Genomic DNA, 115343 nt, shown 5'->3' with positions numbered 1-115343 from the left:
GCCGCGCAGCGTCTCGTGCGGGCCGATCTCGACGAAGGTGGAGACGCCCCGGTCGACCAGCGCGCCGATGGTCTCGGCGAACCGGACCTGGTTGCGCAGGTTGTGCACCCAGTAGTCGACGTCGGCGACCGGGTCCACCGTGTCGGCCAGCGCCGTGGAGTGGAAGGGGATGCCGGGCGTCAGCGGGGTGATGCCGTCGATGCCCTCGCGCAGCGGCTGGAGCAGCGGGTCCATGCCGGGGCTGTGCACCGGCCGCTCGACCCGGATCCGCCGTACCGAGATCCCGTCCCGCCGGAGGTCCGCCTCCAGCGCGTCGACGGCCTCGGGGGAGCCGGAGACCGCCGCGCTGGTGGGGCTGTTGACCACGGCGACGGCGGCGTCCTCGGCGTACGGGGCGAGCCGCGGCAGCAGCTCCGCCTCCGGCAGGTCGACCGAGATCATGGCGCCCTCGGCGGCCTTGCGCTCCAGCAGGTGCGAACGGGCGACCACGACGCGGGCGGCGTCCTCCAGCGACAGCGCGCCGGCCACGCAGGCGGCCGCGACCTCGCCCAGGCTGTGCCCGACGACGGCGGCCGGCTCGATGCCGAGGTCCAGCCAGACCTTCGCCAGCGAGACCTGGAGGGCGAACAGCACGGGCTGCTGGAAGTCCATCTCCTCGTACCTGGCCTCCTCGGCCGGGGCGGCGAGGTGGTCGAGCACCGAGCAGCCGCCGGCCGCGCGCACGGCGGCGTCGCAGGCGTTCATCCAGGTCCGGAACCCGGCGTGCGAGCGCAGCAGTTCGCGGCCCATGCCGACCCACTGGGTGCCGCCGCCGGAGAACACCAGCGCCACCCGCCGGTCGGCGTTGCCGGAGACCGTGCCCGTGACGACGTCGGGGTGCGGCTGACCGGCGGCGACCCGGGCGAGCCCGTCCAGGACGTCCTGCCGGTTGCGGGCGAACAGCGCGATCCGGTGGCTGTGGTGGGTGCGCCGGGCGGCGAGGGTGTAGGCGAGGTCGGAGACCCGCAGGGCCGGGTCGCGTTCCACGTGGTTGGACAGTTCGCGGCAGGTGTCGGCCAGCGCGCCCGCGGTGCGGGCGGTGACGGTCACCAGGTGCGGCCGTTCGTCGGCCGGGGCGTCGCCCGGGCTCGGCGCGACGTGCCGGCCCCGGTCGCCGGCCAGGAACGGGTGGGCCGTGACGGGGAGTCCGGCGGCGTACAGGGCGCCGAGCGAGCCGAGCAGGGTCGCGGCCTCGTCGGCGCCGCGCCGGAGCGAGGGCAGGGTGGTGGCCGACGGCAGGATCTCCGACACCGACTTGAGCAGCAGGGGGTGCGGGCTGAGCTCGACCACCGCGTCGACGTCGTGGTCGCGCAGCTTGGTGAGGGCGTCGACCACCCGGATCTCCCGGCGCAGGTTGTCCGCCCAGTAGTCCGGCCCGAGCTCCGCGCCGTCGACGGCCTCGCCGGTGACGGTCGAGACCATCGGGATGCGGGCGGTCCGGGGCCGGATGCCCGCCAGCTCGACTTTCAGCGGGGCGAGGACGTGGTCGACCAGCGGCGAGTGCGGGGCGTGGCCCATCCGTACCCGGTGGTTGGTGACGCCCGCGTCGGTCAGCCGCCGGACGAGGTCGTCGATCTCCTGCGGAGTGCCGGTGACGAGCGTGGAGTTCAGGCCGTTGTGGCCGGAGAGGGTGAGCCCGCCGGTCAGGTGCGGCCGGACCTCGTCCGCGGGGGTCATCACCACGATGCCCTCGCCGCGGCCCACGGCCAGCTGCTGGAGGAGCCGGCCGTGGTGGGCGGCCAGGAGGGAGGCGTCGTCGAAGTCGAGTGCGCCGGCGACGTGGGAGGCGGCGAACTCGCCGACGCTCTGGCCCACCACGACGTCCGGTTCCACGCCCAGCGAGCGCCAGGTCTCGGCCAGTGCGACCTGGAGGGAGAACAGCAGCGGCTGGAAGACGTCCATGTCGTCCAGTCGGCCGTCGGCGGCCAGCAGCTGCTCGACGAGCGAGAAGCCCAGCAGCTCCCGCATCCGCTTGTCGGACCTCATCATGGACCGGCGGAACACCGGCTGGCCGGCCAGCAGTTGGCGGCCCATGCCGACCCACTGCGACCCGTTGCCGGAGAACAGGAAGGCCACCCGCGGCCTGCGCCCGGCGGGCTCCCCGACGCTCAGTCCGGGGGCCTTCGCGCCGTTGTCGAAGGCGTCGAGGTTGCTCCGGAGTTCGGCCATGTCGCGGGCGGTGGCCGCGAGCCGGAACGGGCCGTCGCCGGGCGTCCGGCGGCAGAGCGCGCGCAGGTCGGTGCCGTCGCGCAGCGCCCGGGCCCGCTCGGCCAACGCCTCGCGGGAGTCCGCGGCCAGCAGCAGGAGCGAGGCCTCGGGGCGCGGCAGTTCCTCGACGGCGACGTGGCAGATCGAGCCGCCGAACCCGAAGGAGCTGACGCCGCCGCGGCGGGCGTCGGACCGCCGCGGCCACGGCGCCAGCCGGTCCTGGACGGTGAGGTTGTACTCCTCGAACATGATCTGCGGGTTCGGCGCGCTGTAGTGGAGGCTCGGCGGCAGCACGCCGTTGCGCATCGACATCGCGAGCTTGACCAGGCCGACGATGCCGGCGGCCGCCTCCAGGTGGCCGACGTTGGACTTCACGGAGCCCAGCCGCAGCGGCTCGGTGCGGCCGGCGCCCAGCACCGCGCCGATGGCGTTGGCCTCGATCGGGTCGCCGAGTGGCGTGGCGGAGCCGTGGCACTCGATGTAGTCCACGAGGTGCGGGGCGATGCCGGCCCGCTGGTACGCGGTGCGGAGCATCTTCTCCTGCGCCTGGGGGTTCGGCGCCGTCATGCCGTTGCTCAGGCCGTCGTTGTTGGAGGAGCTGCCCTTGATCAGGCAGTACACCGGCAGGTCGCGCTCCAGCGCCACGCTCAGCGGGGCGAGCACGACGACGCCGGCGCCCTCGCCGCGGACGTAGCCGTTGGCACGGGCGTCGAAGGACTTGCAGCGGCCGTCCGGGGCGAGCGCGCCCATGGCGTCCATGGCGGTGTAGTAGTCGGAGACGAAGCTCAGGTTCACGCCACCGGCCAGGACGAGGTCGCTCTCGCCGAGCCAGATCGACTGGCAGCCCGTGTGCACCGAGATGAGCGATCCGGCGCAGGCGGAGTCGATGGCCATGCTGGGGCCCTGGAGGCCGAGGACGTAGGAGACGCGGTTGGCGATGATGCCGTCGTGCATGCCGGTCGCGGTGTGCGGGGTGATCTGGCTGTCGGGGCCGCGGTAGTGGGCCAGGGCGGCGTAGTCGCCCCAGCAGGAGGCCATGAACACGCCGGTGTCGCTGCCGACGAGGCTGTGCGGTGCGATGCCCGCGTCCTCCAGGGCCTCCCAGGACAGCTCCAGGATCAGCCGCTGCTGGGGGTCCATCTGGACGGCCTCGCGGGGCGAGATGCCGAAGAACAGCGGGTCGAACCGGTCGATGCCGTCGATGAACCCGCCCCAGCGGACCCGGTCGTTCAGCAGTTCGCGGCGGGCGGCCGGCACCGGTCCGACGGCGTCGCCGCCCTCGACCAGCAGCCGCCAGAACGCGGACGGGTCGGGCCCGCCGGGGAAGCGGCAGCCGATGCCCACGATCGCGACGGGCTCGTGCGAGGGCTTGCGGCGCTCGGTGCTCGGGGCGGGCTCCGCGGCCCGCGGACCGTCGACGAGGGCGCGGGCCAGCGCGTCGACGGTCGGGTACTGCCACATCCAGGTCGCCGGGACCTGCCAGCCGAGGAACTCGGACAGCGCGGCCGCGAGGTTCACCGACCTCAACGAGTCCAACCCGTACCGGTGCATCGGCGCCCACCGGTCCACGGAGTTCGCGGAGATGTCCAACAGCTCGGCAAAACGTGATAGCAGGAAATCCGTGACGGCTGATATGTCTCGCGCTGCGCGCTCCTGGGGCATGGCGACTCCCTCGACAGGGCGGATGGAATGGACGGGTGGAGCTTCACGACCGATCGTTCGCAAGGGGGGGACGGTCAATGTGTCGACGTCAGGTCGATTCGGCCACGAAGAGATGGACTAGACCTGTACATGACATGACTGGGCGTGTGCTCGGGCAACGTGGCTCCTCTCGTGACGGGAAGGGAGGGTTCGAGGCGCTGACCACGCGACTCGGCGGCGCGCACGCCGAGGACGGGGCTTCGAGGGCGGGGGGGCTTCGAGGTGACTCGAGCGATCGCGATTCAGCGGCTCACTGTGGAGTTCTCACCGACGCGTGCGGCCTTGCCGATGGGTCTGTCGCGCATTCCGCTGCCAGGATTCCGCGGCACCGGCCTTTTCGTCCGCCGTCGAGCGCGGAGGGGGCGTCGACTCCAGGATTGCGCACTTTGCGGTCCGGTTGCGGCAGTGGCGAGATTTGATCGACAAAGTGTCCGATTCGATCTCCTCGTACGGTACCGCCCGGTGCCGTCCGGGCGCCCCGGCGCGGAGTGGACAGCGGACGATCGACCAATGCAAGCTGTGCGCATGGCAGTTGACAAATTCGATGCGGCGTCAGCCGATGCCAACAGCTCCTTACCCGGACGTGACGACCACCTCGGTCGGGCACCCGTCGGCCGCGACCTCGACGGCAGGCCCGCATGACCGACACCACGGATACCACTGACTCCACTGATTCCACCGGCACCGCGGCCGGGTCGGTCCGCCGGCCGGGACTGGCCCTCGGCGTGCTGGCCGGAGCGCTCGCACTGGACGTGAGCGGCCTCGGCGTGCTCAACGCCGCCCTGCCGTCCGTCGGAGAGCGCTTCCACCTGGACGAGACCACGCTCCAGTGGGTGATGACCGCCTACGCGGTCACCTTCGCCGGCTTCCTGCTGGTCGGCGGCAGACTGGCCGACGTGCTCGGACGGCGGCGGGTGTTCGAGGTCGGTGTCGCCCTGTTCACCGTGTCCGCGCTGGTCGGGGCGGTGGCCCCGAACACCGTGACCCTGCTGGGCGCGCGCGCCGTCCAGGGCATCGGCGCCGCGCTGTCCGGACCGGCCGCGCTGGCGCTGCTCACCGACACGTTCCCGGCCGGTCCGGCCCGCAACCGGGCCTTCGGCGTGTACGCGGCCGTCGGCGCCGCGAGCTTCAGCGGCGGGGTGCTGCTGGGCGGCGTGCTGACCGAGTTCTTCGGCTGGCGCTCGGTGCTGTGGTTCTCGGTGCTGCTCGGCCTCGGCGTGCTGGGCGCGACGCGCATCGGACTGCCCGACGGCACCGGGCACCGCGGCCGGCTCGACCTGCCCGGCGCGATCACCGGCACCCTCGGCCTCACCCTGCTCATCGTCGGCGTCAGCGGCAGCGGTGCGTCGGCGTGGGTCGTCCTCGGCGCCGCGGTGCTCTCCCTGGTGCTGTTCGTCGTGCGCGAGCACCGCACCGCCGACCCGCTGCTGCCGCTCGGCCTCTTCCGGATCACCGCGGTGCGGGAGGCGAGCCTGGCGGCGTTCCTCCAGTACATGGGCTCGGTCGGGATGCTGTTCTTCGCCCCGCTGTACCTCCAGGGGATGCTGCACTACTCGCCCTTCGAGTCCGGCGTGGCGCTGGTGCCGATGTCCCTGGCCGTGTTCCTCACCGCCAACTTCGCCACCGGCCGACTGCTGGCCAGGTACTCCCCGCGCACGCTGATGGCCGTCGGCCTCGTCCTGATCGGGGTGGGCACCGGGCTGTGGCTGGGCACCCCGCAGGACGGCGACTACGTGCTGCACGTGCTGCCCGGCCTGGTGGTCAGCGGCGTCGGCCAGGGGCTGAACTTCCCCTCGATGACCTCCGCGGGCCTGTCCGGCGTCCCGGAGCAACAGCAGGGCGTCGCGGGTGCGTTGAACGTGGTGACGCAGCAGATCGGCGCCAGTGCGGGTGTGGCGGTGATGGTCCTGGTCGCGGCGACCAGCTCGGACCAGCTCGCCGGGTACCACCTCGCCTACGTCACCGCCGCCGTGGCCTGTCTGCTGGGTGCGGCGGCCATCGCGGTGAGACGGCGGGCCTGAGCACCCCGGCGTCGGAAGCGAGTTCGAGGACAGGCCCAGGGGGCGGCGGTCGGCAGGAGCCGGCCGCCGCCCCCTCGTCGGGTCCGGGGCCGGCACCTGAGGCCGAGTCCGACGCCTACTCAGCCGGCCTTGGGGAGCTTGGTGTTCCCGGAGAGGGCCGCCGCCCGGACGTCCAGCAGCGCGAGCAGGACCGGCGGGTCGAGGACGTGCACCGGGCGCAGGCGCAGTTCGAGCGGGTCCAGCGGTACGTTCGGCCTGATCTCGATGGGGCCGACGGATCCGACGGAGACCTCGCCGGTGAGGACCTCGTCGAAGGAGGCGGGGACGGAGTGCGCGAGGAGGTACCAGGTCCCGGCCGGTACGTGTTCGAGGTGGAAGGCGCCGGGGCGGGGGAGGACGGTGCAGGCGGCCGGCCGGCCCTCCGGGATGCGGGTGCGGAAGAGCCCGACGAAGACCCGGCCGAGTTCCTCGGCGACGGAGGCCCGGATCTCGCCGCGGACGGTGGCGAGATCCGTCGGCCGGCTCCAGCGCCGGTTGTCGAGTTCGATCCTGGTGGTGAAGCCGCGTAACTGGCGGAACATCGTGGGCGAGGTGCCGACGCTGCTGGCGAACCGCGAACTGAAGGTGCCGACGCTGTTGTAGCCGACCCGGTGGCTGATCTCGGTGACGGTGAGGTCCGTTTCGATGAGCAGGCGTTTGGCGGCGTCGATGCGAATGGCGGACAGGAAACGTCTCGGTGAGACGCCGGTCACCCGCTGGAATTCCCGAGAGAAATGGAATTTGCTGTAGATGGCGGCCTGGGCCATGTCATCTATGGTCAGCAATTCGCCGATGTTCTCGTGCATGACCTCGATGGCTCGGGCCACGGCCTCTTCTATTGCTGGCTTCAAGGCTGCTCCAGATTCTCGCAGTACCGGTGGACGACGGAAACTCCGCCCCGGTATTGCGTCCTGGAACGCGGCCGAAGGGGTGGGTCGCCCTTGGCTACCGGAGCGCGCGAGGTTTCCTCATCTCCCTTCCGTTAAGCGGCGGTGACACAGTGTGTCGATCCGATAACGACTGATGACCGTAGCAGGAGGACATGACAAGTTCAACGGCTTCCCCGTGCTTCCATTTGGCAAAGCCGAAGCATCGAATACTGGCCGGTATGTGTTTGAAATACTCCAGCAATTGGAGAGATGCGCCGGCGGGGGGTGCGTGGACGATGCGGATGGGGAAGCGGTGGAGCGGGCGGGCCGGTGGGGTGGCCGCGCCGGGGGGCGGTCGGCCCTCAGTCCGTTCCGGCCGCCGCGGGGTCCACCTCCCACAGCCGCCCCGCCGAGGCAGCCACCGAGGCGACGGCGGCCTGCCGGGTGTCGCCGACGGCGACCATCAGCCCCACCAGCTGCGCCTCCAGCAGGCGGTCGGCGTCCCAGGGCTCGGTCAGGTAGCCGCCGAGCTCCAGCACCACCAGGCCGTGCACCGCCGACCACATCTGATGCGCCACCAGATCGGCGTCCGCCGCCCGGAACCGGCCCGCCTCGATGCAGCGGGCGGCGCACTCGGACACGCCGGCCAGCGTGTAGCGGCCGTATTGCCGGTCCTCCTCACCGAGTGAGAATCCGGCCAGTGAGGAACCCCCGAACATCACCGCGTACAGGTGGGGGTTGGCCAGCGCATTGCACCGGTAGGCTCGGCCCAGCAACGCGAGGTCGCTCACCGGATCGTCACTGAACTCCACCAGGGTGAAGTAGTGCTGGAGCCGGGTGAACCCTTCGTGGACCATGGCGCGCACCAGTCCGCGCATTCCGTTGAAGTGGGTGTACAGGGCCATCGTGGAGGTGCCGCTCTCGCTCGCGATGCGGCGGGCGGACAGCGCCTGCGGCCCTTCCTCCGCCAGCAGCCGGGCGGCGATGTCCACCAGTGCCGGACGGGCGCGGGGATCCGAGTGACGTGGACTCATTCCCTCAGTCAAGCAAAACGCCGTTATGCCAGGTACGTTCGCGCTCCACAACCCTCCGATCCCCGCACACTGCGAGAAGCGGCCCTCCGGACGCCGGGCATAACTTTCCAGTCACCCGAGCGCGACTTTCCAGGGTCAACGAGCGGCCGGAGACGATATCTTGACGACCCGTCGCGCGATCCGCCCCCCTCGGTCCACGGAGGTCGCTCTTGTCCACCCCTGCCCCCGGCCGCTCCACCGGCGCCACACTGCTGCTCTCCCTCGGCAGCCTGATCGTGCTGGTCTCCTCCGCGGTGGCCTTCTACCACTCCTTCGCCATGGATCCGGCGATGCCGATGGCCCACATGCCGGCCGACGACGACCGGAAGCTGCACGGCATGGCGCTGTCGGAGATGCCGGAGATGTTCACCGCCCTCGGCGGACTGCTGCTCGTGGTGGCCGGCGCCGCCCTGCGCGGCCGGCCGAAAGCCGTCCCGGCCGACTCCGGGACGGGCCGCGGCGGCCGGCTGCTGATCGCCGTCATCGGCACCGCCGCCCTCACCATCGACATCAGCAAGACCTCCACCCTGGGCTTCGTCATACCGGGCCTGCGCACCGAGTACGGACTCGACCCCCGCACGGCCTCCCTGCTGGCGGTCTGCGGGCTGACCGGAACGGCGGCCGGGGCGCTGCTGTTCGGCGTGCTCACCGACCGGATCGGCCGCCGCAGCTCCTACCTGATCGCCACCCTCGGCTTCACCGCCACCAGCATGTGCGGCTCGATGCCCACCTTCGAGGGCAACCTGGTGATGTGCGGCCTGATGGGCCTGGCGGTCGGCGGTCTCGCCCCGCTGCTGATCACCCTGCTCACCGAGACCGTCGGCGGAAAGGTCCGCGGATCGGTGGTGGTGGCGCTCTCCGTGGTCGCCACCGCGGTCGGCTACCTGGTCGCCGCCGGCTCGGCACTCTGGCTGGAACCGGTGTTCGGCTGGCGCATCCTCTGGCTGATCGGCGCCCCCACCGGCGCCGTGCTGGCCCTCCTCACCCCCTTCGTCCCCAACCGCACGTCCGCCCCCGCCCCGGCGGCCGAGGGCGCACCGGCCGTCCGGCACCTGCCCAGGTCCTCCCGGGCCCTCACCAGCGGTCTGCAACGCGCCTTCGCCACCCTGATCGGGCTGCTCACCTTCGGTCTCACCACCTGGGTGCCGAGCCTGGCCAGGATCGGCGGCGTGCCGGTGCACACCGCGAACCTGATGCTCACCGTCGCGGCGGTCGCGATGATCCCGTGCGCCCTGCTGCTGATGCTCGGCTACCGCCGCTTCGGCCCGACCTCGATGGCGGCGGGCCTGGCCACCGTCACCGCCGTGCTGCTGCTGGCGCTCACCGCCAGCGGTGCGGTGGCCGAGGTGGGCTGGATCGCCGCCGGCGCGCTGGTGGCCGCGCTGTTCTCGGTGAACTCGATGGCGGCGATCTTCCTCCCGATCGCGGCCGACCTGGCGGAGCCGGAACGGCGCGGACGCACCACCGGGTGGGTCTCCCTGTTCAACCGGCTGGGCGGCCTGATGGGCCCGCTGCTGCTGGCGAGCCTGGTGTCCTCGGCCTCCGCCGTCCTGGTGGCGGTCTCCGCCCTCGCCCTGCTGTGCGGCGCGGCCGCCTGGTACATCAGCCGGCGGCACCGGCTCGCCCTGTCCACCCTGGAACCGGCGGTGGACTGACCGAGCGTCAACTGTCCTGTGGTCAACTGACCTGCGACAGGCCTGCCGACCGACGGATCCCGTCGGCCGGCAGGCCTGCCGCGTTCTGTCGCGATTCCGAGATACCGGGATGACGGGATGCCGGGCGCACGAGCGGTGCGCGGGGCGTACAGCACGAGCAGAGAAGCCCGCCGATCCGCACCCGGCCAATACTGGGCTGGCCCCCGATCCGACGCCGCGCACCGCGCGTCGAGCAGGCGTCGGCATCCGGATCCCCTGGACGGAACCGGACCCCCGTGACGGAAGGAAGAGGCATGGCCGACTCGCAGGACGTGACAGCCGCACTGAAGGCCGACGGCGACGCCGTCGAAGCCCTGGTGGCGAACCTGGCGGACGCCGACTGGGAGCGGCCCACGCCGGCGCCCGGCTGGACCGTCGCCCACCAGATCGCCCACCTCGCGGCCACCTTCAAGCTGGCGGGCACCGCCGCGGCCGACCCCGAGGCGTTCAAGGCGCTGGCCGCGGGCGTCGGGCAGGACTTCGACGGTGCGGTGCAGCAGTCCCTCAAGCCCTACCTGGCCTCCGGCACGCCGAAGATCCTGCTGGAGCGCTGGAACGCCGAGCGGCGGATGGCCGAGCAGGCCCTGGCGGCCGTCCCGGCGGGGCAGCTGGTGCCGTGGCTGGTCCGCCCGCTGCCGGCGCCCGTGCTGGCCGCCGCCGGCATGATGGAGCTGTTCGGCCACGGCCAGGACATCGCCGACGCCCTCGGGGTGCCCCGCGAGCACACCGACCGGCTCCGCTACCTGGTCGAATTCGCCGTCCGCACCTGGGACTTCGGCTACCAGGCGCGCGGGCTCACCACACCCGACAGCGAGTTCCGCTTCGAGATCACCGCGCCGTCGGGCGCCGTCTGGGAGTTCGGCCCCGCCGACGCGGAGCAGCGCGTCAGCGGCCCCGCCGTCGACTTCTGCCTCCTGGTGACCCGGCGCCGGCACCGTGACGACCTCGCCCTGACCGCCGAGGGCAAGGAGGCCGACGGCTGGCTCGACCTCGCCCAGGCCTACCGCGGCCCGGCCGGCGAGGGTCGCACCCCGGGCCAGTTCGGGCCGTCCGCCACCTGACCGCACCCGTCCGGAATCCGTAGAGAGAGGGGACCTTCATGGCCACCCGTACCGACGAATGTGCCGTGGTTCTCGGCGGAAGCATTGCGGGCCTGCTGGCGGCCAGGGTGCTCTCCGAGTCCTATCCCCGGGTCGTCGTCGTCGAACGCGACCGGATCCTCGGGGTCCAGGGGCCGCGCCGCGGCGTCCCGCACGGCAACCACGCCCACGGGCTGGTCGCCCGCGGCCACCAGATCATGGAGTCACTGTTCCCGGGCCTCACCGACGAGTTGATCGCCGCGGGGGTACGGCCCGGGGACTTCAGCAACGACATCCAGTGGTACTTCAACGGGCTGCGGCTGCGTCCCGCCCGCACCGGTCTGCCGTCCGTGCCCGCCACCCGGCCGGTGCTCGAGTACCACCTGCGCGAGCGGGTGCGGAAGCTGCCGGAGGTGTCGTTCCTGGAGGAGCACGACGTCATCGCCCCGGTGGCCGACGCCGCCGGGCACCGGGTCACCGGGGTCAGGGTGCAGGCGCGCACCCCCGGGGCCGAGGAGCGGACGATCTCCGCGCACCTGGTCGTCGACACCACCGGCCGCGGCTCCCGGGCCCCGCTCTGGCTGGCCGACCTCGGGTACCAGGCGCCCCCCGAGGAACGGATCGAGATCGACCTGGCGTACACCACCCGCCACTACCGGCTGGAGAAGGACCCGTTCGGCAGTGACATCGCCATCATCCCGGCCGCCACGCCCTCGCACCCGCGCGGGGCGTTCTTCTACCGGGTGCCCGGCGACGACAACCGGGTGGAGCTGTCGGTGACCGGGCTCCTGGGCGACCACCCGCCCACCGACCCGGAGGGGTTCCACGCCTTCGTCCGGTCGCTGCCCGTCCCCGAGATCTACGAGGCGATCCGGGACGCCGAACCCCTCGACGAGCCGACGCGCTTCCGCTACCCGGCCAGCGTCCGGCGGGACTACCACCGGCTGGAGCGCTTTCCGGCCGGACTGCTGGTGCTGGGCGACGCGGTGTGCAGCTTCAACCCCGCCTACGCCCAGGGCATGACCTCGGCCGCCCTCCAGGCGCTGGTGCTGCGCCGGCACGCCGCCGGGCGGCGGCTGCCCAGGCCCCAGGCCTACTTCCGCGACATCGCCCGGGAGATCCGCTCCCCCTGGTCCTTCGCCGCGGTGACCGACCTGGGTTACCCGGGCGTCAAGGGCAAGCGGAACCTCCAGACCGCCCTGGTCAACCGGTACGCCGCGCTGGCCCAGCGGGCGGCGGTGCACGACCCCCGGGTGACCGACGCGCTGGTGCGGATCGCCGGACTGGTGGCCACCCCACAGTCCCTGATGCACCCTCGGACGCTGCTGCGCGTCCTGCGCGCCGCCCGCCGCCCGCTGCCGCCCTCGGCCTTCGGCGTGCCCGCGCCGTGAGGCCCGCGCCGTGAGGACGTCCTGCGTCGTTCCGCTGGTACGGGAAAAAGTTTTTCGCGAGGATGTCGAAGTCGGCGGATCGGCGCCGACTTCTCAGTGAAGGCCCCACCGGGCGCCTCACGTCGCAAGGAGCAGAACGATGAAGTACCTGATCATGATGTACCCGAACGCCGACGTCCTGGCCGCGCTGCCGGAGGAGGAGCGCAACGCGGTCTTCCAGGGCCACGGCGCGTTCATGGAGAAGATCAAGGCGACCGGCGAGTTCGTCGGGACCCTGGCCCTGGCCGGCCCGGACCAGAGCTCCGTGGTGCGGGTGCGCGGCGGCGTCCCGGCGGTGACGGACGGTCCGTACGCCGAGGCCAAGGAATACGTGGGTGGTACCTACATCATCGAGGTCAAGGACCTGGCGCGCGCCCACGAGGTCGCCGCGATGATCCCGGACGCCGCTGTCGAGGGCCTCGGCATCGAGGTCCGTCCGATCGTCTTCAGCGAGGGCGCTTCCGCCTGACCGGCTGCCCGGGGGCTTCGCGGCCCCCGGGCTCCGTCCCGCCCCTCGGTAGTCCGTGCGCACTGTCGTCGAGAGCACTGTTATCGAGAGAGGACGAACACATGAAGGTTCCGGAGCTGCTCCGAGACAAGGTCGTCGTCGTGTCGGGCGTGGGGGCCGGTCTCGGCCGGACGCTGGCCGTGCGGTGCGCCGAGGCCGGGGCCGACGTGGTGCTCGCGGCCCGTACGTCGTCCTACCTGGACGAGGTGGCCAAGGCCGTCGAGGAGACCGGGCGCCGCGCACTGGCGGTGCCCACCGACATCACCGATCCGGCCGCCGCGAGCGCACTGGTCGACGCCGCGCTCGGCGAGTTCGGCCGGGTCGACACCCTGATCAACAACGCGCTGGTGGAGCCGCCGCACACCGAGCTGCGGGACACCGACCTGGACGACGTCCGCCTCGGCATGGAGGTGACCGTCTACGCGGCGCTGCGGCTGTCGAAGCTGTTCACGCCGGCCCTGCGGGACAGCCGCGGCTCGATCGTCATGGTCAACTCGTCGGTCCTGCGGCACTCCAAGCGTGCCTGCGGCGCCTACAAGATCGCCAAGTCGGGGCTGCTCGCGGCGGCCCAGATGCTCTCCACCGAGCTGGGCCCGGAGGGGATCCGGGTGAACACCGTGGCACCCGGGCCGATGTGGACCGACAAGGTGAAGGACTTCATCGGCGGGCTCGCCGAGATGCGCGGCCTGACGCTGGAGGAGGGCTACCAGGAGGTGGCCTCCGACATGGACCTGCGCCGGTTGCAGACCCCGGAGGAGACCGCCGATGTGGTGATCTTCCTGGCGTCGGACCTGGCGCGCGCCGTCACGGGCCACTGCCTCGACGTCAACTGCGGCGAGTACCACCACTGATCCCGCGTCCGCCGCGTGCGCCCCGGCGGCCGGCGGACCACCGGTCGCCGCGGACCGGACGTGTCCCAGAACAGTCGAACAGATGTCCAGTCGTGGAGCCGATGGTGTCGACCACCATCGGCTCCACGCGTCTGACCAGCGACGACGCCCCAGCCGCCGGGGCCGTGCGGAAGTCATCTGAAAAAAGTTCCGCGAACCGGCGCAAGAATCGGTCGGCTGCTTCGACAACGTAGTGAGCGACCTTCCGAAAATGAGCGAGAGGAACAACACGGCCATGTCCGTCACTACAGCGGAGACAGACCTCCCCCGCACCACCGCACGGCCCTGGCTGGCACTCGCGGTCCTCGCGCTGCCGACCCTGCTGGTCGCGCTCGACGCGAACGTCCTGTTCCTGGCGCTGCCCGAACTCACCGCCGACCTGGGCGCCAGCAGCGTCCAGCAGTTGTGGATCACCGACGCCTACGGCTTCATGGTCGCCGGCCTGGTGATCACCATGGGCACGGTCGGTGACCGGATCGGGCGCCGCAAGCTCCTGATGGCGGGCATGGCGGTGTTCGCGCTGGCCTCGCTGGTCTGCGCCTGGGCGACCAGCCCGATCATGCTGATCACGGCGCGCGGGGTGCAGGGCATCGCGGGTGCCACGCTGATGCCCTCCACCCTCGCGCTGATCACCAACATCTTCCGCGACGACAAGCAGCGCGGGAAGGCCATCTCGATCTGGGCCACCTGCACCTTCACCGGCGCCGCGCTCGGGCCCGTGCTCGGCGGCGTGCTGCTCGCGCCGTTCTGGTGGGGCGCGGTGTTCCTGCTCGCCGTCCCGGTCGCGGCCGTGGTGCTGATCGCCGGGCCCGTGCTGCTCCCGGAGTTCCGCCCCGAGCAGTCCCGGAGCCTGGACCTGACCAGCGTCGTGCTCTCCCTGCTGGGCATCCTCCCGGTGGTCTACGCGATCAAGGTGCTCAGCCTGGGTACCGGCAGCACGGTGACCGGTGTGGTGTCGCTGGTCGTCGGCCTGCTGTTCGGCACCGTGTTCGTGCGCCGCCAGCTCAAGGGCGACGACCCGCTGCTCGACCTGCGGCTCTTCGCGAACAGCTCGTTCACCGTCATGCTGACCGCGCTGGCGCTGGCCGGGATGGTCCTGGCGGGCACCGCCCTGAACGTCACCCAGCTGCTGCAGACGGTGCTCGGCTACACCCCGCTCGCCTCGGCCCTGTGGTTCGTCCCGATGGGTCTGTGCATGGCGGTGGGCACGATGTCCACGCCGGCCCTGATCCGTTCGATCCAGCCGCGGACCGCGATCATCGGCGGCATGTTCCTCTCCGCGATCGGCGCCGCGGTGCTGATCATGGTGAACGGCGACCACGGCCCCTGGCCGATCGTGCTCGGCACCGCCGTCATCGGCCTGGGCGCCGGCCCGATGTTCGCGCTCGGCATCGGCCTGGTGGTCGGCTCGGTGCCGCCGGAGCGCGCCGGTTCGGCCGCCTCGATGGCGGAGACCGCGAACTACCTCGGCGGCGCGCTCGGCCTGGCCGTGCTCGGCACGATCGGCTCCGCGGTCTACAGCAGCGAGATGAGCGGTGAAGGCTCCGCGCAGGCCCGGGAGACCGTCGCCGGTGCCGCCGCCGAGGCCACGAAGCTCGGGGCGGACGCCTCCGCGGCGCTGCTCAAGACGGCGCACGCGGCGTTCGTGAGCGGCCTGAACGCCGTCGCCGCCGTCTCGGCCGCGGTCTTCGTGGTGCTGGCCCTCCTGGCGGGGTTCTACTTCCAGCGGGCGGCCCGCAGCAGCGGCGAGTGAGCTGACGGAGCCGACCCGACGAGGCCGGCGCGGGACCCTCGGGTCCCCGCGCCGGCCTCGTCCGTTCCGCCCCTGCTCCGCTACTCCTCGATCAGGGAGAGGGTGCGGGTCGGGCACTCGTCGACCGCCGTCCGCGCGCCCGCCAGCTGGGCGCCCGCGACCCGTTCGGTCAGCACCACCACGGTCCCGTCCTGGTCGCTCTGGTCGAACAGGTCGGGCGCCGCGAGGTAGCACCGGCCCGCGCCGATGCAGCGGTCTTCGTCGGTCCGGATCCGCATGGGTTCCTCCCTCACCAGGTGACCGGCAGCGCGTGCAGGCCGTAGTTGACGTGCTCCTCCTTGAACCGCAGCGCCTCCATCGGCTCGGCCAGCCGCAGCTCGGGGATGCGCTCGAACAGGGTGCTCAGGACGACCTCCAGTTCGGTCCGCGCCAGGTGCTGACCGATGCACTGGTGCGCGCCGAAGCCGAAGGCCAGGCTGCGGTCGACGCGGTCGAGGTCGAAGGCGTCCGGGTCCTGGAACCGCTGCGGGTCCCGGTTGGCCCCCACCGTCAGGCCGAGCACGCCCTCGCCGGCCGCGATCCGGACCCCGCCGATCTCGACGTCCTCCAGGGCCACCCGGGAGTTGGCGATCTCCGCGATGGTGAAGTACCGCACCAACTCGTCGATCGCCGCGGGCCAGCGCGACGGGTCGGCGGCCAGCGACTTGCGCAGCACCGGGCGGTCCAGGAGCAGCATGGCGCCCAGCCCGATGACGTTCGCGATGGTCTCGTGGCCCGCCATCAGCAGCATGAAGGCCATGCCGACCAGGTCGCGGTGGTCGGGGACGCCCGGCTCGCCCCGCCGCGCCGCGAGCCGGCCGATCAGGTCGTCGGTCGGCGTTCGCTCCTTCTCGGTGACCATCCCGTCCATGTAGCCCATGAGTTCGGCCATCGCCGCCGTGCCGGCCTCGGGCGTGGTGGCGTTCATCACCGTGAAGGAGATCCGCAGGAAGAACTCGCGGTCGGCGAACGGGACACCGAGCAACTCGCAGATCACGAGCAGCGGGACCGGGTTGGCGAAGGCGTCGATCAGGTCGACGGGACGTGGGCCGGCCAGCAGCCGCTCGACGTACTCGTCGGTGATCTCCTGGATCCGGGGCCGCAACCGGTTGACGCTGCGGGGGGTGAAGTCCGCGGCCACCGCGCGCCGGGCCAGGGTGTGTTCGGGCGGGTCCATCCCGACCAGGGAGGTGGAGAACTCGGGCGGGGGGACTTGGTGGTCCATCATCAGCGGGTATCCCGGGCGGCGCAGGTCGGAGCTGAACCGGTTGTCGCCCAGCATCGCCTTGACGTCCTCGTAGCGGGCCGCCGCCCAGGCGAGCCTGCCGCTGGGCAGTCGGACCTTGCCGAGGGTCGGCCGGTCGAGGAGCTCCTGGTAGCCGGCCGGCAGGGTGTACGGGCAGGTCCGGCGCATCGGGTAGTCCGGGTGCTCGGCGTGGTCGGTCGGGTGGGCCGCTTCGGCCATGGCTGTCTCCGATCGTGGGGTGATCGTCGGTCAGGTCTGTGGCTGAGGTTCCGGGTTCGGTCGCTGGGGCGCGCGCTGGGCCGCAGGCCGGCTCCACCGGCGGATGGCCGGCATCTCGACGGTGACGTGCAGGACCCAGGAGACCGCGACGCACAGGACGTAGAGGGCGACGACGAACGCGACGGCGGCGGGAGTGTCGAACGCCGTGGGGGTGTATGAGTGGGCGTAGCCCACCAGTTCGCCCGCGAACGCCGCGTGCACCGCGAACATCACGGTGAGGTGGGTGATGTAGATGGCGAAGGAGAGGTCCCCGAGCCACACCATGAAGGGCGCGCTCAGGGCGGTGCGTCGGCCCGCCACGTCCTGGGCGGCGAGGGCGCCGATCAGCAGCGCGGCCGGTACGGGGTAGAGCGCCGCGATCCCGAAGGGGACGGGCAGGTGGTACAGCAGGAGGAAGACGGCGAGGTTGAGCAGGGCGGCCGGCAGGATCCGGATCCTCGGCCAGCTGCCGGAGGCAACGATCCGGGCGAGGAACATGCCGATGAGGAAGTCGATGCACCGGACGGGCGGGAAGAAGTACAGCGCCCACAGCTGGGGCCAGGACCCCGCGGGGTAGAACTGGCTCGGCGGGAACCCCGAGAGCAGCGGGTAGCTGATCGCCGGGATCAGGACGGCGGTCGCGCCGAGACCGATGATCCAGGACCACAGCGCCCGGGTGCCGAGCCGCCGGACGAACCGGATCAGCAGCGGGAACATCGCGTAGCAGAGCATCTCCACCGCGAGCGTCCACGTCGCGCCGTTGAACTGGTACATGATCAGGTCCTGGGAGGGCCACCAGTTCTGCACCAGGAAGAGGTTGGCGACGGCCGGCCCCCACCTGATCGTCTCGCCCGCGGCGGCGAACTGGGTCAGTGCGAGGACGGCGAGCAGGACGTGGGACGGGCCGATGCGCATCACCCTGCGCCGCCAGAAGCCGGTCGCGCTCTGGCCGGGCTTGGCCGACCAGGTGAGGACGAACCCGCTGATGACGAGGAAGAACGACACCGCGAGGAACGCGAGCCGCCCGTCGCCCGTGAGGGTGTTGAAGACGGAGAGGGCGTTCGGGTCCTTGAAGGCGCCGAGGACGAGTGCGTGGCTCGCGAAGACGAAGACGACGCCGACGGCCCGCAGGCCCTCCAGTGATGGCAGCTTCATCGTTCTCGCCGGTAGTGGTGAGTTCACGGGTAACCCCTTTCTCCGAGGCGGAACGCCGGAGCGGCACCATCCGGATGTCGGTGGGCGCGCGGCGCTACTCGCGTGTTAGTCGTAACCGGGGGGCCGGATTCGACAACGTGATTTCTTCCAACGTGCTGCCCGTGGATCTCCGGTCGGCGGCTCGGCCCGGGCCCGGACACGACGGTGGCCGGGGCGAAGGCCCCGGCCACGGCTACGCGGTGACGGTACGTCACACACGGTGTCGAGTTGTCATGCGGAGGGTGCGCGGTCGTGAGCGCCGGCCGTCACCGCCGCCAGAACAGCAGGTGGGTGACGCCGCTGGGGCTGGGCACGGTGTCCAGGTGGTAGCGGTCGAGCAGCTCGGTGTGGCTCTCCCAGAGCCGCTCCCCCCGGCCGAGGTCGACCGGCGCGACGGCGAAGTGCATGGTGTCGACCAGGCCGGCGTCGATGAACTCGCGGACGGTGGTGACCCCGCCGCTGATGCGCACGTTCCGGTCCCCGGCGGCCTCCTTGGCGTGCTTCAGCGCCTCGGCCGGGGTCGCGTTGAGGAAGTGGAAGGTGGTGTCGGAGAGCGTGAAGGAGGGGCGCTCGTAGTGGGTGAGCACGAAGACCGGCGCGTGGAACGGCGGGTTCGGCCCCCACCAGCCCTTCCACTCGTGGTTCTCCCACGGGCCGCGCTGGGGACCGAACTTGTTGCGTCCCATGATCACCGCGCCCGGCGGGCGGGCGTGGTCGCGGGTCAGGTAGTCGTCCAGGCCGCGGGTGCCGCCGGGGTCGGTGCGGTTCACCCAACTCGCGGTGGCACCCGCCCAGGAGAAGAAGGGGGAGGGGTCCGCGTGGCCGAAGGGCCGTTCCAGGGACTGCCCCTCGCCCGCCCCGAACCCGTCGCGCGACAGGTTGAAGCACTGCACCGACACCAGCTGCGACATGCGTTCCGCACCTTTCCTCGTGGGGCGATCACGGCACCCGTACGACCGGGCGCCCGCGCCGCCAACGACCGGAGCGGAGGCGGGGGCACGGTGCGGTACGCCGTACGAGTGATCGCCGCGACGGGCGGGCGGTGCGGAGGGCGGTCAGCCGGCCGCGGGGGCGGTGCCCGGGTCCGCCGGGTGCCCGTCGGCGGCGCCGCCCGGGGGCCGGCCGGTGGGCGGCAGGTGGCGCAGCAGGGCGGTCACCAGGGCGGCGGTGGCGAGCAGCAGGACGCCGGCCACGGTGACCACGGTGTGGAGTTCGTCGGCGAAGGCGGCCCGGGCGGGGGTCAGGAGGGCGTCGGCGACCTCGCCGGAGAGCGAACGGGCGGCCTCCTGGGCGCCGTTGAGGGAGTCCCGGGCGGCCCGGGCGGCGTCGGCGGGCAGACCGTCGGGCAGGTCGAGCGCGCCGCGGTAGACGGCGGCGCCGACGCTGCCGAGGGCCGCGATGCCGAGGGCGAAGCCGAGTTGGCCGCTGGTCTCGTTGAGCGCGGCCGCCGAGCCGGCCTTCTCCACCGGGGCGGAGCCCATGACCAGACCCATGCCGAGGGTGACCATCGGGCCGGAGCCGAGGAAGACCACGGCGAAACCGGCGATCAGCACCGCGGGGCTGGACCCGGGCTCCGCCCTGGTGATCACCAGCATGCCGAGCGTGCAGAGGACCAGGCCGCCGCCGATGAGGTACGCCGGACGGAAGCGCTGGCCGAGCCGTGGGGAGAGGGTGAAGGAGACCGTGTTGGCGGCGATCGCCGGCAGCATCCACAGGCCCGCGTGGAACGGGTCGCGCCCGTACAGCAGCTGGAGGGTCTGGGTGACGAAGAACATCACCGCGCCGGTGAGCATGGTGCCGAGGAACAGGCTGAGCAGCGCCGCGGTGAAGGCGCGGTGGCCGAACAGGCTCAGGTCCAGCAGCGGGTGCGGGAGGTGGCGCTGGCGGTGGACGAAGAGGATGCCGAACCCGACGCCGGCCAGCACGGCCGCGATCGGCATCGGCTGCCAGCCGTCCTCGGCGATCTCCTTCAGGCCCCAGATGGCGGGGAGGACGGCGGCCAGCGACTCCAGCACGCTGACCAGGTCCAGGCGCCCGGCGTCGGGGTCGCGGAACTCGGGCAGCAGGACCGGGCCGAGCACGAGCAGCAGCACCATCGCGGGGACGCCGAGCAGGAAGGCCGAGCCCCACCAGAAGTGGGCGAGCATGCCGCCGCCGATGATCGGTCCGGCGACGGCGCCGACCGAGAAGCACGCGCCCCAGATGCCGAAGGCGGCGCCGCGCTGCCGGGCGTCCTGGAACATGGTGGTGATCAGCGAGAGCGTGCTCGGTGCGAGGGTGGCGCCGGCGATGCCGAGCAGGGCGCGCGCCGCGATCAGCATGGCGGGGCTGACGGCGTAGGCGGAGGCGACGGACGCGACGCCGAACGCCGCGGCGCCGATGAGCAGCAGCCGGCGCCGGCCGATGCGGTCGCCGAGCGAGCCCATGGTGACGAGCAGGCCGGCGAGCATGAACGAGTAGATGTCGGTGATCCACAACTGCTGCACGCCACCGGCCCCGAGGGCGTCCGCCACGCTGGGCAGGGCCAGCAGCATGACGAAGACGTCGATCGAGACCAGCAGGGCGGGCAGGGCGAGGACGGCCAGCCCGATCCACTCCCGCCGTCCGGCCCGGGGCGCGGGCGCGCTGGGGGGTGTGGTGTCGCTCATCGCGGGGTCCTTCCGGATTCTCGGGGCACGTGGCACCCGCGGGTGCCGTCACACCCGGTACGTCGGACCAGGCGACACGGTCTCGACGTCCGCGCCGGAAACCCGGGCGGAGCGCCGTGATCCCGGGTTGGATGTCGAGGGCGCCCCTCCGGCGGCGACGTCTCAGGTGCATGGCACCAGTCCGCCGTACGAGGGACCAAGGAATGATGAGATGAAGTACATGCTGTTGATCCACATGAACCCGGTAGTCTGGGACGGCTTGTCCGAGAGAGAGCGCAACGAGGTCTTCGCCGGACACGCCACGTTCCAGCAGAAGATCCTCGACTCCGGTGAGATGGTGGTGACCCAGGCCCTCGCCGATCCGTCCGGCAGTGCCACGGTCCGTGTCCGCGCCGGCCGGCCCGCGGTCTCCGACGGCCCCTACCTGGCCGGCAGGGAGTTCCTGGCCGGGTACTACCTGGTCGAGTGCGCGTCCAGGGAACGCGCGATCGAATTGGCGGGCCAGATCCCCGACGCCCGGTACACGGGCATCGAGGTCCGCCAGGTCGTCTTCGAAGCCGATACGGAGAGCTGAGCCGATGAACCGTGACGTCCGGGTCGAGGACCTGCTCCGATCACTCGCACCGCAGGTCCTCGGCGCGGTCGTCCGCCGCTACGGGCACTTCGACGCCTGCGAGGACGCCGTCCAGGACGCCCTGCTGGCCGCCGCCGTCCAGTGGCCCGAACAGGGCGTGCCCGGCAACCCCCGGGCCTGGCTGATCACCGTGGCCGCCCGCCGGGTGATCGACGGGCTGCGCAGCGAGCAGGCCCGCCAGCGCCGCGAGGCCACCGCCGCCGCGCTCACCCCGACCGACGAGACGGTGACGCCCGGCCCGGGCGAGGAGCCGAAGGCGGCCGCGCAGGACGACATGCTCACCCTGCTGTTCCTCTGCTGCCACCCCTCGCTCACCCCCGGCTCGCAGGTCGCGCTGACCCTCCGGGCGGTCGGGGGTCTGACCACCGTGCAGATCGCGCACGCCTTCCTGGTCCCCGAGGCGACCATGGCCCAGCGGATCAGCCGGGCCAAGCAGCGGATCAAGTCCACCGGGTCGTCGTTCCGGATGCCTCCGCAGAGCGAGCGCAAGGAGCGGCTGGGGGTCGTGCTCCAGGTGCTCTACCTGATCTTCAACGAGGGCTACACCACCACCAGCGGCCCCGACCTCCTCCAGCCCGAACTCGCCCGCGAGGCCATCCGCCTCACCCGTGAGCTGCACCGGCTGCTGCCCGAGGAGGGCGAGGTGGCGGGCCTGCTGGCGCTGATGCTGCTGACCGACGCCCGCCGGCCGGCCCGCACCCGGCCCGACGGCAGCCTCGTCCCGCTCGCCGAGCAGGACCGCTCGGCCTGGAACCAGTCCGCGCTCAAGGAGGGGCTGGCCCTGATAGCCGAGACCCTGCCGCGGATGGTGGCCGGGCCGTACCAGGTGCAGGCGGCCATCGCCGCCGTGCACGGCGAGGCCGCGCACGCCGAGGACACCGACTGGACGCAGATCATGGCGCTGTACGAGGTGCTGGAGGAGATGTCCCCCGGCCCGATGGTGACCCTCAACCACGCCGTCGCCCGGGGGATGGCCCTCGGCCCGGCGGCCGGACTCGAACTGCTCGCCACCCTGGAGGCCGACGGCCGGCTCGCGGACCACCACCGGCTCGCCGCGGTCCGCGCCCACCTGCTGGAGATGAACGGCGACCGGGAGGCGGCCCGGAACAGCTTCCGGGAGGCGGCCCGGCGCACCGGCAGCATCCCCGAGCGGCGCTACCTGGAGACCAGGGCCGAGGCGCTCAACGACCGGTGACGGCCGTCAGCCCGTGAGCCCCTGGAGCCCCAGCAGCAGTGCGGGGACGTCGGTGGCGCCGATCGCGCCGGACGCGTCGAGGACGGGCTGCCAGGCCGGGTCCGAGCAGATCAGCACGGGGCCGTCGGCGGGCGAGTCCGGGAGGCGGCCGTGCGAACCGCGGACCCAGGTCGGATCCAGCGGCACCACGTTCATGGTGTGGCGCAGGCCGAGCTTCTTGCGGGCCAGACCGAGCGCGGCCCGCGCCCTGGCCAGCGGGTCCGCCGGGTCGAAGAACAGCTCGGCCGGGTCGTAGCCGGGCTTGCGGTGGATCTCGACGGACCGCGCGAAGTCGGGGGCCCGCGCGTCGTCCAGCCAGTAGTAGTAGGTGAACCAGGAGTCGGGGGCCGCCACCGCCACCAGCTCCCCGGAACGCGGGTGGTCGAGGCCGTGGCGCGCCTGGTCCGCGCGGTCCAGCACCTCGGCCACGCCGGGAAGCCGGAGCAGCTGGTCGCGCACCTTGGGCAGGTCCGCCCCGTCGGGGACGTAGACGTGGGCGATCTGGTGGTCGGCGACGGCGAAGGCCCGCGAGGCCCACGGGTCCAGGTACTCCATCCCGGCCTGGGTGTACACCTCCAGCAGGCCCTCCCGGCGCAGTTCGCGGTTGATGTCCACCGGGCGGCGGACCGGGGTGATGCCGTACTCGCTGAGCGCGACCACGCTCGCGCCGGACCGCTCCGCCTGCTCCAGCAGCGGCGCCAGCACGGCGTCCACCTCCCGGGCCGCCGCCACGGCCTGCGGGGAGTCGGGCCCGAAGCGCTGGAGGTCGTAGTCCAGGTGCGGGACGTAGACCAGCAGCAGGTCGGGCCGCTCGGTGCGCAGGATCCGGCGGGCCGCCGAGACGATCCAGCGGCTGGAGGCGATCCCGGCGGTCGGGCCCCAGTACTGGAAGAGCGGGAAGGGCCCCAGCTCGGCGGTGAGTTCGTCGCGCAGCCCGGCCGGCCGGGTGTAGCAGTCGGGCGACTTGCGGCCGTCGGCGTGGTAGACCGGGCGCGGGGTGACCAGCAGGTCGGTGGTGGCGCCCATGGCGTACCACCAGCAGACGTTGGCGACCCGGTAGCCGGGGTGCCGGGAGCGCGCGGTCTCCCACACCTTCGGCGTCCGGACGAGCCGGTTGTGCTGGCGCCAGAGGTGGATCTCGCCGAGGTCCCGGAAGTACCAGCCGTTGCCGACGATGCCGTGCTCGGCGGGCAGCCGGCCGGTGAGCAGCGTGGACTGCACGCTGCACGTGACGGCGGGCAGCACCGTGCGCAGCGGGGCGGACCCGCCGCGCTCGGCGAGCCGGGTGAGGTTCGGCATGTACGGCAGCAGGCGCGGGGTCAGGCCGACCACGTCCAGCAGGACCACGGGTTTCAACCGTCCACCCTTTCGCTGATCAGTTCGCGCTCGGCCCAGAGGAGTTCGGCGGCCGTCCCGGCCGGGACGTCGACGGGGGCCTCGGCCGGCCGCCCGGGCAGCACCGGCCAGGTGTACGTCTCGACCTCGACCACCGTCCGCTCCCGGACGGCCGCCACCGCCCGGCGGAGCACGTCGGTGGTGGCGCGCAGCGGTGCGGGCGGCGCGGCGTGCAGCGGCACGTGGAAGTGCACCCGCCAGGGCCCCCGGCCGGGCAGCCGGTCCAGTGCCTCCGGCAGGTCGTCGGCGGTGAGCACCCGGCCGGAGCGGTCCGACTCCCGCACCTGGTGGAGGTAGCGCGGTTCGGCGTAGTCGGCGAGCAGCCGGCGTGCCGCCGGGTCGCCCGGGTCGTCCACGTGCAGGGCGGCCGACGCCTGGATCCTGACCACCCGGACGCCGGCCCGTTCGGCGTCGGCCACCGTCCGCTCAGGGTCGGCGAAGGAGACCGCCAGGTGGCAGGTGTCCAGGCAGAGGCCGACGACGTCGAGGTCCGCCCGGGTGGCGAGCCAGCGCACGGCGTCCGCGACGTCGTCCAGCACGCAGCCCGGTTCCGGTTCGACGGCGAGCCGGATCGGCCGGCCGGCCCGGTCCGAGACGGTACGGAACGCCTCCGCGGTCCGCCGCAGCGCCTCCTCGGCGGCCCGGTCCGCGGCGGGGGACCAGGGCCGGCGCCAGGCCAGCGGCAGGGTGGAGACGCTGCCGCCGTCGGCGTCCTCGGGCAGCAGGCCGGCCAGCACGGTCGCGCAGTCGGCGGTGTAGCGGGCCCGGGCCGGTTCGGTCCAGTCCGGCCGGTACACCGCGTGCTTGACCACCCGCCGGTGGAAGCCGCCGTACGGGAAGGCGTTCATGGCGAGCACCGACAGGCTCCGGGCGTCCAGTTCGGAGCGCAGCCGGCGGAGCAGGGACGGGTCGGCGGCGAGTTCGGCCGCGGCGTCGGCGGCCAGCCACAGGCCGAGCCCGAGCCGGTCGAAGCCGGTCCGCTCGCGGATCGGGGCGGCGCAGGTGTCGAGCTGCCGGAGGATTCCCGGCAGGTCCTCGGCCGGGTGGACGTTGGTCGAGTAGCAGAGCCGGTTCACGAGCCGCCCCGGAGTACCGAGTTGCCCGCGAAGGAGGCGGCGGCGGTGTCGGCCCGGAGCTCCTCGTCGAGGATCAGTCGCCCGCTCCGGCCGTAGAACTCGACCGGATTGTGCCACAGCACGGTGTCCACGTCCGCCGCGGTGAAGCCGGCCGCCAGCATCGCCCGGCCCACCAGATGCGTCTTGAGAGGATCCGAATTCCCCCAGTCCGCAGCCGAGTTGACGAGGATCCGGGCGGTGCCGTACTCCTTCAGCACGGCGACCATCCGCTGCTCGTCCATCTTGGTGTCCGGGTAGATGGAGAAGCCCATCCAGCAGCCGGAGTCGGCGACCGTCGCCACGGTGACCTCGTTGAGGTGGTCCACCAGGACGGCGCCCGGGTCGATGCCGGACTCGCGGACCACGTCCAGGGTGCGGCGGGTGCCGGCGTGCTTGTCCCGGTGCGGGGTGTGGACCAGGGCCGGCAGCCCGTGGTCGACGGCCAGCTCCAGCTGGCGGGCGAACGCCTCGTCCTCGGCCCTGGTCATCGAGTCGTAGCCGATCTCGCCGACCGCGACCACGCCGTCCTTGCCGAGGTAGCGCGGCAGGACGTCCAGCACCTCGACGCAGCGCGGGTCGTTGGCCTCCTTGGGGTTCAGGGCGATCGCGCAGTTGTGGTTGATCCCGAACCGGGACGCCCGGAACCGCTCCCAGCCGAGCAGGCCGTCGAAGTAGTCGGTGAAGGAGCCCGGGTTGGTACGGGGCTGGCCGAGCCAGAAGGCCGGCTCGACCACGGCCCGGACCCCGGCCGCCCGCATCGCCCGGTAGTCGTCGGTGGTGCGCGAGGTCATGTGGACGTGCGGGTCGAAGATCCTCATGACCGGGCCTCCTGCGGGTGCGGGGGCACGAGCGCCAGCAGGACGGTCATGCCGAGCAGCGCCCGCAGGTCGGGGTCGATCTCCCGGCCGGCCGCCCGCCGCTCCTCGGCCAGGTCGCGGGCCATCCGCAGCAGTTCGGAGTCGGTGCGGGCGAGCAGCTCCGCCACGGCCGCCAGCGGGACCCCGGTGAACAGGCACTTCAGCACGCCGTGGCGCCACTGGTCCTGGGCCAGGTGCCGGCCCGCGAAGGGGCCCATCGCCGCCGCGACCAGCCGCGGGTCGTTGGTGCGCAGGCCGTCGGCGACCAGCTCCAGGCCGAGCCGTCGCACGCTGTCCGGCAGATCCGGCAGCGCGCGCAGCACCCCGCGCCGCTCGGCGTCGTCGCCGTGCCGGTAGAGCTTCTCGACCTCGGCCGCCAGGACCGCCCCGGGCAGGGCTCCGGCCAGCGCCGCGAGCAGCCGGCCCCGGGCCCGGTCGTCGACCGTGCCGTGCACCAGCCCCTGCGGGTCGGTGTCGGGCCGGACCGGCTCGCGTCCGACCATCCGGCCGGCCAGCGGGAACTCCTGGTGGACGGTGCCGGGCCACTCGCGGACCCGGCGCTCGGCGCGGGTCAGCCAGTCGTCCTGCGGGTCCGGCGGCGGCGTCGGCCAACTCCCGCCGTAGACGCTGGTTTCGAGCCAGCGGTGGTGCTCTGGGTTGGTCATGACTCGCGGTCTCCGATCGTGGACGACGCCGGTGCACCCGTGTGCGCCGGCGGAACGGAAACGGTCTCCTGGGCCCGGCGTATCGCCGCCAGGGCCGTCCGTGCGGTCTGCGGCGCGGCGTGGCTGTGCCGGGGCAGTTCGACCGCCGCGACGCCGGTGTAGCCGATCCCGTCGAGGGCGGCCAGCGTCGCGGCGAGGTCGAGCCGCCCCTGTCCGAACTCCAGGTGCTCGTGGACGCCCGGGAGCATGTCGTCCAGTTGGACGTTGACCAGCAGCCCGGCCGCGCGCCGCACGCACCGCGCGGCGTCCACCGGCTCGACGGCCACGCAGTGCCCGACGTCGAGGGTGATGCCGAGGGCCTCGGGCTCGCCGAGTTCGCGGCGCAGGTCGAGCGCCTGGTCGAGGTGCTGGACGACCATGCCGGGCTCGGGCTCCAGGCCGAGCCGGACGGCCCGGCGCCCTGCCTCGGCCAGGACCGGGCCGAGGTGCTCGACCAGCCGTGCGCGGTTGGTCCGCCGGTCCACCCCGGGCTCGCTCACCCCGGACCAGAAGGACACGCAGTCGGCGCCGAGCGACTCGGCGATCCGGACGGCGCGCAGCAGGAAGTCGATCCTCGGCCGGGCGTCCTCGGACACCAGTGTGGGGTGGTGCTTGCGGTAGGGGTCGAGCAGGTAGCGCGCGCCGGTCTCGACCACGCAGCGCAGGTTCGACGAGGAGAGCAGCGCCGCGAGCCGGTCGGTCTCCCGGGCCAGGTCCGGGCCGAACGGGTCGAGGTGGTGGTGGTCGAGGGTGAGGGCGACCGACGTGTAGCCCAGGTCGGCGATGACCCGGATCGCGTCGTCCAGCCGGTGGTTGGCGAACCCGTTGGTGCCGTACCCGATGGCGATCGTGCTCACGTCGGGCTCCTGCGGGCGGACAGCCGGCGGGCCAGCGGCAGGGCGGCCAGTACCAGCGCGGCGGCCGGCAGCGAGCCCCGCCGTGCGGCCAGTCCGGCCTGGAGCGGCAGCATGCCGTGGATCCCGGCCACCGTCGCGGTCCGGACCGCCGCGGCCGTGCGGTCCGGCGCCGCCGTGCGGTCCGTGCCTGCCGTGCGGTCCGTTCCTGCCGTACGGTCCGGCCCCGCCGGGGCGGACCGGGCCGGGGCGGTGGCGAGTTGGGCGGTGCCGGTGGTGGCCGCGTACCCCAGTGCGCAGAGCGCCGCGGCCGTGCGGTGCCGGGCCGAGGCGGCCCGGCCGGCGCCGGTCAGCAGGGCGGTGGCCACGGTGGCGGCCAGGGCCAGCCGGGTGTCGGCCGGGCGGCCGCCGTGGACCTCGCCGCGGGACAGCGCGGTCACGCCCAGGGTGTGGGTGGCCAGTGCCAGCGCCGGGACGCCGGCCGCCCGCCAGCGCCCGGATCCGGCGCCGAGCAGGACGTCCAGGCCGCGACAGGCCGCCATGCCCAGCGGAGCGGCCGGGGTCGGCTTCAGCACCGTGTCGTACGCCCACACCGCCGCGGTGAGCGGGACGGCGATCCGCAGCGCGTCGGCGCCGCCGGCGAGGCCGGCCAGGGCCAGCCCGGTGGCGCCGAGCCCGGCGGCCGCCGCGAGTGCGGGCCCGGGCGCGATCCGGCCGGACGGGATGGGGCGCTCGGGGCGCTCCAGCGCGTCGACCTCGCGGTCCGCCCAGTCGTTGAGCGCCATCCCCGACCAGTACAGGGCGACGGAGGCGACCGGCAGGGCCAGCCGTCGGCCGCGCAGCGGCCGGCCCGCCGCCACCGCGCCGGCCACGGTGTCCCCGAGGACGGTGAGCGCGGCCGGTGCCCGGACCAGGTCGAGCCACGGGCGCAGGGCGTCCCTCATCGGGCCACCGCGATCCGCCGCGTCCAGGACACCAGGTCCTGTTCCTGCCGGGCGAGCCGGTGCTCGTCGCTGCCGAGCGGGTCCTTGAAGAAGAAGGCCAGCGCGCCGAGCGGCCCGGAGATCCCGGCCGCGTGCGCACCGGCGACCAGCCGGGCGAGATCGAGGACCAACGGCGCGGCCAGCGTCGAGTCGTAGCCGTCCCAGGTCAGTTGCAGGCTCATCGGGGTGCCGAGGAAGCCCTCGAAGGAGACGTGGTCCCAGGCGACCTTGCGCTCGCCGAGGTCGGGCACGTGGTCGATGTGCAGCGGCGCGGTGACCTCCCCGCCGAGCAGCGCGGCCAGACCGCGGCTCTTGGACTCCAGCTTGCCCCGCGCCCGGCCCGCCACGCCGAGGTTGGCGCCGTCCCCGCCGCCGAGCAGGTTGGTCCCCGACCAGGACCGCACCCGCAGCCCGCGGGCCAGGAACATCGGCGCCAGCACGCTGCGCAGCAGGGTCTCGCCGGTCTTGCCGTCGCAGCCCGCGTACGGCAGGCCGCGCCGGTCGGCCAGCTCGGTGACCGCCGGGATGCGCAGGCCGGGCGACGGGGTGAAGTCGACGTAGGGGCAGCCGGCCGAGAACGCGGCGTACGCGCAGAGGGCGCCCGGGCCGAGCACCCGCCGCCCCGGCTGGGCGAGGGCGTGGTCGAGGGCGGCCAGGTCGGCGTGCTCGGGCCCGGGCGGGAGCGGGGGCTCGGTGGAGGAGACGTTGACCACCACGACCCGTTCCAGGCCGTGGGAGCGCCGGAAGTCCGCGATGTCGGCGGCGAGCCGGGCCGCCGCCTCGGCCTGGGTGGCCGGGGTGTCGTCGGCCGGGTCGTGGCCGCGGCGGATCTCGCGGTCGGCGGCCGCGAGTTCCCCGGCGACCGCCGACGGGAGCCAGGCGGGCAGCACCCCCGCGGCGGCGAGCTCCTCCGCCCGCTTGCCCAGCGGGGTGGGGACGACGTCGTGACCGCCGGTGACCAGCTCGGACCAGCCGGGGAAGACGCCCGGATCGAGGTCGAGCCGCTCGCTGACGCTGCCGGTCGCGGGGGCGAGCCCGGCCCGCAACGCGGCGAGCCCGCAGACGGCGGTGGTGGCCACCGACCCCCTGCCGCCGATCAGCCAAAGTCCGGTCCTGCCTGCCATGGTGCAACTCCCTTTCGGTGAGGCGGAGATGACGCGTCCTACGACTGGTCCCAGCCCGCCCAGCGCCAGAGCCGGCCGGTGCCCGGCCGGGACTCGACGCCGTGGTCGGTCATCTCGAACTCGCCGAAGTCCAGGATCAGCAGCGCGCCGTCGCCCGGAGCGAAGCCGACGTCGATCGGCCGGTGCAGCTCGGGACCGGAGGGCAGCCCCCGGGTGGACCAGTCGGACGGGTCGACCAGCAGCAGGTCGCGCCCGAGCTGGGGGCCGCCCGGCGGCAGGGTCATCGGCGCCTCGTCCCCGAACAGGGTGACCACCAGCTGTCCGGCCAGCGGCGAACCCGGCGGTGCCACGGCGAACTTGGTCGCCGCGACGTGCGACTCGAAGTCGAGCACCGGCCGCTCGGGAGGCGGGAGTTCGTCGTGGTTGGCGAGCAGGAAGGTCGGCTGCGGGCCACGGGTGGGCTTGAACGCCGGATCCGTCACCGGGATGCCGCCGATGAAGTCCGGCCACCCGTACCAGGCGCCCTCGCGCACCTCGAACAGCAGGTCGGGGGCGTTGCCGATCGGCCGGCTGCCGCGGTCGTCCGCGCCCTGGTCGACGGCCAGCAGCCGGCCGTCCGGCAGGAAGCCCAGGCCGAAGGCGTTGCGCATTCCCCAGGCCACCAGCTCCAGGTTGCCGCCGTCGAGGTCGCAGCGCAGCACGGCCGCGCTGCACGGCAGTCCGGCCGGTATCCGCTGCCCGGGCCGCGTGCGGGTGCCGAACGGGACGAACGCGCCGGTGGTGGTCCGCGCCCCGGGCCGGCCGGCCAGCGGGTCGTCCGTGGTCACGTTGACGCCGGTGAGCTCGATGTCCAGGCCGGGGATGTCGTACGAGTGCGGAAGCCGCCCCAGCCAGCCGAGTTCGTAGGCGTCCAGCCCGATGATCCCCAGGTTGGACATCGCGCCCTGGGCGAAGTACAGCTTCCCGTCCGGGCCGGCCACGGCCATGTCGACGTGGTAGTTGCCGGGGCCCGGCAGGCCGTCGACGATGACGGTCCGCTGCCCGTCCGGGCCGAGCCGGGTGATCCGGCCGGCCCCGCCCTCCGAGACGTAGAGGTGGCCCTGATGCCAGAGCAGTCCGGTCACCGGGGCGGCGAGGCCGTCGGCGACGAGGGTGCGTGACGAGGTGTCGGTTCCCGGTCCCAGGCGCCAGATCCGGCCCCCGGGGGCGGCGCCGCCGAAGGGCAGTCCGGACTCGGCCAGGTACATCCGGCCCTCGTCGTCGAACGCCAGGCTGGTCGGGAAGTCCAGGCCATCGGCCAGTACGGTGAGTGATTGCACCATGGCTCCTCCACGGTCGTGCCCACAGAAGATCCGTCGCCCCGGAACGGTCGGCGACGGTCGATGTGTAGCAGCGTCCACGAAGCATGGTCAAGAACCGCCCGAGCGCCCGCCGGTGGCCGTGCGTTTATCGGCACGGTCGGGGATTGCGCAGGTCAGGCGGTATGCGAAGGCCGTGGAAAGCGGCTCGGAGCGGGGCCGGGGGGCCTGCTGCGCACCGCACGACGCGAGAAGGCCCGAGCGCTCCCGCCCGTCGGTGACGCGCCGCCCGCGGGTGCCGTCCACACGTGGGCCGGAGTCCGGACCGCCGCCTTCCCATCACTCCCGGTAGTTCCCGGCGGGCTCCCTTCCCGGCTGTCGGCCGAGGCCGACGGTCGCCGGGGAGGGCGTCCACTCCGTCCCCGGCGACCGCGACCGTTGTCGAGGCAGGGGGCCTCGACCGCGCCGGGGTCCAGGCCCGGCACTTGGTAGACGGAGCCGGTGGCCGCGGATCGACATCCGGCGGGAGAATTCTCGCGAGAATCTCTGCCGCGCCGTCCGCGCCTTGAACACGGAACGCGGGAACGCGGAGCGCGGGCCGGAGCGCACGCACGACGGCCACCGGCGCGGCGTGGGACGCCGGGCCGGTGGCCGTCGGGGGTGGGACTCAGTGCAGCGGTACGGGCGACGGGGTCAGAGCGAGTAGGCGATCAGCTCGAACGACGGGTTGGTCGTGAACGCGGGGGCTCCCGCGCCGACCAGGAGCAGGTTGCCGCTCACCGCCGGGAAGGAGATGATGCCGGCCGGTGTCCTGGCCGTCCACAGGGTCGCTCCGGTGGCGGTGTCGAAGCCGTAGACCTGGCCGTCGAAGGTGGAGGTGAACACCACGTCGTTGGCCACGGTGGCGGCGCCGAGCGGCATCTGCGGCAGGTCCCGCTTCCAGAGCACCTTGCCGGTCGCCACGTCGGCGGCGGTCAGGCCGCCCCGGCCCACCGTGTAGTCGGGCAGCTGAAGCCCGCCGGTGGAGTCGAGCTTGGCGGGATTGTCGACCCAGGGCACGAAGAGCCGCCCGCGGGAGAGCGCCATCGGCGTCTCCACCCCGCCGATGATGCCCGGCAGCACGGTGGTCGGGGTGTCCGGCAGCGGGCCCTCGTCGTTCAGGTGGGCGCCGACCGGCAGGGTCCACAGCGGAGTCCCGTCGTCGGCCCGGTAGGCGAAGACCTTGCCCATCTTGCCCGCCGTCACCACGACCTCGGTGGACACCCCGCGGACCTTGGCCTCGGTCACGATCGGGGGTTCCTGGAGGTCGTAGTCCCGCAGGTCGTGCGGCGCGGTCGCCTGGTACCAGAGCAGCTTCCCGGTCCGACCGTCCAGTGCCAGCAGGCAGTTGGTGTAGAGGTTGGGGCCCGGCCGGCTGCTGCCGTTGGGGTACTCGGGGGTGCCGGGCAGCGGGGCGGGGTTGGCGACGGAGACGAAGAGCCTCCCGTGCTTGTCCAGGGCCGGCGCGAACCAGGTCCCGCCGCCGCTGTTGATCTCCGGGTGGCCCCACAGGTCGCCGTCCTTGACCGTGTTGAAGCTCCAGCGGGGCTTCCCGGTGGCGGTGTCCAGCGCCCAGATGGTCCCCATGGCGCCCGGCACGTACCGGCCGAAGGTGTTCGGGACGGTGCTGACCACGACGGTGTCCTCGTACACCTGGGGGGCGACGTCGATGCCGCCCGAGCCGGAGGCGATCAGCTCCCGCTCCCAGAGGGTCCGGCCGGTCGCCGGGTCGAGGGCGAACACGCCGGTGAACGTGGTGCCGAAGAGGACTCCGCGCGCGTAGGCCACGCCGTTCGGCCCGACCGAGGGGCTGTTGAACACGCGCTTCCAGCGGACCTTCCCGGTCTCCTTGTCCACCGCGTAGACGTCCGAGTTGAGGTTGATCAGGTAGACCGTGTCGCCCACCACGATCGGGTTGGAGGCCATGATGCCGGCGAAGGTCGGCTCGCCCTCCAGCGGAAGCCGCCACTTCACCTTGAGGTTCTTGACGTTGTGGGAGTTGATCGGGGTCCGGGTGACGTCCCGGGTGTTGGTCAGATCGCCGTTGGAGAGGGCCCAGTCCCGTGGGTGGACCCGGCGGTCATGGCCGTCCAGGGCGGACTCCGGCCCCGCGGCCGCCAGGTCCGGGGCGGCCATGCCGGGCCCGATCGCCAGCGCGGCGGCGGCCAGCGCCGTGGCCACCAGCCAGCCGGGCCTGCGGCGACCGCGCCGCCCGGCGCCGCGGCTCTTCAGAATGAAGGACAACTCAACTCCGTTTCCGCCCGGCGCCGTTGCTCGACGCCGGGCCTGCTCATAGGTGACGGGACCGGGCCTACCCGGCCGCCGGGCCGCTGGACGGCCGTCCGGGGGTGTACCGGGGCGTACGGAGGCGTACGGGGGCTCGCGTACGGCGCTCAGCGCACCCGGCGCGCGAACGTCCGGACGTCGCCGACGAACAGCTCGGGCTCCTCCAGCGCCGCGAAGTGCCCGCCGCGCTCGAACTCGGACCAGTGGGCGAGGGTCGGGAGGATCCGCTCGGCCCACCGGCGGATCGGCCGGACGGCGTCCTCCGGGAAGACGGCCACCCCGACCGGCGCGGCGAGCTGCCACGGGCCGGCCCAGGTGCCGATGAACTCGGAGTCCAGCCGGTTGGACTCGTAGTAGAGCTGGGCGCTGGAGCCCGCGGAGGCGGTGAACCAGTAGATCGCGGCGTTGGTCAGCAGCCGGTCGCGGCCCACCGCGTCCTCGGGAGCCGTTTCGGCGGCCGTCCACTCCTTGAACTTCTCGACGATCCAGGCGAGTTGGCCGACCGGCGAGTCGGTCAGAGCATAGCTGATCGTCTGCGGCCGGGTGGACTGGATCTTCCGCCAGCCGGCCCCGTCCTGCTCGAAGTGCGCGGCGAACTCCAGCCGGGCCCGGTCCGCCTCGTCCAGGTTCGCGAACTCGGCCGGGTCCTGCGGCGGGAAGGTGGCGAGCATGTTGAGGTGGACGCCCGCCACGTGCGCCGGATCGGCCAGGCCGAGCTGGAGCGAGATCGGCATGCCCCAGTCGCCGCCCTGGACGAGGTACCGGTCGTAGTCGAGCCGGCGCATCAGCTCGGCCCAGGCCCGGCCGACCCGGGCGGTGTCCCAGCCCGCCTCCCGGGGGCGGCCGGAGAAGCCGTAGCCGGGCAGCGAGGGGATGACCAGGTGGAACGCGTCGGCGGGGTCGCCGCCGTGGGCCCGCGGATCGGTCAACGGGCCGATCACGTCCAGGAACTCCGCCACCGAGCCGGGCCAGCCGTGGGTGATGACCAACGGCATGGCGTCCGGCTCCGGCGAGCGCACGTGCAGGAAGTGGATGTCCACGCCGTCGATCTCGGTCAGGAACTGCGGGAACGCGTTGAGCTGCTCCTCGGCCTTGCGCCAGTCGAAGCCGGTGCGCCAGTACTCGGCCAGGTCCTTCAGGTAGCCCAGCGGCACACCGCGCTGCCAGCCCACGCCCGGCAGTTCACCGGGCCAGCGGGTCGCCGCGAGCCGGCGGTCCAGGTCGTCGAGGTCTTCCTGCGGGACGTCGATACGGAAGGGACGCATGTCAGAGTCCTCTCGGTGGGACGGTCGGGTCTCGGGGGCGGGCGGCGGTGGGCCGGAAGCGGGGTCTCAGGCGGCGATCGGGGTGTTCTGGTACGAGGCGATCCGCCAGTCGTCGCCCTGGCGGGCCAGCACCCAGGTCGCCCGGATCGCGCGCTCGGCCGTCACCTCGGTGTCCCCGGGGGCCAGCACGCCGCCCTTGGTGACCACCACGGCCACGTCCGCGGCCAGCGGGCGGACCGACACCGGCTCGCCGGTGACCCGGGTGCCCTTGAACGGGCCGGCGAAGGCCTGGGTCATGAACGCGCGGATCGCCTGACGGCCCGTCAGGAACACGTCGCCGGGCAGGATCAGGGTGGCGTCCTCGGTGAAGACCTCGGCGAAGCCGGCGGCGTCGTGCTGGGCCCAGGCGGCGACGATGCGCTCCGGGACGGCGCGCAGCGCGGCGGCGTCGGGGGTGTGGGACGGGGGAGTGGCGGACATGGCTCTCTCCTTCTCCTGGTCGCGGCCGCGATCACGGCGGCCGGGTGACGGCCAGCCTCACAGCCGCCCGTGGAGGGCGACAACTCCCCGATTGCGATGACCGGTTGACCGGGCGCCCGGCCTGGCCGCGCTCCGGGTGCGCCGCAATCCGGGAGATGCGGGCACCCCGCCCGGCTGCCAGCCTCGACAGGGCCGATCAACGACCGCGGCCCCCGGACGGCCAACCGTTCCGAGCGGGCCGCCCACTCCGGAGGAGTCCAGATGACAGCCAAGGAATCCCCGTCCAGGGACGAACTGGTGGGCCGTGCCGCCGATTTGGTGCCGCTGCTGCAGAAGAACGCGCTGTGGCACGAGGAGCACCGCCGGCTGTCCGACGAGACCCTGGCCGCGCTCAGGGACTCCGGGCTGCTGCGGATGCGGGTCCCGGTGCGCTACGGCGGCTACGAGTCCGACATGCGCACCGCGGTGGACGTGATCGCCGAGCTGGCCCGCGGCGACGGCTCCACGGCCTGGGTCGCGGCGGTCTACGCGATCAGCTCCTGGATGGCCGGCCTGTTCCCGGACGAGGTGCAGGACGAGGTCTTCGCCGACCCGGACGTCCGGGTGAGCGGCATCCTCAGCCCGACCGCGGTCGCCGTGCCGGTCGAGGGCGGCGTGCTGCTGAACGGCAAGTGGACCTTCAACTCCGGTGCGCTGCACAGTGCCTGGAACACCAACGCGGCCGTGCTGATGACCCCGGACGGGCCGCAGCCGATCATGGTGGCGGTCCCGCTCGCGGAGCTGGAGATCGTCGACGACTGGCACACCACCGGCCTGCGCGGATCCGGCAGCGTCACCACCGTCGCCACCGACCTGTTCGTCCCCGAGCCGCGGGTGCTGCCGATGGTCCCGGTGCTCCAGGGCCGGCACCGCTCCCTGGCGAACGCCGAGGCGCCCATCTACCGCGCGCCGTTCATGCCCACCGCGTGCGCCACGGTGGCCGCGCCCGCCCTCGGGCTGGCCAAGGCCGCCCGGGAGGCGTTCTTCGAGCGGCTCCCCGGCCGGAAGATCAGCTACACCGAGTACGCCAACCAGGCCGAGGCCCCGGTGACCCACATCCAGGTGGCCGACGCCATCACCAGGATCGACGAGGTGGAGTTCCACGCCCACCGCGCCGCCACCCTGCTCGACACCAAGGGCCCCACCGGCGAGGAGTGGACCCTGGAGGAGCGGGCCCGGATCCGGCTCGACCTCGGCGCGGTCTGCGCGCGCACCAAGGAGGCGGTGGACATCCTCAACACCGCCAGCGGCGGCTCCTCGATCTACACCACGGTGCCGATCCAGCGCATCGAGCGGGACGTCCAGACCCTCAACCTGCACGGCATCCTGCACCCCAACACCAACCTCGAACTCTACGGGCGGGTCGCCTGCGGCCTCGGGCCCAACACCCTCTACCTGTAACCGATGCCCCGGGCGACAGGGCCGCCGCCAGCGGCCCTGTCCCCGGCCTGCCCCTCCCACCGTTCCCACCGATCGCCGGAGGCTCACCATGGCAATCCCCGAACCCGTCGTCATCGACCCCGCCGGACACGACATCCACGGCGAGGCCGCCCGGATCCGGGCGAACGGCCCGGTCGCCCGCATCGAACTGCCCGGCGGGGTGCTCGCCTGGTCGATCGCCGACCACGAGCTCGCCCGACAGGCCATGACCGACCACCGGCTGTCCAAGGACCCGCGGCAGCACTGGACGGCGTTCGCCGAGGGCCGGATCGGCGAGGACTTCCCGCTGATCGGCTGGGTGCTGATGGACAACCTCACCACCAGGTACGGCGCCGACCACACCCGGCTGCGCAAGCTGACCGCCGGAGCCTTCACCCCGCGCCGGGTCGAGGCCATGCGGGCCGAGGTCGAGAAGGCGGTCGAGGAGCTGCTGGACGAGCTGGACCGCTGCGCCCCCGGCGAGGTGGTGGACCTCAAGGCCCGCTTCGCCCGCCCGATGCCCGCCCGGGTGATCTGCGACCTGTTCGGCGTGCCGGCCGAGGACCGCGCGCAGATGCTCCGCGGCGGCGAGGCGAACATCGACACCACCCTCACCCCCGAGGAGTCGGCGGCCAACGTCGAGCAGTGGCACCGGGAGATGACGGAGTTCGTCGAGTCCAAGCGCCGCACCCCCGGCGACGACCTGACCAGCGACCTGGTCCAGGCCCAGGAGGAGGACGGCTCCCGGCTGAACGACTCCGAACTCGTCGGCACCCTGCACCTGTTGCTCGCCACCGGCACCGAGCCGGTGATGAACCTGCTCGCCAACGCGACCCGGGCCCTGCTCACCCACCCCGAGCAGCTGGCGCTGCTCCGCAGCGGCGCGGTGAGCTGGGCGGACGTGATCGAGGAGACCCTGCGCGTCGAGGCGCCGGTCGCCCACCTGCCGTTCCGCTTCGCGGTGGAGGACATCGAACTCGGCGGCGTCGTCATCCCCAAGGGCGAACCGGTCCTGATCAACTTCGCGGCGGTGGGCCGCGACCGCGCCGTGCACGGCGACAGCGCGGACGCCTTCGACGCCGCCCGGCCGGACAAGGAGCACCTCTCCTTCGGCCACGGCGTCTACCGCTGCATCGGCATGCCGCTGGCCCGGATGGAGGCCGAGGTCGCCCTCGCCGCGCTGTTCCGCCGCTTCCCCGACCTAGAACTCGCCGTTCCCGCCGGGGAACTGGAGCCTCAGGTCACCTTCATCATGAACGGCGTGCAGACCCTCCCGGTCCGCCTCACGCCGCGAACCCGCTGACACGAAAGGGAGGTCGGCCTGATGTGGGCTGCCGTCGTACCCGAGGCCAAGGCGCGCTGGGAACTGCGCGAGGTCCCCACCCCCGAGGCAGGTCCGGGCCAGGTGCTGATCCGGGTCCACGCCTGCGGGCTCTGCCACAACGACCTCTGGGTCAGCCAGGGCGTCTTCCCCTTCCCGCCGCTCGACCCGGTGGTGGTCGGCCACGAGGCCGCCGGTGAGGTCGTCGCGGTCGGCCCGGGAGTGACCACCCGCCGGGTCGGGGACCGGGTCGGCACCACCTGGGTGCAGGCGACCTGCGGCCGGTGCGACTACTGCCGGCTCAACCTCCCGCTCACCGGGCAGTCCGGGATGAACTGCCCGGAGTCGGTGATGAGCGGCCTCACCGTCCAGGGCGGCCACGCGGAGTACGTCGCGGTGGCGGCCGGGAGCACGGTGCTGCTGCCGGACGCCCTCTCGTACGAGGCCGCCGCGCCGGTGCTGTGCGCGGGGTACACCGCCTGGAGCGCGCTGCGCGCCGCCGACCCGGCGCCGCACGAGCGGGTCGCGGTCCTCGGGATCGGCGGACTGGGCCACCTCGCCGTGCAGTTCGCCCACGCCGCCGGGTTCGAGACGGTGGCCGTCACCCGCTCGCCGGACAAGCACGGGCTGGCCCGCACGCTCGGGGCGGACCACGTGGTCGCCGACGGCGAGCAGCTGCGGGCGGCCGGCGGCGCCGACGTCGTCCTGGTGACCGGCACCTCCTACCGGGCCGCCACCGACTCCCTCCAGGGGCTGCGGCCGAACGGCCGGATCGTGCTCGCCACGATCGACCCGGTCGACTCCTTCACCATCCCGCCCACCAGCCCGTTCTGGGCGCAGCGCCAGCAGGTGATCGGCGCCACCCACAACGGCCTGGACCAGCTCACCGAGGCGCTGGACCTGGTCGCGTCCGGCGCCGTCACGCCGATGATCGAGACCTTCCCCAAGGAGCGGGTCGCCGAGGCGGTCGAGCGGGTCGACCGGGGCGAGGCGCGCTTCCGCGCGGTCGTGAGCTACACCTGACGATCCGTCATGTCCTCGAAGTGAACGCATGTGTACCGATGTGGGGAGGACACCCTGTACAGGCGAAGATTTCTGGGCCTCGCGGGCATCGCGGCGGCCACCGGGGTCGCGCTGCCGGTGGGCGCGCTGGTCGGCGGGAAGCCGCTGGCGCCCGCACCGGCCGCCGCCGGGGCGCCGGCCAAGGGGCCGTTCGCCGTGCGGATGCCGGTCCCGCCGACCCTGCGGCCGGTGGCGCGGACCGACGACACCGACGTCTACCGGCTCGACGTCATGGCCGCCGACCTGGAGCTGCTCCCGGGCGTCCGGACCAGCTGCCTGACCTACGGCGGCGGCTTCGTCGGCCCGACGATCCGGGCCCGGGAGGGCCGCCGGGTCCTGGTCACCTACCGCAACCGGCTGCCCGAGGCCGTCAACGTGCACCTGCACGGCGGCCACGTCCCGGCGGACAGCGACGGGCACCCGATGCAGCTCATCGACCCGGGCGGCGAGCGCCGCTACGAGTACCCGAACCGCCAGCCCGGCGCCACGCTCTGGTACCACGACCACAGCCACCACAGCGAGGCCGAGCACGTCTACCGCGGCATGCACGGCTTCTACCTGATCGAGGGCGAGGACGAGCACCGGTACGACCTGCCCGGAGGCGAGTACGACGTCCCGATCGCGATCCGCGACGCCGAGTTCGACGCCGACGGCCGACTGGTGCACGGCGACCCGGCGAAGCGGGACGTGATCCTGGTCAACGGCCGCTCCAAGCCGTACTTCCCGGTGGCCGCCCGCAAGTACCGGCTGCGCTTGCTGAACAGCTCGACCCTGCGGTTCCTGAAGCTGAACTTCGGCTCCCTGCCGGTCCTCCAGATCGGCTCGGACGGCGGTCTGCTGCCCGCGCCCGTCGACCGGACCGGGACGGACTTCCCGCTCGCCGCCGGCGAGCGGGTGGAGGTGGTCGTGGACTTCTCGGGGCTGAAGGTCGGCAGCCGGGCCGCGCTCACCAACCAGGGCCAGTTCACCGGCGACGACCGGGTCGAGCCGGTGCTCCAGTTCAGGGTGGACCGCCGGGGGCACGACCGCAGCAGGGTGCCCGCCGTCCTGCGCCCGCTTCCCGAGCTGCCGCCGGCCACGGTCCACCGCGAGCTGACGCTCTCCTTCGACCTGAACGGCACGCCGGTCGGCCTGGTCAACGGGCTGGCGTTCGACCCGGACCGGGTCGACCAGCGGATCCGGCGCGGGGCCACCGAGATCTGGACGGTCACCAACGGTGACAGCGCCACCAAGTACGGCCCGATCCAGCACTCGTTCCACCTGCACCTCGCGGAGTTCCGGGTGCTGGACCGGGACGGCCGGCCACCGCTGCCCGGCGACGCCGGCCTGAAGGACACCGTGCCGCTTCCGCCCGGCACCTCCGTCCGGGTCCAGGCGACCTTCACCGACTACCTCGGCCGGTACATGTACCACTGCCACATGCTGGAGCACTCCTCGGCGGGAATGATGGGCCAGATGGAGATCGTCGACTGATTCCCGGAATCCAGCGGCGGGCCGGGCCGGGCACGACGGCCCGGCCCGCCGTCGGCTTTCGCGCACCGACCCGGGGCCCGGCTCCCACCCCCGTCCGCGGGGGCGGGAGCCGGGCCCCGGGTCCGTCACATCTCCAGGCCCTGCTCGAACATCACCTGACGGACCTCGACCCCCGTGTGCCGGGCGTCCGGGATCAGCGCGGCCAGCTCGATCGCGCGCTCCCGGGTCTCGACGTCGACCAGGTAGAAGCCGCAGACGAACTCCTTGGTGTCCAGGTACGGCCCGTCGCTGTGCACCGGGCCGTCGTCGCGGACCCGGACGGTCGTGCTCTGCTCCGGCACCGCCAGCGCCTGCGTGGTGACCAGTTCGCCGGACTCCTTGATGAGCTTCATGAAGTCGCCGTGGCCGGCGTAGACGGCCTGCTGCTCGTCCACGGACAGGCCCTCCCACAGCACCGGGTCCATGTGCATCACGAGCAGGTACTTCATGATTCTCACTCCTTGGGCCGGTGGTCCCCGGGCGTCTCCGGGGGGTCCTCACAGGAGACGTCGGAGCCGACGGGCCGTTCTCGACGTTTCCGGCCCGCCGGTATGCGGCGGGCCGGGGCCGGGCACGGAAAGGCGCGGCCGGCCGTGAGGGTTCACGGCCGGCCGCGCGGGGACCGACGTCAGCGCACCAGCTGGGCGGCCCGGGGGCCGGTCCGCTCCAGCCACCAGTGGGCGACCAGCAGATTGACCACCCAGCCCGCCCAGTTGGCGACCTCCAGCAGCGTCGCGAGGTCGAGCCGGAAGCCCGGGATGTGCCCCATCAGCTCGACCACCACCCGGCCCCAGCTGGTGCCGAGGGCCATCGCGAAGCTGTAGACCATCCAGCGCCGGTGGTCGACGTACCGGCGCTGGAGGGCGGCCCGCAGCCCGAGCACGGTGGTGAGCAGCCAGAGCCCGCCCATCATGGCCAGACCGATCTGGCCGCTCGGGGCGGTGGAGTAGGGCAGCAGCACCAGGGCCAGCAGCCCGCCGGGCAGTGCCCCGGCGAAGACGTACACCCGGCCGCTCACCCGGTGCACCGCCGGGTAGTGGCGGCGGATCCACGGCAGGACCTGGAGGAAGACCGTCACCATCGAGATGTTGCCGAAGACGACGTGCCCCACCAGGACGGCGTAGTGCGCCGGGAAGCCCGCGTCCAGGGGGATCCGCGCCTGCCCCGGGCCGCCGGTCAGGTAGCGGGGGAAGGCGTACACCAGGTTGAAGACCACCAGGACGGCCAGGGCCGTCACCCAGGGGCTCTGCCACCAGCTCGGTGCGGCCGCGGCCGCACCGCCGCCGGGTCTCGCGCGTTCCCGTCCGGCGGCCAGCGCCCCGGACGGCTCCGTGTTCTGTGTCACCGCTGATCCTCGACTTCCGTTGGGTCCGGGCGGTTCAGTGGTGGTACTCGCCGGCGTTGACGTCCAGGCAGTGGCCGGTGACGGCGCGGGAGAGCGGGGACATCAGGAACAGCACGGCGTCGGCGACCTCGTCCGGCTCGGGAAGCCGGCCGAGGTCGAGGGTGGCCGCGACCTCGTCGTAGATGTCCTGGACGGTGACGCCGCGCTGTGCCGCCCACTGGCCGAAGCCCTCGCGCAGCGCGTCCGCCCAGATGTAGCCGGGGGCGACGGTGTTCACCCGGACGCCCTGCGGGCCGAGTTCGGTGGCCAGGCTCTGCGCCAGCGACAGCAGGGCGGCCTTGCTCATCTTGTAGGCCCCGAACAGCCGCTTGGAGTGCCGGATCACCGCGGAGTTGATCATGACGACCGAGCCCCGGTTCTCGGCCAGGGCGGGGGAGAACAGCCGGGTGAGCCGCAGCGCGGCGTAGACGTTGGTCTCGAACCCGGCTCGTACGTCGGACAGTTCGACCTCACCGAGGTCCACCAGGGGCGGCACCGCGAAGGCGTTGTTGACCAGGGCGTCGATCCGGCCGAAGGTCTCCGTCGCGGCCTTGACCAGGGCGGCGGCCGACTCGTCGTCGGTGATGTCGGTCGGCACCGCCAGCGCCCGGCGCCCGGTCCGCTCGACCTCCTCGGCGATCTCCGCGATCCGGGCGCCGGTCCGGGCGGCGAGCACCACGTCAGCCCCCGCGTTCGCGGCGCGCAGGGCTATCGAGCGTCCCAGGCCGGGGCCGACCCCCGAGACCACGACGACCTTGTCCTCAAGCATCCTGATCCTCCAGCAAGTCCGGATGTGCGTCGGTTGGTTCGATCGACAGTGCGTGGCGGAACACGTTCCGGGGGTCGTACGTCCGCTTGACCCGTTGCAGGCGGGGGTAGTTGGCGCCGTAGTAGAGCGTCGACCACGGCACCCCCGAGGTGTTCCACGCGGGGTCGGCCAGGTCGCTGTCGGGGTAGCCGATGTAGGCGCCGTCGGTGTACCCGTCGGAGACGGGGACCCCGCCGGTCCCGGCGTGGACCTCGCGGTAGAACTCCCGGATCCAGGAGACGCAGGCCTCGTCCTGGTCCGCGGACTGCCAGACGCCGCCGCCGTAGAGCACCTTCAGGACGGAGTCCCGCTGGACGGCGGCGGTGGCGTCGGGGGCGACGGTGTTGACCTTCCCGCCGAAGCCGGCGACCACCAGGCAGGACATCGGGTTGATGTGCTCCGGATCGGTCAGGTAGCGCCAGATCACCCCGAGTTGGCGATCGGTGAAGCCCTTGCGCAGGTAGGCGGCCTTGTCCTTGTAGCGCCCCTTCGGGTCGTTCGGGAAGCTGTACGAGGGCAGCCAGGAGCTCAGCCAGGGGACGACCTCGGTGAGGTGCACCGAGGGCTCCACCCCGACCCCCGCGCTGACCGCGTCGAAGTGCTCGGCCAGCACCTTCTCGGCGTCGGGCCCGTCGTGGTCGATCACCACGACCATCCCGAACGCCCCGGAGTCCCGGTGGGTGACGATCAGGTTGCTCCAGAGGCCGGCCGCCGGCGCGTCGGCGTCGTCGTGGTTCTCGTACCAGGTGCAGTAGTTGCGCAGCAGGGTGGTGAGGGCCCGTTCGGTCATCCCGTCCCAGGGCCACATCACCGTCCGCTTCCACACCCGGGCCGGAGCCCTGGGCAGCAGCAGGGCCGGGTCCGTGGCGTCGGCCCCCGGGGTGCGCAGCCAGTACCTGGTCACCACGCCGAAGTTGCCGCCGCCTCCGCCGGTGTGCGCCCACCAGAGGTCGTGGTGCGGGTCCTCGGGGTCGGCGGTCGCCACCACCGCGCGGGCCCGGCCGGACTCGTCGACGACCACCACCTCGACGGCGTGCAGGTGGTCGACCACCAGGCCGTCGCGGCGCGAGAGGTGCCCGTAGCCGCCGGCCGTGAAGTGGCCGCCGACGCCGACGTCCAGGCAGGTGCCGGCCGGGATCGTCACGCCCCAGCGCTTGAAGAGGGTCCGGTAGACGTCCCCCAGCAGGGCGCCGGAGCCGACCTCGATCGCGCGCCGGGCGGGATCGTAGGAGATGCCGTTCAGTTGGGACACGTCCAGCAGCACCTGGACGTCGGGCGAGGCGGTGAAGTCCTCGAAGCAGTGCCCGCCGCTGCGGACCGCGATCCGCCTGCCCGCCGCCACCGCCTCGTCGACGGCCGCCACCACCTCCTCGGTGCCGGTCACCACGTGCACCCGGTCGGGTCGTCCGACGAAGCGGTGGTTGTAGCCCTGGACGAGGTTCTCGTACCGCGGGTCCCCGGGCCGGACCACCGTCGGCCCGGTCGGATCGACCGCCTTGTCGCTCATGCTCGTTCGTCCTTCCACGTGCGCGGCCGGCCCAGGTCGCCCCGGGTGCCGGCCGTCGGGTCCCGGGGTCCTCCCGCACGGCCGGGGGAACCCGCCCCGTCCCGGTCCCTCGCCGTCGGGACGGGGCGCGTTCCCCGGGCCGGGGCGGCCGGCTAGCCGGCGTTGGGGGCGAACAGCTCGGGGGCCACGTCCTCGGCCATCGCCCTGGCCGACTGCCAGCCGACCTCGTGCGCGGTGCCGACGCCGCCGCAGAACAGCACGAACCGCCGGAAGCCGGCGGACACCAGCGCGTCCAGCTTGGCCCGGACCGTCTCGGGTGACCCGACCAGGGCGAACGGGTTGCGGAGGTAGGACTCCGCGGGGGCCTCGAACACGCCCTGCACCCCGGTGTCGCCCTCCTTCGCCAGCGACGACAGCGGGCTGTCGGCGGGAGAGGCGCCGGCCATCCGCGCCAGGACCCCGCCGGCCGTCTCGATGTGCGAGACGAAGCCGGCGCGGACGATCTCGGCGGCCTCGCGGTCGGTGTCGGCGATCACGGTGAAGCAGCTCGCCGCGGTGTTCGCCATGGACAGCTCGTGTCCGTGCTCCTTGCCGACCTCGAAGTAGCGGTGCAGGCGGGTGACCATCTCGTCCACGCTGATCTTGGACATGCCGCCGGCCGCCGGGTCGAGGTTCAGCCCGGTGAACACGTTCCAGCCGCGGCGGGCCGCCATGGCGAGGGACCCGTCCGTCTCGGCCGCCACCCACAGCGGCACGTTCGGCTGCACCGGCCGGGGCCACACGGTGACCTTCGCGACCTCGGTGTCCTGGAGGAAGGCGGTGTACGCGGCGGTCAGGTCGCCCTGCGCCACCGGGTGGTCGATCCGGTTGACGGCGCCGTCGATGAGGCCGGCGTTGTGCTCGAAGGCGTCCCGGTCGCCGCGCCGGCCCAGGCCGATCTCCAGGCGCCCGTTGGAGAGCACGTCGAGCATGGTGAACTGCTCGGCGAGGTGCAGCGGGTGGTGCAGCAGGGCCATGTTCACGCCCGTGACCAGCCGGGCCCTGGTGGTCCGCGCGGCGAGCGCGGCGAGCATGATGTTCGGGTGCGGGGAGAGCGACGACGGGCCGAAGTGCTCCGGCACGCTCAGGCCGGCGTAGCCGAGGCGCTCGGCCTCGACGCAGTGGTCGAGGTAGCTCTCGTAGAGGCGGGCGCCGAGGACCGGATCCCACTCCTCCGGCGAGCGCGAGCCCGTGGGCGCGTAGGTGAGGTTGTCCCAGTAGACGAACTTGACGCTGTTCGGGTCCTCGGAGAGTGTGCTCATGCCGGTGGTTCCCCTCTGTTCGCAAGGCTCGCAGTGGATGTGAATCAATCTATCCAGGCAGGCGGAGGCCGCCATCTTCCAGATTGCCCGCGCGGTCCGGCCCGGGCTCAGCGGTTGGCCCGGGCCCCCAGCGACCGGGCCAGCGCGACGGCGTCCTCGCGCACCTGGCCGCCGAGGCGCGGGCGTTGACCGGTGTCGGAGTACTGCCGGGGCCGGCTGCCGCTGGTGCGGCGCAGCACGGTCATGCTGTTCTGCCGCAGCTTCCGGCTCTCCAACAGGTTCAGCATCTCGAACTCGCCGGGGGCCATCCGCTGGGTGTCGGCGATGTACTCCAGGATCGCCTCGCCCTCGGGGTAGGTCATCAGGTAGTGCATGACCACGATCCCGCCGTCCGGATCGATCAACTCCCAGAAGTTCTCGAAGAAGTAGAGGCAGTCCCAGGCGTCCACCCAGGCGAAGTCGATCGGCCGGAACTCCTCGGGGAGGCGGCCGACGGCGCCGCGCATGTCGGAGTTGACGACGGTGACCCGCTCGGCGAGGCCGAGTTCGCCCAGCACCTCCGTCACCAGCGGGGCCGAGGAGCCGGAGTCCGAGAGGTCGTCGATCGCCACGAACCGCGGCCGGTACGGCTCGCGGTAGCCGGCCGGCAGCAGCAGCGCGGGCTCGCTGTCGATCCACGCCTCGTCCAGCTCCCGGCCGGCCGCGAGGTACGGGCCGGTCTTGCGGACCAGCGCGGCCGCCTCGGCCTCGGCCAGCTCCTCGGCCTCGGCCAGGGCCTTCGCCAGGAACGGGGTGGTGTACCCCATGCCGACCTCCAGCACCCGGCGGGGCCGGGCCAGGTGGATCAGGTGGGAGAGCAGCGGCGCCACCACCTCCGTCCCCATGCCGGGCACCCGCAGCCGCTCCACCGCGCTGCGGAACCGCTCGTCGAAGATCCCGTCACGCGTCATCGCCGGTGCCCCTGCCCTGCTGGTGCTCGATGGCCTGGTAGAGCGCCTTGATGTTGCCGCTGCCGAAGGAGCGGGCCCCCATCCGCTCGATGACCTCCAGGAAGAGGGTGTTGCGGGGGTGCACGGACTTGGCGAAGATCTGGAACAGCTGACCGTCGTGGTCCTGGTCGATCAGGAGGTTCAGCCGCTCCAGCTCCGCCACCGAGTGCCGCAGCGGGGTGAGGCGGTCCGGCAGCAGCCGGTAGTACGCCTGCGGGGTGCCCAGGAACTCCACGCCCCGGGCGGCGATCGCGTCGACCGAGCGCACGATGTCGTCCGTGGTGAAGGCGACGTGCTGCACCCCGGGGCCGCCGTGGTCCTTCAGGAACTCGTCCAGGTGGCCGCTGACCCGGGACTGGTCCGGTTCGATCAGCGTGAAGGTGACGGTGCCGTTCTGCACCACCTTGGTGATCATCACCTGCCCGTTGACCTCGATCCGCTCCGTGAAGATCAGCTCGAAGTCGAGGACCTCGCGGTAGAAGGCGACCGTCGCGTCGATCTGCCCGGGTTCGACGCAGATCGCGAAGTGGTCGACCTCCCGCAGGCCCAAGTCCGGCGCGGCCGGGTCGGTGTCGACCGGCGTCAGCCCGGGCAGCGTCCGCTCGTCGGCCCGGTCCGAGCGCTGGACGAAGGTGTGGGCGATGTCGCCGACGCCCATGATGGTCGCGGTGACCAGCTCGCCGTCGGCGACCGGCCCGGCGACGGGGCGGGCACCGCGCCGCACGGCCGCCGCGAAGGCGGCCCGGGCGTCCGGGACGCGCAGCGCGATGTCGGCCACCCCGTCCCCGTGCTTCTCCACGTACGCGGCCCCCGGGTGGTCGCCCGGCAGCGGCTGGCTGAGCAGCACCCGGATGCCGTTGCGGCCGACCGCCACCGAGCGGACGTCCGACGCCTGCGGGGCCGAGCCCGCGTACACTTCCAGGCCGTACCCGTGGACCAGCCACTCGGTGGTGACCGCCAGGTCGGCGACGTAGCAGGTGATGTGGTCGACGAGCATGCCGCAGAAGGTCTCCTGACCCGCGTCGAGGCTCATGTCAGACTCCTCGTCAGTCGTCGGGCTGCCCGGCCGGGCGCCCGGTGAGGCTCTTCGGCCTCAGATCGGTCCAGTGCGCGTTCACGTACGCGAGGGCGGCGGCCCGTCCGGTCGGCCCGTGCACGGGCTTCCAGCCCGCCGGCACCGCGACGGCGGCCGGCCAGAGCGAGAACCGGCCCTCCGCGTTGGCCAACACCGTGAACTCGCCGTCGTCGGCGTCGAAGGGGCTGGTCATCCCCGTTCTCCCTCCGCCCGGTCCAGCAGGGCTTCCAGGGCGGCCACCGAGGGGACGTCGAAGAAGTCGGTGACGGTGAGGCGGACGTCGAGCGCCGCCCGGATCCGGCTGACCAGCCGCATCGCGTCCAGGGACTGGCCGCCCACCTCGAAGAAGCTGTCGTCGACGCCGATCTCGGGCACCCCGAGCACCTCGGCGAACAGCGCGCACAGCTGCCGCTGCCGCTCGGTCGCCGGCGCCCGGCGGGCGGCCTCGGCCACCGGCTCGGGCAGCGCCCGCCGGTCCAGCTTGCCGTTGGGGGTCAGCGGGAGGGCCGGCACGCTCACGAAGGCCGTCGGCACCATGTACGCCGGCAGCTGCTCCACCGCGTGCGCCCGCAGCGCACCCGCCTCGACCGCGTCGGACTCCGGGACGTAGTAGGCGACCAGGCGCTTGTCCCCGGACTCCGACTCCCGTGCCACCACGGCGACATGGGCCAGGCCGGGGTAGCGCGCCAGCGCCGCCTCCACCTCGGCGGGCTCCACCCGGAAGCCCATCACCTTGAGCTGGTCGTTGGCCCGGCCGAGGTACTCCAGCAGGCCGTCCCGGTCGACCCGGACCAGGTCCCCGGTGCGGTACATCCGCTCGCCCGGCGCGTCGAAGGGGTTGGCCACGAAGCGTTCGGCCGTGAGGTCGGGCCGGTTGTAGTAGCCGCGGGCCAGGCCGCGTCCGGCGATGTGGAGCTCTCCCACCCCGCCGACCGGCACCGGCCGCAGCTCGGCGTCCAGGACGTGCAGCCGCACGTCGTCCATCGGCCGGCCGACGCCCACCGGGCCGTCCGCCCGGTAGGGGGCGGTCATCGGCGAGCTGGTGCTGAAGAGAGTCGCCTCGGTCGCGCCGTACATCGCGCGCACCACCAGGCCGGGGTTGTGCTCCAGCACCCGCTGGACGGCCGAGGGGGCGATGACGTCGCCGCCGGTGAGCACCTCGCGCACCCCGGCCAGGCAGCCCGGGTCCTCCTCCGCCAGCACCCGGAAGAGGCCCGCGGTCAGGTGGATGCCGGTGATCCGTTCCCCCGCGATCAGCCCGCGCAGGGCGTGCACGTCGAGGTCGCCGGGCGGCGCCACCACGATCCGCCCGCCGTGCAGCAGCGGCACCCACAACTCGTACGTGGAGACGTTGAAGGCGTACGGCGCCACCATCAGCACCCGCTCGTGCCGGCCGTCCGCCCAGATCGAGTCCAGGGCCAGGCCCAGCGCGTCCCGGTGGGCGATCGCGACGCCCTTCGGCACCCCGGTGGAGCCCGAGGTGTGGATCACGTAGGCGAGCCGGTCCGGGTCGACGGGGACGGCCGGGTCCGTCGCCGGGAGGCCGGCGAGACCCTTCTCGCCGTCGACGACGACCACCTCGGGGACCTCCGGCAGGCCGTGCCGGCTCATCGCCTCGTCGGTCAGCAGCACCGGCGCCGCGCAGTGCTCCACGATCCACTGCTTGCGCGGCAGCGGGTAGGCGCTGTGCAGCGGGAGGTAGCAGCCGCCGGCCTTGAGCACGGCCAGGATCGCCACCACCAGGTCCGCCGAGCGTTCCATCAGCACCGCGACCGGTGACTCGGCCACCACGCCGAGTTCGCCCAGCCGGTGCGCCAGCCGGTTCGCCCGTTCGTCCAACTCGCGGTAGCTGAGCCGGACTTCGCCGGACGACACGGCGATCGCGTCCGGTGTCCTGAGCGCCTGTTCCGTGAAATGCCCCTGAAGGGAAGGGGAAGCCACCATGCCCTCCGATCCTGATCGATTGGTTGTCGGTGCCCGGATCAGCTGTCGAGCAGCCCGTGGACGGAGTCGCTCAGGTCGGCGAAGGAGGACAGATCGGGTACGGTCCACCCGTTCAGGTCGTACTCCGCCAGGCACTCGTCGACCAGGCCCTTGTAGGAGTCCAGCTGGCCGTTGGCGAGCTGGGCGAAGAGCAGCTCGATCCGGGTGTTCTCGTGACTGCCGGCGTAGTTGCGCTCGTACAGCTCGTGGCGGCCGCCGAACTCGCTGCCGACGGCGTCCCAGAGCAGTTTCATCACCTTGACCCGCTCGACCGCGTCCACGCCGCCGGAGCCGCGCAGGAACCGGTCCAGGTAGGGCCGGATCTCCGGGTTGTCGAAGTCCTTGGCGCTGGAGTTGACGTAGATCAGCCCGCTGGCCACGTCCTGGAGCACGATCTCCCTGATCCGCGGGTAGCCCGTCTGCATGAACCACCGGTAGGCCAGCCCGTACTGGGAGTTGGGCAGCACCGCGCCGTTGCGCCAGGCGACCGGGTTGCGGGCGGCCGCGTCCGACAGCCCCCAGAACAGGTTGCGCCAGGCCAGCACCTCGCCGAGCCGGCTCTGCACCCCGCGGAAGTCGCCGGTGCCGGTGATGTCCAGCGCCTTGGCCAGCAGCCCGGCGATGAACTCCAGCTTCACCGCGAGCCGGGTGCAGCCGTGGAAGGTGAACCGCTCGATGAAGCCCGACTGGCCGGTGAACATCCGGATCTTCTCCGGCTGGCCGTAGACGAAGACGTTCTCCCAGGGGATGAGCACCTTGTCGAGCACCAGGATGGTGTCGTTCTCGTCCAGCCGGGACGACAGCGGGTGGTCGAACGGGCTGCCCATCGCCGCCGCCGTCGCGGTGTACGACGGGCGGCAGATCAGCTTCATCCCGGGCGCGTTCATCGGCACGGTGGCCACCAGGGCGAAGGTGCGGTCCTTGATCGGCAGGCCGTAGTGCGCGATGAAGTTGTAGTGCGTCAGCGCGGAGCCGGTGGCGACCACCTTCGCGCCGGACACCACCAGGCCGGCGTCGGTCTCCCGCTCGGCGTGGATGAAGACGTCCTTCACCTGGTCCGGCGGCAGGCTCCGGTCGACCGGCGGGTGCACGATCGCGTGGTTCCAGTACAGCACCTTCTCCTGCGACTCCGCGTACCAGCGCCGGGCGTTGTCCGCGAACGGCTCGTAGAAGTCCGCGTTCGCGCCCAGGGTGCCGAGGAAGGACGCCTTGTAGTCGGGGCTGCGGCCCATCCAGCCGTAGCTCATCCGCGCCCAGGCGGCGATCGCCTGCTGGTCGCCGACCAGGTCCTCCGCGCTGCGCGGGGTGGTGAAGAAGCGGTGGGTGTAGCCCTCGCCGCCGCTGTCGACCGGCGCGGTCAGCACCGGCCGGTGCCGGGGATCGTGCAGGGCGTCGTAGAGCCGTGCGGTCATCCGGACCGGATTGTGGAACGCCGGGTGGGTCGTGACGTCCTTGACCCGGTCGCCGTAGAGATAGATCTCCCGGTCGTCGCGAAGGCTCTCGATGTACTCCGCCCCGGTCAGCGGGCGGGTCCCGCGCGCATCTCCGGCGGTGGTCTCCCGGGCTTCGGCCATCAGACGCCTCTCCTTGCTGCCAGTTCACCGGACGGATCGAGCGTGCCAGCCCGGATGCGGAGGCCGCTTCTCCCGGCGTGCGCGCTTGCCCTCCCCCGGGTGGTCGGGGCGGCCGGACTCAGCACTTGCGGAGATGCCCAGGCCCGGCCGCCCCCGGAGCATGAGCATCTGAATCGCCCGGCCTGTGCAGGAAGGACTCCGGAATGAGCAAGCGAACCGACATCGACATCGTGGTGCCGCTCTATCCGTTCATGCCGTACTTTCTCGACCGGACAAGGGAGTTGGCGGAGAAGTTCACGGCCAACCATCCCGAGTACCGGATCAGGGTCACCGGCGCGGACTGGCTGTCGGTGCCGCAGACCGTCCACGACGCCGTCCTCAAGGGGGAGGCGCCGACCATCGCGCAGTACTTCTACACCTCGACCCGGGACGCCCTCGACGCCCGACGGCCCGACGGGTCACCGCTGTTCACCTCGGTCGAGCGGGCGATCGCCGGCCGCACCGAGATCCTCGGCGAGCCGGTCGTGCTCGGCGACGTCGCGCCCGCCGCCCGGCACTACTACACCCACGACGGCGCGGTGGCGGCCATGCCGCCGCTCACCTCGACCACCCTGCTCTACGCCAACACCACCCTGCTGGAGCGGGCCGGGATCACCGAGGTCCCGCAGACCTGGGCCGGGATCGAGGCGGCCTGCCGGGCCGTCGCCGCGCTCCCGGACGGGCCGGCCCACGCGATCACCTGGCCCAACCACGGCTGGTGGTTCCAGCAGTCGGTGGCCCAGCAGGGGGCGCTGCTGGCCGACCAGGACAACGGCCGGTCCGGCCGCGCCGAACGGTTGTACCTCGACTCGGACGCGATGCTGGCCTACGTCGAGTGGTGGCGCGGGCTGCACCGGGCGGGCCTGTACCGCTACCACCCGAGCCGGGTGAACACCGAGGTCGACTGGGACGGCAACTTCCGCGCCTTCGCCGACCAGGAGGTCGCCTTCACCCTCACCACCTCGGTCGAGGCGGCCCGGATGGCCCAGGCCGGCCGGGACGGCGGCTTCGAGGTCCGGGCCTGCCGGATGCCGTACAACGACCGGGTGCCGTACGCGGGCAACGTGATCGGCGGGGACGCCCTCTGGCTGGCCGCCGGCCTGGACCAGGAGACCCAGGACGGCGCCCTGGCCTTCATGCAGTACCTGAACACGCCGCGGACCGCCGCCGAGCGGCACCGGGAGACCGGGTTCATCCCGGTCACCGGCGGGGCGATCGAACTGCTGGAGCAGGAGGGCTGGTTCCGGCGCAACCCGCACTTCCGCACGGCGATCGACCAGCTCGCCGCCAACTCCGGCTCGCCGGCCGCCCGGGGCGCGCTGCTCGGGGAGTTCGCCGGGATCCAGGACGTCCTGACCACCGCCATGCACGACGTCCTGGTCACCGACGTGGACCCGCGGGTCCGCTTCGCCCGGGCCAACGCGGAGGCCCAGCGGCTGCTGGACCACTACAACGACGCCTGCCGGGGCCTGCGCCCCCGCGGCCCGATCAGGGTCGGCTGAGGAACGAACGGGTCCGACGCCCCCCGCCAGGTCGGGGGGCGTCGGACCCGTTTCCCGCTCTCAGGAACGCTCGGGGCGGAGGTCCAGGGGCGCGTCCGGCGCGCCGACCAGCTCCCGCAGCACCTCGCGGAAGCGGTCCACCTGCTCCGCCAGCGAGCTCTCGTCGTAGAGGTTGCTGTTGTACTGGATGCCGGCGACCACGTCCCCGGCCGGATCCAGGTTGAGCGTCCACAGCGCGCCGTTCGGCACGTCCGAGCCCACCGGCTGCGAGGTGAGCCGGCGGCGCACCTCGGTGAACTCCAGGTCCCCGATCAGCTCCCCGTCCAGCAGGAACGGGAACGGGAAGACCTGGAAGACACAGGCGGCCCGGCCGTCCTCCAGCGTCGGCAGCATCAACTCCGGTGCCTGGCCGAGGATCTGCCCGAACGGGATGTCGTGGGCGTACGCCTCCAGGCTGGTGGTGCGGATCCGGGAGACCACCTCCGCGAAGTCGCGGGCCCCACCGAGCTCCGTGCACAGCGGGAGGAAGTTGAAGAACGGCCCGACGGTGTGGTGGAAACGGTCCTCGCCGCGCCCCGGTGAGAAGGTGGGCACCACCACCCGGGTCGTTCCGGTCTCCCGCGCCACCATCACCGCGAAGGCGCCCATCAGCACCATGAACGGCGTGCTGCGCAGCGCCCGGCCGATCTCCACCGCCCGCCCGGTCAGTTCGGCGTCGACGGTGAAGCGGTACACGGCGGTGGACTCCGGCAGGCCGGAGGACTTCGGCCGGTCGGTGGCCACCGAGTAGATCCGGGCGCCGGCCAGGTGTTCCCGCCAGAAGTCGCGCGACTCCTCGAGCGCCGGATCCTCGGCGTACTCACGCTGCCAGACCGAGAACTCGCGGTACGGCAGGGCGTTCGGCAGCTCGGGCTGCGTGTGCCCGCGGCGCTCGGCGTAGCGGACGGCGAGGTCGCGGATGATCAGCCGCACCGACCAGCCGTCGGCCGCGGTGTGGTGCACGACCAGCGCCAGGACCGCGTCCTCCTCGTCGAAACGGAGCAACGTCGCCTTCAGCAGCGGGAGTTCGCGGGCGCTGATGGTGCCCGACTCGACCTCGGTGATCAGGTCCTCGACCGCCTGGTCGCGGGCCGCCGGATCCGCTCCGGACAGCTCCCGCAGCTCCAGCCGGACCGGGGTGGGCGGGTGGATCTCCTGGTACCGCTCGCCCTCGCCCCGGACGATGGCGGTGCGCAGCGCCTCGTGCCGCACCACCACGTCGTCCAGGGCCAGTTGCAGCGTCGCGGCGTCGACCTTCCCGCGCAGCCGCCAGCCGTGCACGATGTGGAACCGCGGGCCGAACGGCCCCTCGTCGTCGCCGCGGTCGAAACCGCAGAGGAATTCCTGGTTGAAGGAGAGTGGCGTCCTGCTCACCGGTGCGTCCGACTGCGGCTTTCCGTCGAGGCTCATGGGAATTCCTCTCACTGGTTCCGGGGCGAATTCGCCCCGGAACCGTAGCAACCGCCCTGCCGCCGCGGTTCTTCGATCGTGCTGGCAATCAGGGAGATGCGGCCCGGCCGGGCCGCGCGCGACGCTGGCCGGGAAAGTCCCGCGGGAAAGCCCGCCCGAACCGTAGAGGAGCCGCGCGCACATGACGGTCGCCACGAATGCCGCAGGGTCCGGCTCGCCGCAGCCGACCGAGCCCGGTCCGACACCCGAGGAGATCATCGCCAGGGCCGAGGCCATCGCGCCGCTCCTGGTGCCCCGGCAGGCCGAGACCGAACAGCGTACCTACTACGCCCAGGACACCCACGAGGCGTTCGCCCGGGCCGGCTTCTACCGGATCCTCGTCCCGAAACGGTACGGCGGCTACGAGTTCGGCATCGACACGTTCCTGCGGGTGGCGATGACCCTGGCCCGCGGCTGCCCGTCGACCGGCTGGATGTACTGCCTCGGCGCCACCCACGCCCTGCCCGCGGCCTCGCTGTTCGGCGAGCGCGCGCAGGCCGAGCTGTTCGCCGGCGGCGACTTCATCTGCCCGGCCACCATCGTCCCGAACGGCACGGCGGAGCGGGACGGGGACGGCGGCTGGCGGATCGACGGCACCTGGAACTACTGCTCCGGCTCGCCGTACGCGACGCACTTCATGGGGCACGTGCCGATGCCCGGCGAGGACGGCGAACCGCCGGCGCCGATGCTCTTCGTCGCCCCGCGCGAGCAGTTCCGCCGGCTCGACGACTGGGGCGGCCAACTGGGCCTCAAGGGCAGTGGCTCGCACAGCATCGTGATCGAGGACGGCCGGGTCCCGGACCACCTGACCCTCCCGCGCACGCACATGAGCGAGGTCCTCGTCGACGGCGACGGGGGCACGCCCGGGTACCGGCTGCACGGCAACCCGGAGTACGGCGGCGGCTCGCTCAGCTTCATGGTGCTGGAGGTCGCCTCGCTCGCCGTGGGCATGGCCCAGGGCGCGCTGGACGCCTACGGGGAGCTGATGGTCTCCCGCACGACGCTGTTCCCGCCCGTGGTCACCCGCGCCGAGGACCCGGACTACCAGTTCTGGTACGGCGAGGCGGCCGGCATGATCGCCACGGCCGAGGCGGCCGTGCTCCAGGCGGTCACCCAGTGGCAGGAGCTGTGCGCCCGGGGGCCGGGCGCCTTCACCCGGGAGCACGACCTGCGCCTGGCCACCATCTGCCGCGAGGTGATCCGGCTGTGCTGGCACGCCGTGGAGGGGCAGCTGTTCCCGACGGCGGGGTCCAGCTCGGTGCGGCACGGCGAGCGGATCGAGCGGGTCTGGCGCGACCTGTCCACCCTGCACAGCCACTCCGGGATCGGCGTCTTCCTGTCCGCGGTGACCACCCGGGAGCTCGCCCGCGCCCGGTTCGGTGTCAAGTAGCCCGTCGAGCGGGCCGCCGAGCGGGCCGCTGAGAGCCTGGCCGGCGAACAGCCCGTCGAGCAGGCCGCCGAGAGTCCGCCGAACAGTCCGTCGCACAGCCCGCCGAACCGAGGAGTTCCAGTCATGACCGAGACCGAGCAGGCCGTCGCGCTGCCCGGGGAGCCCGCCTACACCGCCGCGACCGCCGTGTTCAACCTGGCCGCCCCGGTCCGGCCCGCGGCGGCGGTGACGGTCCGCACCGTCGAGCAGGTCCGGGCGGCGCTGCGCCACGCCCGGCACGCGGGGCGGTGGGTCCGGGTGCACGCCACCGGGCACGCCGCCTCCTCGGCCCGCCCGATGGACGACGCCCTGCTGATCCGCACCGAGCCCGACGGCCCGGTGGTGGTCGACCCGGTGGCCCGCACCGCCCGCGTCCCGGCCGGGACGCGCTGGGGCGAGGTGGTCGAGGCCGCCGCCGCGCACGGGCTGGCCGCGCCGCACGGCACCTCGCCCACGGTCGGGGTGGTCGGATACCTGCTGCGCGGCGGGATCAGCTTCTACGGCCGCCGGGCCGGGCTCGCCGTGAACAGCGTCCGGGCGGTCGAACTCGTCACCCCGGACGGCGAGTTCCGGCGGGTCTCGGCGAGCGAGGACCCGGAGCTGTTCTGGGCGCTGCGCGGGGGTGGCGGCGGCTTCGGCGTCGTCACCGCGGTCGAGATCGGGCTCTTCCCGGCGGCCCGGGTGGTCACCGGCGCGGCGTTCTGGCCCGCCTCGCACGGCGCCGAGCTGCTGTCCCGCTGGCTGCACTGGACCGGGGACGCGCCCGAGGACGTCACCACCGTGTTCCGGGTGATGAACCTGCCGGCCGTGCCCGGCATCCCGCCGGAGCTGACCGGCGGCCCGGTGGTGTGCCTGGCCGGCGTGGTGCTCAGCCCGACCGAGGACGGCCTGGCGACCGCCGAACGCCAGGCCGCGGACCTGCTCGGCCGGTTCCGCGTGGTCGCCGGGCCGGTGCTGGACACCTGGTGCACCACCACGCCGTCGGCCGTGGTCGGCACCCACATGGACCCGACCGACCCGGTGCCGGTGCTCGGGGACCACCAGCTGCTCTCCGAACTCGGCGCGGACGGCGCCGAGACGTTCCTCAAGGTGCTCGGTGAGGGCTCGGGTTCGCCGCTGGTCAACGCCGAGCTGCGGCAGCTGGGCGGCGCGCTCGCGGTGCCCGATCCGAACGGCGGGGCGCTGAGCCACCTCGACGCCGCCTTCGCCTTCACGGCCGGCGGCCTGGCGGTCGACCCGGCCTCGGCGGCGGCGGTCCGGGCGCACTGCGCCGAGGTCCGCTCCGCCCTGGCGCCCTGGGACACCGGCCGGACCGCGCCGACCCTGGTCGAGCGCCTGGAGCAGCCGCAGCGGCACCTGTCCGCCGCCGCCGTCGAGCGGCTGGACCGGGTGCGCCGTCGGGTGGACCCGGAGGGGTGGATGCGCCACGACGTGCCGCCGGGGGCCTCCGCCCGCTACTGACCCCCGCGGGCCCCCCGCCGGCCACGGACCCGCCCGGCGGGCACCGACCCCCGCTGACACCGCACGCACCCCGCCGAAGCGCCCTCCGCGTACCTCCGGAGGGCGCTTCGGCGTGTCCGGCCGGCCGAATTGCGGTATTCCCCCACCGGAAAACTCTTGGCAAAAGCCGGGGTGGGCCGGTGAGCAATGTGAGAGATGCCTGTGGGAGCGCGCGGAGTTCATGCTCGTGCAGTAGACCTGCGCGTGAAGTGGGATTCACCGTCGCATTTCGGGAACGCGGATTCAGGACCCAGGGCTTTTTCCGCCCGCCGGAGTCGGCCGCGTCTGTGCACTCGATGCGAGAGCAAGGTCGTACGCGATCTGCTGAGAGGGGAATTCGGTGTCAAACCGTGAACGATTCCGCAGACTGGTACCGGGCCTGGTGGTGATCATGGTGGCCGCCTCGCTGTTCTTCGCGGCGAGGAGCTCGGTCGCGGTGGCCGGCGCGGAGGACGTCGCGAAGAAGTACGGCTTCAAGGAGATGCCCATCGCGATGCCGCCCGGCTACGACCAGCGGCCGATGAAGACCGTCCGGAACGTCAACCCGGCCTACCAGAAGATCCGTTCGTGGATCTCCTCGGTCGGGGCCAGCATCGCGATCAACGACCTCACCGGGCACGGTGTGGCCGACAGCATGTGCATCGTCGACACCAGGACCGACAGCGTGGTCGTGACCTACACGCCGACCGCCCGGGACGCCGACCGGTTCACGCCCTTCGTGCTGGACGGCAGGCCGCTGCCGATGGACGACACCATGGCGCCCACCGCCTGCACCCCCGGGGACTTCAACGCGGACGGCCGGATGGACCTCCTGGTGACGTACTGGGGCCGGACGCCGATCCTGTTCATGGCGAGGTCGGACGCCACGACCGTGTCCCCGAGCGCCTACGTGCCCCGGGAACTGATCCCCTCGGAGTCGCTGGACGGGAAGTACCACGGCCCGCGCTGGAACACCGACGCGGACTACGTCGGGGACCTCGACGGCAGCGGACACCCGTCGATCGTGATCGGCAACTACTTCCCCGACTCCGACGTGCTCGACCCGAACGGCCTGAACAACGTCGAGATGAACGACTCGCTGTCCAGCGCCAAGAACGCTGGCGGCGACCACGTCCTGCGCTGGCAGCAGAGCACCTCGGGCCCCGAGCCCACGGTGTCCTACGTGGAGGAGAAGGGCGCCATCCCCTACGACGCGTCGACCGGGTGGACCCTCGCCATCTCCGGCGCCGACCTGACCGGCGACGGACTGCCCGAGCTGTACATCGCCAACGACTTCGGCCACGGGCACCTGCTCTACAACCGGTCGACGCCCGGGCACATCGAGCTCACCGAGGCCAAGGGCGAGCGCACCCCGACCACGCCCAAGTCCTTCGTGCTCGGCAACGGCTCCTTCAAGGGCATGGGCGTCGACTTCGGCGACCTCGGCCGCGACGGCAAGTTCGACATGATGGTCAGCAACATCGCCGTCGCCTGGGGCCTGGAGGAGAGCAACTTCGTCTGGATCAACAAGGCCAAGGACGAGGCCGACATGCAGGCCAAACTCGCCGACGGCATCGCACCGTTCAAGCAGGAGGCCCAGGAACACGGGATGGCCTGGAGCGGGTGGGGCTGGGACGCCAAGATGGGCGACTTCCTCAACAGCGGCGAGCTCAACGTCCTCCAGGCGACCGGCTTCGTGAAGGGCAAGATCAACCGCTGGCCGTGGCTGCAGGAGATGGCCATGACCAACGACGACCTGCTCTCCAACCCCGCGATGTGGCCCAACGTCCAGCCGGGCGACGACATCGCCGGCGACGAGGCCGTCGCCTTCTACGCCAAGACCCCCGGCGGCCCGTACGTCAACATCAGCTCCCAGCTGGGCATCGCCGTGCCGACCCCGACCCGCGGCCTCGCCACCGGTGACACCACCGGTACCGGCAAGCTGGACTTCGCCGTCGCCCGCCAGTGGGGGCCGCCCGCCTTCTACGCCAACACCTCGCCGAACCTCGGCAGCCAGCTGAACCTGCGGCTCTACCGGCCGACCGCCGAGGGCGGGGCGGGCCAGGGCCTGGTGAACACCGGGGCCCCGGCGTACGGCGCCACCGTGTGCGTCATGACCCCGGACGGCAACCAGATCTCCCAGCTCGACGGCGGAGGCGGCCACGGCGGCTACCGCAGCTTCGACGTGCGCTTCGGCCTCGGCTCCCACCAGGGGCCGGTCACCGTCAAGCTGAAGTGGCGGGACGCCACCGGCGGGCTGCACGAGAAGACCCAGGAGATCACCCCCGGCACCCACTCCCTGATGCTGACCAGTGACGTCCAGGAGGTCCCGAACCGATGAGCGCGACCGCGCAAGCCCACCCCGGCGGGGCCCCGGCGGCCGCGCCGGCCGCCCCCGCGAAGCCCAAGGACCCGCGCTACCTCGCCCTGCGGAACTTCGCGATCTCCATCAGCGTGTTCAACATCTTCGGCTACACCCTGCTCGGCTTCGAACAGCCCTGGCTGTGGCCGTTCATCGCGGTGTTCACCGCCTACGCCTGTGAGATCTGCTTCGAGCTGATCAGCGCCTGGGCCCAGCGCCGCTCGCCGCGCTTCCGCGGCAACGGTGTGCGGGGGGTCTACGAGTTCCTGCTGCCGGCGCACATCACGGCGCTCGCGGTCAACATGCTGACCTACGGCAACAACCAGCTGCTGCCGCTGTTCTTCGGGGTGGTCATCGGCGTCGGCGGCAAGCACGCCCTGCAGGCGCCGATCGCGGGCCGGATGCGGCACTACATGAACCCGTCCAACTTCGGGATCACCATGTCGCTGCTGTGCTTCGGCTCCTGGTTCAGCATCTCGCCGCCGTACCAGTTCACCGAGAACGCGAACACCTTCTTCCGCGTGATGATCCCGCTGATCATCGCCACCGCGGGCACGGTGATCAACGCGCTGCTCACCAAGCGGACCCCGCTGATCGTCGGCTGGCTCGGCGCGTTCGCCATCCAGGCGTTCATCCGGCACTGGATCTGGGACGTCGCGCTGTTCTCCGCGCTCGGCGCGATGACCGGCGTCGCCTTCGTGCTGTTCACCAACTACATGATCAGCGACCCGGGAACGACGCCGATGAAGGCCAAGGCGCAGTTCATGTTCGGCTCCTCGGTCGCCATGGTCTACGGGGTCCTGATGGTGTTCAACGTCGTCTACACCCTGTTCTACGCCACCACGATCGTCTGCGCCCTGCGCGGGATCGGCTGGTGGGTCGCCCACCTGCTCCAGCGGTCCCGGCAGGCGGCCTCCGCCGGTGCGGGCGCCGCGGACGGGACGGCCGCGCAGCCGCAGCAGATCGGGGCGGTCGCGGCCTGACCCACCACGGGTGACACCGAGACGGCGCTGGGGCGCTGCCCGACCGGGCAGCGCCCCAGCGCCGTTCGCCGTTCCGCCGGGAAGGGCGGCCCGCCGGGAAGGGCGGGCCGGCGGGAAGGGCGGGCCGGCGGCCTACCGCTCGGCGAGCACCGCCTCGACGGGCTTCGCCGGCGGGTGGAACGGCCCCCAGGTGAACGCGGGCAGCCAGGTCTCGGGCGCGGCGCTCCAGGCCAGTTCGGCGATCTGGCCGAGCGACCGCCGGCCGGTGAGCGAACGCAGCAGGTCGTGCCGGTGCCCGCGCAGCACGGCGGCCGGCTCGCCGTCCCCGGCCAGCCACTCGGCGCCCGGCGTCTCGATCCGCAGCGCCGGAAGGCCCCGGGTGCGCACCGCGGCGGAGAAGCCCCGCACCACCAGGTCCAACGACGAGGGGTAGGAGGGGTGTTCCGGCACCACCGGCACCCCCAGCGCGCCCCGGATGTCGAGTTCATGGGTGAACGCGTCCATCATCAGCATGGTGTGCCGCAGCTGCGGGGACTCGGTGATCACCCGCTCCACCGGGCCGTCCAGCCGCTTCCACTCGGCGAGCAGGCCGGCCAGGCCGTCGCCGGAGCCGTCGTGCGGGACCTCCCACAGGTTGCCGGGCGCGTCGGCGGCCACCGTCCGGCAGACCTCCAGCAGATGGCCGACCACGTCCTGGACGGTCCACCCCGGGCAGGCGGGCACCGGAACACCGGCCGCCCCGGGGCGCTGCACCAACGCGGTGACGTACTCCCGGGAACCGCGGTAGGCGAGGTGGTCGGGCGCCCGCTCCCAGAGCGACCCGGGCGTGGCCTCGGCGTTCCGCTGATACGTGCTCATACGGGCTCTCCTTCGGTTGGACGGCCGTGACGGGACGGACCGGCGACGCCGGAACTCCGGTCTCGCGCGGGCCGGTTCCATTGTGGTGCCAGGGCCCCGCGGCAAGGCCGACGCGGGCGGGCGGAGCACGTCCGAAGATGTCCGGGGGCCGGGCGGATCCAGGAACGCAACCGCGGAGATGCGGACCGTGACCCGGCGTCAGGACCATGGGGGGACCGTTGATTTCTGGACGTGAGCCTGGGAGGCATCGTGCCGACGACCTTCGGATCGCTGCGCCGGCTGGTACTGACACCGTCACTGGCCTCGGTGACCTTCGCCGGGCGGGGATTCCCGGTGACACCGACGGAGGCCACCGAACGGCTGGAGGCGGTGCCCCAGGCGGTGGTCTGCGGCTTCGAGTGGGGGATCGACGCCCGCGGCCAGTGGGAGGTCGAGCGCAGGCTCGGCCTGGTCGAGCCGGAACAGCGCGGATTCGCGTACGAGGGCGCCACGATGGCCTTCACCGTCCTGGACGCGATGGGCGGCGGCCACCGCACCCGCGACCTGCTGGCCGGGCCCGGGCAGCCGCACATCTTCCTGGCGTACATCGGCATCGGCTTCGCCATGGCGCGGCTGCCGAGGTCGCTGTGGCGCAAGGTGCTGCCGGACCTCACCGGGACGCCCTACCACCCGACCATGAGCTGGCTGGCCGTCGACGGCTACGGCTTCGACCTCGCCTACTTCCACACCCGGCGCTGGGTGGACGAGCAGCGCCGGCCGAAGCCGTACCCGTGGCAGGGCGCGCCCGGCTACTTCCAGCGGGCGGTCGACCAGGGCGTCGGACGGGCGCTGTGGTTCATCCACGGCGGATCGCCGGCCCATGTCGCGGCCGCCGTAAGGAAGTTCGGCGCGGACCGGCAGGGCGACCTGTGGAGCGGCGTGGGACTGGCCGCGACCTTCGCCGGGGGCGGCACGGCCGAGGGCCTGGCCGGGCTGGCCGACACGGCGGGCCCGCACCGGGCGGAGCTCGCCCAGGGGTCGGTGTTCGCCGCCAAGGCGCGCGCGTACGCGGGCTTCGTCCCGGCGCACTCCGAGGTGGCCTCGACGAGCCTGACCGGCCTGTCGGTGGAGGCGGCCGCGAAGCTCGCCGACGCCTGCGCCGTGGACGACCTCGGCGCGGGCGCCGCCGGCGGGACGCCCCCGTACGAGCTGTGGCGGGCGAACGTGCGCGCGCACTTCCGGGACGGCGGGCCCGCGCCGCTTCCGACGGCCCCGGCGCACTGAGCGCCCGCGCGCAGGGCCCGGGCCGGACGGGTGCGAACCCCTCCGCGGGGCGGATCGGCCGCCTCGCGGGAAAACCGAGAGGAGTATGGCGTGGCCAGTGCATGGCGGACGCTCCGACGTCGAATTCTCACCCCGAACACCTCTGAAACGCTCCTGGAAACGCGTGGTTTCCACCGGAAGTCGCCGGCCGCCCAGGAAATCCTGGAGACGGTCGGCGCGCGCTTCCTGGAGGGCTACGCCCACGCCGTGGAGGCCCGGAACCCGGCCGAGGCGGAACACCCGCTGGAGGAGATCCCGGTCCGGTTCCGCGGCTTCGCCTACGAGGGCGCCGGAATGGGCTTCGCCATGCTCGACGGGCTGCGGCTGACCGGCCGCGACTCGGTGGCCCGCTTCCTCACCGGCCGGGGCGCCGACCACGTCTACATGGTCTACGTCGGGATCGGCTGGGCGATGGCCCGGCTGCCCAGGTTCCGCTGGCCCGACATCGACGCGCTCGACCCGCTGCTGCGCTGGCTGGTGCTCGACGGGTACGGCTTCCACCAGGCGTACTTCCGCACCGACCGGTACGTCCACCAGCAGTACCGGGATCCGGCGTTCCCCTGGCCGGCGCACGACCACCCGTCGTACGCGGGCCGCGCCATCGACCAGGGCATCGGCCGGGCCCTGTGGTTCGTCGGCGGCACCGACGCCGACCTGGTGGCGACCATGATCGAGAAGTTCCCGGAGTCCCGGTGGTCCGACCTCTACGGCGGCGCCGGACTGGCCGCCACCTACGCCGGGGGCGTGGGCGAGGCCGAACTGTGCGCGTTCCGGGAGCGGGCCGGCGAGCACCGGGCGATGGTCGCCCAGGGCAGCGCGTTCGCCGCGGAGGCCCGGATCCGGGCCGGACTGCTGGTGCCGCACACCGAGCTGGCCACCCGCGTCTTCTGCGGGATGTCGTCCGCCCAGGCGGCCGCGGTGACCCAGGAGGTGCGCCCGGCCGGGCCGGTGCCCGGCGCACTGCCCGCGTACGAGGTGTGGCGCCAGGCCATCGCCGACCGCTTCCCCGCCGTCGGGGGGTGCTAGCCGTGGCCGCCGCCCACCGGGTGCCGCCCGGCCCGCCGCGCCGGGCCGCCCCCGTCCTGCTGCGCAGGCTGGTGGGGGACCGGCTCTCGATGATGCGCTCCGCCGCCGCGGAGTACGGCGACGCGGTCCGGATCTCCATGGGCCCCAAGACGCTCTACTTCTTCAACCACCCCGACCACGCCAAGCACGTGCTCGCGGACAACGCGGCCAACTACCACAAGGGGATCGGGCTGGCCCAGGCCCGGCGCGCCCTCGGCAACGGCCTGCTGACCAGCGAGGGGGAGCTCTGGCGCAAGCAGCGCCGGCAGATCCAGCCCGCCTTCCAGCACAAGCGGATCGTCCAACAGGCCGACGCCGTCGCGGAGGAGGCGGCCAAGCTGGTCGGCCGGCTGCGGGCGCACGAGGGCGGCGGACCGGTCGACCTGGTCAAGGAGGTGACGGCGCTCACCCTCGGGGTGCTCGGCCGCACCCTGCTCGACGTCGACCTCAGCGCCTTCGAGGCGGTCGGGCACGACTTCGAGGCCGTGCAGGACCAGGCGATGTTCGACATGGTCACCATGGGCATGGTGCCCGGCTGGGTGCCGCTGTCCACGCAGCTGCGCTTCCGCAAGGCCCGGCGGGACCTGCAGAAGGTGGTCGACCGGCTGGTGGCGGAACGGGTCTCCCGCGACGGCGGGGAGATCGGGGGGGACGACGCGCTGTCCCGGCTGATCGTCGCCACCCGCCAGGAGCCCGACCGCGCGGTCGCCCGGCAGCGGATGCGCGACGAACTGGTCACCCTGCTGCTGGCCGGCCACGAGACCACGGCGAGCACCCTGGGCTGGACCTTCTACCTGGCCGACCGGCACCCCGAGGTGATGGACCGGCTGCACGCCGAGGCCGTCGAGGTGCTCGGCGACCGCCTGCCCGAGTTCGACGACCTGCACCGCCTGCGGTACACCTCGATGGTGGTGGAGGAGGTCATGCGGCTCTACCCGCCGGTGTGGATCCTGCCCCGGCAGGCCCAGGCGGACGACGAGGTCGGCGGGTACCACGTCCCGGCCGGCGCCGACGTCCTGATCTGCCCGTACACCCTGCACCGCCACCCCCGGTTCTGGGACGCCCCGGAGCAGTTCGACCCGGAGCGGTTCGACCGGGACCGGGCCACCGATCGGCCGCGCTACGCCTACATCCCGTTCGGGGCAGGGCCGCGCTTCTGCATCGGCAACCACCTCGGGCTGCTGGAGGCGACCTTCACGATCGCCATGGTCGCCCGCGACCTCCGTCTGGCCAAGGTGCCCGGGTACCGCGTGGTGGCCGAGCCGATGCTGTCGCTGCGGGTGCGCGGCGGCCTGCCGATGACGGTGCGTTCCGTCGGCTGAGCGACCACCCCGCCGGTCCCGCCCGGCGGAGCCCGTACGGCAGAGCCCCCGCGACGGACGTCGCGGGGGCTCTGTGCGGAGGCCGCCGTGGTGCCGGCCACGCCGGATCAGGCGGTGTCGGTGATCAGGGCCCGTTCGGTGGCCAGCGCCACCGCCCGGGCGTCCAGCAGGGCCAGCAGGACCGGCGGGTCGAGGACGCGGGCCGGGCGCAGGCGCAGTTCGATCGGCAGCAGCGGCACGTCCGGCCGCACCTCGATCGGTCCGACCGATCCCACCGAGACCTCGCGATCACCCGTCAGCACCTCGTCGAAGGCGGCCGGGACGGAGTGCGCCAGCAGGTACCAGGTGCCGGCCGGCACCTGGTCGAATAAGAAGACCCCGGGGCGGGGGAGGACGGTACACGCGGCCGGCCGTCCCTCGGGGACCCGGGTGGGGAACAGCCCGACGTACACCCGGCCGAGGTCCCCGGCGATCGGGGCGCGGATCTCGCCGCGGAAGGTGGAGAGCTCCGTGCCGCGGGCCAGGCCGCGCAAGTCGACCTCGATCCGGGGAGTGAAACCCCCGAGCTGGCGGTAGGTGGTGGGGGGGACGCCGACGCTACTGGCGAACCGCGAGCTGAACGTACCGACGCTGTTGTAGCCCACGCGGTGGCTGATCTCGGTCACCGTGAACGTCGTTTCGATGAGGAGGCGCTTGGCCGTTTCGAGGCGGATGGCGGACAGGAACCGCCGCGGCGAAACCCCGGTCATCCTCTGGAATTCCCGGGAGAAGTGGAATTTGCTGTACATGGCCGCCTGCGCCATGTCGTCGATGGTCAGCAGCTCACCGATGTTGTCGTGCATGGTCTCGATGGCCCGGGAAACGGCTTGCTCGATGGCAGATGTCATCTTTGACTCCAGCTTCTCCGCTGCACCTGCGGATGAACGGAAATTCCATCCTGGCGATGATCGGGAACGAAAGTCGCGGCCGCGGTGACCGGCCGACCGTCCGTGCCAGGCAAGCGAAGGGAGGACCCCCTTCGGAAAGGCGAAGCTGACAATTGTCGCCGCCATAGCAAGTGACGACCGTAGCAGCAGGCACATGACAGTCGCAACGGTCCGGTGGCACTTGCCGCTGGCATGCCGATCCGGGAGAAGTCCCGGAATTCAGGTTTGAACGGCCGCCGGTCGCCCTCAGCAACACGGGAGATGCGGACGAGGGCGAATTACGCGCACGATGCCACAGTCGCGTATGCGAATCGGGATCGGCCGATGTGCGCCGGCCCGCTTTTCGACAAGAACCTGAGGAGATGCCGGTGGGCTCGCCTACCTCAGATCGACACGATTACCGGACCATGACGCTCGAAGCGTTCGCGGACACCATCGTCCCGGGCGAGAAGCGTTCCCCCGACGACCGGGCGGTGGCCGGGGCCTCGACCGGCGGCGGCGCCGTCCAGGCGGGCGCCATCGAGCTGCTGGAGACTCCCGCGACCGGACTGACGGGCGCCCTGGACGACTACGAGCAGGCGCTGAACCGCCACGCGAGCACGTACGCGGACGAGCACGGCCTGCGGCTCGACGACTCGGTGCCGCCGTTCGTCGCCCTTCCGTTCGCGGACCGGACCAGCCTGGTGCAGGCGCTGACCGGCAAGGACCACCAGGAACGTGAACTCTGGGTCCTGCTGGCGCTGTTCGCCAACATGGCCTTCGACACCGCCGCCCACATGCACACCACGGACGCGCTGGAGGCGGGCCACCCGGGCCTCACCGGGATGGGGTTCATGAAGCCGGACCAGGACGGCCTGTGGCGGTTCCCCGACTTCTCGTACGGCAGGCAGCTGGCCGAGCGCCACCCGGACACCACGTCTTCAGGGAGTCCCGCATGACAAGCACCGAGAGCACCGACGTCCTGATCGTGGGCAGCGGCTTCGGCGGCGCGATCGCGGCGTACCACCTGGCGGCCGGCGGCGCGAAGGTCACCATCCTGGAGCGCGGCCCGTGGCTCAAGGCGGACGACTTCGACCACGACTTCATGCTCGGCTCCTCGTACACCCGGATCTTCGACTTCGTGGTCGGCGACGGCATGAGCCTGCTCGGCGGGAACTGCGTCGGGGGCGGCAGCGTGGTGTACTTCGCCGCGATGCCGCGCGCGCCGCGGTTCGTCTTCGAGCGCCGCGGCAGCATCGGCCGCCGGATGTGGCCGGCCGCCATCGACCGGGACGTCCTCGACCCCTGGTACGACCGGGTGGCCGAGGCGCTTCCCATCACCCAGCAGGACTGGAACGACGTCACGTTCGCGGGCGGGCTGTTCGCCGCCGCCTGCGAGCACGCGGGACGCACCGCCAACCCGGTCCCGGCCGCCATCGACCGGGCCAAGTGCACCAACTGCAACTGGATGATGTCCGGTTGCCGCTTCGACGCCAAGCGGTCGCTGCTGCTGAACTACCTGCCCGCGGCCCTCGCGCACGGCGCCGAGATCCGGCCGCTGCACGAGGTGCAGCAGCTCTCCCGGACGGACGACGGCGGCTACCGGGTGCACTACTCGGTCGTCGACGACGAGGACTACCGGGTGCACGTCGGCAGCGGCACGATCGACGCGAAGATCATCGTGCTCGCCGCCGGCGCCGGCGCCACCCCGGTGATCCTCCAGCGCTCCGAGGCGAACCTGGGCACCATGCCGCACGCGGTGGGCCGCTACTTCTCCGGCAACGGGGAGCGCCTCAACACGGCCGTCGTCGACGAGGACAAGGCCCGCGACCTGCTGGGGCTCAAGCGCTCCGACGGCCGGGCGTTCCGGGCCAACCAGATCGGCAAGGGCCCGGTCGTGGCGAGCTGGGACAACCTCGACGGCTCGCTGCCGGAGCACTCCCGGTTCTCCCTGGAGCAGCTCTACTTCCCGCCGGGGTTCGGCACCATCCTGGCCCAGGTGCCCGACGCGAGCGGGCCCAGCTGGTTCGGCGTGGAGAAGAAGGAACTGGTCCGGCAGTGGCAGTCCTGGCTGACCGTCTTCACCATGATCGAGGACGACAACGAGGGCGTCTTCGGCCCGCCGCCGGCCACCGGCAACGCGCAACGGATCTCCCAGCAGATGCTCGGGCGCGGGACGATCTCGTACCGGCCGACCGCCAACACCCTGCGCGCCTGGGAGGAGTCGGACGCGGTCGTCAAGGACATCCTGGAGCGCGACGGCCTCGCCCGGGTCATGCCGTGGACCAACGACCTGGTGGGCGCCTACACCGTGCACCCGCTGGCGTCCTGCCGGATCGGCGACGACCCGCGGACCTCGGCGCTCGACGACCGGCAGGAACTGCGCAACCACCCGGGCATCTTCGTCACCGACGGCTCCGCCGTCCCGGGGGCGCTGACGGTCAATCCCGCGCTGACCATCTCCGCGCTCGCCGAGCGCGCGATCCCCGGCATCGTGGCCGCCGCGCAGCAGCGCGGCGTGAACGTCAAGTACGGCGCGCCCGCGCCGGACGGCGGCACCAGCGGACGGCGGGGCGTGCAGGTGCAGCTGCCCGGCCTGATGCGCCGGTAGCGGACACCCGTCGCCGGATCGAGCCATCGAGGAGGGGCACATGACGACACCGTTCCTGCGGCCGGCCCTGCGGAGGTCCATGGCGGGGATCCACCGGGTCGCCCCGGTGCGGCCGGCCGACGCGGGGGAGGAGGTGGCCCGGGTCTACACCGAGGTCGAGCGGGAGTTCGGGATGCTCGCACCGCCGATCGGCCTGCACGCCGCCGCGCCGGAGGTGCTCGCCGCGTCCTGGGTGATGCTGCGGGAGACCCTGGTCGCCGGCGGGCGGGTCGACCGGGCGACCAAGGAGGCGGTGGCCGCGGCCGTCTCGGCCGCCAACGCCTGCCCGTACTGCGTGGAGGTGCACAGCGCGACGCTGGGCGCGCTGCTGCCCGGGGCGGGCGCCCCGGGCACGGCCCGGGCGGCGGCGGAGGCGTCGGCCGACTGGTTCCGGGAGGACGGGGACCACGGGCGGACGCCGGGCGCGGGGCCGCCGTTCCCGGCGGAGGCGGCGCCCGAGCTGGTCGGGGTGGCGGTCACCTTCCACTACCTCAACCGCATGGTCAACCTGTTCCTCGCGGAGAGCCCGCTGCCGGCCGGCCTCCCGGCGGCCGCGCGGTCGGCGGCGCGGGCCGTCCTCGGCCGGCTGATGCGCCGCGGGGCGCGCGTCGCCCCGCCGGCCGGGACCTCGCTCGACCTGCTGCCGTCCGCGCCGCTGCCCGGGGACCTGCGCTGGGCGGCGGGCACCCCGAGCGTCGCCGGGGCGTTCGCCCGGGCGGCCGCCGTGATCGACGCGGCGGGCGCCCGGTCGGTTCCGGACGGCGTCCGCGGCCTGGTCCTGGACCAGTTGGCCGGGTGGGACGGCCGACCGCCGGGGCTCGGCCGCGGCTGGGTCGAGGACGCGGTGTCGGCGCTGCCCGGGGACGAGCGTCCGGCGGGCCGGCTGGCCCTGCTGACCGCCAAGGCCTCGTACCAGGTCGACGACGGTGTCGTCGCCGGGTTCCGGCGCGACCGGCCCGGCGACGCCGCACTGATCGAGCTCACCGCCTGGGCCGCCCTGACGGCGGCCCGGGAGCTGGGCGCCCGGCTCGGCGACCGCGTCCCGGCGGCCGCCGGCACCTGACCCCGCGCACGTCCGCACGACCGAGGCTCCCGCCGACCGGCGGGAGCCTCGGTGCGTTCCCGGACGCGGACGGCCGGATAATCACGGCGTTATCGAATAGCGCGGCCAGGAAATCACACCGTTATGGAAAAGCGGCATCACGCCGTTATGGAAAAGCACCGGCCCGGACCAGTCGGAAAGCAAACTCGGAGAAGACATCCGGACGGCCGCAGATGCACGCTTGACGACAGTGCAGAGTGTCGAGCCGGCGACAATATTCGCCGTCAATTCATCTCCATGGGTGGTGAATACGTGAGCAGTGAGCGGATCGCTATCGTGGGAATTGGACTCCGTTACCCGGACGCCAATTCGGCGAGCGAACTGTGGGACAACGTACTGGGTGGTCGGCGGGCCTTCCGGCGGCTGCCGGACGAGCGGATGAACCAGGCGGACTACTGGTCGGAGGACCGGGGAGCGCCCGACCGGCACTACACGAAAAAGGCCGCCGTCCTCCGGGACTACGCGTTCGACCGCATCAAGTACAGCGTCGCCGGGAGCACCTACCGGGCGACCGACCTGACGCACTGGCTGGCCCTCGACGTGGCCGCCGAGGCGCTCGCCGACGCCGGATTCCCGGACGGTTCGGGACTTCCCCACCAGAGCACCGGCGTGGTGGTCGGAAACAGCCTCACCGGGGAATTCTCGCGGGCCAACATCATGCGGCTGCGGTGGCCCTACGTGCGCCGCACGGTGGCCGCCGCGCTGGCCGGCCACGGCTGGTCCGAGGGCGAGGTCGCCACGTTCCTCCAGGAGCTGGAGCCGCAGTACAAGGCACCCTTCCCGGCCATCGACGAGGACTCGCTGGCCGGCGGCCTCGCCAACACCATCGCCGGCCGGATCTGCAACCACTTCGACCTGCGCGGTGGCGGCTACACGGTCGACGGCGCCTGCTCCTCCTCGCTGCTGTCCGTCGTCACGGCGGCCAAGGCGCTCGCCGACGGCGAGCTGGACGTGGCCGTCGCCGGCGGCGTCGACCTCTCCATCGACCCGTTCGAGGTGATCGGCTTCGCCAAGACCGGCGCGCTGGCCACCGGCGAGATGAAGGTCTACGACCGGGACTCCAACGGCTTCTGGCCCGGCGAGGGCTCCGGCATGCTCGTGCTGATGCGCGAGCGGGACGCGGTGGCACAGGGCCGGCGGATCTACGCGAGCATCAGCGGCTGGGGCGTCTCCTCCGACGGCAAGGGCGGCATCACCCGGCCGGAGGCCGGCGGCCACCGACTGGCGCTGACCCGCGCCTACCAGCGGGCGGGCTACGGCGTCGAGACGGTCTCCTACTTCGAGGGCCACGGCACCGGCACGGCCCTCGGCGACGCCACCGAGATCGAGGCGCTGTCCTCCGCCCGCCGCCTCGCCGACCCGACGGCCCGTCCGGCCGCGCTGGGAACGGTCAAGGGGAACTTCGGGCACACCAAGGCCGCCGCCGGCGTCGCCGGTCTGATCAAGGCGGCCCTCGCCGTGCACCACCAGGTGATCCCCCCGGCCACCGGCCACATCGACCCGCACCCCGGCCTGCTCGGCGACGAGGCGGCGATGTACGTCCCGCGCCAGGCCGAGCTCTGGCCCGCCGACCAGCCGGTCCGGGCCGGGGTGTCGGCGATGGGCTTCGGCGGGATCAACACCCACGTCGCGGTCGCCCAGGCACCCGGCAGCACCCGGCGCGAGGCGCTCGACGAGCGCACCACCCGGCTGGTCGCCGGCCGCCAGGACGCCGAACTGCTGCTGCTGGACGGGGCGGACACGGCCGCGCTGCGCGCGGAACTGGCCCGCCTGCTGGAACTCGTACCGAAGCTGGCCCAGGCCGAACTGGCCGACCTGGCCGGCACGCTGGCCGACCGGCAGACCGGCGGCCCGGTGCGCGCCGCCGTCGTCGCGACCACACCGGACGACGCCGTGCGCGGCCTCGAACGGCTGCTGGCCCTGCTCGACTCCGGTGCGCGGGAGGCGTTCTCGGCCGGTGAGGGAGTCTTCCTCGGCCGCGCCCGCACCGCCCCCCGGATCGTCTACCTCTTCCCGGGACAGGGCTCCGGCCGCGGCGCCGTCGGCGCGATCCGGCGCCGGTTCGCCACGGCGGAGGAGGTGTTCCGGGCGGCCGCGCTGCCCACCGGCGACGACCAGGTCGCCACCCAGGTGGCCCAGCCGCGCATCGTCACCGGTTCGCTGGCCGCCCTGCGGGTGCTCGACGCGATCGGCATCCGGGCCGACACCGCCGTCGGCCACAGCCTGGGGGAGCTGACCGCCCTGCACTGGGCGGGCACGATGACCGAGGAGCAGGTGGTGCGCCTGGCCACCGTCCGCGGCCGGGTGATGGCGCGGGCGAGCCGCGGCGGCGGCGCGATGGCCGGCCTGGCGGCGACCCCGGAGCAGGCCGCCCGGCTGTCGGCCGGCCAGGACGTGGTCGTCGCGGGCTACAACGGACCCCGGCAGACCGTGCTCTCCGGCCCCGCCGAGGCGGTCGACGAGGTCTGCCGCCGGGCCGCGGCCGAGGGCGTCACGGCGACCCGGCTGAACGTGTCGCACGCCTTCCACTCGCCGCTCGTCGAGCCGGCCGCGGTCGCGATGGCGGCCGAACTGGCGGAGTTCGACTTCAGCGAGCCGGTCCGCCCGATCGCCTCCACGGTCACCGGCCGGTTCCTGGACCCGTCCGCCGACCTGCGGGAGGTCCTGCGCGAGCAGGTCCTGCTCCCGGTCCGGTTCCAGGAAGCCGCCACCGAGGCGGTCGCCGGCGCCGACCTGGTCGTGGAGGTCGGACCGGGCCGGGTGCTGTCCGGCCTGCTGGCGGAGATCGCCCCGGACCTCACCACCCTGGCGGTCGACACCGACAGCCCCTCGCTCGGCCCGCTGCTCAGGGTCGCCGGCGCCGCGTACGTGCTCGGCACACCGCTGCGGACCGAGGCCCTGTTCGGCGACCGCCTGGTGCGGCCGCTGCCGGCCGACGGCGCGATGACCTTCCTGGCCAACCCGTGCGAGGCGGCTCCCGCCATCGACGCCGACCTGGCGGACCTGGCGGACCGAGCCGCCCGGGACGGCGGACCGGACCGGACCGAGCGGGACGGCGCGAAGGCGTCCGCGGACACCGACGCGGCCCAGGACTCCACCCTGGAGCTGCTGCGCCGGCTCGCCGCCGAGCGGGTCGAACTGCCGCTGGACTCCGTCACCGCGCAGACCCACCCGATGGACGACCTGCACCTGAGCTCCATCACCATCGGCCAGATCGTCAACGACGTCACCCGGGCGCTCGGCCGGCCCGTGCTCGCCGCCACGCCCAACTACGCGACCGTCAACCTGGGCGGGATCGCCGAGCTGATCGACCAGCTGGCCGACACCGCGCAGGACGGCGCCGCGTCGGCGGGCGAGGTCGACGGCGTCGCCCCGTGGGTGCGGCCCTTCGCGGTCGAGCACGTGGCGGCCGCCCTGCCGGCCCGGCCGCAGCCCGGCCCCGCGGACCCCGCCGGCCACTGGACGGTCCACAGCACGCCCGGCCACCCGCTGGCCGAGCCGCTGCGCACCGCGCTCGCCGCCGCGGGCCTCGGGGACGGCGTGCTGCTCTGCCTCCCGGACGCGTGCGGACCGGACGAGACGGAGCTCTTCCTGGCCGCCGGGCGGGCCGTGCTGGCCGCCCCCGAAGGCACCCGGCTGGTCGTGGTCCAGCACCGGCTCGGCGCCGCCGGGCTGGCGAAGACCCTGCACCTGGAGCACCCGTCCGTCCCGACCACGATCGTCGAACTGCCCGACACCGCGCCGGAGGGGACCGCCCGCGACGAGGCGGTGGCCCGGGTGGTCGCCGAGACCGCCGCCACGGCCGGCTTCGCGGAGGTCCGCTACCAGCCGGACGGCAGCCGGACCGTCCCGCTACTGCGCCCGCTCCAGCTGAGCCCGGTACCGGAGGGCGGCTCCCCGCTCGACGCCGGGGACGTCCTGCTGGTCACCGGTGGCGGCAAGGGCATCACCGCCGAGTGCGCCATCGCGATGGCCAAGGACTCCGGGGCGGCCCTGGCCCTGATCGGCCGCGCCGACCCGGCCACCGACCGCGAACTCGCCGGCAACCTCGCCAGGATGGACGACGCCGGCCTGCGCTACCGCTACGCCCGCGCCGACGTCACCTCGGCCGGGGAGGTCGCCGCCGCGGTGGCCCTGCTGGAGAGCGGGCTCGGCCCGGTCACCGCGGTGCTGCACGGCGCCGGGCGCAACCACCCGGCCTCACTGGAGGCGCTGACCGCCGAGGACTTCCGGCAGACCCTGGCGCCCAAGACCGACGGCCTGGAGGCGGTCCTCGCGGCCGTCCGACCGGAACGCCTCAAGCTGCTGGTCACCTTCGGCTCGATCATCGGCCGGGCCGGGCTCCGCGGCGAGGCGCACTACGCCACCGCCAACGACTGGATGACCGAACTGACCCTCCGCTTCCAGCAGCGGTACCCGAAGGCCCGCGCCCTCGCGCTGGAGTGGTCGGTCTGGTCGGGCGCGGGCATGGGCGAACGGCTCGGCGTCGTCGAGGCGCTGATCCGGGAGGGCATCACGCCGATCTCCACCGAGAACGGCATCCAGGTGCTCCGCGAGGTGCTCGCGGACCCGACGGCCGGCCCCGTCCTGGTGGTGAGCGGACGGGCCGGCGGCCTGCCGACCCTCGCCACCGTCCGGCAGGAGCTGCCGCTGACCAGGTTCGTGGAGCGGGTGGTGGCGCACCACCCCGGCATCGAGCTGATCACCGAGACCGAGCTCACCGAGGGCGGCGACCCGTACCTGAGCGACCACCGGCTCCAGGACGACCTGCTCTTCCCCGCCGTGCTCGGCATGGAGGCGATGGCCCAGGTCGCCGCCGCGGTGAGCGGCCACCAGGGCCCGCCGCTGCTGGAGGACGTCGAGTTCCGGCGGCCCGTGGTGGTCCGGCCGGGCGGCTCGACCACCATCCGGATCGCGGCACTGGTCCGGGATCCCGGGACGGTCGACGTGGTGCTGCGCAGCGAGGGCACCGACTTCGCGGCCGACCACTTCAGGGCCACGCTGCGCTACCCGCGGTCCGAGGTGCCCGCTGCGCCGGTGCCGGCCGGGTTCGGCCTGCCGGCGGTGCCGGTGGACCCGGTGACCGAGCTGTACGGCAGCGTGCTCTTCCAGGGCAAGCGGTTCCAGCGGCTGCTGGAGTACCGGCGGGCGAGCGCCCGGCACGCGCTGGCGGAGATCTCCACCACCGCCCAGGCGCCGTGGTTCGCGGCCTTCCTGCCGCAGGACCAGCGGCTGGCCGACCCCGGCACCCGGGACGCGATGATGCACGCCATCCAGTGCTGCGTGCCGGACGCCACGCTGCTGCCGCAGGGCATCGAACGGCTCTGGCTGGCCGACCCGGCCGACCAGGACTCCGAGTACGTGGTGCTCGACGCCAGGGAGCGCTCGCAGGACGGGGACAGCTACGTCTACGACCTCGACGTGCGCACCCCGTCCGGGAAGGTGGTCGAGCGCTGGGAGGGGCTGACCCTGGTCGCCGTCCGCAAGCGCGACGGAGCCGGGCCGTGGGTGCCCGCGATGCTCGGCTCGTACCTGGAACGCGGCTTGGAACGGGTGCTGGGCGGCAGTCGCGCGGTGGTCGTCGAACCCGAGGCCAAGCCCGCCGCGGACGGCACGGCGCAGGCCGCCGCCCTGGACGGGGACCGCAGGGCCCGCACCGCGACCGCCCTCGGCCGGGCGCTGGGCCGGCCGGTGGAACTGCGCCACCGGCCGGACGGCAAGCCCGAACTCGCCGGTGCGCCGGAACTCGAGGGAACCACGGTGTCGGCCTCGCACGCCGCCGGCCTGACCCTCGCGGTGGCCGGGCGGGGGCGGCTCGCCTGCGACGTCGAGACCGTCGTGGAGCGGACCGCCGAGGACTGGGACGCGCTGCTGGGCGCCGGCCAACTCGCCCTGCGGGACCTGCTGGTGACCGATGCGGGGTGCAGCCCGGCGGTGGCCGGCACCCGGGTCTGGAGCGCGCTGGAATGCCTGCGCAAGTCCGGTGCCACCACCCAGGCGCTGACCCTCGACCGGGTCCACCCCGGCGGCTGGGTGGTGCTGTCCGCCGGTGACGCCTCCGTCGCCACCTGGGTGACCACCGTCAACGACCGGACGGAGCCGGTGCTCTTCGCGGTCCTCGTCGGAAAGGAGAAGTGATGTCGGCCTACTACGAGATCCGGCACACCGTGGGGTTCGAGGAGACCAACCTCGTCGGCAACGTGTACTACGTGAACTACCTGCGCTGGCAGGGGCGTTGTCGGGAGATGTTCCTCAAGGACAAGGCGCCGGAGGTGCTCGCCGAGCTCCAGGACGACCTGAAGCTGTTCACCCTCAAGGTGGAGTGCGACTTCTTCGCCGAGATCACCTCGTTCGACGAGCTGTCGGTCCGGATGCGGCTGGAGGAGCTGACCCAGACCCAGATCCAGTTCAGCTTCGACTACCTGCGGATCGACGGCGAGCAGGAGAACCTGGTCGCCCGCGGCCGGCAGCGGATCGCGTGCATGCGCGGACCGAACACGGCCACCGTCCCCGCCCGGGTGCCCGAGGCGCTGCGCCGGGCGCTGGTGCCGTACGCGGAGGGACCGGCCGTCGCGCGGGCCCTCGCGGCCCAGGCCGCGCCCGGCGGGCCGGTGGAGACGGGGCGGGCGCTGTGATCGGCAACGGCCCGTCCCCGGTCAACACCCGGCCGCCGGCCCCGGCCGCGGCCCCTGCGCCGGCCCCGGTGGCCGAGAACCGGGCCGTCCTGCCGGGCGCCCTGCGCGAGACGATGGCCCGGTTCGCCACCGGGATCACGGTGCTGACCACGGGCGGGGAGAACGTCCACGGGATGACCGCCAACGCGTTCAGCTCGGTCTCCCTGGAACCGCCGATGGTGCTGTGCTGCGTGGCCCGCTCCGCGACGATGCACGAGGCGATCACGGCGACCAGGTCCTTCGCGGTCTCCGTGCTCGGCGCCGAACAGGAGAGCCTGGCGCGGTACTTCGCGAACAAGAGCAGGCCGCGCGGCGCCGCCCAGTTCGACGGCCTCGACTGGCAGCCCGGCCCGTTCACCGGGGCCCCGCTGCTGTCGGACTCGCTGGCCTGGCTGGAGTGCAAGCTCGCCGAGCAGTACGACGGCGGCGACCACTCGATCTTCCTCGGCGAGGTGCTGGCCGCGGACTGGTCCGACCACCGGCAGGCGCTGCTGTTCTACGGCGGCGCCTTCCACCGGGGCGTCGGCGGGAAACCGGAAGGGATCGGCTGAGCGGGGGATGGACCGATGTTGGTGAGCGTGACCGGCGGCACCGGATTCCTCGGCCTCCACTCCGTCGCGGCGATGGTCCGCGGCGGACACCGGGTGCGGATGCTGGTCCGCGACCCGCAGGCCGCGGAACGGGCGCTCGGCCTGCTGGCGGTGGACCCGGACGCCGTCGACCTGGTGGTCGGGGACGTGACCGACGAGGGCGGCGCGGCCCTGGCGGTGCGCGGCGCCGACGCCGTCCTGCACGCGGCCGCGGTGTACTCCTTCGACAGCCGGCGGAACGCGGAGATGCGCCGGACCAACGAACGGGGCACCGAACTGGTGCTGGGCGCCGCCCGCCGGTCGGGCGCCGACCCGATCGTCCACGTCTCCAGCGTCGTCGCCCTGCTGCCGTCCCCGGGACGGCCGCTCGGGGAGCACTCCCCGGTCGGCCGTCCCCGGGACACGTACATGGCGACCAAGGCCGCGGCCGAGCGGATCGCGCGGGGCCACCAGCGGGACGGCGCGCCGGTGGTCATCAGCTACCCGCCCGCGCTGCTCGGCCCGCAGGACCCGGGGCCGGGCGACCAGAACGCCCGGCTGCGCAACGCCCTGCGCGGGCTGATGCCGATCTGGCCGCTCGGCGGCTTCCCGGTCGGCGACGTCCGGGACACCGCGCGGCTGCACGCCCGGCTGCTGACCGCGCCGAGGGCGGGCACCGATCGGCACTTCGGGCCCGGGCGCCACCTGTCCACCCGGCAGTACGTGCGGACCCTGCGGGAGGTCACCGGGCGGCGGCTGCCCGCGGCCTTCCTCCCGGCCCGCGCCATGCTGCCGGTCGGCGCCCTGGCCGGCCTGCTCCAGCGCGGATGGCCCTGGCACATCCCCGCCGAGTACGGGGCCGTCTACACCTGCGCCTGCGCGGTCCCGGTCGACCCCGCCGCCAGCACCGGCGGACTGACGCCGAGGCCGACGGCCGACACCATGGCCGACACGGTGCGCTGGCTGTACGGCCAGGGGAAGCTGACGGCGCGGCAGGCGGGTGTGCTCGCGCGGGACAAGGAGCACTGAGCCGATACCGGCGGCCGGTCGCGGGTGGACTCCGGTCCGCCCGCGACCGGCCGCCGGCCGTTCCCGGCTCCCCGGTACCGGACGCGGGCGGGTCGAACCCCGGAGGGGGCGCCGTCCGTGCTACCGGCTGGGGGCTGTCGGCAGCCGGCCCGAAGGACGGACGAGGGAGCACAGCGATGGCCTGGTACCAGGGGGCGAGCCGGATCACGGTGACGGCGGTGGAGGGGCGGTTCCCCCAGCGGGCGGTGGTGACCGTCCGGGGCGCCGCCCCGGTGGTGATCCCCGGCGAGGTCGGCGCCGTCCACGTCGTCGAGGCGGAGCGCTGGGAACTCGAGCTGGAGCACCGGGACGAGGGCGGGTGGAACCCCAACAGCCGTGCCGTGCAGGGGCGGTGGCAGGACATCGGGGGAGTGTCGACGCAGGTCGTGCACAGTCGCAACCAGGACCGGGCCGGCGACCGCCAGGACCGCAACCTGGTGCTGCGGATCGAGCGGATCGCACCGGGCGGCGACGCCCCCGCCGCCGCGCCCACCGCCCCCGCCGCCCGCCGGACCACCGCCGCACCCCGCACCCCGGCGGCCCCGGCCGCGCCCCGCACCTCGTCCGGCCCGGTGGCCGGCACCACCGCCCCGGCCGTGCGCACGACCACCTCGGGCTCCGGAGCCGACGCCCCGGCCGCCCGGGGCACCACCACCGGAGGCACGCCCCGGGCGACCGGCACGACCGGCACGACCGGCACGACCAGCACCTGGAGCGGCTGAGCTCGTGGGAGGAACCCGGGCGGGTCAGGCTTCCTGCGGGGCGGGGGCCGTCAGGGGGGTGAAGGTCTGGCGGAGGTCGACGACCGTGGTCGGGCCCTTCACCCAGGCGAGGGGGGCGTGGTGCACCCGGACTCCGGCCGGTGGCTGGAGGAGGGCTTCGCCGGCGGTGTTCTGCGGCCACTCGACCGAGCCGGTGGCGGTGCGGGCCGGGACGAGCCAGTAGTCGCCGCGGGCGTAGTCGCCGCCCGGGCGGAAGTACACCTGGGCGCCGTCCTCCAGGTCGAGCCAGGCGCCCTCCTGGAGCCGCAGGGCGCCGCCGGCCAGCGGCAGGGCGTCGCGGCCGCGGGGCGCGCGGTGGTCCCAGCGGCGCAGGAAGGGGTGGCGTTCGGCCAGCCGCCCGACCTCCGGCGGCGGTTCGGCGGACAGCCGCACCCGGCGGCCCGGCAGGTCGGTCTCCTCCACCTGGAGCAGGTCCGCCGGCTCCTCCCGGCTGACGTACGCGCTGTCCGCGACCTCGACCCAGTCGCCGACCGAGAGGCCGAGCTTGTCGTCGTCGCCCAGCGTGGTGAGGTCGACCCAGACGCCCTCGATCGAGGCGATCGGAAGGACGACCGAGCCGTTCTCCCGGGACCACTTGAAGGTCGCGCCGCACTCGGCCGAGCCGCTCCGGTGGACCTCCACCCGGTACATCTGGTTCTCCGGGCCCCGGTAGGCGGCCTCGGGGTGGGCCAGGCACGGGTCCTCGTTCGCCCGTTCCGGCCGCCGGGCGCGCGCGGCCAGCCAGGCGGCGGCCCGCTCCTGCGGTTCGGCCCACGCGTCGAAGGCCTCCCGGACCCGGGACACCCCGCCGTCCGGGACGCTCAACTCTGAGGCGGGCAGGGCGAGTACCTGCCAGACCACCTTGGCGCGGGCCGCCGTGTCGGGCATCGCCGCCCCGAGGGCGACCTCGCGGATCTCCGGGTCCTCGACGGCGGTGACGCTGCGCTCCCAGACCTTCAGGTAGACCAGGAACGGGAACTCGGCGGGCAGCCGGTCGCCGGGGCGCTCCTGGTCCCGGTAGGCGTCCGGCTGGTCCCAGTACGTCCAGACGGCGGGCTCCTGCCGGGAGGCGCTCCCGTCGCCGTCGCCGCCCCAGTGGCCGTCGTCGGGCACGGCGGGGCCGGGCTCGGGCCGGTAGGCCTCGCACAGGATGCCGTCCACGTAGTACCGGCCGCCGCCGATGGTGAGGTCGGCCGCGTCCTGGTTGCCCGGCACGTAGCCGATCGCGAACCCGGGTGCGGCGGCCGGTCCGCCGCGGCGGCCGATCAGGTCGGCGGCGAGCGTGCGCAGCTGGTAGCGCTCGATCGCGGCCTGCTCGTTGGCGTCGGCGTCGAGCTGGACGCGGCCCTGCTGGGTCAGCACCGCGGAGTAGTGCTTGTCGGGCCGGAACGTCAGGCGCGAGAAGTCTGCGTGCACGGGTTCCCTCTCACAGTCGATGGTCGGGGGCGGTGCCAGGGGCGGGGGCGGGTCAGGAGACGAAGAAGAGGCCGGCGTCGGTGCCGGCCGGCGCGTACTCGGCCAGCCGCGCCCGCAGGTTGTCCTCGCGCTGGGGCTGGAACAGGTCGTGGAAGGCGCCCATCTCGGAGCGGTCCTCGGCGCCGCGGGTGATCTCGGGCGCGCACCCGGCGGCCAGCCGCCCGTAGTCGGGCGTGCCGTACCGGAGGCTGCTGAACACCGGGCGGACCCGGGCGGCCTCCACGTCGCGCAGCCGTGCGGCCTGCGCCGGGTGCAGCTCACCGCGCTCGACCAGCCCGGTCACCGCGGAGCGCGCCAGGTCGGGCTGGCACTCGTACCGGCGCGGGGTGCGCGAGCCCGGGGGGACGTAGCAGAACCGCAGGCAGCCGACCGCGCGGCGGGCCACCCGCAGCCGCCCGGTGAACACGCAGTCCTCGGCGATCGGCACGGCGTGGGTGTGCACCTCGCCGACCACCGTGGAGCGGTGCGCGTGCAGCAGCGCGTGGGCGTGTTCGCAGTCGGGCCCGGCGAGCGCCGGCCGGTCGGACCCGGTGGCGTCCAGGATGCTGTCGGCGAGGTGGATCTCCAGCGGGTCGGCGTCCACCTGGTCGCCGACGACCTGGATCGCACCCAGGACGCTGCGCTCGATCCGGACGCAGGCCGTGGTGTGGTCCAGGACGAGGCCGGGCTCGTGCGGCGCGTGCGGTTCGCAGTGCGGTTCCAGCGACCAGCCCGGCACCAGGGTGCAGTGCCGCAGGGTGACGGAGGCGAGCGGCCCGGTGACGTTGACCCCGCGCCCGGTGATCAGCAGGCCGTCCAGGACCAGCCGCCCGCCCGGGCAGACGCCCCGGACGTTGAGCGCGTCCGGCCGGTTGCTGTACCAGTCGAGCAGCCGGATCACCGGCCGGGCGCCCTCGGCGGCGCGCAGTTCGAGGCGGTCCCCGCTCTCCAGGTCGAAGTCCAACTGCTCCTGGTAGGCGCCGCTGTGGGTGATCTCGATGACGGCGGCGCCGCCCGCGCGGCCGTCCGCCTGGTCGGCGCGCCACTGCTGGTAGGCGTCGTTGATCCGCTCGTACGGCCGGCCGGGCCCCACCTGGTAGACGGTGCGGTGCCGGGCGTCCGGGCGGTCCCGCGGGTACTCCCCGCCGCCGGTGTCGTCGCCGAACGCGTAGTGGTAGTCGACCCAGACGCCGCGGCGCGGGGCGGAGCGGGCGCCGAAGGCGATCCGGCCGAGCACCGGATCGACGGCGACCTGGCCGCGCTTGGGCCGGTACCTCCAGCCGGTCAGGTCGGCCACCGTGATCTCCGCGGGCGGGACCGGTTCCTGGGCGCCGTCGCGCCAGATGGCGAAGCTCCTGCCGGGCCCGTAGTAGTCGGCCATCTGCTCGGCCAGCTGCCGGCGCCGGATCGGGGCCGGCACGTTGTCGATCGCCGCGAGGTGGGTGGCCGAGGGCTCCGGCTCGGGCCGGGTGACCAGCGGGGCGTCGTTGCCGAGGACGGAGAACGTGAAGAGGTTCCTGGCCCGGTCGATGCAGTAGGCCGGGGACCGGGTGACCGGGTACGGCTTCAGCCGCCAGACGTACAGGGCGACCCCGGCCGGCGTGTGGCCGCCCTGGCGGCGGGTGGAGGCCGCCCGGCGGACGTCGACGGTGTGCGCCTGCCCGTCGAAGGGCCCGCCCAGCAGGTCCAGCGCGGCGCCGCGCCGTACGTCCACCAGCCGGCCCCGGCCCAGCCGCTGACGGTCGGCCGGCTGCTCGTCCGGGCGCAGCAGCCGCACCGGCTGGGTGCCGCCGAGCAGCCGGGACAGCTCCACGGCCCGGGCCGGCCAGTCGGCGACCGAGGCGGACAGCTCCTCCAGCAGCGGGAGCGTGCCCTTGCGGCGGCGGTTGGCGACGGTGTTCGCGACGTCGTGCCGCGGCGCCAGCCGGGCGGCGAGCCGGTCGCGGGCCGCGGCCCGCTCCGGGGAGGCGCCGCCGTGCAGACCGGTGGCGAGCACCTCCTCGTAGCCGGGCAGGATCCGGTAGCCGACCAGGTCGCCGAGGTAGGCGACGGCCCAGTCGGCGGCGGTCTCCACGAACCAGTCCCGGTAGCCCTGTTCGACGCCGCCGCGGACGAGGTCGACCTGCTCGGCGATGACGGCCAGCAGGGCGCGCAGCGGCTCGCCCGCGTCGGCGTCCCGCAGCCGGTGCCACTGCGGCAGCAGTTCCAGCAGTCCGTCCGGGTCCCGGCTGTCCCACTGAGAGCTCACGCGCCCCCCTCGCTTCGTTCGGCGAGGGCGTTCGCCCGCGCGCGCCTCCTGTCGATTCGCTTGCTGCGCTCGCTCATGCGCGGATCTCCTTGAGGATCAACGTGTCGGGCAGGTTCGGTGACAGCACGGCGAGTTGGGCCGGGCGGATGCCGCGGAACACGGTCAGCACACGGCCGGGCAGCAGCGGGCGGGTGTCGGTGACGTCCCGGTTGAGGCGCAGCAGCTCGGCGACCGGGATGCCGTTGCGGGCGGCGATGTCGGTGAGGGTCTCCCCGTCGGGGCCCCGCACCCGGTACCGCTGCTCCTCGAAGCGGGCGAGCCGGGCCGGGACGGTCGGCTGCGGCTGCGCGAGCTGCTCGGGCAGCCGCTCCAGGCCCTCCGGGGTGAGGCTGCCGGGCACGCCGGTGAAGGCGTCGACGTCGATCCAGTCCACGCCGGGGACGGCCTGGGCGGTGGCGAGCACCTCGGACAGGTGGGCGCTCTGGCCGAGTTGGCGTCCGGCGTGGCCGAGGCGGTCGAGCAGGGCGCGGCGCAGCGCCGGTTCGACCAGGTCCCAGGAGTGGTCCGGGTGGACTCTCACCCGCGCGGCGACGACCAGCAGGACGAGTTCGCGCAGTGCGACCTCGACCGGCAGCCGCGGGTCGCCGTAGGCGGTGAGCGAGGAGCGCAGGGTGCGGACCAGGTCGGAGTCGCCGGTGAGCGGGATGTCGTCCACCCCGGCCACGGTGACGTGGACGAGCTCCCGCCCGCCGTCCGAGAGCCGGGTCGCGCTGGCCCGTCCGATGCCGGCCCGGGAGCGGGTGAAGTCCTCGTAGTCGGGTACCGAGACCAGCCGGTCGAGGGAGGTGACGGCGAGCGGGACGGTGCGCCTGGCGAGGCCGGGGCCGTCCGGGCCGGCGCCGCCGGTGGCGGGCAGCGGGTTGACGACGGCGGAGACGCCGAGCGGGCGGGTGGTGAGCTGGGTGATCCGGCCGGCGCCGACGTTGCCCGCCGGGCCGATGCCGATCCGGTAGCGGGCGCGGACGTTCTCCCGGCCGGTGGGCAGGCGCGAGCCGTGCACGCCGTCGCCGAAGGTGACGGTGGTGCGGCCGTCGCCGGTGGTCCCGGTGACGTAGACGCGCTCGTCCGGGCCGCGTCCGGTGAGGCTGTCGACCTCGTGCCAGCGCACCCCGTCGACCCGGACCTCCAGGGTGCTGCGGGCGCCCCCGGGGGTGTCGGCGGCCAGCCAGGTGAGCGGCGACTGCCAGAGGGTGAAGCGCTGGCCGGGGACGCCGGCGTCGCCGCTGCCGATGGCCTCGTCGCGGGTGGCGCCCTGGGTGGCGCGGACCACGTTGCCGAGGACCTGGACGGTGTCGCGCCGGTAGCGGTGGGCGAGGCGGGCGCTGAGCGTGAGGGTGGTGCGGACGGTGTCGCCGGGCAGGTGCGGGTCGACGCCCTGCTCGACGCCGGCGATCATGGCCAGTTCGGTGGCCCGGACGCCGGTGGTGCCCGGGATGTCGGTCCGCTCGCCGCTGACCGCGATCCACCGGCCGGGGGTCAGCCCGTCGTAGAGCCGGGCGAGTTCGATCCGGTCGCCGTGGACGGGCTCGGTGACGGGTTCGTCGGCGAGCCGCAGCGACTCGCCGCGGGCGTAGACGGTGGCGTCCCGGATGTCCGAGAGCTGGGTGTCCTTGTCGTCCAACCACGGCTGCTGGAGGGACAGTTCGGTCACCTTGCCGGTGATGCCGAAGTCGGCGCGGGAGACCACCCGGACGTCGGTCACCCGGGTGATGACCTCGGCGAGGTCGCGGCTGCCCGGGATGCCGCCGTCGAGGCCCTTGCGCGGGCGCTGGATGACCACCCAGCTGCCGGGCGCGATCTGGTCGTACACCGCGTCGAGGGCGAGGACGGTGCCGGAGACCGGCTGCAGCTTGGTGGTGAACACCACCTCGACCGCGGGCGCCGACTGGTCGGTGGCGGTGTGGCGGAGCACCCGGACGTTCAGCTCCCCGGACTCGCCGGTCCTCTCCTGGCCGGGTTCGAGCCGGTAGTCGAGTGCGGGGCCGGGCCCGCCGTCGACCTTCACGTGGACGCGTCCGTCGGCCTGCGGGCGGGACACGAAGACGGTGCGTTCGGGCAGCTTGGCGAGGAACCGGGCGCTGACGCCGGGCTCCGGGTCGGGCGCGGGCACGGCGGCCCACGGGTTCGGCTGCGGCGGCTCCGGCGGTTCGGTGGTGACCACCTTGACCTGGCCGGGGCCGAACGGGAAGGTGTGGTCCCAGGGCAGCGAGAAGCCGCTGTGCACCAGGCTGCCGGCCTCGACGTAGGTGAAGTCGGCGGTCGTCGGGACCGTCCCGGCGGCGTCGAAGGTGAACCGGACGCCGATCAGGGTACTGCCGGACAGCGGCCAGTCCACGTACCGGTCGATCCGGCCGTCGTCGCCGTAGACGGGCTTGAGCGGCGCGGTGGCGCCGAACGGGGTGGCGACCACCCGCATGGCCTGGACCTCGTGCACGGCGAGCGGCGCCGTCAGGTCGACCCGTCGCCAGGCGGGGTAGAGGCCGTCGCGCAGCCGGGGGTCGAGCGTGGTCAGCAGCTGCGCGCCGAGGTCCGAGCCGGGCGCGAACAGGCGCCGGGGGTCGCGGGCGAGGTCCCGGGCGCTGAGCGGGGGCCGGGTGGGGGTGGTGCGCAGCGCCGCCAGCAGCGGGCCCAGTCCGCGGACGGCCGGGTCGGCGGGGCCGGGGCCGGGCTCGGGCCGGTCGGGGGCCTGCGGGGGCTCCAGCTGGTGGGCGCGGTCGCGCAGGCCGGTCAGTTCCTCGCCGAGGTGGCCGAACCAGTCGGCCACCGGCTGCCGGGAGCGGGCCAGTTCGGCGGCCTCGGCGGCCCGGGCGACCACCGGGGTGAGCCGGTCGGCGAACTCGGCCGGGGTACCCAGCGGACCGGTGGGCAGGTCGAGGTCGGCGCGCAGCGGGGCCAGCACCTGGTCGTCGAACTCCCGGAGGATCCGGCTGTGCCCGGGCCTGGGGTTCGGGGCGGTCTCGGTGACGGTGATCCAGTCCGCCAGTTCGGCCCGCAGGTCCTTGAGGGTGCGCAGGTCCCGGGGCAGCCCGATCACCGTGACGTCGTTCTCGCGGTCGATCCGGACCTCGGGCACCAGCCGCAGCACCCGGTGGACCGGGTCGGCGGCCTTGTCGGCGCTGAACACGAACAGCAGCCGGTCGCCGGGCCTGATGTTGTTGGCGGTGCCGGCGGCGAACAGCTCGGCACGGCCGCCGGGGTTCAGCTGGCCGGGCGTCAGCTGGTACGGGCGGCGGCGCAGCACGGCCAGTTCGTTCCAGGCCGAGCGGGCGGCGAGGTCCTCGGCGGTCTCGAAGGACTGCGGGTCCTCGCCGGGGCCGGGGACGCTCTGGCTGCGGGCGCCGCGCGGCACGACCACGGTCGGGTCCTCGGCGGCCCGCGGGTCGTGGTCGAGGGTGTAGGCGAGGTAGGTGTCGGCGGCCACGCCGGGCCGGGGCCGGTGCCCGACCAGCCGGCCGAGCAGGGTCAGCGAGCTCTCCTCGGTGGCGGTGCGCAGGTAGCCCTCGTTGGCGATCCGCTCCGAGTAGAAGGTGAGCACGTCGGCGAGCACGGCCCAGGAGTCCAGCAGCGCGATCGCCGGGTCGTCCGGGGTGCGGACGGTCAGGTCGCGCAGCGCCGGGTAGCCGGGGCCGGACAGCCGGGCGAGCAGGCTGTCCAGGAACTCCCCGTAGCGGCCGACGCGGTAGCCGATGGCGTCCAGCCCGGGCGGGTTGAACAGCGGGGCCGGGGTCGCGGTGGCGGTGCCCGAGCAGCCGCAGGTGCACTGGCCGGTCATCGGCCGCCTCCGATCACGATCGAGAGCCGGCCGTTCTCCGGCCGGTCGGGGTCGTTGTCGCACCCGGCGACCTCCAGCGCGCCGAGCCGCAGCAGCCCGTCCGCCAGCTCGCCGTCGTCCCGCCCGAACTGCCGCTTCAGCCGGGTGACCTGGGCACTGACCACGCCCGGCACGGCGGCGGCCGCGGCCACCAGCCGGGAGACCCGCACCGGGTCGCCGAAGCCCAGCGCGTCCGGGTGGAAGAAGCCGACGCGGCCGTCCGGCAGGGCGCGGCTGCCCAGCACCCGCCGCAACTCGGCCAGGACGTGGCCGTGTTGGTGCCCGGCGGCGGCGCAGATCCGCAGTTCGAGGTCGATCGGCACCAGCAGCGCGGGGCGGACGACCAGGTCGTGGCCGATCCGGCGGTACGCCTCCAGGCCATGGCCGACCGCCTCCAGCAGGGCGGTGTCCGCCACGGCCCGCCCGTACGGTTCGACGGCCACGTGGACCTCCTGGACGCTGCCGGACCAGCGGAGTTCGGCGGCGGCGCGCCGGACGCCCGGCAGGGTGGCGGCCAGCTCCGCGTAGTCGGCGGCGGTGACGGCGCGCAGCCGGGTGCGGCTCAGCGCGAGCGGGGCCGACTGGCGGACCTGGTCGAGCGGTTCGGGCTCGGTGCCGCCGGTCGCGGGCAGCGGGTTGCGGACCCGCAGCACCGCGTCCTGCGGCCGGGCGGCGGTGCCGCGCCCGGCCGGATCGGGCGGCTGCGGCAGGCAGACCACCAGGTGGTTGACGGCCTCCGCGCCCACGTTCCCGGCGGTGCCGTTGCCGATCCGGTACGCGACCCGCAGCTCGGCGCCGGGCCGGGGCGGCAGGCCGTGGCGGCCGTCGCCGAAGCGCAGCGCGAGGCGGCCGTCGTCCTCCAGCTCGCCCACGAAGTGCCGGTCCCGCCGGCCGTCGGCGAGCAGGTCCCGGCGGGGCGTCCACTCCCGGCCCCCGGCGGTGGCCAGCACCGCGGGCAGGGCGGCGCGCGGGTCCTGGACGGCAACGGCGCTCGCCGGGCCGGCCAGCGCGGGGGAGTCGGGGTCGAGCCCGGCGGCGTACCGGGCGCCCCAGCTCTGGGCCACCTCCCAGACGCCGCCGCGCCGGAGAACCCCGCCGCAGCGGGCCCGCACGGTGAGCACCTCGAGGCGGCGCAGCTTGGCGGCGAGCAGGCGGGTGCGGCGAGCCAGCAGCTCGCGCAGTCCGGCGGCAGGCCGGTCGGCGAGGCGCAGCTCGTGCACCACCCGGGCGCCGAACAGCAGGGTGAGCTCGGCGACTTCGGCACGGGAGAGGTCGTGGCCGCGGTCCGCCCGGTGCCACAGCTCCTCCAGCCGCTGCCGGACCCGTTCGGGGATGCCGGCGAGCAGGACGGCCTGCCGGGCGCCGACGTGCCCGCGGTCCGGGTAGGCGGCCGCCTGGGTGACCGGCGCGTAGCGCAGCAGCGGGCGGAAGGGCTGCGGCAGGACGGGGTAGCGGGTCTGGTCGAGCAGCGTCTCCAGGGCCGCCGCCTGGGCGTCGGCGGTGGGCGGCTCGACCACGGCGCCCTGGCCGTCCTCGCCCTCCGCGCCCGCGCCGACGGCGAGCCGGACGCTCAGCCCGGCCCGGCGGACCGCCGCCTCGCCGACCAGCGCGTCCAGCTCGCGGACCTGCTCCGGGCCGAGCTGGCGGCCGGTGCGGGTCAGGTCCAGCAGCTCGTGGACCGCCTCCGCCGCGGGGCTGCCCTCGGCGCGGTCCGCGCAGCCGCGGTCGCCCGGCCCGCAGGGCGCCACCCGGACGGGTTCCGGCGGCACGGCGAAGGTCTCCGGGGCGCCGCCGCAGAAGGTGAGGGAGCGGCCGTGGTCGACCAGGACGACGTTGCCGCGGGCGACGCTCACGTCGGCGATCGGGCCGCAGTCGCTCCCGCCGTGCGCGGACAGGCAGACCGGGAAGGTCAGCGCGTCCTCCGGCGCCCAGGCGACCTCGACCACGGGCTGCTCGTACAGTTCGTCGACCAGGTGGGTGACGGAGGTGAGCCGGACGGCCTGGCGGTGCGCGGGGTCGGCGTCCGCGGCGGCGCCGGTGCGCGGGCCGAGCACCTCCTCGACGACCAGCAGGTCGCCGGGGCGCAGCGCCAGGTGCCGGGTGCGGGCCTCCGGCCGGTCGGCCGGGTGCCAGTCGTCGCGCAGGGTGGCGGAGGTGGCGCCCGCGGGCAGCACGCAGTCCTGGTCACCCCAGGTCCAGAACCGGATGGTGTTGTGCGCGGGGTGCAGCACCAGGTCCGCCGCGCCGAGCGGCTCGAACACCTCGACGGCGGCGGTCCGGGTGAGCGCGTCCAGCTCCTCGTCCGGGATCACCGTGGACAGCTGCGGGCGTTCCTGCGGGCCGAGCCGGCCGACGTCGACGGCGGCGAAGCGGTAGGTGCCGCGCCGGAGGGTGAGGGGGCGGTCCGCCGTCAGCGCGACGAACGTCCGGGCGTTGCAGCCGTCGTGCACGGGGTAGTCGATCAGCCGGACGTGCCGGCGCACCGACACCCGGCGGCGGGCGGTGTCGAGGTACGCCTCGGTGGCCACCGCGTCCTGCTGGTAGGAGAGCTGGTCGGCGGTGTGGGCGAGCAGCTCGACCAGGGTGACGCCGAGGTCGGGCAGGTGCCGCTCGGTCCAGCCGGGGGTGGTGAGGCTCATCCGGTCCAGCACGAGCCGGCGCAGGCTCTCGTAGTCCCGGGCGGTGTAGTCGATGACCGGCGCCGGCCGGACGGCGGGCGGGCAGCCCTCCTCGGCGCGGCAGTCGTAGGGGGACGGGCAGTCGGCGCCGAAGGAGAACCCGGTGCTCGCGTACCGCGGGTCGAAGCCCGGGTACGGGCGGGTCCCCGGGCGGCCGTAGGCGTCCGCCTCGACCACGGTCAGCCGGTAGCGGGAGGTGTCGCCGGCCCGGTCGAGGGTGACGTGCATCCGGTCGTCCAGCTCCGGGTCGTCCGCGCGCTCGATGTCGACCGCGACGGCCCGCAGGCCGGTGATCCGCCGGCCGCCGTCGACGCGGATGTTCTCCGGGCCCAGCTCGGCCGGGGCCCGGCCGAGGAAGGTCACGCTCAGCGTGCGCCCGTCGTCGTCCGGCTCGGCGCCGTCCAGGCCCAGCAGGTGGGCCGCGCGCACGTCGGCGCGGCGGAGCTCCGTCCCGCACCAGGCCGTCGGGAGTCCGTCCCGCCCGGTGACCTCGGATCGGCCGGTCATGCCGTCACCCCGCCCTCGAACACGTCGTGCCGCTGCGCACCGGTCCGGCGGACGACGTACGCCAGCTCGACCCGGACCACGTTGTCCTCGCTCTCCACGTCGAGCGAGACGACCTCGATCACGTCGCCCAGCCACCGCTGGAGCGCCGCCTGGACGGACAGTTGCAGGGTGGCCGCCAGCTCCGGGCTGTTCGGCGCGAAGACCAGGTCGAGCAGCCCGCAGCCGAAGTCCGGGTGCATGACCCGCTCGCCGGGGCTGGTGAACAGCAACTGCTCGATCATGTCCCGCACGTGGTCGTCGTACGCCGCCTCGGCGGTGCGCCCGCGGCTGTCGATCCGGAACGGGAAGGCGAGGTCCGTGCGGCCCGGGCCGGCGCCGTTCCCGGGATACCCCGTGGTGGTCATGCGCCCACCGCCCGCTGTTGGACGACCGTCACGATCGGCGGCCCCTGCGGGACCTGTTCGGCGCTCTGGCACAGCCCGACGGCGGACTGCGGCAGCGCGGGGGAGCCGTTCACCCGGATCCGGGCGGACGGCACCACCCAGCGGATCGTGACGCAGGGCTGCGGCTTGCCGGCCACGTTGAACGGGCAGCCGGTCACGGTGTACGGGTCGGCGGTGCCGGTGACGGCCTGGCCGGCGACCAGCACCCGCGCCTGGGCGGGCCGGGCCGTGGCCTGGGCGCCGTGCGGGCAGGTCACCGTCGCATTGACGTGCAGCAGATTTCCGGGCACGAGACTCTCCCCCCGTCAGGTCACGCTCAGGGCGTCCTGGTTGATGGAAACGGTGGCGCCGACGAGCGAGATCGAGGCGCCCTGGCCGTTGCTGATCTGGATGCCCGAGTCGTTGATCACGATCGAGGCCCCGCTCGGTGTGCGGAGGGTGATCCCGGTGGTCGGGTCGTCGGACAGCACGATCACCCGCCGTCCGGTGGTCTCCAGCACCTGGTTCGGCACGCCCGGTGGGCCGGTGGTCGCCTCGACCGGCACCTCGGAGGCGGCGCCGTACCAGCAGCCCGTCCAGATCGGGTAGCTCTGGTCGCCCTGCTCGAACTCCACCCACACGCCCGCCCCGACCGGCGGGACGGCGTAGTGCCCCATGCCCGGGCCGGCCACCGGGAAGCACGGCATCGCCCAGGTCGAGGTGACCTCGCCCAGCACGTCGGGCACCTGGGCCTGGATGCGGCCGATCCCGAGCGGGTCGACGTTGTTCACCACCGTTCCCCGGAACTTGCCGAGGTAGCGGGTCGGTTCGGCCATGCTGGCGGCTCCTGCTGGTCGGTCGGTGGTCGGGGCGGTTACGGCACGAGGCTTACGGCACGACGGTCGGCTGGAGGGCGATCAGGCCCTCGCGGGCCAGCGTGAAGTTCTGGGTGTACGCGCCGCGCTTGAGGTTGTGGGTGACGCTCTTGACGAAGTACAGGCCGTCGTAGGTGAGCCCGGCGCCGCGGACCCCGACCAGCTCGCGCGGCCGCAGCACGTGGCCGTACCGGACGACGTCGAGCTGGCCGGAGCCCGTGACGGCGTCCGCCGAGACCATCGCCTTGGCGATGGTCTCCGCGACGGCCTGGGAGGTGTCCTTCTTGGCGGTGTCGGCGATGACCTTCTTCTTCAGCGCCGGTGCGGGCCGCAGCGCCAGCGGCGGGCGCAGGATGCTGACCTCCGGCACCGGCAGGACGGCGGACACCTTGGTCGCCGGGAACTGGATGCGGGCCTCCGGCTCCTCGCGGGCCGTCCCGTCGAAGGCGAAGGTCAGCTGGTCGACGTTGGACAGCGCGTCCATGTTGACGTTCAGCGCGTGCTGCGGGACGCCGAGCCGGATCTCCGGCCCCCAGTAGGCGCGGCTCATCCCGGGGACGGGGCCCGGGTCCAGGTAGAACACGTAACCGTTGGCCTTCGCCAGCTCGTTGACGTAGCCGAGGTCGGTGCCCTTCTGGAAGTCGATCCGCCGGGTCGGCATCGGCGTCTGCGGCACCAGCTCGGGGATGACCAGCGGCGCGATCCCGTACTGCCCGTACTTGCCGATGATCGCCGCGACCCGGGCCGCCGGTGACATCGCCGGGAACGGCACTCCGGCCTGCTCCTCCAGGTCCATCAGCACCGTCAGGTCCTCGCCGGTGACGGTCAGCGTGGACTGGCCCGGCTGGTTGCTGATGCCGACCTCCTGGCGGATGATCACCCCGTCCATCAGCACGGTCGGGGTGCCCGTGACGATCACCATCAGGACGACCCTGATCTTCGGGTCGAAGAAGCCGCCCGGCAGCAGCGCGGTGTTGAGCAGACCGTGCTTCGACAGGTCGAAGGCCAGCTGGAACCCGCTGCGCTGCCCGGACGCCACCGTGACCTGCGCCGACAACAGGGCGTCGGTCACCGGCTGCGGCACCGGCACCGGGATCTGCGGGCCCATCAGCAGGCTCAGGTGGATCGACCCGACGGCCGAGGCGTCAGCCACCGCCCACCCCCGGCACCGTGCCCGGCAGCGCGACGGTGATCCGCCGGCCCGGCGTCGCGGTCAGCTCCCGCGGATCGACCACCGGGTTGGCGTCGGCGATCCGCCACCACTGGTCGGCGCTGCCGAGGTAGCGGTAGGCGAGCAGATCGAGGCGGTCGCCGGTGCTCACGGTGTGCTCGGCGAGCGGCGTCAGTCCGTCCGTGCTCGGCAGCAGCCGCCGCCGCAGGTACGGTACCTGCCGCCCGTCCGGTGCGGTGTGCAGCGCGACCGGAACGCCGTGGTACCGGCTGGTCAACGGGTACGGCGACGGCGCGGGCAGCGCGTCGAGCGGGTGGTCGGCGGTCATCGGAGCCCCCCGCCCAGCCCGAGCGAACTCAGCCGGCCGTCGGCCGCGGAGCCGACCAGCCGCTCCTTCTGCGCCAGGTGCGCGAGATAGAGCTCGGCCCCCCGGTGGCCGGTCGGCAGATCGCTGACGGTCAGGACCCGCAGGCCGATGCCGACGGCGGCCCTGATCGGATTCAGATCGATGTCGAACGCCTCCTCCGTGATGGTGAGTTCGGTCAACCGCACCGGCAGGATCCGCTTGCCGCCCCAGGTGAACAGCGTCAGCGGCGCCTCGATCGGCGTGACCTCCAGGGTGCCCAGCGCGGCCAGCGCCTGGTTGCCCCGCAGCTGCGCACTGGCCGGCTGCACCAGCAACTCCAGCGTGGCCAGCTGCGGATGGATGCCGTTCGGCGCCGGCACGTCCAACTGGTCCGTCGCGTCCAGCTCCGCCGTGAACTTCCACGTCTCCACGGCCGGCCCCTTCAACCGCAACGCCTCCGTCCGGTCCCCGCTCCCGTCCGCCCCCGCCACCTGCGGGGCCAACGACCGCTCCAGACTGTCCGGGTTGAACTGCAACACGATGATCCGCTGCGGCGTCCCCCGCTGCGGATCGACGATGACCAACCCGGACCGGATCGGCCGCGGGGCGTCCGTGTACCCGGTCACACGTCCCCTCGTTCCACGTCGGACTCCTTCTCCTGGGAGGCTCGGCGGTTCCGCTCCGCGATGGCGGCGCCGGCCTGGTCGCGGACCTTCTCCTCCGGGTCGTGTTCCTGGAGGAATGCGAACAGGGGATGGAGTTCCTCCCAGTCGACCCGGCCGGCGGTGAAGACGGCGATCCGGCGGACGAGCGGCTCGGGATCGTTCATCGCCCAACGGAACAGCGCGAACATGTCCGGGTCGAACGGGCCGTAACAATGGACGGAAAGCATCCGCAGGGCGTTCATGAGGGCGACGCCGTCCCGGGTGCTGTCGAACAGCTCCGTCATGGTCTCGTTGTCGTGCACGCCGATTCGCCCGCGGACGAATTCGACGGTCGGTTCCCGGTCCGGGCCCGCGATCAGGAAGTAGTGGACCTGAAGGAGGGCGTCCTCGATCCAGTAGACGGCCGCACCGCGGTCCGGGGTCAGCCAGATCTTCTGGAACGGGGAGCCACCGCTGCTCTCACTCGTCGAGTGGAGCTCCCAACCGGCTTCCTCCGCGAGCCTGTCGACATCGGCACGACCGGGTACTTCCTTGGGCACAAGCCGCACGAACAGGGTCAACGGAACTCCTTCGTCGAATTACGGGGGTGAGTCGTCATGAGGGTATCCACAGGCCGCCGGGCGACTTTCGCCATCCCGGGTGCAATTTCTCGTCCGACGCTATCCGACCGTTGGGTGCGAGGAACCTCGCGGCATTGTGCATCGCCCACAAGGGGAATTGCTGGACCAGCTGTTCATCGCTGAGCACCAGCTCATCGGCCTTCGCTTTGGCGAAGGCGCGGATTATCAGAAGCTTGGACCGTGTCGTCATCGCGCCCACGGCCGTTTCGAGCTGAGCGCCCTTCTTGGTGAGCTCGCCGGTCCGGGAGTTCGTGTGCTCGGCGGCGATGCCCTGTGGGTTCAGAAGGTACTGCGAGCCGGCCACGGCGTTGCGTGGCGCCATGGTGTTGGTGTTCGACACGACGTCCTGCCAGGTCGCCTCGGGGAAGTTCGCGAGTTGCCAGGCCGCGATGTTGGTCATGGCAGCTGCCGGATAGCGGGCGCCCTCGACGGTCGGCATGAGCCTGGCCGCCGCCGCCATGGTCTCGGCGGCCTTCGGGTTGCCACGGAAGAACTCGTCCTGCGGGAGCCGGCGCTGCACGAGGTCGAAGAAGGCCCGCTGCATCCGCTGACGGGCTTGGGCCGATCGGTCGGCCGCGCTGACGCCCTCCTTGCCGAGGCTGTGGGCGATCATGTCCTCGATCTCAGCCAACTTGTCGGCCGCCGCGGCCTTCGACGCCGGCCCGGCCTTGACGTAGTGCCCCGACCCCAGACCGCTGAGCACCTTGATCAGCCCTGGCGGAGTTTCACCGGCCCGGTCGCCGCTCCGGATGGCTTTTTGCTGTTCGCTGACACCGATCTCCACGCCACCACCGGATGCCATGACGATGCGCTCGTGTCCCGGAGGCCTGTTACCCCCGCGGATGGCACGTGCCTCGACCAGGCCGGCACGGGCCGGCCTGGTCTCCTGGCTGGGCGTCTTCGACGCGCTGCGGCGCTCCTGGTAGGCACGCTGCTCCTCGTTGAGCACGTCGGCACGGGCGACGACGTCCGGCGCGTCGATCAGCTTCTCACCGAGCTGTTCCAGGACGCGCATCAGCGCGGGCTCGTTCTTGCGTACCAGGTCCTCGGCCGCGGGAATGTGATCCCGGACGTCCTTCTCCGGATTCAGTTCGGCGGCGACCGCGGTCAGCGGTCCGTCCTCGCGGGTGCTCAGACGGGTCAGCCGGTACCACGCCCGCATGGCGCGGAGAACCCCACGGAGGGTCAGGCGACCGATGCCCCGGCCGAGCAGGCGCTCGACCTTCGGGCGGATGCGGGCGACGATCAGGTCCAGGCGGTTCTTCTTCGCCTCGGGCGAGTTCTCGTGGGTTCGGCGCTGGGCGCGCTGCTGCTGGCGCTTCTGGTGCCACGCCCGCAGGCGGTCGCGTTGCCTGCGGTAGGCGTCGCGGATGCGGTGGGCGCCGTTGGTGAGGGCGCGGCCCAGTCTGCTGTTGCGGAGTTTGCGGCCGAGGGAGCGGGCGGCGGTCCGCACCCGGTTGAGGGCGGCCCTGACGGTCTGGCGGGAGGCGTTGAGGGCGCGGCCGACGGGGGAGGTGGGGCGGCGGCGTGGGGTGGTGGGCTTCGGGCGGGTGGTCCCGCGGTGCGGGCGCCCGGGGGTGGTGGCGGTCGGGCGGCGGTCGACGGTGTGCCGGGCGGGGCCCGTCCGCGCGGGCCGGGTGGGGCGGCCGACCGGGGGCCGCCGCTTCAGCGACCGGGTGGCCCGGCGCAGACTCGCCCGGGCCTTGTTGACCGCCCGTCCGGCGGCCTTGCGGGCGCCCCGGCCGGCCCTGGCCAGGCCCTTGAGGATCTTCTGGGCGATCCCCTTGAGCTTGGTGCCGACCGCCTTGCCGGCCCCCTTGAGCTTGCTGAGCAGGAAGTTGGAGATGAAGTCCAGCAGCGCGACCACGCCCGCCGCGACCGCGTCGGCGAACAGGCAGGCGGCCGATCCGGACTTGACGGCCTTGAGGAAGGTGACGAACTTCCCGATCGCGGCGACGATCTTGCTGATGGTGTTCCACGCCGCCACCAGGCCCTGGATGATGGCCATGATCGCGCCCGCGGCCGGCACGATCAGCGACACCAGCTTCTCGACGACGATCGAGACGATCATCCCGGGCAGCGCCGCCACGATCGACTGCCAGGCCATCCGGCCGATCTGGGCCATCGATATGCAGCCCTTGACCAGGACGTTGACGATGGTGGAGGTCAGCCCGACGACCGACTCCACTTTCTCGTTGAACCAGGTCCGCACCGCACTCTTGATCGCGCCCCACAGGTAGTGCTGGATGCCGTCGACCGCCGCGGTGCCGAGCTTCTTCAGCCACCCGCCCGGGTCGGGGGCGATGTCGCCGATCAGGGCCGCGAACTCGCCGAAGACCGCGATCGCCTTCTGCACGAAGTCGATGGCGTCCAGCACAGTCTTGCGGACGGCCTCGATGGCGGCCTTCAGCCCGGACTCCAGCGCGTCCAGCAGCGCGTTCAGCCCGGCCGCCAGCGCGTCGAGCAGCTTGTTGACGGCGTTCTTGAGCTTGTCCGCCCACTCGTTGACCTTGGCGATCGCCTTGTCGCGCCACTCCTCGATCTTCCGGCGGAACTTGTCCCGCAGCTCGGGGAAGGCCGCCAGCAGCACGTCGCAGATCTTGATCAGCGCGTCCGCGAGCTTGTCGATCAGGTCGACGGCGAACTTCCGGGCCTGGTCGATCGCCCAGTTCGCGAACTTCCGGAAGCCGTCGATGATGTCGTTGATGAGGCCGCGGAAGAAATCGAAGACCTTGGTGACGGCCTCCACCAGCGCGTCGAACGCCGCCTTGACCTTGGACTTGACCCAGCCCCACCAGCCCTCGGACTCCTCCTTCTTGCGGTCCTTCTCCTTCTGCGCCTTCTCCTCGGCCTCCTTGCGCTTGTCCTGGATCTTCTGGTTGTCCTGCTGCCGGCGGTCCTCGACGTCCTGGTCGGCCTCGGCGCGCTTCCTGCCGATCCGGCCGGTCTTGTCCTCGTGCTCCGCGCCGGCGTCCTGGTCCGCGGTGGAGATCTTCTCGTCCTGCTCGGTGCGCCACTGCTCGCGTTCGGCCCTGACCTTCTCCGCCGCGTCGCCCCGCTCGCCGGCCTGGGCCTCGGCGTTGTCGGCCACCGCCTGGTCGACCTCGGCCTGGTTCTGCCGCCGCGCCTCGGCCTCGCCCTGCTTCTGCTCGGCCTGCTCGGAGCCCAGCCGGCTCCGCCCCTGGCCGACCGCGGCCTGGATCTGCGGGCCGCGCTCCTGCTGGGTGACGATGCCGAGGCCGGGCTTGGCGCCGGCCGCGCCGCGCGCACCGCCGCCCCCGCGTCTGCGGCCGCCGCCCGGGACGGAGGCGGTGAGCGTCTCCTTCGGCACGTCCGGGTAGATCCGGTCCTCGCCCATCGGCTTGGCGGTGTCCTCCCGGCCGACGCCGAGGATCCTGCCGGAGCTCTCCTTGAGCTTCGCCGCCTGCCGATCGGTGCGTGCCGGGTCGCTCTCCCCGGTCAGCTCGACCTTGGGCGCCGGGCCGACGGTGGTGTTCAGCGCCGGGTCGGTCGAGGGCACGCCGTCGACCGCGACCTGGGCCTGCTGCACCTCCTGCGCCGACACCTGGTTGCCCGGGTCGTCGGCGACGTGCGGCGGGGCGACCCGGTCACCGGGGTTGCCGCCCTCGACCTTCTTCTCCTCGGCCTTCCGCTGCTCACCGTCCGCGCCCTCCGGACCGACCCGCTCCAGCCGCTCCGTCACCGCCTCGGCGGGCGGGGCGGCCTCGGGCGGGCCGGACCGGGTCTGCGGTGCGCCGGACGGGCGCCGGGTGGTCGGCGGGGCGGCCTGCAACCGGGCGTGCTGCTCACCGACCGTACGGTCCACCGAACCGTCGACGCCGTCCAGGGTCGCGGCCATCTGATCGGGTGGCAGGCTCGCGGCGGTGTCGAGGGCGCTCTGCGGGTCCTGGCCGGACACGTCGGGCGGAGCCGGCTGCTCCTGCCGTTCGGCGGGGGCGCCGGCCGCGCCACCGCCGCCCCCCGCGGCGCAGCCTCCACCGCCCGCTCCGTCCGGCTCCGCCTCGGTGGTGGGCTGCTGCGGGCCCGCGCAGGCGCCGCCGCCGGCCTCCAGGGAGGCGTCCGGTGCGGGCCGGGCGGTGAGCCCGGCCGGGGTGTCGGCCTGTTCGGCCGCCGGTCCGGGGGCGGTGGAGGGCTCGGTGCCGGGTGCGGCCTCGGGTGCGCCGTCCGGGCCGTCGGCGGGCCCGCCGGGGCCCTCGCCGCCGACCGGCCCCGCCGTGGAGGGGGCGGCGGTGCGCTCCGGGACGTCCGGCTCGGGTGCGGCTTCGGGTTCGGCCTCCCGGGCCTCCTCGGTCGGTGCTTCCCGCTGTTCCGGCGGCTCCTGCCGCTCCGGGGCGGCGGGTTCGGCGGCCCGGGCCCGGTCCTGGGCCGGATCGGGGCCGACCTCCTGCTCGACGGGCCGTTCCGGCTGGAGGTCGCGGCTGGCGCGGTCCTCGGCGTCCGCGGCCTCCGTGGCGGGTGCGGGGGAGGCCGCCGGCGCCGCGGCCTCGGGCTGGGCGGGCCCGGGTGCGGCGGCCGGCTCCTCGTCGGTCTCCGGCTGGCTCTCCCGCTCCTCCTGGACCTTCTCGGCCTTGGTCGCGGGCGGTTCGGGGAACGCGGGTGCCTCGGCGGGTGCGCCGTCCGCCGTCGGCGGGATCCGGTCGACGGTCGGGACGGCGGACACGTCGAGGTCCGAGGAGGGCAGGAAGTCCCCGGGCCCCAGCTCCTGGTCAGCGGCGGTGGGCGGCGGCGGCCGCTCCTGGTCCGCGCCGGGGGTGTCCTGGACCTCGGCCTCCGCGCCGGGCTCCATGCCCAACGGCCGTTCCTCGTCCGGGACTTCGCCCTTCTGGTGGTCGTCCAGCAGCCCGTGCCGGGCGAGCGGGCCGTCCGGGGCCTGGGCGATCGCGTCCAGGCGCTCGGGCTTGACCGGCGCGGGCTGCCGCTGCGGTCCGGCGGCGGGCTCCCGGGGCGTGGTGCCGGCCGAGGGCTGGGCGGCGGGGTCCGGCTGCCCGGCCTCGGGCGGGCCGGTGACAGGAACGGCCTCCGCGTCGCCGGCGGGCGCCTCCGGCGCCGCCTCGGGGGCCGCCGTGGACGCGTCCGGGACGGCCGTGGGATCGGCCTGCCCGGCCTGACCGGCCTCGGGCCGCCCCGCCGTCGGTGCGCTCTGCGGAGCCTGGTCGGCCTCGGCCTCCGCGGCCGGCTCCTGCCGGCCGTCCTGCTGCTGCGGGCCTTCCTCGTCGTCCGCCTTGTCGTCCGCCGTGCCGTCCGTCGTGTCCCGGCCCTTGCGGTGCTTGCGCCGCCTCTTCGGGCCGTCCGGCTTGTCCTGCTCCTGCTCCGGCTGCCGGGCCTGCCCGGATCCCGGGTCGTCGGCCTGCTCGCGCTCCTCGTCGGTCCGCTCGGCGGCTCCGGTGACCGGCTCGGGCGTCAGCGCGCCGTCGAGGTCGGCCGGGCGGTGCTCGGCGACCTCGACCAGTTCCAGCACCCGGGTGTAGTCCGAGGAGGGCATCCGGATTGCCAGCCGTTCGAGTACGGAGGCCTGCAACTCGGGGGAGAACCGGGAGAGTTGCAGGCGGACCCGGCCGGAGGAGTCGGTCGGGTCGCCGCGCAGCGAGCGCAGGATGCCGGCCGCCAGCCGGTCGACCAGCGTGGCCGGGTCGAGCCGCTCGGTGCGGAACCGGTCGGCGTCCACGGTCGCGTAGCGGAGCCAGCCCGGCGTGGCGCCCGGCGTCGCCGCCGTCGGCCCGCCGTCGCGCGCGCCGAGCTCCGCCTCCCGTTCGATCGCGTCCTGCGGCAGGCTGACCGCGCCCAGGTCGCGGCCGGCCCGAAGCGCGCCCAGCGGGTTCGGGGCCTGGACGGTGTGCAGCAGCTCGTGGGTGAGCAGCCGCCGGCCGTCCTCGGCGGCCGGGCGGTACTTGCCCTCGCCGAAGAAGAGGTCCGGGCCGACGGCGACGGCGTCCGCGCCGATCAGCTCGGTCAGCGCGGCGGAGTCCCGGTCGGTGTGCACCCGGACCCGGCTGAGGTCGTGCCCGAGCCGCGCCTCCAACTCCCGGCGCACGCCCGGGTCGAGCGGCTGGCCGGCGCCGGAGACGATCTCCTCGGGTTCGGGCGTACGGGCCTTCGGCGTCCGCGTCCTGCGCCGGGCCGCGCCCTGCTTGCCGTCCGGTGCGGAATCCTTCGCGGCAGTGGTGAGTCGCGTCATGTCCGCCCCCGTCCCGGCGGCCGGCCGCCGCCGGACAGCCCGGCGTGCACGGCGCGGGCGAGGGCTTCGCCGAGCCGCTGCGGCGAGGTGCCCGCCGGCAGCGGCGGGAGCCCGGAGAGCAGGTCCAGGACGCGGTCGCCGCCGACCGCGAGCGGCACGCCGCGCGCCTCGACCAGGCGGGTCAGTTCGCTCCGGAACGCGGCCGTGAGCCGGTCGTGGTCGATGCGCGCGAAGCCGTCGAGGACGAGCTCGCCGATCTCCACCTCGATCCGCCCGGCGCTTCCGGGCGCGAGGTCCTGCCGTCCGGCGCTCCCAGGCCCGGCACCCGCCTTTCCGGCACCCCCAGGCCCCGTCCAGGGCCCCACGGTCAGATCCATCCGCCGACCTCCGAGGGCGTCAGCGAGCGCTCCAGCTTCAGGTACTCGGTGCGCGCGGCCGCCAGCAGGTGCCGCATCTGCATCGGGCAGCCCTCGTCGGCGGCCTGGAAGGCGGCGGACAGCGCGATGTTGCGGATGGAGCCGCCGGCCACGGTGAGCTGGGCGAGCCGCTCCGGGTCGAGGCCCTCGCTGGGGGTCCGCGCGGGGATGACCCGCCGCCAGATCTCGGCGCGCTCCGGCACCCCGGGGAACGGGAAGTCGACCACGAACCTGATCCGCCGCATGAACGCCGGGTCCAGCGCCTTCTTCATGTTGGTGGTGAGCACGGCCAGGCCCCGGTAGGCCTCCATCCGCATCAGCAGGTAGCTGACCTCCAGGTTGGCGTAGCGGTCATGGCTGTCCTTGATCTCGCTGCGCTTGCCGAACAGCGCGTCGGCCTCGTCGAACAGCAGCAGTGCGCCGCCGCGTTCGGCCGCGTCGAAGACCCGGCGGAGGTTCTTCTCGGTCTCGCCGATGTACTTGCTGACGACCTGGGAGAGGTCGATGACGAACAGGTCCACGCCGAGCTGCCCGGCGACGACCTCGGCCGCCAGCGTCTTCCCGGTGCCCGACCCGCCGGCGAACAGCGCGGTGACGCCGAGCCCGCGGCGCAGCACCGACTCGAATCCCCACTCCTGGTAGACCGTGCCGCGCCGGCGGACGTGCGCGACGATCTCGCGCAGCGTCGCGCGCTGGCGCTCCTCCAGTACCAGGTCCTCCCAGTCGGCGCGCGGCTCGACCCGCCGGCCCAGTTCGTCCAGGGACATCCGGGCCTCCACCAGACCGGCCTGCCACGCCAGCGGGCTGACGTCCCGGCCGTCCTCGGCCGCCCGCCGGGCGGTCGCCGCGGCGGCCCGGATCACATGGCCGGGCAGCGAGAACTGCGCGGCCAGCGCGCGGAGTCCGCCGTCGGTGATCCCCGGCGCCCCGGCCAGCTCGGTGGCCCAGACCGCCAGCTGCTCCTCGGGGCCGAGCGGGGGCACGGTCAGCCGGGCACGGTCCGAGGCCCCGGCCGGCGGGAGCTCGTCGCCGGACACCACCACGGGCACCGCCAGGCTCGCGAGGAAGGACTCGGTGCCGTTCGGGGCCTGCGGGCGCTCCCGGCCCGGCTCCCCGCCCTCCACCAGCAGCGCGGCGGGGATCAGGATCGCCTCCCGCTCCCAGAGCCGGGCGAGTTGCTCGCGTTCGGCGGGTTCGGTGGGCAGGTCCTCGCGGTGCGCGGCGTAGAGGTGGAGCCCGGCGCGGTGGGCCGCCGCCGCCGCGATCTCCCAGCGGGTACGGCGGTCGGCGCCGGTCAGCTCGGTGTGCGGCGGGCCGGTCGGCCCGGCGGCGGTCCAGCCCCGGGCCAGCTCGGTCGCGCACCGCTCGTGCGGGTCGGGCAGTTCGCCGGGCGGTCCGGGCCGGGTGAGCAGGCCGTGCAGCCGTACGTCCAGGTACGGCACGCCGACCAGGTAGTGCAGCACCCGCTCGTCGATCCGCAGCCGGGACGCGGTGAGCGCCGTCTCGTCGTCCAGCTCGACCAGCCGGAAGCGGCGCAGCGGGCCCACCGGGGTGAGCGCGCTCCAGTGCGGCTGGTCCAGGGCGGCGAGGGCGAGCGAGAAGGTCGGGTACGCGTGCCCGGGGTCGCCGCCCGCAGCGGCGCACCGGGCGGCGGCCGTGGGGTCGATGGCGGGGGCGGCGGCCAGGACGAGGACGTCGCGCTCGAACGGGGAGAGCCCGAAGGAGGCGGTGAGCGCGTCCAGGGCGGTGGCGGGCTGCCGGCGCCCGCCCCGGCGGCCGGCGGGAGCGGCCGGCGCGGGCCCACCAGCCGGCGCGGGCCCACCAGCCGGCGCGGGCCCACCCGAGGGAGCCGCCTCACCGGACGGTGCGGCCGCGCCCGAGGGCGCCGGCTCACCGGACGGCGGCCGGTCGGTGCGCCCGGCCGCGTGCGCGTCGACCCGTTCGAGCACGGCGGCGACCGCGGCCGACAGCGACCGCCGGTGCGGCTCGTCCACCGGGCCCTCGCGGCCCTGCCTCCGGCGCGTGCTCATCCCTCTCCCCCCGTCCTGCGGTCAGTGCGTCAGGTCCACGACGGGACCGGTGAAGGACCCGTCGTCGGACACCGTCAACTCGCTCGGCACGCCGTCCACCTGGACCCGGGCCAGGTACGCCGCCGGGCGTACGCCGACGACCGGGACCCGCACCTCGAACGGGTCGGTGCGCGGCCGCGGCAGCGCGGGTGCGCGGAACCGGTGGCTCGCCCCGGGCCGCCCGGCGGGCGGGTGCAGTTCGTCCAGCAGCAGCAGGACCTGCTGGTCGTCCCGGAGCGGCAGGTCCAGCCGGACGTCCAGCCGGGCCGAGACGCCGGCCGGTCCGTCGTGGCGGTCCGCGGTGCCGATCGGCGCGGCGATCCGGGGCTGCCGGGCGAAGGTCTGGGCGTTGGACTCCACAGCGAGGTGCTCGGCGGCGGGTCGGCCGTCCAGCGCCAGTCCGTGCAGCACCTGCACCCGGTGCACGCCGGGCGGCAGGTCCTCCGGTACGGCGACCACCAGGCGGTCGTCCCGGACGCCGGCCGGGTCGACCGTCACCCGCCGCTCGCCCAGCCGGGCCACCACCAGGTCCGCGCGCAGGCCGGAGCCGTCCACCACCAGCTCCCGGTCCTTGGTCACCGGCCCTTCCTCGGGGGCGCCGCGGGACCCGGCGGGCCGGGAGCGCACCCGGTCGACGACCGGCCCGCGCGACGGCACGGCCCGCACGCTGCGGCGCAGCACCGGCTTGCCGGCCACCGGATCGGCCCTGCCCTCCACCAGGACGGCGGTGGCCTGGTAGAGCACGGACAGCGCGTACGGCGTCTGGAGCAGCGTGCTCCACAGCTTGGACATCTCGTCGACGTCCATCACCGTGGGCGTGAACCGCACCCGCTGCGGCGAGGCGGCCAGGTCCGCCCCGACCAGGTACGGCTGGGCGGCTGCCTCCTCGATCAACTGCCGGGACAGCATGGGCTGTTCGGTCAGCGCCCGGATCACGCAGCCGAGCAGCCGCTGGCCGACCAGCTGGGACTCCTCGCCGTAGCAGCTGATCAGGTAGTGCAGGTCGAGGGCGGTGGTCGGCCGGGCCAGCACGGTGCCGTCCGCGGCGCGGGTGGGCGCCTCACGGTTGCGCAGCGCCGCGTTGGGCGTGACCTGGTAGAGGAAGACGGTGATGGTCGGGTCGGGCGGCGGCTCGCTCGGCGGCTTGCGGGCGCCGACCTCGACCGCGAACGGGATGTCGGGCGAGAGCGAGCGGCTGATGAGCAGCCGCAGCGCCTCGCTCACGGTCGCGATCGCGAGGTGGTTACTCATGCGCCCTCCCGGTCATGACGGCTCCCGGTTGAGGTACCTGTCCAGGTCGAGGGCCGGGGCCGGGCGGGCGGCGGCCGGCCTGCGCGGCCCGACCGGCGTGCGCTCGGCGGCCCTGACCTCGACCCGCCCGATCTGGACCCGGACCACCCGCTCGACCGGCCGCTGCCGGCCGCGGGCCCCGGCCCCGGGAGGGTGCCCCGGGGCGGCCGCAGCGGCCGCCCGCCGTCCGGACGCCGGCGCGACGGCGGGCCGTACCGGTACGGGCGGCGCCCCGGGTGCGGCCGTCCTGGGCGGTGCGGTGACCGGCGCGGCGACGGCGGCCGGTACGGCCGCCGGGCGGGCGGCCGCCGCCCGCACCGCCGGGTCGACGGCCGGCGCGGTGGCGCGGACGGTCGGCGGCGCGACCAGCAGGGGCGTGCGCGGCAGCGGAGGGACGGGTGCGGCGGTGGGCCGGTCGTCGCGGGCCGATGCCCGGGGCGCCCCCTCGGCCGCCGCCGGTTGCGGTGCCGCCGCCGGCCGGGGGAGCGGTGCGGCATCCGGCGGCCCGCCCGCCCGGCCCGGTACCGCCGGTTCGTCGTCGGGGGCCGGCCGCGCCGGTCCGAGCGTGTCGATCCGTTCGAACGGCCCCGGCAGGCGCGGGCGCACGCGCACCCCGGGCCCGGCTCGGTCCGGGTCGCCCTTCGCCACCAGGCGGTCGAAGTGGTCAGCCATCTGCACACAGCTCCAGGTAGTAGCGGCGCCGCAGCGGGCTGAGCGCCAGGATCTCCGGCTCGCTCCAGCCGTAGGCGGTGGCCAGCAGGTGGACGTCGAGCAGGGTGGCCCGGGCCCAGTCGTCCAGCTCCTCCCAGAGGTAGGAGGCGATGTCCAGCTCGGCGTGGGCCGCCCGGCCGCACTCCGGGCAGCTGAGGTTCAGCCGGACGTCCGCGCAGGGGTCGGCGGCGGCCGCGGCCTCGGCCATGCGCCGCTGGACCGGTTCGGGGAGCCGCCGGGCGGCCACCGGCTCCCCGTCGTGCTCGGCGGTCAGGACGCACCGCTCCAGCAGCACGCCCCTGGCCAGGCCCGAGGGGGCCTGTTCGGCGGCGGCCAGGTCGCCGGGGGTGGGCAGCCGGAAGCCGACCCGCCAGCCGTCCAGCTCCACCCGCAGCGGCCCGGGCTCCGGACGCGCGGCACCGGTCAACTGTCCGGCGGAGAAGGTGAACTCCATCTCCTCCGCGCAATCCGGGCAGCCGACCCGAACGTTGAGCTGTTCGCCGAACAACTCGGCGCGCAGGCCGAACAGTTCGGCGTCCCGCTCGCCGAGTGGCACGGCCAGCAGCTCCGCCGTCCCGGCGCCGGGACGGGCGACGGTGTGCAGCAGCAGGGCCCGCCCGGTGCGGCCGGCCGCCAGCCCGGCCTCCCAGGTGGCCAACAGGTCGGCCTGCCCGGCGGGTTCCATCAGCCGGCCGCTCAGGCCGGCTGCTGGAACGACGGCTCTTCCGGTTCGGGCGTCTCCTCGTCCCGCTCCCAGCCCTCCACCTCCAGCTTGAGGCTCTGGATCGCCACCGCGTTGGCGTTGGCGTCCAGTTCGCCGAGCACCTGGTACTCGCTCGGCCAGGCGCGGTACAGCTTGTGGGCGACGGCCACCTGGCCGGCCTCGTTGAGCACCTGGATCACCAGGTCCTTGCGGAAGTCCCGGAGCGAGACCTCCGCCCCGCGGCCCGCGCCGACCATCCAGACCTTGTTGGCCCAGCGGTCGAACTCCGGGTCGTGGGTGACCCCGCGCTCCAGGGTGACCGCCTCGAAGTCGGTGCGGCCCGGCGACTTGCGCGGCGCGCTCGGATCGCCCCCGCTGCGGTGCTTCACCACCTCGGTGGTGCGCTTGAGCGGGCTGATCTTGCTGACCCCGGCGACGACCCGGCCGTCCCAGACCACCAGGAACTTGAAGTTCTTGTACGGATCGAACCGGTGCGGATTGACGGTGAACTCGACCATGGAGATCCTAAACCTCGAACTGTCCGGCGAGCTGCTCGATCTTGACGATCACGAATTCCGCGGGCTTGAGGGGCGCGAATCCGACCACGACGTTCACCACACCGCGATTCACGTCGTCCTGGGTGGTGGTGTCCCGGTCGCACTTGACGAAATAGGCCGAGCGCGCGGACGTGCCCTGGAACGCGCCCTGCTGGAACAGCGAGTGCAGGAACGCGCCCACGTTCAGCCGGATCTGGGCCCACAGCCGCTCGTCGTTGGGCTCGAACACGACCCACTTGGTGCCGCGGTAGAGGCTCTCCTCCAGCATCAGCGCGAGGCGCCGCACCGGGACGTACTTCCACTGGGAGCCGAGCGCGTCGGCGCCGGCCATCGTCCGGGCGCCCCACACCACCGGACCCACCACCGGGAACGTCCGCAGGCAGTTCACCGCGAGCGGGTTCAGCAGGCCGTTCTCCCGGTCCGTCAGCGGGACGGTCAGCGCGCGCACCCCGGGCAGACCGGCCTCGGTGCCGGCCGGCGCCTTCCACACGCCCCGCTGGCCGTCGGTGCGCGCCATCACGCCGGCGACGGTGCCCGACGGCGGGAAGCTGCGCAGCCTGCCGGTGAGCGGGTCGACCAGCTCCAGGTGCGGGAAGTACAGCGCCGAGTGGTCGCTGCGCACGGAGTCGAAGGCGGACAGGCCCGCCCGGGCGGCGTCCAGCGTCGTCCACGCCTGCGGCGAGTCGACGATCAGGAACATCCGCTTCTCCGCGCAGAGCGCCTGGGCGGCCGAGACGACCGTGACGGCGTCGTCGACGCTCGCGTAGCCGGCCAGTTCCGGCAGCACCAGCAGGTTGACGTCCTGCACGTCCCGCAGGGCCTGGATGCCGGTCTTGGCCGCCTCGCTGCCGATCAGGTCGGTCAGGCCGGGGGCCCCGCCGTCCTGGCCGCCGGCGAGCGCGAGGACCGGCGGGTTGACCGAGCCCTCCAGCCCGAGGTTGTTGGCGGCCTCGCCGAGGAAGCGGACCACGTCGGCCGGGTCGGTGGAGCCGGCGACGACCTGGAGCTGCCGGCCGAACACGCTGACCCGGGTGCCCGCGAAGGCCCGCCGGCCGGGGGCGTCGGGCAGGGCGCGCAGCTTGCGTTCGAGCAGCAGGGCGAGTTCGGCGACGGTGGCAGGGGCGGGGCCGTCCGCGGCCGGGTCGTGGATCCTGACGGTCCGCGAGACGTCGCCGATCTTGACCTGGATCTCGTGGGTGAGGTCCGGCAGCGTGGCCGCGAACGGCTTGGAGACGGTGCCCACCGGGTCCGGCCGGCTCTCCGCCAGGACCTTCACCCGGACGACCGCCGAGCCGCCGTTGACCACCGTCTCGGCGAACCGGGGGCTGGCCTCCCGGACCGACAGGTCCGTGAAGGACTCCCGGACGGCGCCCGAGGTGTCGAAGAGCTGGAGGTTGAAGGTCTCGGCCGGGGTGGGCGTCCGGTAGTCCACGGCGACCCGCAGCGAGCCGCCCCAGAGGCCCGGCTCGACGGCCGTGACCTCCAGGGCCGGGGTGGCGGTGGAGGTCTGGGAGGAGCCGAGCGTGACGCCCGCGGCGGCGCCGGTGCCGGCCGCCGCGACCCGGACCACCACCCCGATCGAGCCGCCGTTGAGGAAGAACTGCTGGACGGCGTAGCTGACCGGGCTCTGGCTCGCGAGCCCGCCGAACCGGCGCTCGAAGTCCGCGAAACTGGTGACGGTGACGGGCTGGTCGAGCGGACCGCGCCGGGTGGCCCCGACGAAGGCGGTCACCGAGGTGCTCACCGCGGTGATGGTACGGACGCCGCTGGGAAGCTCTTCGATGTAGACGCCCGGATAGGTCGGTGTCGTCGGCAAATTCCCCCTCCGTTCACTTCGTGCATCAAGCGGCCCGGAAAGGGGATCCTGACGCATTGGTGGCAGGCTCAGTCTCGGATTCGGGGGACTATTCGTCAAGACCCGAACTGGAAAAGCCAATTGTATTACTGTGCTTATTATGTGGGGGCTACGGAATCGAGAACTCCGTAACCCCCGGTCGGTGCCCGGGACGTCGGTCAGCCGCCTTCGGGCAGGTTCCGGTAGTCGGGGCGGGCCGTCGTGGGGTCCGCCGGTGCCGGTGCCGGTGCCGGTGCCGGCGCCGGTTTCGGCGTCGGCTTCGATGCCGGTGCGGCGGGAGGCGCCGGCTCAGGAGTGGGGGCAGGGGCAGGCGCGGGGTCGGGCGCCGGGGTCGAGGCCGGGGTCGGGGTCGGAGCGGGCGGCTGGTAGGACGGCGGCCGGGCGGCCCCCAGGAACCAGCCCCAGCTCGCGCCGAACCGGTGCTCCAGGAACCGGAACGCCGCGTAGTACGCCGTGCCGAAGCCGGTGACCAGGGCGGAGGTGACGGAGGCGTTGTCCAGGTGGAGGCCGAGGCGCGCGGCCTGCACCACGAGGAAGGCGACGACGTAGGGCACGCACGTGCGCCACAGGGACAGGGCGAGTTGGTACATGGTCCTCCTCGGCGGTCGTCAGTCGACGACCGTGAAGCCGTGCTCCTGGCCGAGCCTGGTCAGCGAGCTGCTGCCGGGTATGCCGTCCGCCTGCTGCCCGCTGTACCCGTACCTGCGCTGGAGGGCGGAGTAGGCGTCGACGGTCCGGGCGCCGAACGAGCCGTCGAGCCACTGCCGGTCGAGCAGTCCCTCGGCGACCAGGGCCAGCTCCACCGTGTACGCGTCGTCCGCGTGGGTGGTGGCGCCCTGGGGCGCGTCCGGGTCCCGGCGGGCCGCCTCGACCACGTTCGACCTGGACACCTCGGCCAGCGGGACGGCCCCGCCGAGCAGCCGGCGCAGCGAGGCCTCGCCGGGCACGCCGTCGGCGTCCCCGCCGGAGTAGCCCAGACTCCGCTGGTAGTCGGCGTAGTTGAGGGTGTCGGCGTCGGTCCAGTCCGGGCCGGGGCCCTCGCTGTAGTGCGAGCCGAAGCCCGCCGCCACCAGCGCCTCGCCGACGGCGGTGACCTGCGGGCCGTGCGCGCCGTAGCCGTACGGCAGGCCGCCGACGCTGCTCCGGTACCGGGCCGGGGCCGGGTCCGGCTGCGGCGCGGGCTCCTGGGACGGCGGGTCGGGCACCGGCCCGGACGGGCGCGGCGCACCCGACGTCACCCAGGCGTACAGTGCCGGGCCGGGGCAGTCGGTCGAGTAGCCGTCCTGGTGCCCCTTGATCTCGGGGCCGGCCGGGCCCTGCCGCATGCAGTACTCGATCGCGTCCCGCAGCCCGTTGAGCATCTCCGGGGTCGGCTCGGTGGACCCGGAGGAGCCGACCAGGCCGCACACCGCGTAGTGCGCCTCGTTGAGCGGGACGTCGCCGTTGGCGCTGTTGCGCCGGTTAAGGCCGCGGCCCTCGAAGACGTGGCCGTGCTCGCAGACCACGAAGCTGTAGCCGATGTCGGACCAGCGGTCGTCGTCCATGTGCGAGGCCTGGAGGCGGCGTACGTAGGCCGGGCAGGTGTCGTGGGTGTCGAAGCTGTACGCCGTGCCGAGGTAGTGCACCTTCACCCCGGCGCGCGGGCCGGCGTACGGGATCGAGCCGTTGGGCTCGCGCCAGCGGCGCGCGCCCCACCGGGCGCGGTCCACCAGCTGCAGCCCCGGCCAGTCGGGCACCGGTGGCACGGGGTCCGGCGCCGGTGCGGGCTGCTCGGGGGCCTGGGCGGCACCGGCCCACGCCCTCAGCTCGTCCAGCGAGCCGTTGTACACGTCCGCGTCCAGCGGGTCGTCGCTGTACTGGTGGAAGCGCCAGGGCGCCTGGACGCGCGGCGCACCGGCGGCCACGTAGTCCGCGATCCACAGGAAGTCGCCGGCGTTGTCGTCGGTGCGGAACCAGTAGTCGCGGTTGGTGTAGAGCCCGACCAGGTGGTCCGGGTAGCGCTGCTTGACCGCCGCCAGCCACCGGTTCTTCGCCTCGGTCGCGGCCCCGTCGCCGACCGACTGCCCGTACGGCTCGAAGTCCAGCACCAGCAGTTCGCCCGGGGGGATCCGCCCGACGACCCGGCAGAAGTGCTCCACCTCGCCGTCGACCGGGTTCTCCGCGTGCAGGAAGTGGTAGTGGCCGACCACCAGGCCCCGCCGCCGGGCGTCGGCGAGCTTGTCCGCGTACCCGGACTGGCCGGTGCGGCCGCCTTCGGTGGCCTTGATGAAGACGAACTCCGCGTCCCCCGGGATGTCCGACTGGAAGTCGGAGACGTCATAACCCTTCGCGTATGCCATCAGGAAGCTCCCCCTTCGCGCCGATGGCAGGCCATGGCCGACCGGCCCCCAGCACGGGGCGCGCGACACCGGCCAGGGCGTCATGCTCACCCCACAGTACCGCCGGTTGAAGGTCAACTCCCTTGTTTTGCAAGGGTTTTGTGGGTCAAGCCAGGCCTCCGGCAGTGGCCCGTGCCACCGCACCATGCCAGCGGCACGGTGCCACCGGCGCACGCGCCGGTGTGCGCCCCCGCCCGGGGGCGGGCGGGCGCGTGATCGACGATCGGGGATTTCCGGAAGTGTTGATTCCTGTACGACCTCAGACGATCTCGGATCGGTGCGGCGTAGTGGTTTATTCCTTGACGAGTTCGAATGGCCGGATCGATTCATGATGGCCTGATGTCATGTGATCATTCGTCAAACGTTCATATCAAATGGCAGTGTGGATGGAGTTAGTCGTAACCCCTCTGCACCACGTGTACTTATCGTGTACATGATGACGAATGGCTGAACTGTGCGCATGACCCGTTCGGATCGCAACGACGCGACCACGCGGCCCCGCCTCGCAGGCGAAAAGCTCACCCTTGAGGAGTTCTCCGGGCTCGCCGGCCAGGTCGGGGGCTATCCCTATGTGAAGATCGTGTTCGACCGCGACGAGTCGGTGCTCCACTTCATCGACAGTGCCGACGGCACCCTCCACGTCCGCTACATCGCCTGCGAGATCCTCGGCATGTCGATCGAGGAACTGGCGAGCCGGCTCGATTCGTTCAACGACGACGTCTACCGGAATCCCGACCGCCGCTTCTATCTCGGCACCCTCGCCCGCCACACCCGCGGCACCGCGGAAAACGGCCACGGGGCCGACACCTTCCTGTCCCTGGAAACCGTCGACGTCGACACCATGGACCAGGAGATGCTGCGCTTCTTCTACCACCGGGTGCGCGAGCACATCGACCCGTCGCTGCGGTTGGTGCTCAAGCCGGCCGGCCACCGCCAGGAGGGCTACCTCGCCGGCATCCCGGAGACCGAGATCCCGCGCGTCCTGTCCCACGAGCTCTACTCCGCGGCCTCGTTCGTGCCGCTGGCCGCCGGGACGGCCCACGGCCGGCTGCGGGTGTTCCGCTCGGAGGAGGAGTACCGGGCCGACCCCGAGCCGCTGGAGTGGCACGACATCGTGGTGATGCCCCGGGTGCCCGAGGACATCCCCCGGGTGTCCGGCATCATCCACACCGAGCACACCACCCCGCTCTCCCACATCAACGTGATGGCCGCCGGCTGGCGGATCCCCAACGCCGTCGGCATCGGGACCGCCGACCGGATCGACCGCGCCGGGCTGGCCGGCCGTTGGGTGCGCTACCGGGTCGAGGCCGGCGGCGAGGACCTCCTGCTCGAAGCCGCCGAGCCGCCCACCGACGGGGGAGTGCGGCCGGCCCCGCCCGCCGACCGGATCACCGTGGACCGGCCCGACCTCGCGCCCACGCCGGTCACCCCGCTGTCCGAACTGCGCGAGGGGGACCACGTCCGGTTCGGCACCAAGGCCGCCAACCTCGGTGAACTCACCCACCTGTTGCGGCACGGCTCGCCCCGCTGGCTCGGCTTCTACCAGGTGCCCCGGCCGCCCCGGGCCGACCTGCTGCGCTACCTGGCCCGGCAGCTCGGCCTCCCGGAGGACGCGGACGGCACCGAACTGGACGCCGCCGCACGGCTCCTGGTGAAGGAGCACGCCGACGTGCCGCGCGGGATCGTGCTGCCGTTCTCGCTCCAGCAGCGCTTCCTCGACTCCTCGCCGGAGCTCCGGGACGCCGTCGGGCGGCTGGCCGCCGCCCTCGGCGAGGAGGCCTCGCACGGGGGAGCGGCCGAGCCCCAGGAGGGGGCGTCGCGGATCGAGGAGCTCTGCCTCGACGTGCAGCGGCTGATCCGCGGCACCCCGCTGCCCGAGCCGATCCGCACCGAGATCGACCGGGCCCTCGACCGGCACCTGTACGGCGCCCCCGTCCAGGTCGTCCGCAGCTCCTCCAACGCCGAGGACCTGCCCGGCTTCTCCGCCGCCGGACTCTACGAGTCGGTGGCCCAGGTCAGCGGCACGGAAGCCGTCCTGGACGCGGTCCGGGAGGTGTGGGCCTCGCTGTTCTCGCCGCGCGCGGTGCTGCTGCGGAGCCAGGCGGGCATCCCCCTGGACGACTGCCGGATGGGCGTGATCGTCCAGGAGCAGGTCGGCGCCACCGTCGGCGGCGTCCTGGTCACCTGCAACCCGCTGAGCCCGCAGGACTTCCGCAACGTCTACCTCAACATCTCGCCGCGCTCGGTGACCGACGTGGTCTCCGGCCGGGGCGCCCCGCTCCAGTACCTGTGCAACACCATGGAGGGCGGCAGCCGGACGCTCTCGCTCGGCACCGCCGCCGGCGACCTGGACACCGGGACCAAGGAGCTCGTCCGCCGGCTGTCCCTGATCAGCAGGCTGCTGCAGTCGCACTTCGCACCCGACGAGACGTACGCGGCCCCGGTCGACATCGAGTGGGCGATCGAGGGCGACCGGGTCAGCCTGTTGCAGCTGCGCCCCTTCCACACCGCCGGCTGACGCTGCCGGAGCACCGCACCGGCCCGACCTGTCCAGGGCCCGTGCGAGGTGGCCCCGGCATGCCCCGGGCCGAATGAACTTCCCTCAGGAGAAAGCACGTTGAACCGAATTCTGTACGTCTATGTCAAGGGCGGCGCTCCGCTGGAGTACGCCTTCCCGCGGATCGCCGCCTGCGGGGAACTGCACGTCCTCGCGCTGGCGCCGCTGCCCACCACCGGGGAGGACGTCTGGCGGCCCAGCTGTACCGGCATCGAGCTGGTGCCCGACGCGCCGCGCGGGGACGACCTGGTCGACCTGATCGTGGAGCACGCGAAGGCCATCGGGGCCGACGCGGTACTCACTCTCTCGGAGTTCGCGGTGCTGGCCGTCGCGCACGCCGCGCGCCGGCTCAACCTGGCCGGCCCCGGCCCCGGCATCATCCGCGCCCGGGACAAGCGGCTGATGCGGGAGGCGTGGGCCGAAGCCGGGGTGCCGGTACCCGGGTTCCGCAGGGTCGACAGCCTCGCCGACCTGGACGCCGCGCTGGCCGACTTCACGCCCCCGCTGCTGCTGAAGCCGGCCTGGGGCGCCGGCTCGGTCGCCCAGATCGTGCTGGACGGGCCCGCGGACGCCGCCCCGGCGTGGGCCGGGATCGAGCGCGGACTCCAGGCCGGCAGCCGGGTCGGCATGAACGAGCTCTACGCCGCCGACACCGACCGGGACCGCCTGGTCGAGGAGATCGCCCAGGGCTCCACCGAGGGCTGGTACCAGGAGCCCGGCTACGGCGACTACGTGAGCGTGGAGGGGATCGTCGCGGACGGCGTCTACCGTCCGCTGGCCATCACCGCCAAGCTGCCGACCGTGCCGTCCTTCGTCGAGGTGGCCAGCACCTCGCCGTCCGTCATGGCGGTGCCGCTCCAGCGCCGGATCGAGGAGGTCTCGCGGCAGGCCGTCGACGCGCTCGGGCTGGAGAACTGCGGCACCCACACCGAGCTGAAGCTGATGAAGGACGGCGGCCTGGTGGTCATCGAGACCGCGGCCAGGTTCGGCGGCCTGCTGACGACCCGGCAGGTCCAGGAGGTCTTCGGGCTCGACCCGATCGGCATGCTGGTCCGGCAGCTGCTCGGCGAGCGGGTCGACTACCCGGAGGCCATGCTCACCGAGGGGAGCAGGGCCGCCGCGTCGCTGGCCGTCGTCCCGGCCGACGCGGCGGGCGTGCCCTGGCGGAGCACGCCGGTCTGGAACCCGCAGGCCGTGGACTGGCGGAGCCTGCTGTCCCCGGGCAGCACCATCGAGGCCGTCCCCGCCTTCGCCATGCCGGCCGGACAGCCGGTGCCCGCCTTCGACCCGTCGGCGGGGTCGCGCAACTGGCTCGGGGTCTACCTGCTGAGCGCCGTCGACGCCGCCACCCTCCAGCGCGACTGCAACGCCGTGCTGAACGGCATGGAAGCCGCCCTGCACCGGGCCGCCTCCTGACCGCCCGTCCCGACCACCGAGGTTCCCTCATGCGTGTACTGTTCGCCGGCGCCCCCGGCATCGGCCACCTCTTCCCGCTGGTCCCGCTGGCCAGGGCGATGCGGGCGCTCGGCCACGAGGTCGCGGTGGCCTCGATGGACGGCGGCGAGCCGGTCGCCGGATCCGGGCTGCCGTACCTGCCCGTCGCGCCGGGGGTCGACTGGCGCAAGGAGATCAGGGAGGCCGGCCGCACCCGGCGGCCCGACCTGATGCGGCGGGTGGTCGAGAGCAACTCGGCCGACCGCGAGGCGTTCGTCCCGCTGGCCGCCCACGTCAACAGCGCGGTGGCCGACGCGATGGTCGAGCTCGCCACCCGGTGGCGGCCCGACCTGGTGGTGTACGACTACCAGTTCCCGGTGGCGCTGCTCGCGGCGGCCCGGCTGGGCGTGCCCGCCGTCCAGCACGACCTGGGATTCGTCCGCACCCCGAAGCTGCGCGCGCTGATGCTCGCGGAGATGGCGGACACCTTCGCCCGGCACGGGATCGACCCGCTGCCCGAGCCCGCGGACACCGTCGACCTCGCGCCGCCCAGCATGGCCGGGGCCCAGCGGTACGGCTGCTCGATGCGGCCCGTCGCCTACAACGGCGAAGGCGCACTGCCCGACCGGCTGGCCGTGCCCGCCGACCGTCCGCGGGTGGCGGTCACCCTGGGCACCGTCGCGCCCAAGACCGACGGCCTGACCAGGCTGGAGCGGGTGATCGCGGCGGCCGCCGAGGTCGACGCGGAGTTCGTGCTGGCGACCGGCGAACTGGACCTCGGCACGCTCGGCACCCTGCCGGACAACGTCCGCCCGTACGGCTGGGTCCCGTGGCGGGCGCTGCTGGGGACCTGCGCGGCCGCGATCCACCACGGCGGCAGCAGCACCGCGCTCAGCGCCCTGGACGCGGGCCTCCCGCAGCTGGTGCTGCCGGACGGATCCGACCGCTTCATCACCGCGGACGCGGTGCGGGAACGCGGAGCCGGGCTCAGCGCGGCCGCCGGGGAGATCGGGCCGGCGCTGCTCGACCGGCTGCTCACCGACGGCGCGCTGACCCGGGCCGCGCGGGAGGTCGCCGCCGAGATCGCGGCGATGCCGTCGCCGACGGCGGTGGCGGAGCGGCTCACCGGCGCCGCCGCGAAGCGGTAGCCGTCCGTCCCCCGCGCGGGAGGTCGGCCCGGCCGACTTCCCACGCCGCGCGCCCGCGTCCCGGTCCGCCGTGAACACCGGGAGGTCAGCCCCGGCGGTCCAGGTGGTAGGCGACGTAGCGGTGCAGGCCGTCGGGGTCGGACGGGAGGGCGCGGGCGTCGGCGAGGGTGGCGAGTCGGGCGGCCCGGCTGGTGCCGAAGCGGGCGGCGGCGTCCTCGAAGGCCATCGGGGAGCGCTCGGGGCGGGTCGTCGGCACCGGCAGCAGCGCCAGCGCCCCCGCGAGCCGGCGGTCGTCGGGTTCGGCGGCCGCGGCCCGCTGCGCGGCCTGCCAGAAGTCCTGGTACTCGACCTTGCGCAGGCCGAACGCCGATCCGAAGCCGCCGAGCAGGTCGTCGAGCGGCAGCGGGCCGGGGCGCAGCAGGTGGAAGTAGCCGGAGCGGCGGTGGGTGACGGCGGCGACCAGCAGCCGCCCGACGTGGTCGACGGGGGTGTAGTCGGTGCTCAGGTCGCTGGTGAAGTAGGCGCCGACCCGCAGGCAGGCCCGGATGAGCAGTTCGACGCGCGAGGCGGGGTTGGGGATGCCGGTGCGGGTGGACGGCATGACCTCGCCGAGCCGGTGCACCGCGACCGCCAGGCCGCGGTCCCCGGCGGCCTGGACCAGCTGTTCGGCGGCCCACTTGGA

The 115343-nt window shown here is 73.6% G+C and carries 86 protein-coding genes (2 of these 86 cut by a window edge); 32 read left to right on the top strand and 54 right to left on the bottom strand.

From position 1 onward, the window contains the following. A protein-coding gene (locus ACZ7RU_RS13560; RefSeq protein ID WP_470341075.1) for an acyltransferase domain-containing protein crosses the window boundary here: on the bottom strand, window positions 1-3909 show its 5' portion. It extends 2118 nt beyond the left edge of the window; the window shows 3909 of its 6027 coding nt (coding positions 1-3909); the start codon lies at window positions 3907-3909; its stop codon lies off the left edge, out of view. Between the two features lie 677 nt (window positions 3910-4586). Here ACZ7RU_RS13560 and ACZ7RU_RS13555 point away from each other — a divergent pair. Continuing rightward, window positions 4587-5969 carry an MFS transporter gene (locus tag ACZ7RU_RS13555; protein ID WP_470341074.1) on the top strand — a complete coding sequence of 461 codons (1383 nt, stop codon included), beginning with the start codon at window positions 4587-4589 and terminating at the stop codon, window positions 5967-5969. 119 nt (window positions 5970-6088) lie between these two features. Here ACZ7RU_RS13555 and ACZ7RU_RS13550 read toward each other — a convergent pair whose 3' ends face one another. Then, window positions 6089-6814 (bottom strand): helix-turn-helix domain-containing protein, encoded by a 726-nt coding sequence (locus tag ACZ7RU_RS13550; protein WP_470341238.1) that lies wholly within the window; start codon window positions 6812-6814, stop codon window positions 6089-6091. Between the two features lie 425 nt (window positions 6815-7239). Further along, window positions 7240-7911: a TetR/AcrR family transcriptional regulator gene (locus ACZ7RU_RS13545; protein ID WP_470341073.1), complete on the bottom strand. Its 672-nt coding sequence runs from the start codon at window positions 7909-7911 to the stop codon at window positions 7240-7242. Window positions 7912-8120: 209 nt separating this feature from the next. On the opposite strand from ACZ7RU_RS13545, the gene ACZ7RU_RS13540 reads away from it, so the two are divergent. The 6 genes from ACZ7RU_RS13540 (at window position 8121) to ACZ7RU_RS13515 (ending at window position 15304) form a co-directional block, all read left to right on the top strand. Continuing rightward, on the top strand, window positions 8121-9605 hold the full coding sequence (locus tag ACZ7RU_RS13540; RefSeq protein ID WP_470341072.1) for an MFS transporter: 1485 nt from the start codon (window positions 8121-8123) through the stop codon (window positions 9603-9605). 293 nt (window positions 9606-9898) lie between these two features. Then, window positions 9899-10705: a TIGR03084 family metal-binding protein gene (locus tag ACZ7RU_RS13535; protein WP_470341071.1), complete on the top strand. Its 807-nt coding sequence runs from the start codon at window positions 9899-9901 to the stop codon at window positions 10703-10705. A 38-nt stretch (window positions 10706-10743) separates the two neighbouring features. Then, window positions 10744-12114, top strand: a complete 1371-nt coding sequence (locus ACZ7RU_RS13530; RefSeq protein ID WP_470341070.1) for an FAD-dependent oxidoreductase — start codon at window positions 10744-10746, stop codon at window positions 12112-12114. Between the two features lie 139 nt (window positions 12115-12253). Next, window positions 12254-12622 (top strand): YciI family protein, encoded by a 369-nt coding sequence (locus tag ACZ7RU_RS13525; protein ID WP_401108804.1) that lies wholly within the window; start codon window positions 12254-12256, stop codon window positions 12620-12622. Window positions 12623-12723: 101 nt separating this feature from the next. Further along, window positions 12724-13512 carry an SDR family oxidoreductase gene (locus ACZ7RU_RS13520; RefSeq protein WP_470341069.1) on the top strand — a complete coding sequence of 263 codons (789 nt, stop codon included), beginning with the start codon at window positions 12724-12726 and terminating at the stop codon, window positions 13510-13512. Window positions 13513-13786: 274 nt separating this feature from the next. Continuing rightward, on the top strand, window positions 13787-15304 hold the full coding sequence (locus tag ACZ7RU_RS13515) for an MFS transporter (protein ID WP_470341068.1): 1518 nt from the start codon (window positions 13787-13789) through the stop codon (window positions 15302-15304). Window positions 15305-15384: 80 nt separating this feature from the next. On the opposite strand, the gene ACZ7RU_RS13510 is transcribed toward ACZ7RU_RS13515, so the two are convergent. From ACZ7RU_RS13510 to ACZ7RU_RS13490, 5 genes are all read right to left on the bottom strand, one after another. Then, entirely contained in the window at window positions 15385-15582 is a 198-nt protein-coding gene (locus ACZ7RU_RS13510; protein WP_470341067.1) for a ferredoxin, read from the bottom strand. An 11-nt stretch (window positions 15583-15593) separates the two neighbouring features. After that, window positions 15594-16808 carry a cytochrome P450 gene (locus ACZ7RU_RS13505; protein ID WP_470341066.1) on the bottom strand — a complete coding sequence of 405 codons (1215 nt, stop codon included), beginning with the start codon at window positions 16806-16808 and terminating at the stop codon, window positions 15594-15596. Between the two features lie 30 nt (window positions 16809-16838). Then, window positions 16839-18002 (bottom strand): acyltransferase family protein, encoded by a 1164-nt coding sequence (locus tag ACZ7RU_RS13500; protein WP_470341065.1) that lies wholly within the window; start codon window positions 18000-18002, stop codon window positions 16839-16841. Window positions 18003-18307: 305 nt separating this feature from the next. Then, window positions 18308-18952, bottom strand: a complete 645-nt coding sequence (locus tag ACZ7RU_RS13495; protein ID WP_470341064.1) for a dihydrofolate reductase family protein — start codon at window positions 18950-18952, stop codon at window positions 18308-18310. A 144-nt stretch (window positions 18953-19096) separates the two neighbouring features. Beyond that, window positions 19097-20689 carry an MFS transporter gene (locus ACZ7RU_RS13490; RefSeq protein ID WP_470341063.1) on the bottom strand — a complete coding sequence of 531 codons (1593 nt, stop codon included), beginning with the start codon at window positions 20687-20689 and terminating at the stop codon, window positions 19097-19099. A 211-nt stretch (window positions 20690-20900) separates the two neighbouring features. Here ACZ7RU_RS13490 and ACZ7RU_RS13485 point away from each other — a divergent pair, with 211 nt between their 5' ends. Both ACZ7RU_RS13485 and ACZ7RU_RS13480 read left to right on the top strand, forming a co-directional pair. Continuing rightward, the gene (locus ACZ7RU_RS13485; protein WP_470341062.1) at window positions 20901-21263 is read left to right on the top strand and encodes a YciI family protein; all 363 of its coding nucleotides are present in this window, start codon (window positions 20901-20903) and stop codon (window positions 21261-21263) included. Between the two features lie 4 nt (window positions 21264-21267). Beyond that, window positions 21268-22518, top strand: a complete 1251-nt coding sequence (locus tag ACZ7RU_RS13480; RefSeq protein WP_470341061.1) for an RNA polymerase sigma factor — start codon at window positions 21268-21270, stop codon at window positions 22516-22518. A 6-nt stretch (window positions 22519-22524) separates the two neighbouring features. Here ACZ7RU_RS13480 and ACZ7RU_RS13475 read toward each other — a convergent pair whose 3' ends face one another. The 11 genes from ACZ7RU_RS13475 to ACZ7RU_RS13425 all read right to left on the bottom strand — a co-directional run bounded on the left by ACZ7RU_RS13475 (window position 22525) and on the right by ACZ7RU_RS13425 (window position 34957). Continuing rightward, the gene (locus tag ACZ7RU_RS13475) at window positions 22525-23913 is read right to left on the bottom strand and encodes an alkaline phosphatase family protein (protein WP_470341060.1); all 1389 of its coding nucleotides are present in this window, start codon (window positions 23911-23913) and stop codon (window positions 22525-22527) included. Next, window positions 23910-25028 carry a metabolite traffic protein EboE gene (gene eboE, locus ACZ7RU_RS13470; RefSeq protein WP_470341059.1) on the bottom strand — a complete coding sequence of 373 codons (1119 nt, stop codon included), beginning with the start codon at window positions 25026-25028 and terminating at the stop codon, window positions 23910-23912. Before eboE ends, ACZ7RU_RS13475 begins: the two co-directional genes overlap by 4 nt. Beyond that, window positions 25025-25885, bottom strand: a complete 861-nt coding sequence (locus tag ACZ7RU_RS13465; RefSeq protein WP_470341058.1) for a TatD family hydrolase — start codon at window positions 25883-25885, stop codon at window positions 25025-25027. The genes eboE and ACZ7RU_RS13465 overlap by 4 nt, the downstream gene beginning before the upstream one ends. Further along, window positions 25882-26589 (bottom strand): EboA domain-containing protein, encoded by a 708-nt coding sequence (locus ACZ7RU_RS13460; protein WP_470341057.1) that lies wholly within the window; start codon window positions 26587-26589, stop codon window positions 25882-25884. Before ACZ7RU_RS13460 ends, ACZ7RU_RS13465 begins: the two co-directional genes overlap by 4 nt. Then, a complete protein-coding gene (locus tag ACZ7RU_RS13455) occupies window positions 26586-27485 on the bottom strand; it encodes a sugar phosphate isomerase/epimerase family protein (RefSeq protein WP_470341056.1) in 900 nt (299 codons plus the stop codon). The genes ACZ7RU_RS13460 and ACZ7RU_RS13455 overlap by 4 nt, the downstream gene beginning before the upstream one ends. After that, window positions 27482-28426, bottom strand: a complete 945-nt coding sequence (locus ACZ7RU_RS13450) for an SCO3242 family prenyltransferase (RefSeq protein WP_470341055.1) — start codon at window positions 28424-28426, stop codon at window positions 27482-27484. The genes ACZ7RU_RS13455 and ACZ7RU_RS13450 overlap by 4 nt, the downstream gene beginning before the upstream one ends. Continuing rightward, entirely contained in the window at window positions 28423-29589 is a 1167-nt protein-coding gene (locus ACZ7RU_RS13445) for an inositol-3-phosphate synthase (RefSeq protein ID WP_470341054.1), read from the bottom strand. The genes ACZ7RU_RS13450 and ACZ7RU_RS13445 overlap by 4 nt, the downstream gene beginning before the upstream one ends. A 38-nt stretch (window positions 29590-29627) precedes the next feature. Further along, on the bottom strand, window positions 29628-30911 hold the full coding sequence (locus tag ACZ7RU_RS13440) for a PQQ-dependent sugar dehydrogenase (RefSeq protein ID WP_470341053.1): 1284 nt from the start codon (window positions 30909-30911) through the stop codon (window positions 29628-29630). Window positions 30912-31580: 669 nt separating this feature from the next. Further along, window positions 31581-33170 carry an outer membrane protein assembly factor BamB family protein gene (locus tag ACZ7RU_RS13435; RefSeq protein ID WP_470341052.1) on the bottom strand — a complete coding sequence of 530 codons (1590 nt, stop codon included), beginning with the start codon at window positions 33168-33170 and terminating at the stop codon, window positions 31581-31583. A 149-nt stretch (window positions 33171-33319) separates the two neighbouring features. Then, window positions 33320-34477 carry an epoxide hydrolase family protein gene (locus ACZ7RU_RS13430; protein ID WP_470341051.1) on the bottom strand — a complete coding sequence of 386 codons (1158 nt, stop codon included), beginning with the start codon at window positions 34475-34477 and terminating at the stop codon, window positions 33320-33322. Between the two features lie 66 nt (window positions 34478-34543). Further along, entirely contained in the window at window positions 34544-34957 is a 414-nt protein-coding gene (locus tag ACZ7RU_RS13425) for an SgcJ/EcaC family oxidoreductase (protein ID WP_470341050.1), read from the bottom strand. A gap of 261 nt (window positions 34958-35218) precedes the next feature. Here ACZ7RU_RS13425 and ACZ7RU_RS13420 point away from each other — a divergent pair, with 261 nt between their 5' ends. The 4 genes from ACZ7RU_RS13420 (at window position 35219) to ACZ7RU_RS13405 (ending at window position 40271) form a co-directional block, all read left to right on the top strand. Then, on the top strand, window positions 35219-36397 hold the full coding sequence (locus tag ACZ7RU_RS13420) for an acyl-CoA dehydrogenase family protein (protein ID WP_470341049.1): 1179 nt from the start codon (window positions 35219-35221) through the stop codon (window positions 36395-36397). A gap of 88 nt (window positions 36398-36485) precedes the next feature. After that, entirely contained in the window at window positions 36486-37718 is a 1233-nt protein-coding gene (locus ACZ7RU_RS13415; protein WP_470341048.1) for a cytochrome P450 family protein, read from the top strand. A gap of 21 nt (window positions 37719-37739) precedes the next feature. After that, window positions 37740-38759 (top strand): alcohol dehydrogenase catalytic domain-containing protein, encoded by a 1020-nt coding sequence (locus ACZ7RU_RS13410; protein ID WP_470341047.1) that lies wholly within the window; start codon window positions 37740-37742, stop codon window positions 38757-38759. Between the two features lie 30 nt (window positions 38760-38789). Beyond that, window positions 38790-40271: a multicopper oxidase family protein gene (locus ACZ7RU_RS13405; RefSeq protein WP_470341046.1), complete on the top strand. Its 1482-nt coding sequence runs from the start codon at window positions 38790-38792 to the stop codon at window positions 40269-40271. A 125-nt stretch (window positions 40272-40396) separates the two neighbouring features. Here ACZ7RU_RS13405 and ACZ7RU_RS13400 read toward each other — a convergent pair whose 3' ends face one another. The 10 genes from ACZ7RU_RS13400 to ACZ7RU_RS13355 form a co-directional block, all read right to left on the bottom strand. Further along, window positions 40397-40759: a YciI family protein gene (locus ACZ7RU_RS13400; protein WP_470341045.1), complete on the bottom strand. Its 363-nt coding sequence runs from the start codon at window positions 40757-40759 to the stop codon at window positions 40397-40399. Between the two features lie 179 nt (window positions 40760-40938). Next, a complete protein-coding gene (locus ACZ7RU_RS13395) occupies window positions 40939-41655 on the bottom strand; it encodes a DUF2306 domain-containing protein (protein WP_470341044.1) in 717 nt (238 codons plus the stop codon). 34 nt (window positions 41656-41689) lie between these two features. Beyond that, a complete protein-coding gene (locus ACZ7RU_RS13390; RefSeq protein WP_470341043.1) occupies window positions 41690-42463 on the bottom strand; it encodes an SDR family oxidoreductase in 774 nt (257 codons plus the stop codon). After that, window positions 42456-44009, bottom strand: coding sequence for an FAD-binding oxidoreductase (locus tag ACZ7RU_RS13385; protein ID WP_470341042.1), 1554 nt, complete (start codon window positions 44007-44009; stop codon window positions 42456-42458). The genes ACZ7RU_RS13390 and ACZ7RU_RS13385 overlap by 8 nt, the downstream gene beginning before the upstream one ends. A gap of 152 nt (window positions 44010-44161) precedes the next feature. Beyond that, entirely contained in the window at window positions 44162-45310 is a 1149-nt protein-coding gene (locus tag ACZ7RU_RS13380; RefSeq protein WP_470341041.1) for an LLM class flavin-dependent oxidoreductase, read from the bottom strand. Window positions 45311-45417: 107 nt separating this feature from the next. After that, window positions 45418-46260 carry a class I SAM-dependent methyltransferase gene (locus ACZ7RU_RS13375; RefSeq protein ID WP_470341040.1) on the bottom strand — a complete coding sequence of 281 codons (843 nt, stop codon included), beginning with the start codon at window positions 46258-46260 and terminating at the stop codon, window positions 45418-45420. Further along, the gene (gene hppD, locus ACZ7RU_RS13370; protein WP_470341039.1) at window positions 46250-47332 is read right to left on the bottom strand and encodes a 4-hydroxyphenylpyruvate dioxygenase; all 1083 of its coding nucleotides are present in this window, start codon (window positions 47330-47332) and stop codon (window positions 46250-46252) included. The genes ACZ7RU_RS13375 and hppD overlap by 11 nt, the downstream gene beginning before the upstream one ends. A gap of 13 nt (window positions 47333-47345) precedes the next feature. After that, window positions 47346-47567 carry an MbtH family protein gene (locus ACZ7RU_RS13365; RefSeq protein WP_470341038.1) on the bottom strand — a complete coding sequence of 74 codons (222 nt, stop codon included), beginning with the start codon at window positions 47565-47567 and terminating at the stop codon, window positions 47346-47348. Beyond that, window positions 47564-49318 (bottom strand): amino acid adenylation domain-containing protein, encoded by a 1755-nt coding sequence (locus tag ACZ7RU_RS13360; RefSeq protein ID WP_470341037.1) that lies wholly within the window; start codon window positions 49316-49318, stop codon window positions 47564-47566. Before ACZ7RU_RS13360 ends, ACZ7RU_RS13365 begins: the two co-directional genes overlap by 4 nt. A gap of 38 nt (window positions 49319-49356) precedes the next feature. After that, on the bottom strand, window positions 49357-50931 hold the full coding sequence (locus ACZ7RU_RS13355) for a 4-hydroxyphenylacetate 3-hydroxylase family protein (RefSeq protein WP_470341036.1): 1575 nt from the start codon (window positions 50929-50931) through the stop codon (window positions 49357-49359). 203 nt (window positions 50932-51134) lie between these two features. On the opposite strand from ACZ7RU_RS13355, the gene ACZ7RU_RS13350 reads away from it, so the two are divergent. Then, window positions 51135-52472, top strand: a complete 1338-nt coding sequence (locus ACZ7RU_RS13350) for an extracellular solute-binding protein (protein ID WP_470341035.1) — start codon at window positions 51135-51137, stop codon at window positions 52470-52472. A 60-nt stretch (window positions 52473-52532) separates the two neighbouring features. Here ACZ7RU_RS13350 and ACZ7RU_RS13345 read toward each other — a convergent pair whose 3' ends face one another. Further along, on the bottom strand, window positions 52533-53921 hold the full coding sequence (locus tag ACZ7RU_RS13345; RefSeq protein ID WP_470341034.1) for a condensation domain-containing protein: 1389 nt from the start codon (window positions 53919-53921) through the stop codon (window positions 52533-52535). A gap of 181 nt (window positions 53922-54102) precedes the next feature. Here ACZ7RU_RS13345 and ACZ7RU_RS13340 point away from each other — a divergent pair, with 181 nt between their 5' ends. The 4 genes from ACZ7RU_RS13340 to ACZ7RU_RS13325 all read left to right on the top strand — a co-directional run bounded on the left by ACZ7RU_RS13340 (window position 54103) and on the right by ACZ7RU_RS13325 (window position 60213). After that, window positions 54103-55350: an acyl-CoA dehydrogenase family protein gene (locus ACZ7RU_RS13340; protein WP_470341033.1), complete on the top strand. Its 1248-nt coding sequence runs from the start codon at window positions 54103-54105 to the stop codon at window positions 55348-55350. A 123-nt stretch (window positions 55351-55473) separates the two neighbouring features. Further along, window positions 55474-56850, top strand: coding sequence for an FAD-binding oxidoreductase (locus tag ACZ7RU_RS13335; protein WP_470341032.1), 1377 nt, complete (start codon window positions 55474-55476; stop codon window positions 56848-56850). A 430-nt stretch (window positions 56851-57280) separates the two neighbouring features. Continuing rightward, a complete protein-coding gene (locus ACZ7RU_RS13330; protein ID WP_470341237.1) occupies window positions 57281-59209 on the top strand; it encodes a CRTAC1 family protein in 1929 nt (642 codons plus the stop codon). Beyond that, complete coding sequence (locus ACZ7RU_RS13325) at window positions 59206-60213, top strand: enediyne biosynthesis protein (protein WP_470341031.1); 1008 nt, start codon at window positions 59206-59208, stop codon at window positions 60211-60213. Before ACZ7RU_RS13330 ends, ACZ7RU_RS13325 begins: the two co-directional genes overlap by 4 nt. A 132-nt stretch (window positions 60214-60345) precedes the next feature. Here ACZ7RU_RS13325 and ACZ7RU_RS13320 read toward each other — a convergent pair whose 3' ends face one another. Further along, window positions 60346-61071, bottom strand: a complete 726-nt coding sequence (locus ACZ7RU_RS13320) for a maleylpyruvate isomerase family mycothiol-dependent enzyme (protein ID WP_470341030.1) — start codon at window positions 61069-61071, stop codon at window positions 60346-60348. Window positions 61072-61320: 249 nt separating this feature from the next. On the opposite strand from ACZ7RU_RS13320, the gene ACZ7RU_RS13315 reads away from it, so the two are divergent. The 3 genes from ACZ7RU_RS13315 to ACZ7RU_RS13305 all read left to right on the top strand — a co-directional run bounded on the left by ACZ7RU_RS13315 (window position 61321) and on the right by ACZ7RU_RS13305 (window position 64760). Beyond that, window positions 61321-62334 carry a DUF1702 family protein gene (locus ACZ7RU_RS13315; protein WP_470341029.1) on the top strand — a complete coding sequence of 338 codons (1014 nt, stop codon included), beginning with the start codon at window positions 61321-61323 and terminating at the stop codon, window positions 62332-62334. A 90-nt stretch (window positions 62335-62424) separates the two neighbouring features. Next, window positions 62425-63399 carry a DUF1702 family protein gene (locus ACZ7RU_RS13310; RefSeq protein WP_470341028.1) on the top strand — a complete coding sequence of 325 codons (975 nt, stop codon included), beginning with the start codon at window positions 62425-62427 and terminating at the stop codon, window positions 63397-63399. A 2-nt stretch (window positions 63400-63401) separates the two neighbouring features. Continuing rightward, complete coding sequence (locus tag ACZ7RU_RS13305; RefSeq protein ID WP_470341027.1) at window positions 63402-64760, top strand: cytochrome P450; 1359 nt, start codon at window positions 63402-63404, stop codon at window positions 64758-64760. A gap of 107 nt (window positions 64761-64867) precedes the next feature. On the opposite strand, the gene ACZ7RU_RS13300 is transcribed toward ACZ7RU_RS13305, so the two are convergent. After that, window positions 64868-65647 (bottom strand): helix-turn-helix transcriptional regulator, encoded by a 780-nt coding sequence (locus tag ACZ7RU_RS13300; protein ID WP_470341026.1) that lies wholly within the window; start codon window positions 65645-65647, stop codon window positions 64868-64870. A 446-nt stretch (window positions 65648-66093) separates the two neighbouring features. Between ACZ7RU_RS13300 and ACZ7RU_RS13295 the strand changes: the two genes are divergently transcribed. The 8 genes from ACZ7RU_RS13295 (at window position 66094) to ACZ7RU_RS13260 (ending at window position 78450) form a co-directional block, all read left to right on the top strand. Beyond that, a complete protein-coding gene (locus ACZ7RU_RS13295; protein WP_470341025.1) occupies window positions 66094-66624 on the top strand; it encodes a DUF5987 family protein in 531 nt (176 codons plus the stop codon). After that, window positions 66621-68276 carry a GMC family oxidoreductase N-terminal domain-containing protein gene (locus ACZ7RU_RS13290; protein ID WP_470341024.1) on the top strand — a complete coding sequence of 552 codons (1656 nt, stop codon included), beginning with the start codon at window positions 66621-66623 and terminating at the stop codon, window positions 68274-68276. Before ACZ7RU_RS13295 ends, ACZ7RU_RS13290 begins: the two co-directional genes overlap by 4 nt. Window positions 68277-68316: 40 nt before the next feature. Beyond that, on the top strand, window positions 68317-69378 hold the full coding sequence (locus tag ACZ7RU_RS13285; RefSeq protein WP_470341023.1) for a carboxymuconolactone decarboxylase family protein: 1062 nt from the start codon (window positions 68317-68319) through the stop codon (window positions 69376-69378). Between the two features lie 123 nt (window positions 69379-69501). Further along, entirely contained in the window at window positions 69502-75555 is a 6054-nt protein-coding gene (locus ACZ7RU_RS13280) for a type I polyketide synthase (protein ID WP_470341022.1), read from the top strand. Further along, window positions 75555-76052, top strand: a complete 498-nt coding sequence (locus ACZ7RU_RS13275; protein ID WP_470341021.1) for an acyl-CoA thioesterase — start codon at window positions 75555-75557, stop codon at window positions 76050-76052. Before ACZ7RU_RS13280 ends, ACZ7RU_RS13275 begins: the two co-directional genes overlap by 1 nt. Beyond that, window positions 76049-76642, top strand: coding sequence for a flavin reductase family protein (locus ACZ7RU_RS13270; RefSeq protein WP_470341020.1), 594 nt, complete (start codon window positions 76049-76051; stop codon window positions 76640-76642). Before ACZ7RU_RS13275 ends, ACZ7RU_RS13270 begins: the two co-directional genes overlap by 4 nt. 15 nt (window positions 76643-76657) lie before the next feature. After that, the gene (locus tag ACZ7RU_RS13265) at window positions 76658-77689 is read left to right on the top strand and encodes an NAD-dependent epimerase/dehydratase family protein (protein ID WP_470341019.1); all 1032 of its coding nucleotides are present in this window, start codon (window positions 76658-76660) and stop codon (window positions 77687-77689) included. A gap of 176 nt (window positions 77690-77865) precedes the next feature. Beyond that, window positions 77866-78450 carry a hypothetical protein gene (locus ACZ7RU_RS13260; protein ID WP_470341018.1) on the top strand — a complete coding sequence of 195 codons (585 nt, stop codon included), beginning with the start codon at window positions 77866-77868 and terminating at the stop codon, window positions 78448-78450. Window positions 78451-78474: 24 nt separating this feature from the next. Here ACZ7RU_RS13260 and ACZ7RU_RS13255 read toward each other — a convergent pair whose 3' ends face one another. The 21 genes from ACZ7RU_RS13255 to ACZ7RU_RS13155 all read right to left on the bottom strand — a co-directional run bounded on the left by ACZ7RU_RS13255 (window position 78475) and on the right by ACZ7RU_RS13155 (window position 109483). Continuing rightward, complete coding sequence (locus ACZ7RU_RS13255; RefSeq protein WP_470341017.1) at window positions 78475-79905, bottom strand: DUF6519 domain-containing protein; 1431 nt, start codon at window positions 79903-79905, stop codon at window positions 78475-78477. A gap of 52 nt (window positions 79906-79957) precedes the next feature. Beyond that, window positions 79958-82192 (bottom strand): hypothetical protein, encoded by a 2235-nt coding sequence (locus ACZ7RU_RS13250; RefSeq protein WP_470341016.1) that lies wholly within the window; start codon window positions 82190-82192, stop codon window positions 79958-79960. Between the two features lie 73 nt (window positions 82193-82265). Continuing rightward, on the bottom strand, window positions 82266-86024 hold the full coding sequence (locus ACZ7RU_RS13245) for a putative baseplate assembly protein (protein WP_470341015.1): 3759 nt from the start codon (window positions 86022-86024) through the stop codon (window positions 82266-82268). Next, the gene (locus tag ACZ7RU_RS13240) at window positions 86021-89248 is read right to left on the bottom strand and encodes a putative baseplate assembly protein (RefSeq protein WP_470341014.1); all 3228 of its coding nucleotides are present in this window, start codon (window positions 89246-89248) and stop codon (window positions 86021-86023) included. The genes ACZ7RU_RS13245 and ACZ7RU_RS13240 overlap by 4 nt, the downstream gene beginning before the upstream one ends. Further along, entirely contained in the window at window positions 89245-89652 is a 408-nt protein-coding gene (locus tag ACZ7RU_RS13235) for a GPW/gp25 family protein (RefSeq protein WP_470341013.1), read from the bottom strand. The genes ACZ7RU_RS13240 and ACZ7RU_RS13235 overlap by 4 nt, the downstream gene beginning before the upstream one ends. Continuing rightward, complete coding sequence (locus tag ACZ7RU_RS13230) at window positions 89649-89981, bottom strand: hypothetical protein (protein WP_470341012.1); 333 nt, start codon at window positions 89979-89981, stop codon at window positions 89649-89651. The genes ACZ7RU_RS13235 and ACZ7RU_RS13230 overlap by 4 nt, the downstream gene beginning before the upstream one ends. A gap of 15 nt (window positions 89982-89996) precedes the next feature. Further along, entirely contained in the window at window positions 89997-90506 is a 510-nt protein-coding gene (locus ACZ7RU_RS13225; protein ID WP_401108668.1) for a phage baseplate assembly protein V, read from the bottom strand. A 52-nt stretch (window positions 90507-90558) separates the two neighbouring features. Next, complete coding sequence (locus ACZ7RU_RS13220; protein WP_470341011.1) at window positions 90559-91698, bottom strand: hypothetical protein; 1140 nt, start codon at window positions 91696-91698, stop codon at window positions 90559-90561. Beyond that, window positions 91691-92044 carry a hypothetical protein gene (locus ACZ7RU_RS13215; RefSeq protein WP_470341010.1) on the bottom strand — a complete coding sequence of 118 codons (354 nt, stop codon included), beginning with the start codon at window positions 92042-92044 and terminating at the stop codon, window positions 91691-91693. Before ACZ7RU_RS13215 ends, ACZ7RU_RS13220 begins: the two co-directional genes overlap by 8 nt. Then, window positions 92041-92688 (bottom strand): CIS tube protein, encoded by a 648-nt coding sequence (locus tag ACZ7RU_RS13210; RefSeq protein ID WP_470341009.1) that lies wholly within the window; start codon window positions 92686-92688, stop codon window positions 92041-92043. Before ACZ7RU_RS13210 ends, ACZ7RU_RS13215 begins: the two co-directional genes overlap by 4 nt. Continuing rightward, complete coding sequence (locus ACZ7RU_RS13205) at window positions 92685-93287, bottom strand: hypothetical protein (RefSeq protein WP_470341008.1); 603 nt, start codon at window positions 93285-93287, stop codon at window positions 92685-92687. The genes ACZ7RU_RS13210 and ACZ7RU_RS13205 overlap by 4 nt, the downstream gene beginning before the upstream one ends. Window positions 93288-93321: 34 nt before the next feature. Next, complete coding sequence (locus ACZ7RU_RS13200) at window positions 93322-99543, bottom strand: eCIS core domain-containing protein (RefSeq protein ID WP_470341007.1); 6222 nt, start codon at window positions 99541-99543, stop codon at window positions 93322-93324. Then, on the bottom strand, window positions 99540-99920 hold the full coding sequence (locus tag ACZ7RU_RS13195) for a hypothetical protein (RefSeq protein ID WP_470341006.1): 381 nt from the start codon (window positions 99918-99920) through the stop codon (window positions 99540-99542). Before ACZ7RU_RS13195 ends, ACZ7RU_RS13200 begins: the two co-directional genes overlap by 4 nt. Continuing rightward, the gene (locus tag ACZ7RU_RS13190) at window positions 99911-101989 is read right to left on the bottom strand and encodes an ATP-binding protein (RefSeq protein ID WP_470341005.1); all 2079 of its coding nucleotides are present in this window, start codon (window positions 101987-101989) and stop codon (window positions 99911-99913) included. The genes ACZ7RU_RS13195 and ACZ7RU_RS13190 overlap by 10 nt, the downstream gene beginning before the upstream one ends. A gap of 21 nt (window positions 101990-102010) precedes the next feature. After that, window positions 102011-103279, bottom strand: a complete 1269-nt coding sequence (locus ACZ7RU_RS13185) for a Pvc16 family protein (RefSeq protein WP_470341004.1) — start codon at window positions 103277-103279, stop codon at window positions 102011-102013. A gap of 12 nt (window positions 103280-103291) precedes the next feature. Continuing rightward, the gene (locus ACZ7RU_RS13180; RefSeq protein ID WP_470341003.1) at window positions 103292-103990 is read right to left on the bottom strand and encodes a hypothetical protein; all 699 of its coding nucleotides are present in this window, start codon (window positions 103988-103990) and stop codon (window positions 103292-103294) included. Further along, window positions 103983-104714 carry a T4 family baseplate hub assembly chaperone gene (locus ACZ7RU_RS13175; protein ID WP_470341002.1) on the bottom strand — a complete coding sequence of 244 codons (732 nt, stop codon included), beginning with the start codon at window positions 104712-104714 and terminating at the stop codon, window positions 103983-103985. Before ACZ7RU_RS13175 ends, ACZ7RU_RS13180 begins: the two co-directional genes overlap by 8 nt. An 11-nt stretch (window positions 104715-104725) precedes the next feature. Next, window positions 104726-105250 (bottom strand): phage tail protein, encoded by a 525-nt coding sequence (locus ACZ7RU_RS13170; RefSeq protein WP_387732895.1) that lies wholly within the window; start codon window positions 105248-105250, stop codon window positions 104726-104728. Between the two features lie 7 nt (window positions 105251-105257). Beyond that, a complete protein-coding gene (locus ACZ7RU_RS13165; protein ID WP_470341001.1) occupies window positions 105258-107162 on the bottom strand; it encodes a phage tail sheath C-terminal domain-containing protein in 1905 nt (634 codons plus the stop codon). Window positions 107163-107302: 140 nt separating this feature from the next. Then, a complete protein-coding gene (locus ACZ7RU_RS13160) occupies window positions 107303-107734 on the bottom strand; it encodes a hypothetical protein (protein WP_470341000.1) in 432 nt (143 codons plus the stop codon). Window positions 107735-107752: 18 nt separating this feature from the next. Further along, entirely contained in the window at window positions 107753-109483 is a 1731-nt protein-coding gene (locus ACZ7RU_RS13155; RefSeq protein WP_470340999.1) for a peptidoglycan-binding protein, read from the bottom strand. 499 nt (window positions 109484-109982) lie between these two features. On the opposite strand from ACZ7RU_RS13155, the gene ACZ7RU_RS13150 reads away from it, so the two are divergent. From ACZ7RU_RS13150 to ACZ7RU_RS13140, 3 genes are all read left to right on the top strand, one after another. After that, window positions 109983-112040, top strand: a complete 2058-nt coding sequence (locus tag ACZ7RU_RS13150) for a PEP/pyruvate-binding domain-containing protein (RefSeq protein WP_470340998.1) — start codon at window positions 109983-109985, stop codon at window positions 112038-112040. A 99-nt stretch (window positions 112041-112139) separates the two neighbouring features. After that, complete coding sequence (locus ACZ7RU_RS13145) at window positions 112140-113495, top strand: ATP-grasp domain-containing protein (RefSeq protein ID WP_470340997.1); 1356 nt, start codon at window positions 112140-112142, stop codon at window positions 113493-113495. 29 nt (window positions 113496-113524) lie between these two features. Beyond that, entirely contained in the window at window positions 113525-114661 is a 1137-nt protein-coding gene (locus tag ACZ7RU_RS13140; protein ID WP_470340996.1) for a nucleotide disphospho-sugar-binding domain-containing protein, read from the top strand. An 85-nt stretch (window positions 114662-114746) separates the two neighbouring features. Here ACZ7RU_RS13140 and ACZ7RU_RS13135 read toward each other — a convergent pair whose 3' ends face one another. Then, window positions 114747-115343: the 3' portion of a non-ribosomal peptide synthetase gene (locus tag ACZ7RU_RS13135; protein ID WP_470340995.1), read on the bottom strand. Its footprint extends 2421 nt past the window's final position; the window shows 597 of its 3018 coding nt (coding positions 2422-3018); the start codon falls outside the window, past its right edge — the gene reads right to left on this strand; its stop codon occupies window positions 114747-114749.

Source organism: Kitasatospora sp. NPDC114501 (genome assembly GCF_055633695.1).
This window is presented reverse-complemented; position numbering and strand designations above follow the sequence as displayed.

Bases quoted from the DNA above. Each gene is read 5' to 3' on its own strand.
- ACZ7RU_RS13345 (WP_470341034.1), bottom strand. From the start codon at position 53,921: ATGAGCCTCGACGGAAAGCCGCAGTCGGACGCACCGGTGAGCAGGACG.
- ACZ7RU_RS13375 (WP_470341040.1), bottom strand. From the start codon at position 46,260: ATGACGCGTGACGGGATCTTCGACGAGCGGTTCCGCAGCGCGGTGGAG.
- ACZ7RU_RS13360 (WP_470341037.1), bottom strand. From the start codon at position 49,318: ATGGTGGCTTCCCCTTCCCTTCAGGGGCATTTCACGGAACAGGCGCTC.
- ACZ7RU_RS13520 (WP_470341069.1), top strand. From the start codon at position 12,724: ATGAAGGTTCCGGAGCTGCTCCGAGACAAGGTCGTCGTCGTGTCGGGC.
- ACZ7RU_RS13355 (WP_470341036.1), bottom strand. From the start codon at position 50,931: ATGGCCGAAGCCCGGGAGACCACCGCCGGAGATGCGCGCGGGACCCGC.
- ACZ7RU_RS13425 (WP_470341050.1), bottom strand. From the start codon at position 34,957: ATGTCCGCCACTCCCCCGTCCCACACCCCCGACGCCGCCGCGCTGCGC.
- ACZ7RU_RS13430 (WP_470341051.1), bottom strand. From the start codon at position 34,477: ATGCGTCCCTTCCGTATCGACGTCCCGCAGGAAGACCTCGACGACCTG.
- ACZ7RU_RS13335 (WP_470341032.1), top strand. From the start codon at position 55,474: ATGACCGAGACCGAGCAGGCCGTCGCGCTGCCCGGGGAGCCCGCCTAC.
- ACZ7RU_RS13415 (WP_470341048.1), top strand. From the start codon at position 36,486: ATGGCAATCCCCGAACCCGTCGTCATCGACCCCGCCGGACACGACATC.
- ACZ7RU_RS13545 (WP_470341073.1), bottom strand. From the start codon at position 7,911: ATGAGTCCACGTCACTCGGATCCCCGCGCCCGTCCGGCACTGGTGGAC.
- ACZ7RU_RS13300 (WP_470341026.1), bottom strand. From the start codon at position 65,647: ATGACATCTGCCATCGAGCAAGCCGTTTCCCGGGCCATCGAGACCATG.
- ACZ7RU_RS13190 (WP_470341005.1), bottom strand. From the start codon at position 101,989: ATGAGCACGCGCCGGAGGCAGGGCCGCGAGGGCCCGGTGGACGAGCCG.
- ACZ7RU_RS13365 (WP_470341038.1), bottom strand. From the start codon at position 47,567: ATGACCAGCCCCTTCGACGCCGACGACGGCGAGTTCACGGTGTTGGCC.
- ACZ7RU_RS13170 (WP_387732895.1), bottom strand. From the start codon at position 105,250: ATGGTCGAGTTCACCGTCAATCCGCACCGGTTCGATCCGTACAAGAAC.
- ACZ7RU_RS13515 (WP_470341068.1), top strand. From the start codon at position 13,787: ATGTCCGTCACTACAGCGGAGACAGACCTCCCCCGCACCACCGCACGG.
- ACZ7RU_RS13490 (WP_470341063.1), bottom strand. From the start codon at position 20,689: ATGAGCGACACCACACCCCCCAGCGCGCCCGCGCCCCGGGCCGGACGG.
- ACZ7RU_RS13460 (WP_470341057.1), bottom strand. From the start codon at position 26,589: ATGACCAACCCAGAGCACCACCGCTGGCTCGAAACCAGCGTCTACGGC.
- ACZ7RU_RS13385 (WP_470341042.1), bottom strand. From the start codon at position 44,009: ATGAGCGACAAGGCGGTCGATCCGACCGGGCCGACGGTGGTCCGGCCC.
- ACZ7RU_RS13485 (WP_470341062.1), top strand. From the start codon at position 20,901: ATGAAGTACATGCTGTTGATCCACATGAACCCGGTAGTCTGGGACGGC.
- ACZ7RU_RS13440 (WP_470341053.1), bottom strand. From the start codon at position 30,911: ATGGTGCAATCACTCACCGTACTGGCCGATGGCCTGGACTTCCCGACC.
- ACZ7RU_RS13500 (WP_470341065.1), bottom strand. From the start codon at position 18,002: ATGAAGCTGCCATCACTGGAGGGCCTGCGGGCCGTCGGCGTCGTCTTC.
- ACZ7RU_RS13535 (WP_470341071.1), top strand. From the start codon at position 9,899: ATGGCCGACTCGCAGGACGTGACAGCCGCACTGAAGGCCGACGGCGAC.
- ACZ7RU_RS13410 (WP_470341047.1), top strand. From the start codon at position 37,740: ATGTGGGCTGCCGTCGTACCCGAGGCCAAGGCGCGCTGGGAACTGCGC.
- ACZ7RU_RS13380 (WP_470341041.1), bottom strand. From the start codon at position 45,310: ATGAGCACACTCTCCGAGGACCCGAACAGCGTCAAGTTCGTCTACTGG.
- ACZ7RU_RS13480 (WP_470341061.1), top strand. From the start codon at position 21,268: ATGAACCGTGACGTCCGGGTCGAGGACCTGCTCCGATCACTCGCACCG.
- ACZ7RU_RS13465 (WP_470341058.1), bottom strand. From the start codon at position 25,885: ATGAGGATCTTCGACCCGCACGTCCACATGACCTCGCGCACCACCGAC.
- ACZ7RU_RS13265 (WP_470341019.1), top strand. From the start codon at position 76,658: ATGTTGGTGAGCGTGACCGGCGGCACCGGATTCCTCGGCCTCCACTCC.
- hppD (WP_470341039.1), bottom strand. From the start codon at position 47,332: ATGAGCCTCGACGCGGGTCAGGAGACCTTCTGCGGCATGCTCGTCGAC.
- ACZ7RU_RS13180 (WP_470341003.1), bottom strand. From the start codon at position 103,990: ATGGCTGACCACTTCGACCGCCTGGTGGCGAAGGGCGACCCGGACCGA.
- ACZ7RU_RS13240 (WP_470341014.1), bottom strand. From the start codon at position 89,248: ATGACCGGCCGATCCGAGGTCACCGGGCGGGACGGACTCCCGACGGCC.
- ACZ7RU_RS13225 (WP_401108668.1), bottom strand. From the start codon at position 90,506: ATGGCCGAACCGACCCGCTACCTCGGCAAGTTCCGGGGAACGGTGGTG.
- ACZ7RU_RS13280 (WP_470341022.1), top strand. From the start codon at position 69,502: ATGGAAAAGCGGCATCACGCCGTTATGGAAAAGCACCGGCCCGGACCA.
- ACZ7RU_RS13200 (WP_470341007.1), bottom strand. From the start codon at position 99,543: ATGACGCGACTCACCACTGCCGCGAAGGATTCCGCACCGGACGGCAAG.
- ACZ7RU_RS13350 (WP_470341035.1), top strand. From the start codon at position 51,135: ATGAGCAAGCGAACCGACATCGACATCGTGGTGCCGCTCTATCCGTTC.
- ACZ7RU_RS13150 (WP_470340998.1), top strand. From the start codon at position 109,983: ATGACCCGTTCGGATCGCAACGACGCGACCACGCGGCCCCGCCTCGCA.
- ACZ7RU_RS13530 (WP_470341070.1), top strand. From the start codon at position 10,744: ATGGCCACCCGTACCGACGAATGTGCCGTGGTTCTCGGCGGAAGCATT.
- ACZ7RU_RS13320 (WP_470341030.1), bottom strand. From the start codon at position 61,071: ATGAGCACGTATCAGCGGAACGCCGAGGCCACGCCCGGGTCGCTCTGG.
- ACZ7RU_RS13245 (WP_470341015.1), bottom strand. From the start codon at position 86,024: ATGACCGGCCAGTGCACCTGCGGCTGCTCGGGCACCGCCACCGCGACC.
- ACZ7RU_RS13295 (WP_470341025.1), top strand. From the start codon at position 66,094: ATGACGCTCGAAGCGTTCGCGGACACCATCGTCCCGGGCGAGAAGCGT.
- ACZ7RU_RS13400 (WP_470341045.1), bottom strand. From the start codon at position 40,759: ATGAAGTACCTGCTCGTGATGCACATGGACCCGGTGCTGTGGGAGGGC.
- ACZ7RU_RS13390 (WP_470341043.1), bottom strand. From the start codon at position 42,463: ATGCTTGAGGACAAGGTCGTCGTGGTCTCGGGGGTCGGCCCCGGCCTG.
- ACZ7RU_RS13330 (WP_470341237.1), top strand. From the start codon at position 57,281: ATGGTGGCCGCCTCGCTGTTCTTCGCGGCGAGGAGCTCGGTCGCGGTG.
- ACZ7RU_RS13505 (WP_470341066.1), bottom strand. From the start codon at position 16,808: ATGGCCGAAGCGGCCCACCCGACCGACCACGCCGAGCACCCGGACTAC.
- ACZ7RU_RS13185 (WP_470341004.1), bottom strand. From the start codon at position 103,279: ATGAGTAACCACCTCGCGATCGCGACCGTGAGCGAGGCGCTGCGGCTG.
- ACZ7RU_RS13160 (WP_470341000.1), bottom strand. From the start codon at position 107,734: ATGTACCAACTCGCCCTGTCCCTGTGGCGCACGTGCGTGCCCTACGTC.
- ACZ7RU_RS13325 (WP_470341031.1), top strand. From the start codon at position 59,206: ATGAGCGCGACCGCGCAAGCCCACCCCGGCGGGGCCCCGGCGGCCGCG.
- ACZ7RU_RS13275 (WP_470341021.1), top strand. From the start codon at position 75,555: ATGTCGGCCTACTACGAGATCCGGCACACCGTGGGGTTCGAGGAGACC.
- ACZ7RU_RS13155 (WP_470340999.1), bottom strand. From the start codon at position 109,483: ATGGCATACGCGAAGGGTTATGACGTCTCCGACTTCCAGTCGGACATC.
- ACZ7RU_RS13495 (WP_470341064.1), bottom strand. From the start codon at position 18,952: ATGTCGCAGCTGGTGTCGGTGCAGTGCTTCAACCTGTCGCGCGACGGG.
- ACZ7RU_RS13140 (WP_470340996.1), top strand. From the start codon at position 113,525: ATGCGTGTACTGTTCGCCGGCGCCCCCGGCATCGGCCACCTCTTCCCG.
- ACZ7RU_RS13260 (WP_470341018.1), top strand. From the start codon at position 77,866: ATGGCCTGGTACCAGGGGGCGAGCCGGATCACGGTGACGGCGGTGGAG.
- ACZ7RU_RS13290 (WP_470341024.1), top strand. From the start codon at position 66,621: ATGACAAGCACCGAGAGCACCGACGTCCTGATCGTGGGCAGCGGCTTC.
- ACZ7RU_RS13340 (WP_470341033.1), top strand. From the start codon at position 54,103: ATGACGGTCGCCACGAATGCCGCAGGGTCCGGCTCGCCGCAGCCGACC.
- ACZ7RU_RS13420 (WP_470341049.1), top strand. From the start codon at position 35,219: ATGACAGCCAAGGAATCCCCGTCCAGGGACGAACTGGTGGGCCGTGCC.
- ACZ7RU_RS13510 (WP_470341067.1), bottom strand. From the start codon at position 15,582: ATGCGGATCCGGACCGACGAAGACCGCTGCATCGGCGCGGGCCGGTGC.
- ACZ7RU_RS13525 (WP_401108804.1), top strand. From the start codon at position 12,254: ATGAAGTACCTGATCATGATGTACCCGAACGCCGACGTCCTGGCCGCG.
- ACZ7RU_RS13445 (WP_470341054.1), bottom strand. From the start codon at position 29,589: ATGGCAGGCAGGACCGGACTTTGGCTGATCGGCGGCAGGGGGTCGGTG.
- ACZ7RU_RS13165 (WP_470341001.1), bottom strand. From the start codon at position 107,162: ATGCGTCAGGATCCCCTTTCCGGGCCGCTTGATGCACGAAGTGAACGG.
- ACZ7RU_RS13215 (WP_470341010.1), bottom strand. From the start codon at position 92,044: ATGACCGCCGACCACCCGCTCGACGCGCTGCCCGCGCCGTCGCCGTAC.
- ACZ7RU_RS13555 (WP_470341074.1), top strand. From the start codon at position 4,587: ATGACCGACACCACGGATACCACTGACTCCACTGATTCCACCGGCACC.
- ACZ7RU_RS13285 (WP_470341023.1), top strand. From the start codon at position 68,317: ATGACGACACCGTTCCTGCGGCCGGCCCTGCGGAGGTCCATGGCGGGG.
- ACZ7RU_RS13550 (WP_470341238.1), bottom strand. From the start codon at position 6,814: ATGCACGAGAACATCGGCGAATTGCTGACCATAGATGACATGGCCCAG.
- ACZ7RU_RS13175 (WP_470341002.1), bottom strand. From the start codon at position 104,714: ATGGAACCCGCCGGGCAGGCCGACCTGTTGGCCACCTGGGAGGCCGGG.
- ACZ7RU_RS13195 (WP_470341006.1), bottom strand. From the start codon at position 99,920: ATGGATCTGACCGTGGGGCCCTGGACGGGGCCTGGGGGTGCCGGAAAG.
- ACZ7RU_RS13235 (WP_470341013.1), bottom strand. From the start codon at position 89,652: ATGACCACCACGGGGTATCCCGGGAACGGCGCCGGCCCGGGCCGCACG.
- ACZ7RU_RS13450 (WP_470341055.1), bottom strand. From the start codon at position 28,426: ATGAGGGACGCCCTGCGCCCGTGGCTCGACCTGGTCCGGGCACCGGCC.